Origin of the sequence: Streptomyces sp. NPDC056061 (assembly GCF_042266885.1) — a bacterium.
Lineage (GTDB): Bacteria > Actinomycetota > Actinomycetes > Streptomycetales > Streptomycetaceae > Streptomyces.
In genome coordinates, this window is record NZ_JBHJWQ010000015.1 from 1 (window position 1) to 115092 (window position 115092).

General features: G+C 72.5%; 97 protein-coding genes and 8 pseudogenes (1 of these 105 only partly in view). 52 read left to right on the forward strand and 53 right to left on the reverse strand.

The genetic code is table 11. From position 1 onward, the window contains the following. Positions 1 to 105: 105 nt before the first annotated feature. Positions 106 to 804, forward strand: coding sequence for a DUF6597 domain-containing transcriptional factor (locus tag ACFC79_RS21110; RefSeq protein WP_376242269.1), 699 nt, complete (start codon positions 106 to 108; stop codon positions 802 to 804). A 114-nt stretch (positions 805 to 918) separates the two neighbouring features. Here the strand turns inward: ACFC79_RS21110 and ACFC79_RS21115 are convergent, their stop codons facing one another. Together ACFC79_RS21115 and ACFC79_RS21120 are read right to left on the reverse strand one after the other, a co-directional pair. After that, on the reverse strand, positions 919 to 1311 hold the full coding sequence (locus ACFC79_RS21115) for a VOC family protein (protein ID WP_376242271.1): 393 nt from the start codon (positions 1309 to 1311) through the stop codon (positions 919 to 921). A gap of 97 nt (positions 1312 to 1408) precedes the next feature. Beyond that, positions 1409 to 2968 carry a 3-hydroxyacyl-CoA dehydrogenase gene (locus tag ACFC79_RS21120; protein WP_376242273.1) on the reverse strand — a complete coding sequence of 520 codons (1560 nt, stop codon included), beginning with the start codon at positions 2966 to 2968 and terminating at the stop codon, positions 1409 to 1411. A gap of 553 nt (positions 2969 to 3521) precedes the next feature. On the opposite strand from ACFC79_RS21120, the gene ACFC79_RS21125 reads away from it, so the two are divergent. Beyond that, positions 3522 to 4751, forward strand: coding sequence for an acetyl-CoA C-acetyltransferase (locus ACFC79_RS21125; protein ID WP_376242275.1), 1230 nt, complete (start codon positions 3522 to 3524; stop codon positions 4749 to 4751). A 215-nt stretch (positions 4752 to 4966) separates the two neighbouring features. Here ACFC79_RS21125 and ACFC79_RS21130 read toward each other — a convergent pair whose 3' ends face one another. From ACFC79_RS21130 to ACFC79_RS21145, 4 genes are all read right to left on the reverse strand, one after another. Continuing rightward, positions 4967 to 5926 (reverse strand): dihydrodipicolinate synthase family protein, encoded by a 960-nt coding sequence (locus ACFC79_RS21130; protein ID WP_376242277.1) that lies wholly within the window; start codon positions 5924 to 5926, stop codon positions 4967 to 4969. 321 nt (positions 5927 to 6247) lie between these two features. Then, positions 6248 to 7435 carry an FAD-dependent monooxygenase gene (locus tag ACFC79_RS21135; protein WP_376242278.1) on the reverse strand — a complete coding sequence of 396 codons (1188 nt, stop codon included), beginning with the start codon at positions 7433 to 7435 and terminating at the stop codon, positions 6248 to 6250. Positions 7436 to 7639: 204 nt separating this feature from the next. After that, entirely contained in the window at positions 7640 to 8359 is a 720-nt protein-coding gene (locus ACFC79_RS21140) for a FadR/GntR family transcriptional regulator (protein ID WP_376242280.1), read from the reverse strand. 295 nt (positions 8360 to 8654) lie between these two features. After that, entirely contained in the window at positions 8655 to 9464 is an 810-nt protein-coding gene (locus tag ACFC79_RS21145; RefSeq protein WP_376242281.1) for a chaplin, read from the reverse strand. A 528-nt stretch (positions 9465 to 9992) separates the two neighbouring features. On the opposite strand from ACFC79_RS21145, the gene ACFC79_RS21150 reads away from it, so the two are divergent. From ACFC79_RS21150 to ACFC79_RS21170, 5 genes are all read left to right on the forward strand, one after another. Continuing rightward, positions 9993 to 10394, forward strand: a complete 402-nt coding sequence (locus ACFC79_RS21150) for a rodlin (protein WP_376242283.1) — start codon at positions 9993 to 9995, stop codon at positions 10392 to 10394. Positions 10395 to 10697: 303 nt separating this feature from the next. Then, a complete protein-coding gene (locus tag ACFC79_RS21155; RefSeq protein ID WP_376242284.1) occupies positions 10698 to 10931 on the forward strand; it encodes a chaplin in 234 nt (77 codons plus the stop codon). Between the two features lie 245 nt (positions 10932 to 11176). Beyond that, the gene (locus ACFC79_RS21160; RefSeq protein ID WP_376242286.1) at positions 11177 to 11467 is read left to right on the forward strand and encodes a hypothetical protein; all 291 of its coding nucleotides are present in this window, start codon (positions 11177 to 11179) and stop codon (positions 11465 to 11467) included. 184 nt (positions 11468 to 11651) lie between these two features. Next, positions 11652 to 12062, forward strand: a complete 411-nt coding sequence (locus ACFC79_RS21165) for a rodlin (protein ID WP_376242288.1) — start codon at positions 11652 to 11654, stop codon at positions 12060 to 12062. A 650-nt stretch (positions 12063 to 12712) separates the two neighbouring features. Continuing rightward, positions 12713 to 13123, forward strand: a complete 411-nt coding sequence (locus tag ACFC79_RS21170) for a rodlin (RefSeq protein WP_376242290.1) — start codon at positions 12713 to 12715, stop codon at positions 13121 to 13123. Positions 13124 to 13281: 158 nt separating this feature from the next. Here ACFC79_RS21170 and ACFC79_RS21175 read toward each other — a convergent pair whose 3' ends face one another. After that, positions 13282 to 13782 (reverse strand): DUF5949 family protein, encoded by a 501-nt coding sequence (locus tag ACFC79_RS21175; RefSeq protein ID WP_376242292.1) that lies wholly within the window; start codon positions 13780 to 13782, stop codon positions 13282 to 13284. Between the two features lie 421 nt (positions 13783 to 14203). Between ACFC79_RS21175 and rsgA the strand changes: the two genes are divergently transcribed. Both rsgA and ACFC79_RS21185 read left to right on the forward strand, forming a co-directional pair. Then, a complete protein-coding gene (gene rsgA / locus ACFC79_RS21180; protein ID WP_376242294.1) occupies positions 14204 to 15397 on the forward strand; it encodes a ribosome small subunit-dependent GTPase A in 1194 nt (397 codons plus the stop codon). Positions 15398 to 15464: 67 nt separating this feature from the next. After that, positions 15465 to 16817 carry a DNA-3-methyladenine glycosylase 2 family protein gene (locus ACFC79_RS21185; protein WP_376242296.1) on the forward strand — a complete coding sequence of 451 codons (1353 nt, stop codon included), beginning with the start codon at positions 15465 to 15467 and terminating at the stop codon, positions 16815 to 16817. 16 nt (positions 16818 to 16833) lie between these two features. Here ACFC79_RS21185 and ACFC79_RS21190 read toward each other — a convergent pair whose 3' ends face one another. Both ACFC79_RS21190 and ACFC79_RS21195 read right to left on the reverse strand, forming a co-directional pair. Beyond that, positions 16834 to 17316, reverse strand: a complete 483-nt coding sequence (locus ACFC79_RS21190) for a DUF456 domain-containing protein (protein WP_376242298.1) — start codon at positions 17314 to 17316, stop codon at positions 16834 to 16836. A 91-nt stretch (positions 17317 to 17407) separates the two neighbouring features. Then, positions 17408 to 18397, reverse strand: a complete 990-nt coding sequence (locus tag ACFC79_RS21195; protein ID WP_376242300.1) for a helix-turn-helix domain-containing protein — start codon at positions 18395 to 18397, stop codon at positions 17408 to 17410. Between the two features lie 209 nt (positions 18398 to 18606). Between ACFC79_RS21195 and ACFC79_RS21200 the strand changes: the two genes are divergently transcribed. The 7 genes and pseudogenes from ACFC79_RS21200 (at position 18607) to ACFC79_RS21230 (ending at position 29582) form a co-directional block, all read left to right on the forward strand. Next, complete coding sequence (locus ACFC79_RS21200) at positions 18607 to 22374, forward strand: S8 family serine peptidase (RefSeq protein WP_376242301.1); 3768 nt, start codon at positions 18607 to 18609, stop codon at positions 22372 to 22374. A gap of 173 nt (positions 22375 to 22547) precedes the next feature. Then, positions 22548 to 24326: a protein phosphatase 2C domain-containing protein gene (locus tag ACFC79_RS21205; protein WP_376242303.1), complete on the forward strand. Its 1779-nt coding sequence runs from the start codon at positions 22548 to 22550 to the stop codon at positions 24324 to 24326. Positions 24327 to 24389: 63 nt separating this feature from the next. Beyond that, positions 24390 to 26132: a pyruvate dehydrogenase gene (locus tag ACFC79_RS21210; protein ID WP_376242305.1), complete on the forward strand. Its 1743-nt coding sequence runs from the start codon at positions 24390 to 24392 to the stop codon at positions 26130 to 26132. A 189-nt stretch (positions 26133 to 26321) separates the two neighbouring features. After that, on the forward strand, positions 26322 to 26708 hold the full coding sequence (locus ACFC79_RS21215) for an FAD-dependent oxidoreductase (protein ID WP_376242585.1): 387 nt from the start codon (positions 26322 to 26324) through the stop codon (positions 26706 to 26708). A 186-nt stretch (positions 26709 to 26894) separates the two neighbouring features. Beyond that, positions 26895 to 27806, forward strand: a complete 912-nt coding sequence (locus ACFC79_RS21220; RefSeq protein ID WP_376242307.1) for a dihydrodipicolinate synthase family protein — start codon at positions 26895 to 26897, stop codon at positions 27804 to 27806. A gap of 256 nt (positions 27807 to 28062) precedes the next feature. Then, positions 28063 to 28671, forward strand: a pseudogene (locus tag ACFC79_RS21225) (proline racemase family protein); the annotation flags it as partial. Positions 28672 to 28853: 182 nt separating this feature from the next. Continuing rightward, positions 28854 to 29582, forward strand: a complete 729-nt coding sequence (locus ACFC79_RS21230) for a GntR family transcriptional regulator (RefSeq protein ID WP_376242309.1) — start codon at positions 28854 to 28856, stop codon at positions 29580 to 29582. A 232-nt stretch (positions 29583 to 29814) separates the two neighbouring features. Here the strand turns inward: ACFC79_RS21230 and ACFC79_RS21235 are convergent. Then, positions 29815 to 31002: pseudogene (locus tag ACFC79_RS21235) on the reverse strand (M24 family metallopeptidase); the annotation flags it as partial. A gap of 277 nt (positions 31003 to 31279) precedes the next feature. Between ACFC79_RS21235 and ACFC79_RS21240 the strand changes: the two are divergent. Continuing rightward, positions 31280 to 33673 carry a M9 family metallopeptidase gene (locus tag ACFC79_RS21240; protein ID WP_376242311.1) on the forward strand — a complete coding sequence of 798 codons (2394 nt, stop codon included), beginning with the start codon at positions 31280 to 31282 and terminating at the stop codon, positions 33671 to 33673. 112 nt (positions 33674 to 33785) lie between these two features. Here the strand turns inward: ACFC79_RS21240 and ACFC79_RS21245 are convergent, their stop codons facing one another. Beyond that, complete coding sequence (locus ACFC79_RS21245) at positions 33786 to 34448, reverse strand: response regulator (protein WP_376242313.1); 663 nt, start codon at positions 34446 to 34448, stop codon at positions 33786 to 33788. Next, the gene (locus tag ACFC79_RS21250) at positions 34445 to 35617 is read right to left on the reverse strand and encodes a sensor histidine kinase (RefSeq protein WP_376242315.1); all 1173 of its coding nucleotides are present in this window, start codon (positions 35615 to 35617) and stop codon (positions 34445 to 34447) included. Before ACFC79_RS21250 ends, ACFC79_RS21245 begins: the two co-directional genes overlap by 4 nt. A 207-nt stretch (positions 35618 to 35824) precedes the next feature. Between ACFC79_RS21250 and ACFC79_RS21255 the strand changes: the two genes are divergently transcribed. Then, entirely contained in the window at positions 35825 to 36739 is a 915-nt protein-coding gene (locus ACFC79_RS21255; RefSeq protein ID WP_376242317.1) for an ATP-binding cassette domain-containing protein, read from the forward strand. Beyond that, the gene (locus tag ACFC79_RS21260; protein ID WP_376242319.1) at positions 36739 to 37563 is read left to right on the forward strand and encodes an ABC transporter permease; all 825 of its coding nucleotides are present in this window, start codon (positions 36739 to 36741) and stop codon (positions 37561 to 37563) included. Before ACFC79_RS21255 ends, ACFC79_RS21260 begins: the two co-directional genes overlap by 1 nt. A gap of 61 nt (positions 37564 to 37624) precedes the next feature. Here ACFC79_RS21260 and ACFC79_RS21265 read toward each other — a convergent pair whose 3' ends face one another. Continuing rightward, the gene (locus ACFC79_RS21265) at positions 37625 to 38014 is read right to left on the reverse strand and encodes a barstar family protein (RefSeq protein WP_376242321.1); all 390 of its coding nucleotides are present in this window, start codon (positions 38012 to 38014) and stop codon (positions 37625 to 37627) included. 121 nt (positions 38015 to 38135) lie between these two features. After that, positions 38136 to 38531, reverse strand: coding sequence for a ribonuclease domain-containing protein (locus ACFC79_RS21270; protein ID WP_376242323.1), 396 nt, complete (start codon positions 38529 to 38531; stop codon positions 38136 to 38138). A gap of 341 nt (positions 38532 to 38872) precedes the next feature. Here ACFC79_RS21270 and ACFC79_RS21275 point away from each other — a divergent pair, with 341 nt between their 5' ends. Next, complete coding sequence (locus ACFC79_RS21275) at positions 38873 to 39247, forward strand: ATP-binding protein (protein ID WP_376242325.1); 375 nt, start codon at positions 38873 to 38875, stop codon at positions 39245 to 39247. Between the two features lie 57 nt (positions 39248 to 39304). Here ACFC79_RS21275 and ACFC79_RS21280 read toward each other — a convergent pair whose 3' ends face one another. Both ACFC79_RS21280 and ACFC79_RS21285 read right to left on the reverse strand, forming a co-directional pair. Continuing rightward, the gene (locus ACFC79_RS21280; protein WP_376242327.1) at positions 39305 to 40387 is read right to left on the reverse strand and encodes a DUF2637 domain-containing protein; all 1083 of its coding nucleotides are present in this window, start codon (positions 40385 to 40387) and stop codon (positions 39305 to 39307) included. 191 nt (positions 40388 to 40578) lie between these two features. Then, positions 40579 to 41427: a (2Fe-2S)-binding protein gene (locus ACFC79_RS21285; RefSeq protein WP_376242328.1), complete on the reverse strand. Its 849-nt coding sequence runs from the start codon at positions 41425 to 41427 to the stop codon at positions 40579 to 40581. Between the two features lie 147 nt (positions 41428 to 41574). Here ACFC79_RS21285 and ACFC79_RS21290 point away from each other — a divergent pair, with 147 nt between their 5' ends. Continuing rightward, positions 41575 to 42348 (forward strand): GntR family transcriptional regulator, encoded by a 774-nt coding sequence (locus ACFC79_RS21290; RefSeq protein ID WP_376242330.1) that lies wholly within the window; start codon positions 41575 to 41577, stop codon positions 42346 to 42348. A 140-nt stretch (positions 42349 to 42488) separates the two neighbouring features. Here ACFC79_RS21290 and ACFC79_RS21295 read toward each other — a convergent pair whose 3' ends face one another. Both ACFC79_RS21295 and ACFC79_RS21300 read right to left on the reverse strand, forming a co-directional pair. After that, on the reverse strand, positions 42489 to 43274 hold the full coding sequence (locus tag ACFC79_RS21295; protein WP_376242332.1) for a hypothetical protein: 786 nt from the start codon (positions 43272 to 43274) through the stop codon (positions 42489 to 42491). A gap of 204 nt (positions 43275 to 43478) precedes the next feature. After that, positions 43479 to 45203 (reverse strand): PucR family transcriptional regulator, encoded by a 1725-nt coding sequence (locus tag ACFC79_RS21300; protein ID WP_376242587.1) that lies wholly within the window; start codon positions 45201 to 45203, stop codon positions 43479 to 43481. A gap of 254 nt (positions 45204 to 45457) precedes the next feature. On the opposite strand from ACFC79_RS21300, the gene ACFC79_RS21305 reads away from it, so the two are divergent. From ACFC79_RS21305 to ACFC79_RS21325, 5 genes and pseudogenes are all read left to right on the forward strand, one after another. Then, positions 45458 to 46348 carry an FAD binding domain-containing protein gene (locus ACFC79_RS21305; protein ID WP_376242334.1) on the forward strand — a complete coding sequence of 297 codons (891 nt, stop codon included), beginning with the start codon at positions 45458 to 45460 and terminating at the stop codon, positions 46346 to 46348. Positions 46349 to 46350: 2 nt separating this feature from the next. Then, positions 46351 to 46944: a (2Fe-2S)-binding protein gene (locus ACFC79_RS21310; RefSeq protein WP_376242336.1), complete on the forward strand. Its 594-nt coding sequence runs from the start codon at positions 46351 to 46353 to the stop codon at positions 46942 to 46944. Between the two features lie 2 nt (positions 46945 to 46946). Continuing rightward, positions 46947 to 49331, forward strand: a complete 2385-nt coding sequence (gene pucD / locus ACFC79_RS21315) for a xanthine dehydrogenase subunit D (protein ID WP_376242338.1) — start codon at positions 46947 to 46949, stop codon at positions 49329 to 49331. A gap of 59 nt (positions 49332 to 49390) precedes the next feature. Further along, on the forward strand, positions 49391 to 50542 hold the full coding sequence (locus tag ACFC79_RS21320; protein ID WP_376242340.1) for an XdhC family protein: 1152 nt from the start codon (positions 49391 to 49393) through the stop codon (positions 50540 to 50542). A gap of 27 nt (positions 50543 to 50569) precedes the next feature. Beyond that, positions 50570 to 51325 (forward strand): annotated as a pseudogene (locus ACFC79_RS21325) (PA domain-containing protein); the annotation flags it as partial. 105 nt (positions 51326 to 51430) lie between these two features. Here ACFC79_RS21325 and ACFC79_RS21330 read toward each other — a convergent pair. Next, positions 51431 to 52690, reverse strand: coding sequence for an MFS transporter (locus ACFC79_RS21330; RefSeq protein ID WP_376242342.1), 1260 nt, complete (start codon positions 52688 to 52690; stop codon positions 51431 to 51433). A gap of 348 nt (positions 52691 to 53038) precedes the next feature. Between ACFC79_RS21330 and ACFC79_RS21335 the strand changes: the two genes are divergently transcribed. Further along, complete coding sequence (locus ACFC79_RS21335) at positions 53039 to 53716, forward strand: class I SAM-dependent methyltransferase (RefSeq protein ID WP_376242343.1); 678 nt, start codon at positions 53039 to 53041, stop codon at positions 53714 to 53716. Positions 53717 to 53930: 214 nt separating this feature from the next. Here ACFC79_RS21335 and ACFC79_RS21340 read toward each other — a convergent pair whose 3' ends face one another. From ACFC79_RS21340 to ACFC79_RS21380, 9 genes are all read right to left on the reverse strand, one after another. Then, positions 53931 to 55070, reverse strand: coding sequence for a zinc-binding dehydrogenase (locus ACFC79_RS21340; RefSeq protein ID WP_376242345.1), 1140 nt, complete (start codon positions 55068 to 55070; stop codon positions 53931 to 53933). Beyond that, positions 55067 to 55369 carry a putative quinol monooxygenase gene (locus ACFC79_RS21345; RefSeq protein ID WP_201850042.1) on the reverse strand — a complete coding sequence of 101 codons (303 nt, stop codon included), beginning with the start codon at positions 55367 to 55369 and terminating at the stop codon, positions 55067 to 55069. Before ACFC79_RS21345 ends, ACFC79_RS21340 begins: the two co-directional genes overlap by 4 nt. A 6-nt stretch (positions 55370 to 55375) precedes the next feature. Then, positions 55376 to 56038, reverse strand: a complete 663-nt coding sequence (locus tag ACFC79_RS21350) for a glycerol-3-phosphate responsive antiterminator (RefSeq protein ID WP_376242347.1) — start codon at positions 56036 to 56038, stop codon at positions 55376 to 55378. A gap of 49 nt (positions 56039 to 56087) precedes the next feature. Then, entirely contained in the window at positions 56088 to 57641 is a 1554-nt protein-coding gene (locus ACFC79_RS21355) for an FAD-binding oxidoreductase (protein ID WP_376242349.1), read from the reverse strand. Next, positions 57638 to 59311 (reverse strand): FAD-dependent oxidoreductase, encoded by a 1674-nt coding sequence (locus ACFC79_RS21360; RefSeq protein ID WP_376242351.1) that lies wholly within the window; start codon positions 59309 to 59311, stop codon positions 57638 to 57640. Before ACFC79_RS21360 ends, ACFC79_RS21355 begins: the two co-directional genes overlap by 4 nt. A 72-nt stretch (positions 59312 to 59383) precedes the next feature. After that, positions 59384 to 60961: an FGGY family carbohydrate kinase gene (locus ACFC79_RS21365; RefSeq protein WP_376242353.1), complete on the reverse strand. Its 1578-nt coding sequence runs from the start codon at positions 60959 to 60961 to the stop codon at positions 59384 to 59386. Positions 60962 to 61033: 72 nt separating this feature from the next. Continuing rightward, a complete protein-coding gene (locus ACFC79_RS21370) occupies positions 61034 to 62470 on the reverse strand; it encodes an MFS transporter (RefSeq protein ID WP_376242355.1) in 1437 nt (478 codons plus the stop codon). Between the two features lie 327 nt (positions 62471 to 62797). Beyond that, positions 62798 to 64351 (reverse strand): peptidoglycan-binding protein, encoded by a 1554-nt coding sequence (locus ACFC79_RS21375; RefSeq protein ID WP_376242357.1) that lies wholly within the window; start codon positions 64349 to 64351, stop codon positions 62798 to 62800. A 550-nt stretch (positions 64352 to 64901) separates the two neighbouring features. After that, positions 64902 to 65630, reverse strand: a complete 729-nt coding sequence (locus ACFC79_RS21380; protein ID WP_376242359.1) for a nitroreductase family protein — start codon at positions 65628 to 65630, stop codon at positions 64902 to 64904. Positions 65631 to 65958: 328 nt separating this feature from the next. On the opposite strand from ACFC79_RS21380, the gene ACFC79_RS21385 reads away from it, so the two are divergent. Genes ACFC79_RS21385 through ACFC79_RS21395 form a run of 3 tightly spaced genes read left to right on the forward strand, consistent with a single transcriptional unit; the run spans position 65959 to position 68362 of the window. Beyond that, a complete protein-coding gene (locus ACFC79_RS21385; RefSeq protein WP_376242361.1) occupies positions 65959 to 66192 on the forward strand; it encodes an acyl carrier protein in 234 nt (77 codons plus the stop codon). Next, the gene (locus ACFC79_RS21390; protein WP_376242363.1) at positions 66189 to 67439 is read left to right on the forward strand and encodes a beta-ketoacyl-[acyl-carrier-protein] synthase family protein; all 1251 of its coding nucleotides are present in this window, start codon (positions 66189 to 66191) and stop codon (positions 67437 to 67439) included. The genes ACFC79_RS21385 and ACFC79_RS21390 overlap by 4 nt, the downstream gene beginning before the upstream one ends. Positions 67440 to 67459: 20 nt before the next feature. Continuing rightward, on the forward strand, positions 67460 to 68362 hold the full coding sequence (locus tag ACFC79_RS21395) for an alpha/beta fold hydrolase (protein WP_376242365.1): 903 nt from the start codon (positions 67460 to 67462) through the stop codon (positions 68360 to 68362). Between the two features lie 84 nt (positions 68363 to 68446). Here the strand turns inward: ACFC79_RS21395 and ACFC79_RS21400 are convergent, their stop codons facing one another. The 3 genes from ACFC79_RS21400 to ACFC79_RS21410 form a co-directional block, all read right to left on the reverse strand. Then, on the reverse strand, positions 68447 to 70876 hold the full coding sequence (locus ACFC79_RS21400; RefSeq protein WP_376242367.1) for an endonuclease/exonuclease/phosphatase family protein: 2430 nt from the start codon (positions 70874 to 70876) through the stop codon (positions 68447 to 68449). Positions 70877 to 71127: 251 nt separating this feature from the next. Further along, positions 71128 to 71490 carry a nuclear transport factor 2 family protein gene (locus tag ACFC79_RS21405; protein WP_376242369.1) on the reverse strand — a complete coding sequence of 121 codons (363 nt, stop codon included), beginning with the start codon at positions 71488 to 71490 and terminating at the stop codon, positions 71128 to 71130. 180 nt (positions 71491 to 71670) lie between these two features. Then, complete coding sequence (locus tag ACFC79_RS21410; protein ID WP_376242371.1) at positions 71671 to 72123, reverse strand: DUF5709 domain-containing protein; 453 nt, start codon at positions 72121 to 72123, stop codon at positions 71671 to 71673. 247 nt (positions 72124 to 72370) lie between these two features. Here ACFC79_RS21410 and ACFC79_RS21415 point away from each other — a divergent pair, with 247 nt between their 5' ends. Beyond that, positions 72371 to 72601, forward strand: a complete 231-nt coding sequence (locus ACFC79_RS21415) for a DUF6296 family protein (protein WP_376242373.1) — start codon at positions 72371 to 72373, stop codon at positions 72599 to 72601. Positions 72602 to 72729: 128 nt separating this feature from the next. Here ACFC79_RS21415 and ACFC79_RS21420 read toward each other — a convergent pair whose 3' ends face one another. From ACFC79_RS21420 to ACFC79_RS21430, 3 genes are all read right to left on the reverse strand, one after another. Next, positions 72730 to 73155 carry a cold-shock protein gene (locus ACFC79_RS21420; protein WP_376242375.1) on the reverse strand — a complete coding sequence of 142 codons (426 nt, stop codon included), beginning with the start codon at positions 73153 to 73155 and terminating at the stop codon, positions 72730 to 72732. 112 nt (positions 73156 to 73267) lie between these two features. Next, positions 73268 to 74143, reverse strand: coding sequence for a DMT family transporter (locus ACFC79_RS21425; protein ID WP_376242377.1), 876 nt, complete (start codon positions 74141 to 74143; stop codon positions 73268 to 73270). 367 nt (positions 74144 to 74510) lie between these two features. Continuing rightward, positions 74511 to 75353: a response regulator transcription factor gene (locus ACFC79_RS21430; protein WP_376242379.1), complete on the reverse strand. Its 843-nt coding sequence runs from the start codon at positions 75351 to 75353 to the stop codon at positions 74511 to 74513. 133 nt (positions 75354 to 75486) lie between these two features. Here ACFC79_RS21430 and ACFC79_RS21435 point away from each other — a divergent pair, with 133 nt between their 5' ends. Both ACFC79_RS21435 and ACFC79_RS21440 read left to right on the forward strand, forming a co-directional pair. Next, entirely contained in the window at positions 75487 to 77163 is a 1677-nt protein-coding gene (locus ACFC79_RS21435) for an AMP-binding protein (protein ID WP_376242380.1), read from the forward strand. Next, complete coding sequence (locus tag ACFC79_RS21440; protein ID WP_376242382.1) at positions 77160 to 78767, forward strand: AMP-binding protein; 1608 nt, start codon at positions 77160 to 77162, stop codon at positions 78765 to 78767. The genes ACFC79_RS21435 and ACFC79_RS21440 overlap by 4 nt, the downstream gene beginning before the upstream one ends. Before the next feature lie 29 nt (positions 78768 to 78796). Here the strand turns inward: ACFC79_RS21440 and ACFC79_RS21445 are convergent, their stop codons facing one another. The 3 genes and pseudogenes from ACFC79_RS21445 to ACFC79_RS21455 all read right to left on the reverse strand — a co-directional run. Then, entirely contained in the window at positions 78797 to 79030 is a 234-nt protein-coding gene (locus tag ACFC79_RS21445) for a hypothetical protein (RefSeq protein WP_376242384.1), read from the reverse strand. A 93-nt stretch (positions 79031 to 79123) separates the two neighbouring features. Next, positions 79124 to 79660, reverse strand: a complete 537-nt coding sequence (locus tag ACFC79_RS21450) for a GNAT family N-acetyltransferase (RefSeq protein WP_376242589.1) — start codon at positions 79658 to 79660, stop codon at positions 79124 to 79126. Between the two features lie 81 nt (positions 79661 to 79741). Continuing rightward, positions 79742 to 80458 (reverse strand): annotated as a pseudogene (locus ACFC79_RS21455) (hypothetical protein); the annotation flags it as partial. 644 nt (positions 80459 to 81102) lie between these two features. On the opposite strand from ACFC79_RS21455, the pseudogene ACFC79_RS21460 reads away from it, so the two are divergent. The 8 genes and pseudogenes from ACFC79_RS21460 to ACFC79_RS21495 form a co-directional block, all read left to right on the forward strand. Continuing rightward, a pseudogene (locus tag ACFC79_RS21460) lies at positions 81103 to 81495 on the forward strand (lactonase family protein); the annotation flags it as partial. 133 nt (positions 81496 to 81628) lie between these two features. Then, the gene (locus ACFC79_RS21465) at positions 81629 to 81868 is read left to right on the forward strand and encodes a hypothetical protein (protein ID WP_376242385.1); all 240 of its coding nucleotides are present in this window, start codon (positions 81629 to 81631) and stop codon (positions 81866 to 81868) included. Continuing rightward, positions 81865 to 82242, forward strand: coding sequence for a helix-turn-helix domain-containing protein (locus tag ACFC79_RS21470; RefSeq protein ID WP_376242387.1), 378 nt, complete (start codon positions 81865 to 81867; stop codon positions 82240 to 82242). Before ACFC79_RS21465 ends, ACFC79_RS21470 begins: the two co-directional genes overlap by 4 nt. Positions 82243 to 82432: 190 nt before the next feature. Next, positions 82433 to 82966 (forward strand): 2-oxo-4-hydroxy-4-carboxy-5-ureidoimidazoline decarboxylase, encoded by a 534-nt coding sequence (gene uraD / locus ACFC79_RS21475; RefSeq protein ID WP_376242389.1) that lies wholly within the window; start codon positions 82433 to 82435, stop codon positions 82964 to 82966. Positions 82967 to 82971: 5 nt separating this feature from the next. After that, positions 82972 to 83364: a hydroxyisourate hydrolase gene (gene uraH / locus ACFC79_RS21480; RefSeq protein WP_376242391.1), complete on the forward strand. Its 393-nt coding sequence runs from the start codon at positions 82972 to 82974 to the stop codon at positions 83362 to 83364. 7 nt (positions 83365 to 83371) lie between these two features. Continuing rightward, positions 83372 to 84319: a factor-independent urate hydroxylase gene (gene pucL / locus ACFC79_RS21485; RefSeq protein WP_376242393.1), complete on the forward strand. Its 948-nt coding sequence runs from the start codon at positions 83372 to 83374 to the stop codon at positions 84317 to 84319. 209 nt (positions 84320 to 84528) lie between these two features. After that, positions 84529 to 85926: an 8-oxoguanine deaminase gene (locus ACFC79_RS21490; protein ID WP_376242395.1), complete on the forward strand. Its 1398-nt coding sequence runs from the start codon at positions 84529 to 84531 to the stop codon at positions 85924 to 85926. Between the two features lie 253 nt (positions 85927 to 86179). Further along, positions 86180 to 87724, forward strand: a complete 1545-nt coding sequence (locus ACFC79_RS21495) for a nucleobase:cation symporter-2 family protein (RefSeq protein WP_376242397.1) — start codon at positions 86180 to 86182, stop codon at positions 87722 to 87724. Between the two features lie 101 nt (positions 87725 to 87825). On the opposite strand, the gene ACFC79_RS21500 is transcribed toward ACFC79_RS21495, so the two are convergent. Further along, entirely contained in the window at positions 87826 to 88710 is an 885-nt protein-coding gene (locus ACFC79_RS21500; RefSeq protein WP_376242399.1) for a chitosanase, read from the reverse strand. A gap of 213 nt (positions 88711 to 88923) precedes the next feature. Next, entirely contained in the window at positions 88924 to 89232 is a 309-nt protein-coding gene (locus ACFC79_RS21505; protein WP_376242401.1) for an SH3 domain-containing protein, read from the reverse strand. A gap of 367 nt (positions 89233 to 89599) precedes the next feature. Between ACFC79_RS21505 and ACFC79_RS21510 the strand changes: the two genes are divergently transcribed. Next, complete coding sequence (locus ACFC79_RS21510; protein ID WP_376242403.1) at positions 89600 to 89974, forward strand: hypothetical protein; 375 nt, start codon at positions 89600 to 89602, stop codon at positions 89972 to 89974. A gap of 159 nt (positions 89975 to 90133) precedes the next feature. Here the strand turns inward: ACFC79_RS21510 and ACFC79_RS21515 are convergent, their stop codons facing one another. Together ACFC79_RS21515 and ACFC79_RS21520 are read right to left on the reverse strand one after the other, a co-directional pair. Then, complete coding sequence (locus ACFC79_RS21515; RefSeq protein WP_376242405.1) at positions 90134 to 90724, reverse strand: TIGR03086 family metal-binding protein; 591 nt, start codon at positions 90722 to 90724, stop codon at positions 90134 to 90136. Positions 90725 to 90772: 48 nt separating this feature from the next. After that, entirely contained in the window at positions 90773 to 91825 is a 1053-nt protein-coding gene (locus ACFC79_RS21520; RefSeq protein WP_376242407.1) for an amidohydrolase family protein, read from the reverse strand. A 157-nt stretch (positions 91826 to 91982) separates the two neighbouring features. On the opposite strand from ACFC79_RS21520, the gene ACFC79_RS21525 reads away from it, so the two are divergent. After that, complete coding sequence (locus tag ACFC79_RS21525) at positions 91983 to 92975, forward strand: fibronectin type III domain-containing protein (protein WP_376242408.1); 993 nt, start codon at positions 91983 to 91985, stop codon at positions 92973 to 92975. Positions 92976 to 93002: 27 nt separating this feature from the next. Here ACFC79_RS21525 and ACFC79_RS21530 read toward each other — a convergent pair whose 3' ends face one another. The 5 genes and pseudogenes from ACFC79_RS21530 to ACFC79_RS21550 all read right to left on the reverse strand — a co-directional run bounded on the left by ACFC79_RS21530 (position 93003) and on the right by ACFC79_RS21550 (position 98560). After that, complete coding sequence (locus tag ACFC79_RS21530) at positions 93003 to 94160, reverse strand: VWA-like domain-containing protein (RefSeq protein WP_376242410.1); 1158 nt, start codon at positions 94158 to 94160, stop codon at positions 93003 to 93005. A 55-nt stretch (positions 94161 to 94215) separates the two neighbouring features. Further along, positions 94216 to 95382, reverse strand: coding sequence for a sigma 54-interacting transcriptional regulator (locus ACFC79_RS21535; protein ID WP_376242591.1), 1167 nt, complete (start codon positions 95380 to 95382; stop codon positions 94216 to 94218). Between the two features lie 89 nt (positions 95383 to 95471). Further along, positions 95472 to 97244 (reverse strand): ankyrin repeat domain-containing protein, encoded by a 1773-nt coding sequence (locus tag ACFC79_RS21540; protein ID WP_376242412.1) that lies wholly within the window; start codon positions 97242 to 97244, stop codon positions 95472 to 95474. Continuing rightward, the gene (locus ACFC79_RS21545; RefSeq protein ID WP_376242414.1) at positions 97241 to 98377 is read right to left on the reverse strand and encodes a gala protein; all 1137 of its coding nucleotides are present in this window, start codon (positions 98375 to 98377) and stop codon (positions 97241 to 97243) included. The genes ACFC79_RS21540 and ACFC79_RS21545 overlap by 4 nt, the downstream gene beginning before the upstream one ends. Positions 98378 to 98484: 107 nt before the next feature. Continuing rightward, a pseudogene (locus ACFC79_RS21550) lies at positions 98485 to 98560 on the reverse strand. A 462-nt stretch (positions 98561 to 99022) separates the two neighbouring features. Between ACFC79_RS21550 and ACFC79_RS21555 the strand changes: the two are divergent. Further along, the gene (locus tag ACFC79_RS21555) at positions 99023 to 101311 is read left to right on the forward strand and encodes a glycosyl hydrolase family 18 protein (protein ID WP_376242416.1); all 2289 of its coding nucleotides are present in this window, start codon (positions 99023 to 99025) and stop codon (positions 101309 to 101311) included. Positions 101312 to 101435: 124 nt separating this feature from the next. Here the strand turns inward: ACFC79_RS21555 and aceB are convergent, their stop codons facing one another. After that, entirely contained in the window at positions 101436 to 103055 is a 1620-nt protein-coding gene (gene aceB, locus ACFC79_RS21560) for a malate synthase A (protein ID WP_376242417.1), read from the reverse strand. 283 nt (positions 103056 to 103338) lie between these two features. Continuing rightward, positions 103339 to 103944, reverse strand: coding sequence for an NTP transferase domain-containing protein (locus ACFC79_RS21565; protein ID WP_376242419.1), 606 nt, complete (start codon positions 103942 to 103944; stop codon positions 103339 to 103341). Between the two features lie 305 nt (positions 103945 to 104249). Here ACFC79_RS21565 and ACFC79_RS21570 point away from each other — a divergent pair, with 305 nt between their 5' ends. After that, complete coding sequence (locus ACFC79_RS21570) at positions 104250 to 104552, forward strand: DUF5955 family protein (RefSeq protein WP_376242593.1); 303 nt, start codon at positions 104250 to 104252, stop codon at positions 104550 to 104552. 6 nt (positions 104553 to 104558) lie between these two features. Here the strand turns inward: ACFC79_RS21570 and ACFC79_RS21575 are convergent. After that, positions 104559 to 104894, reverse strand: a pseudogene (locus tag ACFC79_RS21575) (response regulator transcription factor); the annotation flags it as partial. Further along, positions 104891 to 106117 carry a sensor histidine kinase gene (locus ACFC79_RS21580; protein WP_376242421.1) on the reverse strand — a complete coding sequence of 409 codons (1227 nt, stop codon included), beginning with the start codon at positions 106115 to 106117 and terminating at the stop codon, positions 104891 to 104893. The pseudogene ACFC79_RS21575 and the gene ACFC79_RS21580, both read right to left, overlap by 4 nt. A gap of 145 nt (positions 106118 to 106262) precedes the next feature. Here ACFC79_RS21580 and ACFC79_RS21585 point away from each other — a divergent pair. Continuing rightward, positions 106263 to 106609 (forward strand): annotated as a pseudogene (locus ACFC79_RS21585) (ATP-binding cassette domain-containing protein); the annotation flags it as partial. 128 nt (positions 106610 to 106737) lie between these two features. Here the strand turns inward: ACFC79_RS21585 and ACFC79_RS21590 are convergent. Continuing rightward, positions 106738 to 107538: an IclR family transcriptional regulator gene (locus ACFC79_RS21590; RefSeq protein WP_376242423.1), complete on the reverse strand. Its 801-nt coding sequence runs from the start codon at positions 107536 to 107538 to the stop codon at positions 106738 to 106740. Between the two features lie 439 nt (positions 107539 to 107977). Between ACFC79_RS21590 and allB the strand changes: the two genes are divergently transcribed. Then, positions 107978 to 109321, forward strand: coding sequence for an allantoinase AllB (allB, locus tag ACFC79_RS21595; RefSeq protein WP_376242425.1), 1344 nt, complete (start codon positions 107978 to 107980; stop codon positions 109319 to 109321). A gap of 225 nt (positions 109322 to 109546) precedes the next feature. After that, positions 109547 to 110173, forward strand: coding sequence for a dihydrofolate reductase family protein (locus ACFC79_RS21600; RefSeq protein WP_376242427.1), 627 nt, complete (start codon positions 109547 to 109549; stop codon positions 110171 to 110173). Between the two features lie 76 nt (positions 110174 to 110249). Here ACFC79_RS21600 and ACFC79_RS21605 read toward each other — a convergent pair whose 3' ends face one another. Continuing rightward, positions 110250 to 110453: a hypothetical protein gene (locus tag ACFC79_RS21605; RefSeq protein ID WP_376242429.1), complete on the reverse strand. Its 204-nt coding sequence runs from the start codon at positions 110451 to 110453 to the stop codon at positions 110250 to 110252. Between the two features lie 144 nt (positions 110454 to 110597). On the opposite strand from ACFC79_RS21605, the gene ACFC79_RS21610 reads away from it, so the two are divergent. The 4 genes from ACFC79_RS21610 (at position 110598) to ACFC79_RS21625 (ending at position 114431) form a co-directional block, all read left to right on the forward strand. Beyond that, positions 110598 to 111833 (forward strand): sensor histidine kinase, encoded by a 1236-nt coding sequence (locus ACFC79_RS21610; protein WP_376242431.1) that lies wholly within the window; start codon positions 110598 to 110600, stop codon positions 111831 to 111833. Between the two features lie 73 nt (positions 111834 to 111906). Then, complete coding sequence (locus ACFC79_RS21615) at positions 111907 to 112635, forward strand: response regulator (protein WP_376242433.1); 729 nt, start codon at positions 111907 to 111909, stop codon at positions 112633 to 112635. 169 nt (positions 112636 to 112804) lie between these two features. After that, positions 112805 to 113995, forward strand: coding sequence for a cytochrome P450 (locus ACFC79_RS21620; protein WP_376242435.1), 1191 nt, complete (start codon positions 112805 to 112807; stop codon positions 113993 to 113995). 16 nt (positions 113996 to 114011) lie between these two features. Continuing rightward, positions 114012 to 114431: a PaaI family thioesterase gene (locus ACFC79_RS21625; RefSeq protein ID WP_376242437.1), complete on the forward strand. Its 420-nt coding sequence runs from the start codon at positions 114012 to 114014 to the stop codon at positions 114429 to 114431. Between the two features lie 106 nt (positions 114432 to 114537). On the opposite strand, the gene ACFC79_RS21630 is transcribed toward ACFC79_RS21625, so the two are convergent. Continuing rightward, positions 114538 to 115092: the 3' portion of a Gfo/Idh/MocA family oxidoreductase gene (locus ACFC79_RS21630; RefSeq protein ID WP_376242438.1), read on the reverse strand. It continues 483 nt past the right edge of the window; the window shows 555 of its 1038 coding nt (coding positions 484–1038); its start codon lies beyond the right edge, outside the window; its stop codon occupies positions 114538 to 114540.

Consider the following 115092-nt stretch of genomic DNA (forward strand, 5'->3'; position numbering starts at 1 on the left):
GAGCGAGTTGACCACGGATCGACTCGGAGATGCGCATACCACATCAACGAGCCGCAGAGCGGGAAGCAACACGTTGATTCTCTGCGCTCCCTTAGCGTGTGGGGCATGGGCGACAGGTACGAGGAGCGGAGATCGCGGTTCGACGGCGCCGTGCTGTGGACGTTGGACGTGCCGGCGCGGGCCGTCCATCCGGTGCTGCCCGACGGGTGCATGGACCTGCTCTGGATCGGCGGACGCCTGCGCGTCGCGGGTCCCGACACCCGCGCCTTCGCCCCGGCCCCGGGCCCCGGTGGGCGGTACGCCGGAATCCGCTTCGCGCCCGGCACGGCGCCCGCGCTGCTCGGCGTACCGGCGCACGAACTGCGCGACCGCCGGGTCGACCTCGCCGACCTGTGGCCGGCCGCGCGGGTCCGTGTCCTGGACGAACGCGTCGCCGAGGCCGACGACCCGGCGGCCGTGCTGGAGGCCATCGCCCTGCGGCGGGCGGCCGAGACCGAGCCGCCGGATCCGCTCATGCGGTCGGTCGTGGCGGGGCTCGACGCGGGCCGGTCCGTCGCGGACACCGCGGACCGCGCCGGACTCGGCGCACGCCGGCTGCACCGCCGATCGCTCGCGGCCTTCGGCTACGGGCCCAAGACGCTCGCGCGGATCCTGAGGTTGCAGCGCGCGCTCGCCCTCGCACGGTCCGGCACCCCCTACGCCGAGGCGGCGGCCCTGGCCGGATGCACGGACCAGGCCCATCTCGCCCGGGAGATGCGCGACCTGGCCGGGACGACCCTGACCGCCCATCTCGCGCCCGTGTGACGGGCCACCGGCTTCGCGGACACGGGCACCGGAGACCGGGCACCGGACGACGACGCCCCGGCGCCCGTGCGCCGGAGTGCTCTTCGCCCGTCCGGGCCGGGGCGGTTCGTGCCGTCAGGTCCTGTCGGCGTAGAGCGACACCGGGCAGCCGTCCGGGTCGAGGACCATCGCGTACCGCTGCCCCCACACCGCGTCCCACGGTTCGAGGTGCCCCGGGTACCCGGCGCCCGTCAGATCCCGGTACACCGCGTCGACCTCCGCCGGACCGTCGCAGCGGAAGGCGAGACCGAGACGCTCCCCGCCCTGCGGCGCCGCCCACGCGGGGTCGAACGACCGGACGACGTCCTCGGTGTCCCACAGCAGGCGGTGTCCGCCGGGCAGCGTCACCTCGACGTGGGGTGCGGATTCCGCATCGGCGGGGATGTCGAGGCCCAGCCGGCGGTAGAAGGCGAGCGATGCGGCGAGGTCCGCCGTGATGATGCCGATCGCGTCCAAGCGTGGAGTCATGTGCCGACCGTAGGACGGCTCGGCGGCGGTGTCTTGTACGAATCGGACGCGGGCCGGGCACCCGGAACCGGTGCCCGGCTACCGCGCCCCGCCGCGCCTACGCGGTGCCGGAACCTGCCGTGCAGTCGGCGGGCGACGTTCCCGGATCCGTCAGGGCGAGACCGAGCTGGGCGCGCTCGGTCACCCAGCGGCTCGGACGGTGGCGCGGGTCGCCCGTCGTGCGGTGCAGCGCCCGGTGCAGCTCCAGCATTCGGGCGGCACCGATCCGGTCGCCCCAGGCCAGCGGTCCGACGGGATAGCCGAGCCCCGTCGTGACGGCGAGGTCGATGTCGGCGGGGGTGGCGAGGGAGCGTTCCGCGATCGACGAGGCGACCGACACGATCGAGGCGAGCAACCTCTGCGCGACCGAGCCCGCCGTGTCCCGGACCACCGAGACCGGGTGCGGATCGCTGCCGTCCGCCGCCCGGGCCAGCACCGCGCGGGCGTCGCGCGCGGCCTCCGGGTCCGCCGCCGGGGTCACGGCCAGCACCCGGCGCCGGCCGGCCGGGGACAGCGGGTCGGCCCCGAAGGTGCGCCCCGCGGGCAACGCGTGGGTGTCGATCGCCGAGGCCACCGTGGTGCCCCAGACCGGGACCAGCACCAGGGCCCCGGCGGACGGTTCCGCGCCCGTCTCGACGACGGCCCCCGTGGCGGCGAGGGACGCGCGCAGCGCCACCGCGTCCGCCTCCCGCGGGCCGGTCCCGTGGACGAACACCGGGCGGTCCGCGTCGCCGGTGACCGGGGGCTCCGGGGCCGGGCCGGGAGCTTCGGGGCCGTACGCGAACCAGCCGCGCCCGGTCTTGCGGCCGTGCAGTCCCGCGATCACCCGGTTCGGGGTGAGGTAGGAGGGGCGGAGGCGGTCCTCGTACCGGAATCCCTGCCAGATCGACTCGATCACCGCGGCCGTCACGTCCAGACCGGTGAGGTCCATCAGCTCGAACGGACCCATCCGCAGGCCGAGCACGTCGCGGGCGATCCGGTCGATGTCCACCGGTTCGGCGACCGCCTCCTCCAGCAGCGCGAGTGCCTCGGTCACCAGACCGCGACCGGCGTGATTGACCAGGAAACCGGGGGTGTCGGCGACCGTGACCGCGCGGTGCCCGCAGCCCTCGACGAACGCGGTGAGGGCCGGTGGGACGTCCGGCCGGGTCGCCGCGCCCGGCACGACCTCGACGATCCGCATCAGCGGCACCGGGTTGAAGAAGTGCAGCCCCGCCAGACGGCCCGGGTCCTTCAGCGTCGCGGCGATCCGGGTGACCGACAGGGACGAGGTGTTGGTCGCGAACACGGTCGTCGCGGGCAGCACCCGTTCGAGGCGGCCGAAGACCTCCGCCTTGGTGTCGAGGTCCTCCCGGACGGCCTCGACGACGAGTTCGACGTCCGGGCCCGCCGCCCACGGATCGTCCATCGGAATCAGCCGTTCCATGGCGCCGTCGGCATCCTCGGCGGACATCCGGCCCTTCTGCACGGCGCGTTCGAGCATGGAGCGGACGAATTCCGCGGCGGCCGTCACTGCCTCCGTGCGTGCGTCGCACAGCTCGACGATGTGTCCGGCGGTCGCCGCCCACTGGGCGATGCCGCGGCCCATGGCCCCGGCGCCGACGATCCTGATACGCATGGTGGTTGCGGTCCTCTCGGCAAGTGGCAAGTGATCCGTCCCCGCGACGATAGACGCGGGGACGGACCCACGTCCCGTGCGGCGGCAGCAGCCGGGACCGGTGACGACCCGGGGGCGTCCGGCCCCGGCGGCCCGCTGCCCCGGCCCGCGTCCGTTCGCCGCCGGTCGTGGCCGGTCGTGGACGGGCCGCAGGACGAAATGCCTTCGCGCGGAACGGTGTTGCCGCGGCGGGCGGGCGCTACCGGTGCGGCCGGGCACCGCCCCGCCGCACCGGCGGCCATTGATCGCCGTCCGCCGCCGAAATAGAGTCGCGTCGAGGCGTCTGACCGATGGATTCGGTGCGGTGGGATCCGGCGGGTGGGCGGCCGGTCCGATCGTCCGGGGCACATGGAGCCGTGTCGTCCGTGGTGAGGGCGCATCACGTCCCCGCCCCGGGGGACCCGGACAGTGGGCCGTCGGCCGGTGACGCACCTCACGTCACCGTGGACGTCACGCTGCACCCGTGTCATCGACAGGGCGGATCGCACGCCCCTCGCCACCGAAAGGTCATGCCGTGCCCGACCAGCAGTCCGACATCGTCATCTGCGAACCGCTGCGCACCCCGATCGGCCGTTTCGGGGGAGTGTTCGCCCAGCAGACCCCGGCGGCGCTCGCCGCACGCGTCGTCGCGGAGGTGGTGGCCCGTACCGGGGTCGATCCCGCGGCGGTCGACGAGGTGATCCTCGGGCACTCCTACCCGAGCGCCGAGGCCCCCGCCGTCGGGAGGGTCGCCGCCCTCGACGCCGGACTGCCGGAGACCGTCACCGGCACCCAGATCGACCGCCGATGCGGATCGGGCCTCCAGGCCGTCCTCGACGCGGCGATGCAGATCCGGGCGGGCTTCAGCGACATCGTGGTCGCGGGCGGCGTCGACGTGATGAGCGCGGCCCCCTACTACACGCACGAGGGCCGCTGGGGCATCAAGGGCCCCGGCCTCCAACTCCACGACGCGCTGGCCCGGGGCAGGGTCACCGCAGGCGGCGTCCACCACCCGGTGCCCGGCGGCATGATCGAGACCGCCGAGAACCTGCGGCGCACGTACGGCATCAGCCGCGCCGACCAGGACGCGCTCGCCCTGCGCTCCCAACAGCGCGCCGGCCGGGCGGCGGCGGAGGGGCGGTACGACGCCGAGATCGTCCCGGTCACCGTGCGGACCCGCAAGGGCGAGACGGTCGTCACCGCGGACGAGCACCCCCGCCCCGACACCACCGCCGAACAACTCGCCGCGCTGCGCCCGATCATGGCGAGGACCGATCCGGAGGCGACCGTCACCGCGGGCAACGCCAGCGGGCAGAACGATGCGGCCGCCGCCTGCCTGGTGACCGGTGCCGCCACCGCCGAACGGCTCGGCCTCGTCCCGCTGGTCCGGCTCGTCTCCTTCGCCCGCGCCGGGGTACCCGCCGCGACGATGGGCATCGGCCCCGTACCGGCCACCCGGGCCGCGCTCGAACGGGCCGGGCTCACCCTCGTTGACCTCGACCTGATCGAGATCAACGAGGCGTTCGCCGCGCAAGTGCTGGCCTGTACGAAGGAGTTGGGGCTCGGCGAGACGGATCACGAGCAACGTGTCAACGTCAACGGCTCCGGTGTCTCGCTCGGCCACCCGGTCGGCGCGACCGGCGCCCGCATCCTGGCCACCCTGGCCCGGGAGATGCACCGCCGCCAGGCCCGGTACGGCCTGGAGACCATGTGCATCGGCGGCGGTCAGGGCCTTGCCGCGATCTTCGAGCGCATCACGGCCTGAGACCCCCGAGCCCGGGACCGCAGCGCCGCGGCGACGGCGGGCCGCCGTCAGCAGGGTGACCCGCCCGCCGCGGCGAGCGCCCGCTCGGACCCGGCGGCCGATCCGACGGAGGTGGAGGCCCTGGCCCCTCGCCCGCCCGGACCGGGATCACGCCGAGGCCACCGTGGGCGGCGGCTTCGTGGTGGGCCCGCCCGCCGACGGCTGCGGGCGGACGCTCACCGGACCGGGGACAGCCCGGCGGCGCGCAGGCGTCGGCCGACCTCGTCGACCGACTCGGCGCCCAACGGGATCTGCGGGCGGGCGGTGTCGCCGCACTCGATGACGCCGAGCAGGCGGAGCGCCGCCTTGAACGAGCCGAGCGCCGAGGAACTGCGGCCCATGTCCGCCTCCGGCCCGACGTCGACCATGCCGAACAGTTCCACGAGCCGTTCCTGCTCGTGCGCGGCGAGCGCCCAGTCCCCGGCCCGCGCGGCGTCGTACAGCCGGACATACCCGGCCGGATCGACGTTGCCGATACCGGGGACCACACCGTCGACCCCGGCCAACAGGGCGGCGTCCACCGTGAGTTCCGAGCCGGTGAGCACGCTGAACCGCGGCGCCGGACCCGCCTCGCGGCCGTCCCGGCCGCCCAGTTCGACGAGGAGCCTGCGCAGCCCGCCCTCGTCGCCGCTGCTGTCCTTGAGCCCGGCCAGGGTTCCGTCCGCGGCGAGTTCGCGCACCAGCTCGGCCGACAGCTTGCTGTGCACCGCTACCGGGATGTCGTACGCGAACAGCGGCAGGTCGACCGCCGCGCGCAGCCGCCGGAAGTGACCGGCGATCTCCTCGGCGTGGGTGCGCGTGTAGAACGGCGCGGTGGCGACCAGGGCGTCCGCGCCGAGCGCGGCGGCCGACCGGGCGTGGTCGATCACGCGGGCGGTGCTGGTGTCGATGACACCGGCCAGCACCGGAACCCGGCCGGCCGCGACCTCGACCACCGTCCGCAGCGTCGTCGCGCGCTGCTCGTCGGTGAGGTACGCGACCTCGCCGGTGGAGCCGAGTGCGAACAGCCCGTGCACCCCGCCGTCGACGAGGTGCTCGACGAGCCGGGCAAGGGACGCGGTGTCGACCTCGCCCCGGGGGTCGAGCGGGGTGCAGACCGGGGGAACGACGCCGCGCAACGGTGCGGTGAGGGGCATGGCGAGGGCTCCAGTTCGATGGAAGCGCCGATCCGTGGCGCCGAGTGGCTGCGCGGACCGCGACATGAGACGTAAGATGTCCTATGTCTTCCTCACCTTAAGCAGATGCTCCTGCGACCGGTCAAGGGGTCGTGCACGCCCAGGAGGAGCCCGCGGCACGCCCCGCCGCGGCCCGGACAGGAGGGCCCGCACGGATCGCGCCCCGCACCTCGTTCGACAACCACCAGCCCGGCGAGGCGCTCGACGCCTTCCGAACAGGCGGGGCGAAGGCCGTGCGAGGGCTCCCGGCCCGCGCGGCGACGGGGTCGGTCGGCGTGCCGGTCAGGGCCGGTGCACGTTGCCGTAGAGGTAGCTCGTGGCGCCGTTCAGCGCGGCACGGCTCCACTCCTCGACGTCCGCCGGACCCATCAGCGGCCAGTCGGGCGTGTGCTCCACCAGCCCCCGTCCGAGCCGACGGCCCAGTTCCACCAGTCGGGCCCCCTCGGCGCTGCGCTCCTCGGCGTACCGGTGCAGTGCCTCGGCCGCCGAGGAACCGGCACTCAACGCCCGCTCCAGGCACAGCGCGTCCTGCAAGGCCTTGACCGCACCGCTGGCGGTGTGCGGCCGGGTGACGCTCGCCGCGTCGCCCGCCAGCAGGAACGGCGGCTCGGCGGCGCGCGGTGTCACGAAGTCGGCGACCGGATGGAGCGCCCGGGCGGTGTGCTCGCCCCGGGCGACGATGTCGGCCCACTCCGCCGGGAAGTGTTCGTCGGCGAGGCCGCGCACGTACGAGAGGGGGACCGGATCCTCCGGGTCCTCGGTCCGCGGTGGGAACCCGTACACGACATAGGCCAGCAACCGCGATCCGGGAACCGGCCCCGGAATCAGGTAGAAGACGGCGTGGCCGCCGGAGAACCCCAGCGTGACCCAGGCGCTCCGCAGGAGCTCCAGCGGCTTCGGGTGATCGCGGAGCGCGCTCAGCGGAATCGTGCCCCGCCACGCCAGATATCCGGACGGAACCGGCCGGACGTCCGGCGCCACCACATCACGGGTGAGGGACCGGTGCCCGTCCGCCCCCACCACGATGTCGTACTCCCGCTCCCCGGCCCCGGTGCGGATCAGGGCGCGGCCGGAGGACGCCCGGCCGACGGATTCGACGGGCAGCCCGCGGCGGTACACCTCCTCGCCGACGTTGGTACGCAACGCCCGCCACAACAGGCCCCAGTTGCACGCCGCCACCGGGGACCGCTGGCGGGCCAGCTCGCGCGTCGACCGCCCCCCGGAGGCGCGGGTGAGCCAGACGCGGGCGGCGACCGGTGCCGTCGGCATGTCCGCACCCAGGTATCCGTCCGACACCAACTCCCGGTGGAGCGCCGGCGGCATGACGATGCCGAAACCACGGTCCTGCAGCGCGCCGTCACTGCGCTCATGGACGGTCACGTCCGCCCCGGCCCGCCGCGCCGCGATCGCCATGGCGCAGCCGGCGATGCTGCCGCCCACCACCCCGACGCGTAAACCCGTCACTGCCACCGTTCCACCGTCCGTCCCGACGCCGCGTGAGGTGCCGACCACCCTCATCGTCGCACCCGGTCCGCAGGGCCGAAGCGACACGCGCCGTCCTTCCCGGGGCGCACGGCATCGTCCGGGGCGCACGTCCCGGACGTGTTCGGTGGCACCGACGCGCGCTCACGGTGTCACGGGTCACCGACTTCTCCGCGAGGGGCCGCCGACCGGTCAGTCCCGGGCGCGGGCCTCGGAGATCCTGCGCCTGACCGGGGCGTAGTGCTCGCTCAGCGCCCGCATGAAACCCGGCACGTCCTTGGCGCGCGCGGCGTCCACGATCTTCTCGTGCGCCGTGATCGTGGCCGTCTCGTCGGCGTGGGTGAAGCCGTCCAGATGCGGTGCGACGATCGTGTACACGTCCCAGAAGGCCATCGAGAGCTGCCCGATCAGCTCGTTGCCCAACGGGGCCACCAACAGGGAGTGGAACGCCCGGTCCGCCTCGACGAAGCCGTGCCCGTCCCGCGAGCCGGTCTCGCGCATGACGGCCACCAGGTCGTCCAGCGCGTCGAGCTGTCCCGGTTCCAGCAGCGTCACGATTCGGTCGGCCATCCCGCGTTCGAACACCTCGCGAACGTCGACGAGATCGGCCAACACCCGGAAGTCGTCGTCGGGGGAGAGGAGCCCGCGGAACGCCAGACTCTCCACCAGGGCGGACAGACTCAGCCGGCCCACGTAGGTGCCGTGTCCGTGCCGCACCTCGACGATGTCCAGCGCGTTGAGGATCTTGACCGCCTCCCGGATGCTGGAACGGCTGGCGCCGAGCGCCTCGCACAGGGCCGGCTCGGTGGGCAGCGGATCCCCGGGACGGAGTCGTTCCTCAAGGATGTAGCGCTTGATTCCCTCGACGACTTCCTGCCGGAGCAGCTGCCGTCCGGGTCTCGTGCCGGACATGTGTGAACTCCCCGCCTCTTGATCCCTCTCGATTGTCGGGCCACGGTCCCACGCTATCAAGGCATCAGACATCTGATGTCTTATATCGGGATATGGCGGCCGCGCATCCCGCGGCTGCACACTCCCGATGCGATCCCCCTGCCCCGCCCCTCCGATCCCCCGATTCTCACGTCGTCACGTTCCACCCCGATGCCCCGCGTTCATGGGTGCCGCAACGGACGGAGGTCCGTCGGTGCGGCCATTGCCACACCGACGGACCTCCGTGTTTCCCGCGGTCGTCGGTCGACCGTGCGGGTCAGCCCTTCGAGGCGCGGGTACGGCGCACCAGCAGGGCGCCACCGAGCACCATCGCGGCGCTCGCGCCGCCGGCCAGGCCCAGGTTGGTGTCGGAGCCGGTGTGGGCCAGCTGCGGCTTGTGGTGGTGCCAGTGCGGCTTGTGGTGCACCGGCGGCTTGTGCGGCCACTGGTGCGCGGGGGGCTCGTGGTGGGTGGGCGGGTTGTGGTGACCCGGAGGGCAGTCGGGCTTGTGGTGGTGCGGCGGCTTGTGGTGCACCGGCGGCTTGTGCGGCGGGTGGACCGGAGGCTTGTGGGGCGGGTGAACCGGGGGCTCGTGGGGCGGGTGAACCGGCGGCTTGTGCGGCGGGTGCACGGGCGGCGGCGGGGTCTCGGTGCCCGAGGACTCGTTCTCGCACTTGTTGCCGAACACCGGGTTGAGCAGGCCGACGACGTCGACGGTGTTGCCGCAGACGCTGACGGGAACGTCCACCGGCACCTGCACGAGGTTGCCGGAGAGCACGCCGGGGGAGCCGGCCGCGAGGCTCTCGGCGCCCGCCCCCGTTCCGCCGTCGCCCTGACCGCCCTCGCTCTCGTTCTCGCACTTGTTGCCGAACGCCGGGTTCAGCAGACCGATCACATCGACCGTGTTTCCGCACAGGTTGACGGGGACGTGGACCGGCACCTGCACCGTGTTGCCCGAGCCGACGCCCGGCGATCCGGCGGCGGCACCCTCGGCGGATGCGTCCGCGAACGCGTATCCGCCGGACGTGGCAAGGATGCCTGACGCCGCCGCCATCACCAGCACGCTCTTACTCAAGGCTTTTCGCATTGATTGCCCTTTCCTAGGACACGTCGCGCGAGCGCGGGGCCCGCGGTTCATTCAACAGGCGACGCGGATTGCACGGGGAGAAGAACCCCCGCGCCTTCTCGGCACGGCCCGACGGTCGGTGGTCGTGGCGCAGCGGAGAAGCGACGTATGGGCTTTCTTCACGCGACGAATTCACCTCTCTGTCGGGCGCGCACCCGAGCCGTACGCCCGGTGACACCCATAACGAGGAGGAATTGTCGAGGAAACTCACATTTCGTGGAAATTTTGTGGCCACTCGAACGGATTACATGCGCGCACCCGATCTGACGCCGGTCGACGGCCCGACGTGCACAACCCTTCATGCGTACAGGGGAATTGACGCCCGATCGGGGGCGGATGTGAAAGAACGCTTCTGCAGTACTGCTGACGCACATTCGCACCTCTGTCCGTGCGCTTTCGGCGTTCGGGTGAATGGAGAGAACCAAAAGCCCGATCACGAGTTGGTCAGGAGGCTCCGGTACGGGGCATCCGGTACGAGAAGGGTTAATCGTGATCAAGAAGGTTCTGGCCACGGGTGCTGTGGCCGCCTCCATCCTCGGCATGGGCGCGACGCAGGCCATGGCGGTCGGCGACAATGGCGGTACGACCTCGGTCAACGGCAACGGAGCCTCGCAGTCGTTCGGCAACGCCGTGACCCAGGGCGACGGCAGCCCGCAGTTCGACCTGATCCAGGGCAGCCTGAACAAGCCGTGTGTCGGCTTGCCGCTCAAGGCCAACGTCGGCTCGCTCCTCGGCCTGATCCCGATCGCGGTCCAGGACGTCAACGTGCTGTCCTCGCCGCAGAACCAGCAGTGCACCGAGAACTCCACGCAGGCCAAGGGCGACGAGCCGCTGTCGCACATCCTCAGCGGCATCCCGGTGCTCTCCGGCAACGGCGCCGGCAACAGCTGATCCGGCCAACCGCAGTGACAGGCCCGGGCCGTCGGCATTCCTCCTCCGCGGTCCGGGCCCGCTGCTGCCCTCTCCGGTGCCGACGCACCGGACGGCCCGGCGATCGCTCGCGACGTCGGGCGCGGGAGACCGCATCGACGCTGGGTCATTCGGGCGATTCCGGGAACCGTCGGTCCCGAACAGTCTCGCCCGCGGTCCTCAACCGTTATGAAATGCAGCGGCGGAGTGACGAGTGATCAGGATCGCACTCGTGCGGCACGAAGGACGTAGCCGCTCAGACACTCCGTCGAGAAAGGGACAACAGTGAAGTACAACAAGGTCGCCGCCGTAGCCGCCGGAACCCTGATGGCGGTGGGCGCCGCCGCCCCCGCGTTCGCCGACTCCGGTGCCTCGGGCACCGCGGCCTTCTCCCCGGGCGTCGTGTCCGGCAATGCCATCGAGGCCCCGATTCACCTTCCGGCCGACGTCTGCGGCAACACCGTCAACGTGGTCGGTGTGCTCAATCCCACTTTCGGCAACACCTGTTTCAACTTCTGACGGCGGTCGGTCGAATCGGCAGCACGTGACCGGAGGGCCCCGGTTCGCAGCGTATGCGAACCGGGGCCCTTCCCTGTTCCGGTGCCCGGGCGGGCGGCCGCCGAGAAAAACCGGTTCTCTCCAGTTGCTCCGTCGCCATCACCTCGTTACCCAGGGCAAAAGCGGTGGAGAACACGGCCAAGGACGGCCGGTGAGGTCGCAATCGCGCGATCGAGAAGCACGCCGCTGCAGAAGGGAATCCGAAAGTGAAGTACGCGAAGACCGCCGCGCTCGTTGCCGGTTCCGTGGTGGCTCTGGGGACGGCTGCTCCCGCCTTCGCCGTCAACACCACCACGGCCCCCAATTTCAGCCTCGACGGTGGTGTCAACCAGGTGATGGCCAGCACGCCGCAGGTCGTCGACCCTGTCGTGGACACCGTCGGCGGCGCCGCGGAATCGCTGCACAAGAGCGGCACCGTCGACAAGCTGACCGGCCAGGCCGTCGGTGCGGCCAAGGGCGCGCCGCCGCTGCTCGGCGGGCTGCCGGTCGGCGGTTGATCCGGCACTCGGTCGCGGAATCCCGTTCATCCGGCGGATCGCGTTCCTCGAATGCCGTATGTGCGGCGAACAATTGCTCAGTAGAAGCATCGTTCGAGTGAACAGGCACAACCATCGTCGTCGCCGCGAGTTGATCAGGGCGCTCCGGACAGGCGAGCAACAGGAAAATCAGAAGGGCTATTTCATGATCAAGAAGATTATGGCCTCGGCGGCCGTCGCTGTTTCGATCGCCGGTGCCTCCGCCGCGGTCGCCCCCGCGGCCATGGCGGTCGGCAACGACAACGGCACCACGTCGGTCAACGGCAACGGCGCCGTCCAGTCGTACGGCAACTCGGCCACCCACGGCGACTGGAGCCCGCAGTTCGCGCTGATCCAGGGCTCGCTCAACAAGCCCTGCATCGCCCTGCCGGCCAAGGCCAACGTCGGTTCCGTCCTCGGCCTCGTCCCGATCTCGGTCCAGGACCTCAACGTGCTGTCCTCGCCGCAGAACCAGCAGTGCACCGAGAACTCCACGCAGGCCAAGGGCGACGAGGCCCTGTCGCACCTGCTGAGCAACATCCCGATCCTGTCCGGCAACGGCGCAGGCAACAACTAGTACCGCCACCGGCAACGTTTGCCCCGTCGCGAACATTGCCGATCACGGCACGAGGGACCATCAAGCTCCGGCCGCGCGTCGCGGTCTTCCCGAACCGTCGACATACGACGCGTTCGTCCGGGACGGCTGCGTGAGCGGCCTGGGGCCCGCCTGCCCGCAGCGTGTGAGACACCAGTGGGGCCGGCACATCCGGGCAGTAGTCGTCCGACGCCCGGACGTGCCGGCCCCATGTCGTGTGCCCGGGGGACCGGGCCCCTCGAACGGGCGGGCGGACTGGTCCGGTTGCCGTATCGGCGGCGGACGTCACCCTCCGCATCGGGTAGGGACCGGACATGGACCAGTACGACAGTCAACGCCCCTGTGGCCGGCAGCGGAACGCGCAGGACGCCACCCCCATCTACGACCGACTGCTCGCCGAATGGCAGGCGGCCCGCGGCGGTTCGGAGCCGCTGTCGCCCTTGAGGCCCGCACCGCCCGGTACAGGAGGCCGCGTGCCTGCGGCCCGTACCTCAAAGGAGACCGGGACGAACGAGTTGTGAGTGTCGAACTCACGCCGGATCGACCCATTCGGGTGGTTATGCGCAACTGTCGCTGTCGTGATGGGTTGATCAGTACGTTCCACAACGGGACGCTCCGAAAGGTGAAGCGTGATGAAGAAGATGATGGCCGGCGCAGCAGTGGCCGTGTCCCTGGCGGGTCTGTCCGCCGCCGTCGCCCCTGCGGCCATGGCGGTCGGCAATGACGGGGGCACCACGTCGGTCAACGGCAACGGCGCAGTGTCCGCGTTCGGCAACAGCGAGACCCGCGGCGACGGCAGCCCGCAGGCCCAGCTCATCCAGGGGTCGCTGAACAAGCTGTGCCTCGGTGTGCCGGTCAAGGCCAACGCGGGCTCGCTCGTCGGTCTGCTCGTTCCGGTCGCGGTCCAGGACATCGACGTGCTGTCCTCGCCGCAGAACCAGCAGTGCGCCGACAACTCCGTCCAGGCCAAGGGCGACGAGCCGCTGTCGCACATTCTGAGCGGTATCCCGGTGCTGTCGGGCAACGGCGTCGCCAACAACTGACGCCCCGTGAGTGCGGGCGGCCGGGGCTTCCTCCCGGCCGCCCGCATTCCGCCGTGTACGACTGCGGTGAGGGGCCGGGGGACTTCGTCCCGGGGCTCCGCCCATGACGATGCCCACCGCCCCGAGGGGCGGTGGGCATCGGGCGTACCCGGGGTGGTTCAGCCCAGGCTGCGTACCGGGAGAACGCAATGTGCGGACGTCACGATGACCTCCGGGTTCCCCGCGAACGACCGCAGCAGCTCCTCGCTCATCGGTCGGCCCGGCGCGCCCTGGGGCCAGGGGCGGGTGGCGAACATGATGTTCACCTCGCCACGCTGCTCGGCCGCCGTCAACCACTCGGCCCGTGCGGGGTACTGGGCGGTGAAGTGAGGGAGCGTCAGCACCGCCTGCCCGGCCTGGACGAGCAGCTTCACCGGAAGTCCCGGGGTCTCGGTGCCGTACACCGGGCCGGCACCCACCGACAGTCCGCTGCGTTCCAGGGCGATGCGCATGGCGGCCTCGCCGACGGCCGGGCCGTCCGACCCGTCGCCCAGGGAATAGACGAGGAGGAAGGCGGCGTCGGGGCCTCCGTCGGGGTGTTCGCCGCTCCACCCGATGAGGGTGATCGTGCCCAACTGGGCTTGAGTGAACGTGCCGGTGGCCGTCTGGGGTGAGGTCATGCTCGGCACCATAACCGTCCAGGACCGGTCATTGTGTGCGCCTTTCACCTGATCGAGGGATATCTGCGCACATCTCGGATGCGTGGGATCGGGTCCGCCCCTCGACCGGGCCGACGGGGCGGCGCGCAATGGCGACCTGGGGCAGCAGGGAGCCCGCTGCCTGCTGCCCCAGGTCGTAAATGTGTTGACGTCGTGCCGCGGCCGAGGGCTATGGTGTGCAGCGTTACCGCACGGCGGACGGCCGTCGGTACCGGTCCCATGCGTGTACCAGGAGGTGAGGACATTGATGACTGTCGCCGCGATGGGCGTTGCCCACAACCGTAAGAGCATCGTTCCCACCCCCGTGGTCGCCGGCTGACCTCTTCCACAACTCCGCGCGCATGTCGGCGCGTTGCCGGGGCCACCCTTCGAAGGGTCTCCCTTGTCTTTCCCGTCCTCTCCGTCCTTCCCCTCCTCTCCGTCGTTCGGCCTCTTTGCCCAGGACGCGTCCGCGTCGCACCCGCTGTCCTCGTACGGCTGGGACGACGACTGGGCCGCCGTTTTCGCCCCCCACGCCCGACAGGGGCTGCTGCCCGGTCGCGTGGTACGGGTCGACCGCGGGCAGTGCGATGTCGTCACCCCGCACGGCACGGTCCGGGCGGACACCGCCTTCGTCGTTCCGCGCGATCCCATGCGAATCGTCTGCACCGGTGACTGGGTCGCCGTCGACCCCGACGGCGATCCGCAGTTCGTGCGGACGCTGCTGCCGAGGCGTACCGCGTTCGTCCGCTCGACGTCCTCGCAGCGCTCCGAGGGGCAGGTGCTCGCGACCAACGTCGACCACATCGCCATCTGTGTCTCACTCGCCGTGGACCTCGACCTGGGGAGAGTGGAACGCTTCCTCGCGCTCGCCATGTCCAGCACCGACGGCGACGCGCTGCTCGGCGACGGCGAGCGCGCCACCGACGGCACCGCCGAGCCGATCGTGGTGCTGACCAAGGCCGATCTGGTGCCGGACGCCGCGACGCTGTCGTACCTCGTCCAGGACATCGAGGCGGTCGCGCCCGGGGTGCAGGTGCTGCCGGTCAGCTCCACCACGGGGGAGGGGCTCGACGTGTTCGCCGCGATCGTCTCGGGCGGTACGAGCGTGCTGCTCGGGGCCTCCGGCGCAGGCAAGTCGACCCTCGCCAACACCCTGCTCGGCCGCGACGTGATGGAGGTGCAGGCCGCTCGTGACGTCGACGGGAAGGGCCGGCACACGACCACCACGCGCAATCTGCTGGTCCTGCCCACCGGGGGCGTCCTGATCGACACCCCCGGACTGCGGGGTGTCGGGCTCTGGGACGCGGAGTCCGGGGTCGGGCAGGTCTTCTCCGAGATCGACGAACTGGCCGGGCGGTGCCGGTTCCACGACTGCGCCCACCTGACCGAGCCCGGCTGCGCCGTGCTCGTCGCGATCGAGGACGGCTCGCTGTCCGAGCGGCGCCTCGACAGTTACCGCAAGCTGCTGCGCGAGAACCGGCGCATCGTCGCCAAGACCGACGCCAGGCTGCGGTCCGAGCTGCTGCGCGAATGGAAGCGCAAGGGGGCCGAGGGCCGGGCCGCCATGGACGCCAAACGCGGCCGGATGCGGTAGCCCGCGGCCGCAGTCGACGTCCGAAAGCCGCCAGTGCGGTGCCCGGGGGTGCCGCACACTGGACGGTGTGAGAGACGAGACGACCAGGTACGAGGCGGTGAGCAGCCGCGACGCGCGTTTCGACGGCGAGTTCTTCTTCGCCGTCGAGACGACCGGCATCTACTGCCGGCCGAGCTGCCCCGCCGTCACCCCCAAGCGGAAGAACGTCCGCTTCTTCCCGACCGCGGCAGCCGCCCAGGGCAACGGCTTCCGGGCCTGTCGTCGCTGCCGGCCGGACGCCGTGCCCGGCTCGGCGGAATGGAACGTACGGGCCGATGTCGTCGGCCGGGCCATGCGGATGATCGGCGACGGCGTGGTCGACCGGGAGGGCGTGCCCGGTCTCGCGCAACGGCTCGGGTACAGCGAGCGCCAGGTGCAGCGCCAGCTCAACGCGGAGCTCGGCGCCGGACCCATCGCGCTCGCCCGCGCCCAGCGGGCACACACCGCACGGGTGCTGCTCCAGACGACCGGGCTGCCGGTGACGGAGATCGCCTTCGCCTCCGGTTTCGCCAGCGTCCGCCAGTTCAACGACACGATCCGGCGGATCTACGCACGGACCCCGACCGCGCTGCGGGCCGATGCGGGGGTGGGAGCGGCGGCCCGGGCGGCACGCACCACCGGCATCCCGCTGCGCCTCGCCCACCGGGGGCCGTACGCGGCCCGTGAGGTGTTCGACCTGCTGGCCGCCGAGGCGGTGGCCGGGATCGAGGAGATCGTCGGCGAGCCGGGCGCCCGCACCTACCGACGCACCCTGCGACTGCCCCACGGAACGGCCGTCGCGGCCGTCGACGAGCGGTCCGCGGGGTCCTGGCTGGACGCCCGGATCCACCTCACCGACCTGCGCGACCTGACCACGGCGGTGCAGCGGCTGCGGCGGCTGTTCGACCTGGACGCCGATCCGTACGCCGTCGACGAGCGGCTCGGTGCCGACCCGTTCCTCGCGCCGCGGGTCGCCGCCCGTCCGGGACTTCGCTCTCCGGGCGCCGCCGATCCGGACGAGTGCGCCGTGCGCGTCCTGGTGGGAACGGCGGGGGCGGAGCGGCTCGTGGAGGTGTACGGGAAGGTGCTGGACGTCCCCTCCGGCGGGCTCACGCATGTGTTTCCCGAGTCGGGCGTGCTGGCGGATGCGACGGACGACCCGGCGCTGCGGGCGCTGGCCCGTGCCCTGGCCGACGGGGAGGTACGGCTCGACGTCGGGGCGGACCGCGACGAGGCCGAGAGGGCGCTGCTGGGGCTGCCGGGGATCGGCCCGGGGGCCGCGGCGCTCATCAGGATGCGGGCACTCGGCGACCCCGATGTGGACCCGGACGACAGGGCGGGGGCCGGGCGCTGGAGCCCCTGGAGTTCGTACGCGGCGCGGCACCTGGCACTCGGGGACTGAGCGGGGCGACGGGCGGTCAGCCCCACAGCACCACGCCGAGCCAGGCGCCCGCCACCAGCAGGCACGCGAAGAGTTCCACGAGCACGGACCAGCCGGTCGCCCGCATCACCGAGCGGACCGAGGCCCACCCCGCCCCGTGGCTGCCGAGCCGCAGCCGCTCCGCGCCGTAGACGGTTCCCACGTAGCCGACGATGCCGCCCAGCACCGGCACGACGAAGAAGCCCACGATCGCGCCGATCCCGCCGAGCATCAGCGTCCTGCGCGGTGCGCCGGACTCGTGGGGGCGGCGCGGCGGCAGCAACGGCTTCAGCGCCTGGCTCACCAGAAGCAGCGCGGTGGCACCCATGAGCACGTCCCAGGCCCCCGGTGTCCTGGCGGTCAGGGCCCACCACAGCACCGCCGCCCAGACGATCGCCTGCCCCGGCACTCCCTGCACGAGCACGCCGACCAGGCCGAGGGCCATGACCAGGCCGACGGCGACAAGTTGCCACACACCCATCTCACCAGCCTGCCGGAGCCCGCCCGGTCCCGCCCGCCGACGTGTACCGGGCGGGGCGCCGAGCCGGTACGGCACCGCCGTGGTGCCCCGGTCAGGCGCGTGGTTCGCGGGCCACCCAGCCCCGTTCGTAGGCGTGCCAGCCCAACTGGAGGCGGGTCGACACCCCGGTCAGCTCCATCAGGCCCTTCACGCGCCGCTGCACGGTCCGCAGGCCCAGTTCCAGCTGCTTCGCCACACTCGCGTCCGTCAGCCCGGCCAGCAGCAGCGACAGGATCTCCAGATCCGTCGGATCGGGCTCGACGGACTCCTCCTGCGGCCTGCCGCTCTCGCCCAGCCTGAGCGGCATGGCCTGGCGCCACACCGCCTCGAAGAGCCCCATCAGCGACTCCAGCAGCCCGGAGGCATGGACCACCAGGGCCGCGGGTTCGGCGCCGCGTGCGGTCAGTGGGACCATCGCCAGGGTCCCGTCGGCGACGACCAGCTTGGTCGGTACCCGGTCGATGACCCGGCACTGCTCCTCGCGGCTCAGCGCGGCCGACAGCTCCATGATCCCGGACGGCTGCGAGAGTATCTCGCGTTCGACCACCACCCGGTACGAGACCCCGCGGATCGCGGCCCGCTCCTCGGACTCGTTCTCCATGCCGCTGACCGCGATCGGCTTCCCGGTGACCAGGGCGCACACCTCGTGCGTCGCCCCCAGCTGCAACTGGTGGAAGCGGTGCGTCAGCGCGCTCGCCCCCGTCACCACCTCGACCAGATCGTGCACGGCGGGCTCGGCGGCCTCCGCCCGGTACTCCTCGGCGAGCAGCGCCGCCGCCAACTCCGCCTGCTCCAGCTCATGACGCTGCTGGGTCAGCAACGCCCCGAGCGCCACGCCCGGCGGCGCCGCCACCCAGCGCCCGGTGCGCGCGGAGGACTGGGCGGCGAGCCCGTGCTGTTCCAGCCTGCGCAGGGCCCGTTCGGTGTCCGGCTCGGGAAGTACCAGCCGGTGCGCGAGATCGGCGACCTCCGCAGCCCCCACCGCCACGAGCGCGCGGTACGCCGACTCCTGTATCTCGTCGAGACCTATGGCTCCCAGCATCTCGGCCCCCTCCCGGACACACTCATTCCGCACGATGTCGCTGTCGTCGGGTGTTCAGCCCTGGCGGAAAGCGGCCACGGCGTAAACCCGCCGTGTACATCATCCCTTTATCGCTCGTCGCTCTGCCAATGTGGCGCCACCGAAGTACCAACAACCTCCGGAAGGCTGCGGTTTGCGCGGGTTGATTCCGGATTGACTTGGGGAGAGCGATGCGTCCGATATCGCGCACGGCACTGGGGGCGGCCACCGCCGCCGTCCTGGCCGTCACCGCGATCGCACCGTCCGCGGCAGCGCCGCAGGACGATGCGACGGGGAAGAGACCACTGACCGGCAGTGCCGCCGCCGAGGCCGGGAAGGGCAAGCCGGTCACCGTGACCCTGATCACCGGTGACAAGGTCCTGGTGAGCACGGACAGTTCGGGGGCCGCCTCGGTCACCGGGCTGCCGCGTGCGGACGGCTCCGTGCCCCTCATCCAGACCAGGCAGTCCGGCAAGGACCTCTACGCCTACCCCGACACCGCCACCGGTGCACTGGCCGCGGGCCGGGTCGACGAGGAACTCTTCAACGTCACCGGTCTCATCCGGCAGGGCTACGACGATGCCCACGCCAAGTCGCTGCCGCTGATCGCCGTCTACGACAAGAGCCCGGCCGCCGCCGCGCGCACCACCCCGCGCGGAGCCGAGCGCGGACTCGTGCTCGACGCCATCGACGGCGTCGCGCTCAAGGCGGACAAGGCGAAGGCCGCCGACTTCTGGTCGGACGTCACCCGCGGCGCCCGTTCCTTCTCGGCCTCCGGGCTGAAGAAGCTCTGGCTCGACCGCAAGGTCCGAACCACCCTCGACAAGTCGACCAAGCAGGTCGGCGCCGACCTCGCCTGGGCCGCCGGTTACGACGGCAAGGGCACCAAGGTCGCCGTCCTCGACACCGGCGTCGACGCCGAACACCCCGACCTCAAGGGCCGGATCGCCGCCTCGGAGAACTTCACCGACTCCGACACCACCGACGACCGGCAGGGTCACGGCACCCACACCATCTCCACCGTCGGCGGCTCCGGCGCCGCGAGCGACGGCAAGAAGAAGGGCGTCGCCCCCGGCGCCGACCTGCTCGCGGGCAAGGTCCTCAACGACAGCGGCCTCGGCGCCGAGTCCTGGATCATCGCCGGCATGCAGTGGGCCGTCGACCAGAAGGCCGACGTCGTCTCCATGAGCCTCGGCAGCCCGGAGCCGACCGACTGCACCGACCCGATGAGCGTCGCCGCGGAGGAACTCGCGCAGAGCAAGGGCACCCTGTTCGTGATCGCGGCCGGAAACTCGGGCCCGGCGCAGAACACCGTCTCCTCGCCCGGCTGTGCCCCGAGCGTGCTGACCGTCGGCGCCGTCGACCGCGACGACACCACGGCCCAGTTCTCCAGCCGCGGACCCGCGATCGGCTCGCACACCCTCAAGCCCGAGATCGCCGCCCCCGGCGTCAACATCTCGGCCGCCGCCGCCGGTGGCCGGGGCCTCTACGCGTACCAGTCGATGTCCGGTACGTCGATGGCCACGCCGCACGTCGCGGGCGCCGCGGCCATCGTGAAGCAGCGCCACCCGGACTGGACCGCCCAGCAGATCAAGGCGGCCCTGGTGTCCTCCGCGAAGAGCGACATCCCCGGGGACGTGCGCGAGACCGGCGGTGGCCGGCTCGACGTCAAGGCCGCCGTCGACACCACCCTCGTCGGCGCCCCCGCCGTCCAGGGCGGCACCTTCAACTGGCCGCAGTCCCGCACCGACCGCACCACGGTCGACGTCCCGTACACCAACTCCGGCACCAAGCCGCTGAAGCTCTCGCTGAGCGTCCAGGGCGTCACCGGGAACGACGGCTCGGCCGTCCGCTCCGCGGTCGCCAAGCTCGGCACGCGCACCGTCACCGTGCCGGCCGGAGCCACCGTCAAGGTTCCGCTGGAGATCGACCCGACGGCGAAGCTGAAGGCCGCCCAGTACGGCGACGTCACGGGACGCGTGCTGGCCACCGGCCCCGGCGGCGTCAAGGTCTCCACCCCGTTCTCGCTGTACGTCGGTGCCGAAACCGTCACCCTGCGCGTCAAGCTCGTCGACCGCGCGGGCAAGCCCGCTGCCGGCTCCTCCTCGCTGGACATCATCGGCACCGACACCTCCAGCGGTGAGCGCCGCTTCAACGAAGGCGCCGCCGAGCAGGTGTACCGGGTGCGCCCCGGCGCGTACTTCGTGTCCAGCTTCGTCACCACGGCCGACCCGAAGGACGCCACCGGCCGGGTGGACGACTCCGTCGCCTACCTCGCGCGACCGCAGCTGAACGTCACCAAGGACACCACCGTGGTCCTGGACGCCCGCAAGGCCCACCGGGTCCGGGTGGAGACCACGGACCGGGCCTCCGAGAGCCGGTCCACGACGCTCGCGTTCGGCCGCAGCTGGGACAACACCTGGCTGCACTCGGGCTCCATCACCGCCGGTCCCGTCATCAAGAACTTCCTGGCCGACGTGCAGGGCAGGGCGAATGACGGCGACTTCGAGTTCTCCAGCTTCTGGCGCGCCTACGCCCCGCAGATCGAGAAACTGTCGGTCGTCGGCGGCGCCGAACTGCACCCCACGACGGCGAGCACCGGCTCCGTCAACCTCGACGGCACGGGCGAGGCCGGGCTCGTCGACGCCGGCACGGGTACCCCCGACGAGCTGAAGGCCGCCGGCGTCGCCGGAAAGATCGCCCTGGTCGACGTCGGCGACGACGAGTTCGTCTCCGGCCTGACGCGTGACGCCAAGGCCGCCGGCGCGAAGGCGGTCATCGTCCACCGCTCCGCCGCGGGTCCCTGGCAGCCGTCCATCGGCTTCGCCCAGCCGGAGGTGCCCGCGCTCGGCATCGAGGCGAGCGAGGCCGCCGCGCTGAAGGCGTCCCTGGCCGACGGCCCGGTCACGCTGCGCTGGAAGGCGACGGCCGTCAGCCCGTTCGTCTACAACCTGGCCTTCCCGGAGACCGGTCCGATCACCTCGGACCGCACCTACAAGGTCCGGGACACCAAGCTCGGCAAGGTCACCGCCAACTACGAGGCGATGGGCGTCGAGACGGACTACATCGACATGATGCTCATCAACCGGCCGTACGGCGGGCTGTTCTCCGCGGCCAACGACGTCGTCTCCGTCCCCGGCACGCGCACCGAGTACTACTCGGCGGGCGACACCGGATGGCAGCGGTACCTCTCCTCCAGCTTCCCCTGGGGCGAGTTGATGACCGACCAGCCGCGCACCTACGCGGCGGGCTCGAAGCGCACGGAGAACTGGTACCGGGGCATTCCGGTCCCCGCCGCCCCGCGCGACGCCGCAGGCAAGCTCCAACTCGTCGCGGAGCGCCAGGACAACCAGATCGGCGTCGCCCCGGGCTTCTGGAGCGACAGTGAGCACGTCGGCCTCCAGGGCTCCTTCGGTGACATGGGCAACATGCGCCTCGTCAGCAACGGCGAGCTGATCGGTTCGAGCGGCTGGCCGTCCGGGGTGTTCACCGTCCCGGCGGAGGACGCCGCGTACGAGCTCACCATGGAGACCAGCAGGTTCGGACAGCCCGCCGCCGTGTGGAAGCGGTCCACCAGCACCGAGACCACCTGGAAGTTCCGTTCGAAGCGGGACGAGAACGCGTACTCGCAGGGCCTCCCGCTGCTCTTCCCGGGCTACGACCTGGCGGCCGACGGGCTCAAGACCCTCGCGGCGGAGGACGGTCAGAAGATCGGCCTGAGCGTCACCGGCCATGCGGGCTACACGCCGGGCAAGCTGACCGCGGCCAAGGTCTCGTACTCGTACGACGGCGGCAAGACCTGGACCGCCGCGACCACCGCCCAGCAGGACGGCCGGTGGACCGCGACCGTGAACCACGCGGGCGCGGCAGGCAAGCCGGTCACGCTGAGGACCGAACTGACGGACGCCAACGGCAACTCCGTCGTCCAGACCGTGACCGACGCATACGCCGTGCGCTGATCACGTTTCGACCGGTCCGCCGGGCGGCTTCCCCGTGGGGGGTGGGGCCGTCCGGCGGGCCTGTTTCACGGACGGATTCCGGGGCGGCCCGGTGATCGGTTTCCGGATGCGTTCGTGGCCGGTTTTCCGCAGGCCCCGTTTCCCCACGGCCTGTCCGGTGGACAATCGGGGGCATGAGCATGCAGGGGGAGAAGCCCGCCGACACCGACGACTGGTGGGGCAGGCTGTACGACGGGGAAACCGGGGATGCCGGGGCGAGCGACGCGGCCGACAGCCTCGACGACCGCTTCGACTCCGCGTCCGATGCGGTGAGTCCGACAGGTCGCGTGAGCCCGGTGGGATCGGGGGAGGGCGAAGGAGCGGGTGAGGAGGTGCCTCCTGCGGCCGCGTCCCCGGCGCCGGTCGCGTCCGGGAGCACGACGGACGCGCCGGTCGCGGTCGGTCCGCCCGCCGGGCCCGAGTGCCCACCGGCGTTGCGGACGCGTGCCCCCTGGGAGCCGCCCGACGCCGCCTCGCCCGCGCCGGGTTCGGCGGCGGCGGACCCGCCGCGGCCACGCACCTTCGCCCCGCCGTCGACGACGCACGCGCCGCCGGTGCCTCCCGAGGCGCCTTCAGTTTCCGGGACATCACCTGTTTCCGAGGCCCTGCCCGCACCTGAGGTTCCGTCCGCACCCGAGGTTCCGTCCGTTCCCGAGGTTCCGTCCGCACCCGAGGTTCCGTCCGCACCCGAGGTTCTGTCCGTTCCCGAGCCGTCGCCGGTTCCCGAGCCGTCGGTCGGCGAGGAGACTGTCCCCCCGCTCCCCACCGTCACGGCAGAGGCAGAGGCAGAGGCAGAGGCAAAAGCAGAAGCAGAAGCAGAGGCGGAGGCGGAGGCGGAGGCGGAGGCGGAGGAACAGCGAAAGGAACAGCGACAGGGGCAGGAACCGGAATCTGAACCGGAACCGGAACGTGAGCCCGTGTCCCGTCCGACAGCGCGCCTCGTGATCGGCCATGTGGGTGAACGACCGCCGACCTACGACGCCGAGCCCACCGCGTTGCCCGTCACCGTCCCCGACGAACTGGAGGGGCTGGTCGCCGCCGACACGGCGCTCGACGGTGCCCGGTACGGCACGTACACCCTGCGCGCCGCCTCGGTGCGCGGGGACTCCGCACGGTTTCGCGGGGAGCCCCGCCGCGACGCGATGCTCACGGCACGCTTCGGCACCGACCGCGCCGCACTCGTGCTGGTGGCCGTCGCCACCGGGGCCCGGGCCACCGAGTACGGGCACCTGGCGGCGGCCGACGCCTGCCGCTGGATCGGCGGCGTGGTCGGCCGCAGCCATGCCCGGCTGGCCGAGGACATCAGGGCCGGGCGCCGCGACGACCTCAGGGCCGGCCTGCACCGGCTCACCGACCGCGGCTACGGCAAGCTGCGGGCCCGTGCCGTCGAGCTGGGCCTCGAACCGGGCCGGTACACGGCGGGCCTGCGCTGTCTGCTGCTGACCGCGGACCCCGAGTGCAGAACCAGGATCTTCTTCGGCGCCGGTGATGGTGGTCTGCTACGGCTGCGTGACGGCGACTGGCAGGACCTCGACCCGCAGGTCACGCGGCCGGCCGCCGACGGGGGCGGGGAGGGGCCGTCGCCCGGGGACGGGGACGATGCCGCGGGACGGGTCCCCGCCGCCGCGCAGCCCCCGTCACCACCGGCCCGCGCGGCGGGCGGGTACGCCGGGGTCGCCCCTGCCGCACCGTTCCGCTTCCGGGCCTCGGTGGCCCGGCCGGGTGACACGCTGCTGCTGTGCAGTCCCGGCCTCGCCGAACCGCTGCGCGGTGAGCCGGCACTGGCTCGCGAACTCGCCGCACGCTGGGCCGGGAGCGAGGTGCCCGGCCTCGCGGCCTTCCTCGCGGACACCCAGCTCAGGGTGAAGGGCTACTCCGACGACCGTACGGCGGCCGCTGTCTGGGAGGCGTAACCGCGCAGTCCGTGGGTTGATGGATGCGGAGTCCGGAAGCCGAAGCGCGGAGGGTACGCACCCATGGCCAAGCAGAACGTGTCGGAGCAGTTCGTCGACATCCTCGTCCGGGCGGGCGTCAGCCGTATGTACGGAGTCGTCGGCGACAGCCTCAACCCGGTCGTCGACGCCATCCGGCGCAATTCGGCCATCGACTGGATCCAGGTCAGGCACGAGGAGACCGCCGCGTTCGCCGCCGGGGCCGAGGCCCAGATCACCGGTGCACTGGCGGCCTGCGCCGGATCCTGCGGGCCCGGCAACCTGCACCTCATCAACGGTCTCTACGACGCCCACCGCTCCATGGCGCCGGTCCTCGCCCTTGCCTCGCACATCCCGTCGAGCGAGATCGGCCTCGGCTACTTCCAGGAGACCCATCCGGACCTGCTCTTCCGGGAGTGCAGCCACTACAACGAGATGATCTCCAACCCGCAGCAGATGCCCCGGCTGCTCCAGACGGCCATTCAGCACGCGGTCGGCCGGGGCGGGGTCAGCGTCGTCACGATGCCGGGGGACATTGCGTCGCAGCCCGCCCCGGAGAAGTCGATCGAGCACGCCCTGGTCACCTCGCTGCCGACGGTACGGCCCGGCGACGAGGAGATCGAGAAGCTCTGCCGGATGGTCGACGGGGCGAAACGGATCACCCTGTTCTGCGGCAGCGGCACGGCCGGCGCCCACGCCGAGGTGATGGAGTTCGCCGAGCGGGTGAAGGCACCGGTCGGGCACGCCCTGCGCGGCAAGGAGTGGATCCAGTACGACAACCCGTACGACGTCGGCATGAGCGGGCTGCTCGGCTACGGAGCCGCCTACGAGGCGACCAACGAGTGCGACCTCCTCATCCTGCTCGGCACCGACTTCCCGTACAACGCGTTCCTGCCCGGTGACGTGAAGATCGCCCAGGTCGACGTGCGCCCCGAACACCTCGGCCGGCGCTCGAAACTGGACCTGGCGGTCTGGGGGGACGTGCGCGAGACACTGCGCTGCCTGACCCCCCGGGTGAAGCCCAGGACCGACCGCAAGTTCCTCGACCGGATGCTGAAGAAGCACGCGGACGCGTTGGAGGGAGTGGTCAGGGCGTACACCCGCAAGGTCGACAAGCACGTTCCGATCCACCCGGAGTACGTGGCCTCGGTTCTGGACGAACTCGCCGACGAGGACGCCGTGTTCACCGTCGACACCGGCATGTGCAATGTGTGGGCCGCGCGCTATCTATCGCCCAACGGCAGGCGCCGTGTCATCGGTTCGTTCAGCCACGGATCGATGGCCAACGCGCTTCCCCAGGCCATCGGCGCGCAGTTCGTCGACCGGAACCGGCAGGTGGTGTCGATGTCCGGCGACGGCGGATTCACCATGCTGATGGGCGACTTCCTCACCCTGGTGCAGTACGACCTGCCGGTGAAGGTCGTTTTGTTCAACAACTCCTCCCTGAGCATGGTGGAGTTGGAGATGCTGGTGGCCGGTCTCCCGTCGTTCGGGACGACCAACAAGAACCCGGACTTCGCGGCACTCGCGCGGGCCGCCGGGGCGTACGGCGTCCGGGTCGAGAAGCCGAAGCAGCTCGAAAGCGCGCTCAAGGACGCCTTCAGGCACAGGGGCCCGGCCCTCGTCGACGTCGTCACCGACCCCAACGCGCTCTCCATCCCGCCGAAGATCAGCGCGGACATGGTGACCGGCTTCGCGCTCTCCGCCAGCAAGATCGTGCTGGACGGCGGCGTCGGCCGGATGGTCCAGATGGCCCGGTCGAACCTGCGGAACGTCCCCCGTCCCTGACGTCCGCACCCGCGGCCTAGCGCCGCGAGGAGGTGGGCGCCCGGGGCGCCGCCGTGGCCGGTCGCGGGGATCTCCTCGGCGAACCGGACCCGCCGCCGGGCGTCCGCGTCCGGGGCCGACGGATGATCAAGCCGCTTGGTGCGCACCCTTGGCGACACAAAAGCAATGTGACATATTATTGACGTGTTCATGAGGCGGGCGCTGAATGCCGCCGTCGTCGGGGCCGGAGCGATCGGTGCCGCCTGCGCCTACTATGCCTCCCGGTCCGGACTGTCCGTGGCCGTCGTCGATCGTCGTCCGGTCGCCTCGGGCACCACCGGAGCAGGCGAGGGCAATCTCCCGGTCTCCGACAAGGTGTCCGGACCCGAGCTCGAACTCGCCCTGTATTCGGCCAGGTTGTGGCAGGAGCCGGCGAGGGAGCTGCCCGCCGGGATCGAGTACGAGCGCAGGGGCGGCCTGGCCGCGGCACACGGCGCCGACGGCGCGGCCGACGGGCGGCCCGACGGGCCGGACCGGCGCCCGCTCGCCTGCCCGGTGAAGCTGTCCACTCTCGCCGAACCGGTCGGCCCCGGGTAGCCGCCCCCGGCCGGGACCCGTCCCGCCCCCTGCCCCGCCATGAACGTCGGCAGGTCCGGGCCGCCTGCGGGCACACCACGGGCCGGGCGGTCCGCACGGCACGACCCGCACCGCCCGGCGCCCCGATTCCGCACCAGCTCGCACACGCGTGACATGTCACACCTCTCAAGGAGACGAGGAGCCACGATGCAGACGACGAACGTCACCCCCCGCACCCGTCCCTGGCGCGGAGTCATGGTCGCCACCCCGCTCACCCTGCGCGAGGACGGCACGATCGACTACGACGCCTACGCCGCGCACGTGCGGCAACTCATCGAGGCGGGCTGCGACGGAGTGGTCCCCAACGGATCGCTGGGCGAGTACCAGACCCTGACCGAGGCGGAACGCGAGCAGGTGGTCCGGGTCGCCGTCGAGGCGGCGGGCGACGGCGACCGGGTCATGCCGGGGGTCTCCGCGTACGGCAGCGCCGAATCGCGGCGCTGGGCGGAACGGGCCGGGGAGGCGGGTGCCGGCTCCGTGCTCCTCCTGCCGCCCAACGGCTACCGCTGCGAGGACGCCGCCGTCCGCGACCACTACGCCGTGGTGGCCGAGGCCGGTGTTCCGGTCGTCGCGTACAACAACCCGTACGACACCAAGGTCGATCTGACCCCCGCGCTGCTCGCCGAGATCCACCGGGACGGCAGCATCGTCGCGGTCAAGGAGTTCAGCGGCGACGTCCGCAGAGCCTACGAGATCGTCGAACGGGCACCGGACCTCGACCTGCTCGTGGGCGCCGACGACGTCCTGCTGGAACTCGTGCTGGCCGGGGCGGTCGGCTGGATCGCCGGCTGTCCCAACATGCTGCCGGTCAGCTGCGTCGAGCTGTACCGGGCCGCCGCGGCGGGGGACCTGACGACCGCGCTGCCGCTCTACCGGGAACTGCACGCCTTGCTCCGGTGGGACTCGAAGCCCGAGTTCGTCCAGGCCATCAAGGCGTCCATGGACGTCGCCGGACGCCGCGGAGGCGCCACCCGGCCGCCGCGCCTCCCGCTTCCCGAGGCCGACGCGGCGGCCGTGCGCTCCGCGACGGAGCAGGCGCTGGCCGCCGGGCACCGCTGAGGGCTCGCCCAGGGGCCTCCCGCCCGGATCGCGCCGTTCGTCGCCGCGCCCGCGGGGCCGGCCCGGTCCGAACGAAGGCCCCCGTTCCTCCCGCACCACCGCGGGTCCGGTACGCGCCCGGCCGGGCCCGCTCCCCGGAAAACCCGGACCCCGCGTAGCCGTTCGCTCTGTCCCGTCCGTGACGAACCAGGAGAGACCTTGCGGACACGTCACGTCTTCCACGCGGTCGACTCGCACACCGAGGGCATGCCCACCCGTGTCATCACCGGCCGCGACCGCCGTCACGCTCACCAACGTTCCCGCGTTCGGCGTCGCGCTCGACCGCACCGCCGACGTCCCCGGACACGGGCCGGTGCGCTACGACCTCGCCTACGGCGGCAACTTCTGCGCCATGGTCCACCTCTCCGACCTGGGGCTGCCGTTCGACCGGGCGTGCAAGGACGACATCCTGACGGCCGGACTCGCTTTGATGGAGGCGGTCAACGCCACCGACCGTCCCGTCCATCCCGAGGACCCGGACATCCACGGCCGCAAGCACGTGCAGTTCATCGCCCCCGGATCCGACGCGCGGCACTCCCGGCACGCGATGGCCATCCACCCCGGATGGTTAGACCGGTCACCCTGCGGAACCGGCACCTCGGCGCGCATGGCCCAACTGCACGCGCGCGGTGAACTCCCCCTGCACACCGACTTCGTGAACGAGTCCTTCATCGGCACCTCATTCACCGGCCGACTGGTGGCGGAGACCGAGGTCGGCGGGTTGCCGGCGCTCGTCCCGACGGTCACCGGCCGCGCCTGGATCACCGGGACCGCGCAGTTCTTCCTGAACCCGTCCGATCCCTTTCCCGAGGGATTCCTGTTGTGAGGGCCGCGGTGCGGTTCCCGGGGTGCGTCGTGAGGTGAGACCGCCGCCCGGCGGGCGGCCGTGCGGTGCGGGCGGCGTCGGATCACGGTGCCCGGCCCGGCTGCCCCCGGTCGGCACGGAGGGGCCCGATGGAAACGTGACATTGTATTCTGAGGGACCGTACGGCGCTGGAGGAAACACATATGGCCCGCCTGACGACTCTCAACGCCATATCGGCGCAGGAGCACTTGCGCGACCGGGTGGCGAACGCACTCCGGGCGGCCCTGATCGCCGGGGACCTCCGTCCGGGAATGATCTACTCCGCCCCGACGCTCGCGGCCCAGTTCGGTGTGTCCGCCACCCCGGTCCGCGAGGCCATGCTCGATCTGGCCCGGGAGGGACTCGTCGAAGCGGTCCGCAACAAGGGCTTCCGGATAACGGAGTTGACCGAACAGGACCTCGACGACTTCACCGAGCTGCGCGCCATGATCGAGGTGCCCACCGTCGGCCGGATCACCAGGATGGGCCGGACCGAGGAGCTGAAGGCGTTGCGGCCGCTCGCCGAGGCGATCGTGGCGGCCGCCGCCGAGCACGACATCCTCGGCTACCTGGAGGCGGACCGCCGTTTCCACCTCGAACTGCTGGCCCTGGCCGGCAACCGCAGACTGGTGGAGGAGGTCGGCAACCTGCGCAAGCGTTCGCGCCTCTTCGGTCTCAACCGGCTCTCCGAATCGGGGCAGTTGACCGCTTCTGCCGAGGAGCACGTCCAGCTGCTCGATCTCATGATCGCCGGTGACGTGCGGGGCGCCGAGCAGCGGATGCTGACGCACATGTCCCATGTCAGGTCGCTCTGGGCCGAGGAGGACGGCGATGCCGAGGGCGAGGGGGAACGCGGGGCCGCGGCGATGCCGCTGACCGCGGCGGAGTGCTGACGCCGGCACAGCTGTGCTGCCCGGATCCGCGGTCCGGCAGGCCCTCGGCGAGAGCCGGCCGTCGTGGCGGATCGGGCACGCCGAACCCGCCACGACCGGCTCCGCCTCGGCTCGGAGCCGGTCGGGCGACCTCTGACCGGGCGGCCGCTTTCCGGCACGCATGCCTCGGGCGTCGTGGAATCGCCCGCGCCATGCCGCGTCCGCCGTCCGGTCGAGATCACCCGACGCGCCCTCATCCGTCCGACATTGCGGCCATCCACTCCTCGATCCCGACGGCGGTGCGGGGCAGCGCGGACGACATGAGCCGGGCGCCGTCGTCCGTGATCACGAGGTCGTCCTCGATCCGCACCCCTGTTCCGCGCGGTGCCGGGGGCAGGGTCTCGTCGTCCGGCCGGAGGTGGAGGCCCGGCTCCACCGTCAGGACCTGACCGGCCTCCAGCCGTCCGTCCAGGTGGGCGTCCGCGCGCGCCCGGGCGAAGTCGTGCACGTCCATGCCGAGCATGTGGCCGCTGCTGCCAGCGTGTAGCGGCGGTGGAAGCCGTTGTCGGCTTCGAGCGCCTCGTCCGCGGACATCCGCAACACACCCCACCCGTGCGGTCCTTCGGCGATGACCCGGATGGCCGCCCGATGGAAGTCGCGGAACAGTGCGCCGGGGCGCAGTGCCGTGATGCCCGCGTCCTGCGCTGCCGGCACCAGTTCGTATACCTCGCGCTGCACGGGGGAGAAGCGGCCGGGCAGCGACAGGGTACGGGTGATGTCGGCCGTGTACAGCGTGTCCGTCTCCACCCCGGCGTCCAGCAGCAGCAGTTCGTCGCGGTCCAGACGGCCGTCGTTGCGGATCCAGTGCATGACACAGGCGTGCGCCCCGGCCGCGGCGATCGCGGAATAGCCGGGGCCGTTGCCCTCCGGGCGCGCCCGCAGATCGAAGACGCCCTCGATCCCGCGCTCGCCAAGCGGATGCCGCAGCGCCCGGAGCAGGCACCGCACCACGTCCTCGAAGCCGGCCACCGTCGCGTCGACGGCATGCCGCAACTGCCCCACCTCCCAGGGCTCCTTGGCGAGGCGGAGTTCGGCCGGCACGGTCTCGGGCGGGGCCGGTGACCGGCGTGCGGGCGGGAACGACCCGCGGGCACAGGAGTTCGTCGACGGTCGGATCCATGCCGGTCAGTACCCGGGTCGGCGGCTGCGGCCCGGTGAGCAGCTTCTCCCAGGCGTCCGGATGGGCGCAGCGGCTGCCGGTCAGCCGGGCCGCCTCGGCCAGGTCGGGGCGGCGGCCGGCCCAGAACTCGCCGTACCTGCGGTCGCGGTAGAACTCGCGCCCGGTGCGGGGCGAACGGGGGCGCAGATACAGCAGCACCGCCTCGTGCCGCTCGTCGCCGTCGGGCTCCAGGACCAGGACGTGACCGGCCTGGTCCTCGCCCCGGTGGTCGTCCGGTGGCCGGGAATCCGGTGCCGTCGAGCGGTGCGTATCGGGGCACAGCGGAAACCGGGTGTGGTGGCAGGGAGTTGTCGCGGAGATGAATGTGCGCGAGAGGGGTTCCAAAGAACATGTGACATGTGCCATTGTACAGCGCGTGGCGGGGGTGGTCGTGGTCATGTCACCCAATGGGTCGGCCGGAAGCGACCGGACCCGCCCCCGCGCATTCCCCCACAGCCGCGCATGGTCGCGCGGTCGACACACCGCTGGGAGGCGGCACGTGAAGAACCGAACGGTTCGACAGAGAATCACCGGACTATCCACCGCAGTACTCGCGGCCTGCCTGGGGGTGGGCCTGCTCGCCGCCCCCAGCGGGGCCACCGGGCATGACCCCGCCGCCGTGGCGACGGCGGCGAGGAGCGGCGCTCTCGCCGGTGATTCCGCAACGGCACACGCGGCGGACGGATCTCCCGAGCCCGGCGGCCCGTCCGCCGAGTCGCCGACCGCATTTGCGGACGACGCCGACCACTTCGGCCGCAAGACCCTCAAGGCCGCCGAGCGCCCGCCGTTGTCCGCGTCCAAGGACGCACTGCGGCGGGACTACGACGACCCGGGCGCCGCGCGCCCGAGCCACGTGCCGCCGTCGATGAAGGCCGACTTCAAGGCCAAGGGCGGATCCAAGGCCCGGACCGCGGCCGAGTGCAATGTCAGCGACTTCACCAGCCGCACCGGAAGCGACCTGGTCCAGCAGATCAAGTCGTCGACGACCGACTGCGTCAACACGCTGTTCCGCGTCAAGGGCAACGACGGCAATCTGGCCTTCCGCGAGGAGCAGATGGTCACCGTCGCCAACGCCATGCGCGACGGATCGACCGCCTACCCCGGCGACAGCAGTACCGGCATGCCCCAGCTGGTCCTCTATCTCCGAGCCGGGTACTTCGTGCAGTACTACGACCCCGACACGGTGGGCGAGTACGGCCCGCAGCTACGGACGGCCATCCAGGGCGCGCTCGACGCGTTCTTCGCCTCCTCGCACGCCTTCGACGTCACCGACGCCAACGGGCAGACCCTGTCCGAGGCCGTCATTCTGATCGACAGCGCCGTGGAGAACGCCCGCTACCTGCCCATCGTCAAGCGGCTGCTGGCCGACTACGACTCCTCGTACAACGAGTTCTACTACATGGTCAACGCCGTGAACAGCGTGTACACGGTGTTCTTCCGCGGTCACCAGGTGCCGGAGTTCATCGCCGCGGTGGAGGCCGACCCCAGCGCGCTGAACGCCCTCAGCGACTTCGCGTCGAGCCATCTCGACCTGCTGGGCACCAAGCAGTCGTTCCTCGCTTCCAACGCGGGACTTGAGCTCGGCCGCTTCCTCAAGGAAGACTCCCTGCGCCCCAAGGTGAGCCCGTTGGTCGCCGAACTGCTCGGCAAGAGCTCCATCACCGGCCCCACCGCCCCGCTCTGGGTCGCCATGGCGCAGATGGTCGAGGCCTACGACAAGGCGAACTGCTCGCAGTACGGCACCTGCGACCTCGCCGAGCGCCTGAAGACCGCGGTTCTCCCCGTCAAGCACACATGCAGCGACAGCATCCAGATCCTTGCGCAGCAGATGTCCGCCGAGGAGCTCGACGCGAGCTGCACCAGTCTGCGCAACCAGGACGCCTACTTCCATGACGTCGCCCGGGACAACGGTCCGGTCGCCGACGACAACAACAAGACCATCGAGGTCGTGGTCTTCGACTCCAGCACCGACTACCAGACCTACGCGGGCGCGATCTACGGCATCAACACGAACAACGGCGGTATGTACCTGGAAGGCGACCCCGCTGCGGAAGGCAATCAGCCCCGGTTCATCGCCTACGAGGCCGAGTGGGTCCGCCCCGATTTCCAGATCTGGAACCTGAACCACGAATACACGCACTACCTCGACGGCCGCTTCAACATGTACGGCGACTTCGAGGACGGACTGACCACGCCGACCGTCTGGTGGGTCGAGGGCTTCGCGGAGTACGTCTCCTACTCGTACCGCAAGGTCGACTACGACGACGCCGCCGCCCAGGCCGCGAACCACACCTACACCCTGCGGACCCTGTACGACACCACCTATGAGAACGCCGACCAGACCCGAGTCTACAACTGGGGCTATCTGGCCGTCCGTTACATGCTGGAGTCCCACCGCGGGGACGTCGACACCCTCCTCGGCCTCTACCGCAAGGGCGACTGGGACGGTGCCCGCACCCTGCTCACATCGACCATCGGCGACCGTTACGAAGCCGACTGGAACACCTGGCTGAACGCCTGCGCGGCCGGCAGCTGCGGCGGCGGCACGCCCACCGAGCCCGGGGGCGAGTGCACCGGGAAGGACACCAGGGAGCTGGGCAAGAACTGCAAGCGCAGCGGGCTGAAGGCGGTCAAGGACGACTACGCCTACCTGTACGTACGCATTCCGGCGGGCACCGCTCAGCTGCAGATCACCGTGACGGGCGGTACGGGCGACGCCGACCTCTACTACAACGCGGACAAGTGGGCGACCACCACTGACTACACCAGCCGGGCCGTCGGAGCCGGGAACGAGCACACGCTGACCATCGACCACCCGGAGGCCGGAGACCGCTTCATCAGTCTGCACGCCACCGAGAGCTTCGACGGGGTGAGCGTCACCACCCAGTACTGATCCCCGGAATCGCACGTCCCCGTACGTGCGGGCAACGGCAGGCCGGTGGAGCGGTGTTCCCGCCCCACCGGCCTGCCGCACGACCGTTGCCGGACCGCCCCGGGGAACGCCGTCAGCGGGACGGGGCGACGAGCCCCGTCTCATAGGCGGTGATGACGAGCTGGACGCGGTCCCGGGCGCCCAGTTTGGTGAGCAGCCGCGACACGTGCGACTTGGCGGTGGCCACCGTGATGAAGAGGTCCTCGGCGATCTCGCTGTTCGACCGGCCGCGTCCGATCAGGGTCAGCACTTCCCGTTCCCGCTCGGTGATGCCCCCGACCGGTCGTGGGGAGCGCTCCGGGGCCGCCGCCGGGGGCCGGACGAAGTCCGCGATCAGCCGGCGCGTCACACCCGGCGCGAGCAGGGCGTCGCCCGCGGCGACCACACGGATCGCCGCGAGGATGTCGTCCAGTGCCATGTCCTTGACCACGAAGCCGCTCGCACCGGCCCGGAGCGCGGCGTAGACGTGGTCGTCCTCGTCGAAGGTGGTCAGGACGAGGACGCGCGTGGACGCCGGACCTGCCGTGATCCGGCGGGTGGCCTCGATCCCGTCCATGCCGGGCATCCGGATGTCCATGACCACGACGTCGGGGCCGACGTCCCCGACCAGCCGGACGGCCTCGTCGCCGGTGGCGGCCTCACCGACGACCTCCAGGTCGGTGTGATCGGCCATCAGCACCCGCAGACCGGACCGGACCAACGGCTGGTCGTCGACCAGTACCACCCGGACGGTCATCGGGCCTCCGCCGGAGCTCCGGCGGGTGCGGGCAGCGGCAGCCTCGCCGCCACCCGGAATCCGCCCTCGGGGCGCGGCCCGGCGACGAGCCGGCCGCCCAGCAGCCCGACTCGCTCGCGCATCCCGACGAGGCCGAAGCCGTGGGCCGGGCCGTTCCCGGCGGCGCCGCATCCGTCGTCGACGACCTCCACGGACAGCTCCTCGTCCCCGTAGTCGATGGACACCCGGCAATGCCCGGTGTCCGCGTGCCGGACCACGTTGGTCAGCGCCTCCTGCACGATCCGGTAGGCGGACAGGTCGATGGCGGCCGGCACCGGACGCCGCTTCCCGCTGCGGCGCACATCGACGCGTACCGCCGCACCGGCGGTCGCCGCCGCCAACTGTTCGACGTCTTCCAGCCCAGGCGAGGGCGCGAGCGGTGACCGCTGCGCGGCGGCCGGACCCCCGTCGGTCCGACGGAGCGACACCAGCGTGCGCCGCAGACCCGACAGGGTCTCTCTGCTGGTGGCCTCGATGACGCGCAGGGCCTCGCGCGCCTCCGTCGGCCGGGTCCGGATGACCCGGCTGCCCATACCGGCCTGGATGGCGATGATGCCGATGCTGTGCGCGACCGCGTCGTGCAACTCCCGTGCGATGCGCAGACGTTCGGCAGTCACGGCCTCGGTCACCTCATGTGCGCGCAGTGCCACCGCGTGCTCGCGGCGCTCGCGCGTCAGCAGACCGGCCATGCAGGACGCCGCCGCCGCCAGGAAGGCGATCACCTCGTCGGCGATCAGGCCGTCCCCGGGCGAGAAACCGGCGATCACCAGGAGTTGCGCGACGACGGACCCGGTCACCGCGACCGCCGAAGGCCGCCGTGCGCAGGTGGCGACGATGAAGCCCAGCACGAGGTCCACCGCCAGAAACGACAGGAACTGCCCCGGGAACGGCGTCGCCAGGCTCTCCCGGGAGCTCGGAGGGCCCACCACCACGGCAGTGGATCCGAGGAGCGCCATGGCAAGAGCCGTCAGCGGCATCCGTCGCACCACGCCGACGAGCAGGCTCGCCGCCAGCAGCGCCCCGACACCGTGGATCGTGCCCGACGCCCGCGGTGCGCCCCCGACCAGCAGACCCACCACGAGGACGTAGCAGACACCCCCCGCCCAGGCCACGGCCCCGGTTCTCGTCATCGGAGGCATTCCCTCCCGGGCACAACGGCATGATGCGCGACGTGCGCAGGCAGCGGAGTGATCGTCACAGGGTTCACGCCGCGAGGCTAACCCGTCACCGTCGGCGCGGCATCAGCCCGGGGACGTACGCCCACGGGCCGAACCCGCCGCACGATTGCCGTCCGCGGCCGCATGCCCGGACGGGATGCTCCCGGCAGTGTGGACGCCGTGATCGAAGTCAGCGAACTCACCAAGCGCTACGGCGGCAGAACGGCCGTCGACCATCTCTCCTTCACCGTGCGGCCGGGCCGGGTCACCGGATTCCTCGGTCCCAACGGCGCCGGCAAGTCCACCACCCTGCGGTTGATCCTCGGTCTGGACGCGCCCACCGGCGGCGGCGCCACCGTCGACGGCGTCCCCTTCCACCGCCACCCGCGCGGACTGCGGCACGTCGGAGCCCTCCTCGATGCCGGACAGATCCACGGCGGACGCAGCGCCACGGCCCATCTGTCCGCCCTGGCCCGCAGCAACGGCATCCCGCGGCGCCGGGTGGACGAGGTGCTTCACGCGGTGGGACTGGCCGAGGCGGCGAACCGCCGCGTCGGCGGATTCTCCCTCGGCATGAAGCAGCGGCTGGGCGTCGCCACCGCCCTGCTCGGCGACCCGCCCGTGCTCATGTTCGACGAGCCGATCAACGGCCTGGACCCGGAGGGCGTGCGCTGGATACGCCGACTCCTCCGGCGCCTGGCCGCCGAGGGGCGCACCGTCTTCCTCTCCAGCCACCTGATGTCGGAGATGGAGAACACCGCCGACCACCTGGTCGTCATCGGCCGGGGCCGCCTCATCGCCGCCGAGCCGCTCGGGGACTTCGCGGCCCGCAGCACCCGTCGCGGCGTCGTGGTCGCGACACCGCAGACCGCCGAGCTGGCGGCCGTGCTGACCGCTGCGGGCGCCTCGGTCGAGCCGGAGGGCCCGGAGACGGGGAAACTCGCCGTGACCGGACTCCCGGCGGACCGAATCGGGGCACTCGCCTTCGAGAACCGCATCCGAGTGGACGAATTGACCACCCGTACCGCCTCGCTGGAGGCAGCCTTCATGGAACTCACCGCGGACAGCACCGAATACCTGGCAGGACAGCCGTGATGACCACGCTAGCCCCCGCTCCCCGGAGCGCCCCCGCGGCACCGCCGCCCGCCCGCTTCCGTGACCTGCTCGCCGCCGAGTGGATCAAGACGCGGTCCCTGCGTTCCACACCGTGGACGATCGGGCTCACCGTCCTGTTCGTCGTCGGGTCCGCCGCCGTGGCCACGCTGACGGACCGGACCGCGAGATCCGGCCCCGCCGACTTCCTGCCCTTCGACGCCTACCCGGCGGCCGGCTACTGGACGCTGATGCTCGTCGCCGCCGGCATGGGTGCCCTCACCGTCGTGAGCGAGTACAGCAGCGGGCTGATCCGCACCACCACCGTGGCCGTCCCGGCCCGCGGTTCGGTCGTGCTGGCCAAGGCGGCCGTCACCTCAGCGCTGTGGACCGCGGTCGGCACGGTCGCCTCCACCGGGTCCTTCCTGGTCTCCCGGGCCGTCCTGGACGGGCACCGGGCCGGGGTTCCGATCGATCACCCCGGTGTGTTCCGGGCGTTGGCGGCATCCGCGCTGCTGGCTCCGGTCTGTGCCCTGGTCGGCCTGGGCCTCGGCGTCCTGCTCCGGCATGCCGCCGGGACCGTGGTCACCGCCGTCTTCACCCTGCTGATGCTGCCCACCATGTTCTCGGAGAGCAATCGCTGGTCGGCGGACATCAAACACGCACTGGTGTCGGCCGCCTGGAATCGCCTCGTCCGGACCTGGGAGCCGGAGCCCGAATCCCTGGGCTACACCGCCACGGTCCCCGGCTCCTGGACCGTGTACGCGCTCTGGCCGCTGCTCACGATCGCGCTCGCCGTTCTCGTCGTGCGGCGCCGCGACGTGTGAGCGCACCGCGACGTGTGGGCGCGCCCCGGGCTCCCCCCGTTCGGCCCGCCGCCCGTGCTCCTCAGAGCAGTCGCAGCGTGCCGGGTCTCGTCCCGTCCGTCAGGATCTCCACCAGCAGGTCGAACAGGGTCGGTCCCCGTCCCGCCAGTGCGTCGTCGAGCCGGGCCCGGACGTCGGACCGGTGCGACGGATGCACCCTGTCCAGGCTCTGCCGCAGATGACGTGCCATCTCCTCGTGGCCCAGCGCCCGCGCCGACCGGGCGTGTTCCCGCCATTCGAGAACGAAGTCCTCGTCGTCCGGGGTGCCCATGCCGCCGCTCAGGCAGTCCGCCAGGGAGTCGAAGTTGCGGCCGAAGTATCCGCCGGGGCCGTTCACGGCCTCGCCGATGACGGTCCAGAACTGCTCCAGGCCGGTGATCCGGGAGCCGTCGATCACGTAGGTCACGGTCATGGCCGGAGAGTAGCGCCCCGGCCGGCACCGGTCCGGGACCGGGGCGGGGCGGCCCGTACACGTCCGCGATCCGCGCCGCAGGTGGGGGGCCACGGCGCGGATCGGATCGGAGGGACGGGTGTCAGCAGCCGCGGTTGATCAGGTTGAACGTGGCGTAGTGGTCGCCGGTGTAGTAGTCCTCGCGCACCTTCTCGCCCGTGACGACGCGTCGCGCGCCGCGGGTGGGGGAGCCGGGGGTGATGACCGTGTACTCGTGGTAGTAGCCGGTGCTCTGCTTGGGCAGGACACCCTCCCGGTTCTGGAAGACGGTGCCGTCCTGCTTGTAGGGGAACGGGCCGCCGACCTCGATCAGGTCGAGGGTGTCATGGGCCTGGGAGGGCAGCTTCGAGTAGCAGATGCTGCCGACCGAGGCCGGGGAGGCGGCGGTGGCGGACGCGGTGACGGGGCCGCCGACGACGAGGGCCGACAGGAGGGCGGCGGCGCCGCCGAGTGTGGTGATCCGTGGGGGGATTCGCATGGCCACCATGATGACGCGCGTAGACACGGGTCCGTCAATGTCGAGCCATGTGAATTCTGTGGAAGTTAACCGGAGGGATGGAAAGGTGACGGTCACGTGTCCGACCGACCGTCAACCGCCTCGTGCCCGCGTTCACATATTGATGAGTCGACAAGCGTGGCGGCCCGCCGCCGGGGCATGCATCCCGGTGACGGTTTCGGCGAAGGAGTGCGACCGGGACGAAGAAGAGGGGGCGATCCACTGTGCGTGCGGGGGAGATGATGGAACGTCGAAGAGATGTCGAATCGATGACCGAAGCGGCCGGGCGGCAACCCGTCGCATGGCGACGGCAGCCGGCCAGGATGCGTCGCAGACTGGTCCGCGCCGATCTGGCGGGCGTGAGCGAAGTCCGCCACGCACTACGGGAGTTCCTGCGCTACCGGTGGCCGGACGAGCCCGCCGGAGTGGCCGAGCTGCTGCTCAGCGAGCTGGTCACCAACGCGCTGATCCACACGGACGGCGGTGCCGTCCTCACGGCGAGCGTGACCGCCACCGGACTACGGGTCGAGGTACGGGACTTCGGTTCCGGACTGCCCCTGTCGCACGTACCGGACGCCGACGACGGTACGCACGGCAGGGGACTCGTCCTGGTCCGCGGGCTCGCGGACGCCTGGGGGATCGGCGCGCACGCGCTGGGCAAGGTCGTCTGGTTCGAACTGGACGGCGAAAGGCCCTGACGGCCCGGGGCCAACCGGGTCGTCAGGGCCTTTCGCGGCGATCGGAGGATCGGCGGATCAGCCGAACTGCTGCTCCAGATCCTTCAGTTTGCGCTCCAGCGAATCGAGCCGGGGCAGCGCCTGGGTGTCGTCCTCAGCCGTGAGGTCGACGGTCACCGGATCACCGGGATTCCGGTCCGTGCCACCGCCGTCAGGCCCCGTCACGGCCTGCAGGGAGGGCCGAGGCCGCAGCGGCAGCTGTCCCGGTTCCGATATGGCGGGCTCCACGGCGGGCTGCGTGGAGCCCGCCGAAGGGGGGACGACGGCCGCCTGCACGTCCACCTGGGTTCCGCCCCGGCCCACCCGGCGCCAGGCACGGTTCTGCCGGTTCAGCGCCTTGATGTGGGCCCGGTCCAGCTTGGCCTGCTCCTTGCGGCGCAGACGGTTCTGCTCCTTCTCCCGCCGGTCCTCGCGGACGTCCTCGACCGCCTCGTCCAGGGTGCGGACACCCTCCAGCAGCATCAGCGACCAGGCGCCGAAGGTCTCCCGCGGGGCACGCAGCCACCGCACGATCCGGATCTGCGGCAGCGGACGCGGCACCAGGCCCTGCTCGCGCAGGGCGGCCCGGCGGGTCTGCTTCAGTGCGCGGTCGAACAGCACGGCCGCCGAGAGCGACATCCCCGCGAAGAACTGCGGAGCGCCCGCGTGGTCGATGCCGCGCGGCGCGTGCACCCAGTTGAACCAGGCCGCGGCACCGGCGAACAGCCAGACGAGCAGCCGCGAGCCGAGCGCCGCGTCACCGTGGCTGGCCTCGCGCACCGCGAGCACGGAACAGAACATCGCGGCCCCGTCGAGGCCGAACGGAACGAGGTACTCCCAGCCCCCGGTGAGGCCGAGGTTCTGCTTGCCGAAGCCCACGAGCCCGTGGAACGAGAGCGCGGCGGCGACCGCCGCACAGCAGAACAGCAGGACGTACGAGGCGGTGGCGTACAGCGCCTCCTTGCGTCTGCGGCGCTCCTCGCTGCGCTCCCAACTGTCCTCGGTGGCGGTTTTGTCGGCGGCGCGCTTACCGCGCACGACCACCGCCACCGCCGCCAGGACTCCCACGAGCAGCACGGCCACCGGAAGCAGCCAATTCAGCGATATGTCGGTAAGTCTCATGCGCGGTCCCTTGCGTCACGTAGGGCATTTCGGGCGCCATGATTGCCGAAACCCTGCCACGCACAGGGGGTTTCGGGACAAGAGAACGCCATTGGGTTGGCAGGGCATACGGATAACCGAGATCTCATCGAATATCCGCACACGGCCAGTGATCTGCGTTCGAATACTACTACCCGTACGAGGGGTGTCGATCAGTGAGCCGACGTCAGTTTCCGTACCCGGTCGGCATCACAGGTGCGGGGGCAGGTGACGCAGGTGTCGTCGGGGCGCAGCGTGTAGAACAGGCAGCAGCTCACCCGGTCGCGCGTGGGGAGCGGCTCGCCGTCGGGTCCGGTCAGCTCACGGAAGCCCGCCGTGCCCACGTACGGCCCGGTCGTGCCGGGCAGCAGCGCCTCCAGCTCGGCCATCGCCCGCCGTTCCTCGCCGAGCAGGTGGGCGACGTACCAGAGGCCCTCGACGACCTCGTCCGTCGCCATGCCCCACAACGCCCGCCTGCCGCGCCGCATCCGCGGCCGGAAGCCGTCCAGCACCGGGCCCATGTGGTCGGCGACGGCGGCGAGCACCTCGCCCCGCAGCGCCGCCTCGTCCCGGACCACCCGGGCGCCGGGCAGCCCGGCCGCCGGATCGTCCGGGAGGCAGGCGAATTCCCGCACCCGGACGGCCATGCGGCCCAGGGCCCGCTGTATCGCCACGTCCGCGACGGGGATCCGCGGCACCCTCCGGTACAGGAACCACGGCACCGTCACCAGCAGGCAGGCGGGCCAGGCGTACCGGTGCAGCCCGAAGCCGGCCACCACGTCGGGGCGCGGCTGCTGCCCGTAGTCCCGCACCATCTGGGCGTGGTCCCGGGCGAGGAACACGTCGAGCGCGGCACCTCCCGCCGCGAGTTCGTCGGCGCGCACCCAGCCGACCCCGCGGGGCATTTCCTCGCCGTCCGGCAGCACCTCCGCGCGCAGCCCGGGGAAGACCTCGGCCAGGCGCGCGTACGCGCCCGTCACGGCGGACGCGGTGGCGCCGGGCAACAGGGCGGGAAGTGTCATGCGGGACCGCCGAATCACGATACTTGCAGGTAAGCCTTACCTTACCCGAGTTGATCGAGGTTTGAACTGCGGCCCGCTCCGCCTATCGTGCACACGGGAGCATGGCGCGCGCGATCCGCGCGCCCGCGGCAGGCCGAGGAGGTCAGGGTGGAGCAGGGCAGAACGTGCGGGCGGGCACGGCCGGTGCCCGCGACCTCCTCCGCGTCCGTACGGGTGCCCGAACAGACACGCGGCGAGCAGGTCCCGGAGCACGTGCGCGGCGAGCACACCCACAGCGAACCACTGGCCCCCCGCGCCCCGGTGCGACGGCACTCCGTGCGCGGCCAGGTCCTGGAGGCCCTGCGGGCCGCCCTGGCCGACGGTCATCTGGTGCCCGGCGAGGTGTACTCGGCCCCGGCCCTCGGCGCCCGCTTCGGGGTCTCCGCGACGCCGGTGCGCGAGGCGATGCAGCAACTGGCCGTCGAGGGCGCCGTCGAGGTCGTGCCGAACCGCGGGTTCCGGGTGTCCCGGCGCGGGCCGCGCGAGCTGGCCGAGCTGGCCGAGGTGCGGGCCCTGGTCGAGGTTCCCGTCATGCTGCGGCTCGCCAGGACCGTCCCGCCGGCCCGCTGGTGCGCCCTGCGCCCGCTCGCCGAGGCCGCCGTGGCCGCCGCCGCCCTCGGCGACCGGGCGGGCTACGCCGAGTGCGACCGGGCCTTCCACGGCGCCGTCCTCTCGCTCGGCGGCAACGAGCAGCTGGTGGCGATCGCCGACGAACTGCACCGCCGGTCCCAGTGGCCGCGGGCGAACAACCCCGCCACCCGCCGAGCCGACCTCCTCGCCGACGCCGCCGAGCACACGGCGCTGCTCGACGCGCTGATCGCCCAGGACCTCGCCGTCGCGCAGTCGCTGGTGCACGAGCACTTCACCGGTACCGACGGCTGACGGGCCCTCCCGGCCCGAGCGGCTCCGCCCGTACGGCCCGCACCGCACCCGCGCCGCGGGGCGGGCGGCGGGGACCACGGCCGGCGGGTTCGTGGCCCGGCCCGTCGGCCGCTCAACGGCGCCGGTGCTCCCCGCGCGGCTCAGTTCGCCCCGGCGGTCCCGGGGGGCGGCGGGTCCAGGTGAGGTGCCAGCCAGGTCGGTACGCCCCCGAGCAGCCGGAACAGCCGACCGGCCTCGGCGCGCAGCCGGGCCGCCGCCTCGGCTTCCGGCTCGGCGTCCGCGAGCGCGATGAGTGCCGGAGCCGTACCGATCAGGTACCCCAGCTCCTCTCGTATCCGCAGGGACTCGGCGAAACCGTGCCGTGCCTCGGCACGTTCGCCCTCGCGCAGGGCGAGCAGGGCGAGATGGCGCCAGGTGGAGGAGAGCAGCAGCGCGTCGCCCTGGGCGGCGGCACCGGCGTGGGCCCTTCGGTAGGCGGCCCGCGCGGCCTGCGGCGAGTCGGCGATGTTGTGCGCTATCAGACCGCGGCGGAAGTCCAGCAGGGGACGGTTCGGAGCGGCCGGGGCGAGCAGCGCCGCCGCCCGGCTCAGGGCGACGCTGGCCTCGTCCGCCCGGTCCCGTACCCCCAGAAGTGTCGACGCGTACGCCAGATGACCGCGTTCGCAGGCGGCGGCGCCGCGTTCGGCGTCGTCGTGGGCGAGCGCCTCGGCGGTGCGCAGGGCGTCCTCGGCGTCGGTCCAGCCCTGCCCGGTGTACAGGCAGCGTTCGGTCAGCAGCGCGGTCCGCTGGAGTGCCGCGGCCGGATCGGCGGCGGCGTCGTGTTCGAGCAGCGCGGCGGCGTCCGTCCAGCAGGCGCGTGACCGCAGCCGCCATACCGCTGTCTGGAGCGGCGGATCGTCATCTGCTGTCGTTCCGGAACCAGACATGGCGGTATGCGCCACATTGCCCTCCCCTAGCGCGCCATTGAGCTGTCGAGAAGCGGTCGGCCCAACGGGAGTCGGGCCGACGGCCGGTGGGTCTGGCGGCATCTCAGCACGGATCCGTACGCCGGGCCAAGGGGTCGGGTCAATGTCAGGTGAAATATTTCACAAAGAGCTGGGCCCGGCACGGGACGCCGCGGGGCCCGGGAATCAGCTCATACGCAGGGCGAGGAAGAAATCGAGCTTGTCCTCCAGGCGTGCGAGATCACGCCCCGTCAACTGCTCGATTCGCCCGACCCGGTAGCGCAGCGTGTTGACGTGCAGGTGGAGCCGGGTCGCACAGCGGGTCCAGGAACCGTCGCAGTCCAGGAACGCCTCCAGCGTGGGGATGAGGTCCGCGCGGTGGCGCCGGTCGTACTCGCGCAACGGGTCGAGCAGCCGTGCGGTGAACGCGCGGCGCACGTCGTCCGGGACGAACGGCAGCAGCAGGACGTGCGAGGCGAGTTCGTGGTGCCCGGCCGCGCAGACCCGGCCGGGGCGGGCCGCCGCCACCCGGCGGGCGTGCCGGGCCTCCTCCAGTGCGCCGCGCAGCCCCTCGGCCGAATGCACGGCCGCGCTGACCCCCAGCGTCAGCCTGCCGTCGTCGGCGAGGCCCGCCGAGAGCGGTTCGCGGACGGCGGTGAGCAGGACCTCCGCGTGCAGCGAGGCGTCCTCGGCGGGCTCCGCCCCGCCGCCGGTGTCCCGGGCGGGGGCCACCGGGCCGGGCAGCGGTACGAGGGCCACGGCCTCGTCGCCCGTGTGCGCGACCGCGATCCGGTCCGCGCAGTCGGGGCCGACGACCGCCGGGTCGATCAGGATCTCCTCCAGCACCGCCTGGGCGACCGGTCCGGGCGGCACGGCCGGGCCGGACCCGCCCGCCGCTGACCCCTCCGCGCCGCCCCATTCGATCCGTGCCACCACGACCTGCCACTGCGGTGCCGTTCCCAGCCCCGGCAGCAGCACCGGGGCGGCGACCCTCAGCCTGGCGGCGATCTCGGCGGGCGGCGCACCCGTCTGGACCAGCTCCAGGACCTCCTGGGCGAGCCTGCGGCGCACCGTACGGGCCGCGTCGCGTCGATCCCGCTCGACCGCGATCAGCTGGGTGACGCCCTGGAGCAGGTCCAGCCGGGCGGTCGGCCAGTCGCTCGGGTCGGCCTCCACCGCGAGCAGCCAGTCCGACAGCACCGACTCCCGCACCTCGCCGGAGGCCGGGACCTTGCCCCGCCCGGTGTTCCGGATCGGGAACAGCGCGTATGTGATGCCGTCGACCACGGCCCGGTGCGGGGCCCGGCGGCCCGCCCGGGCGGCGGCCAGGTGATGCCCGGCGAGCGCCGCCCCGACCGGCCCGGCCGACGGCGCGCCGGCGGCCCCCGCGACCTGCCGCCCGGTGGGGGAGAGCACCCAGGCCCGCAGGTCGAGATCGGAACCGAGCAGATCGAGGACCACCTCCGGGCCGCCACCGGCCGGGCCCGAGGTCATCAGCCTGCGGTGCCGGTCCACCACCGCGGCCAGATCACCCGCACGCTCGCCGGACACCTGGCGCACCACATGCTCGGTGATGGTGGCGAACGCGACCGTCTCGTGGACGGCGAAGAGCGGCAGCCGGTGCCGCGCGCACGCCTCCACCAGATCGTCCGGGACGACCCCGAGCTCCGCCTCGCCCGCCGCGAGCCCGGCGACCCCGGAGCCCACCAGAATGCGGACGAACGGCTCCGAGTCCGCCGCGTCGCGACGCCAGGCCAGCCCGGTCAGGACCAGCTCGCCGCCCGACAGGTAGCGGCTGGGGTCACGCAGGTCCGTGGTCATCACGCCGCGGACGGAGCGGTCCAGCTCGTCCTCGCCGCCGAGCAGCCGCAGGCCCAGCGCGTCGGTCTCCAGCAGTGCGCGCAGCCGCATCTCGTCGCCGCCGATCTCTTCCGTTGGGGTGGGGGTCAACTGGCGGATCCGGTGAGGCCACCGGTCCACGCCATTTGTTCGAATCTACAAGACGACGAGATCGGCCGGTCGGCTGCTTCATGGTTTCGGTGACTGCACCGGGTGGAGCACGGCTTGTGTACTTGGCCCACATCGCGTGAACAACACAGGAATCACCGGCCGAGGGCCGGCCGTCCCCGTCCCGGCGAACGACCCGACCGAGAAGAGAGCCACGCATGGACTTCCTTCGTCCCGCGAGCTGGGAGGAGGCGCTCGCCGCCAAGGCCGAGCATCCGGCGGCCGTGCCCATCGCGGGTGGCACCGATGTGATGGTGGAGATCAACTTCGACCACCGGCGGCCCGAGCACCTCCTCGACCTGAACCGCATCGCTGAGCTGTCCGCATGGGAGGTCGGCCGGGAGAACGTACGGCTCGGCGCCAGTGTGCCGTACAGCCACATCATGGAGCACCTGCGCGCCGAGCTGCCCGGACTCGCGCTCGCCTCGCACACCGTCGCCTCCCCGCAGATCCGCAACCGCGGCGGCGTCGGCGGCAACCTGGGCACCGCCTCGCCCGCCGGGGACGCCCACCCGGCACTCCTCGCCGCCGGGGCCGAGGTCGAGGCCGCGTCCGTGCGCGGCACCCGGATGATCCCCATCGACGCCTTCTACACCGGCGTCAAGCGCAACGCCCTCGAACCGGACGAGCTGATCCGGGCCGTGCACATCAGGAAGGCCGACGGACCGCAGCAGTACTCCAAGGTCGGCACCCGCAACGCCATGGTCATCGCCGTCTGCGCCTTCGGACTCGCGCTGCACCCCGGGACCCGCACCGTCCGCACCGGCATCGGCTCGGCGGCCCCCACTCCGGTACGCGCGAAGGCGGCGGAGGAGTTCCTGAACGCCGCGCTGGAGGAGGGCGGCCTCTGGGACAGCCGGGCAGCCCTCGCGCCGTCCGTCGCCGCACGGTTCGCCGCCCTCGCCGCCGGCGCCTGCAACCCGATCGACGACGTGCGCGGCACCGCGGGCTACCGCCGCCACGCGGTGGGTGTCATGGCCCGCCGCACCCTCGGCTGGACCTGGGAGTCGTACCGCGGCGACGGCCGCAGCAGCGAAGGAGCCGCCTGATCATGCGCGTCAACCTCACCGTCAACGGCCGCCGGTACGAGGCGGACGACGTCTGGGAGGGCGAGTCCCTGCTCCACGTGCTGCGCGAGCGGATGGGGCTGCCCGGTTCGAAGAACGCCTGCGAGCAGGGCGAGTGCGGATCGTGCACGGTCCGGCTGGACGGCGTCCCGGTCTGCTCCTGCCTGGTCGCCGCCGGACAGGCGGAGGGCCGGGAGGTCGTCACCGTGGAGGGCCTCGCCGACTTCGCCGCCCACCGCTCCCGGGCCCACCCCGGCAGCGGCTGCGCCCCCGGCGACTGCGGCACGAGCCTCGACGAGGCACGCCGGTGGCGGGCCCGGCCGGCCGGCCCGGACCCCGTCGACGGGGTCGGACTCGCCCCGATCCAGCAGGCGTTCATCGACGCCGGGGCCGTCCAGTGCGGATTCTGCACCCCCGGTCTGCTGGTCGCCGCCGACGAACTGCTGGAACGCAACCCGGAGCCGTCCGACGCGGACATCCGCGAGGCGCTCTCCGGGAACCTCTGCCGCTGCACCGGCTACGAGAAGATCCTCGACGCGGTCCGCCTCGCGGCCGCCCGGACGGAAGGGGAGTCCTGACGATGGGCGTCACCGGCAACCCCACCGGCACCGACCGGAGCACCCGTACCGGGGGCGGTATCGGCGAGTCCACCCTGCGCCCCGACGGCATCCTGAAGGTCACCGGAGAGTTCGCCTACTCCTCCGACATGTGGCACGAGGACATGCTCTGGGGCCACACCCTGCGCTCCACCGTCGCCCACGCCGAGATCCTCTCCATCGACACCTCGCAGGCCCTCGCCACACCCGGCGTCCACGCCGTGCTCACCCACGACGACCTGCCCACCTCGGTGAAGCACTACGGCCTGGAGATCCAGGACACCCCCGTCCTCGCCCACGGCAAGGTCCGCCACCACGGCGAACCGGTGGCGCTGGTCGCCGCCGACCATCCGGAGACGGCCCGCCGCGCCGCCGCGAAGATCCGGATCGACTACCGCGAACTCCCCGTCGTCACCGACGAGACGTCCGCGCTCGCCCCCGACGCCCCCCTCGTCCACGAGGGCCGCACCGACCACCACGCGGGGCACGTACCCCACCCCAACATCGTCCACCGCCAGCCCATCGTCCGCGGCGACGCGGACGCGGCGGCGGCCCGCGCGGATGTCGTGGTCAGCGGTGAGTACGTCTTCGGCATGCAGGACCAGGCGTTCCTCGGGCCCGAGTCCGGGCTCGCCGTGCCCGCCGAGGACGGCGGCGTCGACCTCTACGTCGCCACCCAGTGGCTCCACTCCGACCGGCGCCAGATCGCCCCCGTCCTCGGCCTTCCCGAGGACAAGGTCCGCATGACGCTCTCCGGAGTCGGCGGCGCCTTCGGCGGACGCGAGGACCTGTCGATGCAGATCCACGGCTGCCTGCTCGCCCTGCGCACCGGCCGCCCCGTCAAGATCGTCTACAACCGGTTCGAGTCCTTCTTCGGGCACGTCCACCGCCATCCGGCGAAACTCCGGTACGAGCACGGCGCCACCCGGGACGGCAAACTGACCCACATGCGGTGCCGCATCGTGCTGGACGGCGGGGCCTACGCCTCCGCCTCCCCGGCCGTGGTCGGCAACGCCTCCTCGCTCGGCGTCGGCCCGTACGTCGTCGACCACGTCGACATCGAGGCCGTGGCGCTCTACACCAACAACCCGCCGTGCGGGGCCATGCGCGGCTTCGGCGCCGTGCAGGCGTGCTTCGCCTACGAGGCCCAGATGGACCGGCTCGCCGCCGAACTCGGCATGGACCCCGTGGAGTTCAGGCAGCTCAACGCGATGGAGCAGGGTTCCGTCCTGCCCACCGGGCAGGTCGTCGACTCGCCCGCGCCGGTCGCCGAACTGCTGCGCCGGGTGAAGGCGAGGCCGCTGCCGCCGGAGCGCCAGTGGGAGACGGCCGGGGAGCAGCCCGACGTGCGGGCCCTGCCCGGCGGACTGTCCAACACCACCCACGGCGAGGGCGTGGTCCGCGGCGTCGGCTACGCCGTCGGCCTCAAGAACGTCGGCTTCTCCGAGGGCTTCGACGACTACTCCACCGCCCGGGTGCGCATCGAGGCCGTCGGCGGCGAACCCGTCGTGACCGTGCACACCGCCATGGCGGAGGTCGGCCAGGGCGGCGTCACCGTCCACGCCCAGATCGCCCGCACCGAGCTCGGCGTCGCCCGGGTCACGATCCATCCGGCCGACACGAGGGTCGGCTCCGCCGGTTCCACCTCCGCCTCCCGGCAGACCTACGTCACCGGCGGCGCCGTGAAGCACTCCTGCGAGGCCGTCCGCGAGAAGGTCCTGGAGATGGGCCGCCGCAAGTTCGGCACCCACCATCCGGCCTGGGCCACCGCCGAACTGTTCCTGGAGGACGGCAAGGTCGTCACCGACGGGGGCGAGGTGCTGGCCGGTCTGGCCGATGTGCTGGAGGACGAGGCGGTCGACCTCGAACTGGAGTGGCGCCACCGGCCCACCGAGGCATTCGACCTGCGCACCGGACAGGGCAACGGGCACGTCCAGTACTCCTTCGCCGCGCACCGCGCGGTCGTCGAGGTCGACACCGAACTCGGCCTGGTCAAGGTCATCGAACTCGCCTGCGCCCAGGACGTCGGCAAGGCGCTCAACCCGCTGTCCGTCGAAGGGCAGATCCAGGGCGGCACCACCCAGGGCCTGGGCATCGCCGTCATGGAGGAGATCATCGTCGACCCGAGGACCGCGAAGGTGCGCAACCCGTCCTTCACGGACTATCTGATCCCCACCATCCTCGACACCCCGACCATCCCCGTCGATGTGCTCGAACTCGCCGACGAGCACGCCCCGTACGGGTTGCGCGGCATCGGCGAGGCCCCCACCCTGTCGTCGACCCCGGCCGTCCTCGCGGCGATCCGGAACGCGACGGGTCTGGAACTCAACAGGACTCCCGTACGGCCCGAACACCTCACGGGCACCTGAGTCGCCGTTCCTCCCGGTGCCCTCCGGCCGTCCGCACACCCGCAGAAGGAGAGACACCCATGCTGGACATCGCCGAGGAGCTCAGCGGCTGGGTCGAGCAGGGACGCGACTTCGCCGTCGCCACCGTGGTGGCGGTCGGCGGCAGCGCGCCCCGCCAGCCGGGCGCCGCTCTCGCCGTCGACCGCGAGGGCACGGTGATCGGCTCGGTCTCCGGCGGGTGCGTGGAGGGCGCGGTCTACGAACTGTGCGAGCGGGCGCTGGACGACGGGGCGAGCGTGCGCGAACAGTTCGGCCACAGCGACGACGACGCCTTCGCCGTCGGCCTGACCTGCGGCGGCGTCATCGACATCCTGGTGACACCGGTCCGCGCGGACGATCCCGCGCGGCCGGTGTTCGCCGCCGCGCTCGGCGCCGCCGCACGGGGCGAGGCGGTGGCACTGGCCCGGATCACCGACGGGCCGGCCGAACTCCTCGGCCGCCCCCTGTTGGTGCGGCCCGACGGCCCGCACGACGGCGGCCTCGGCGGACAGCCGGAACTGGACGGCACGGCGACGGCCGAGGCCCGCGCCCTCCTGGGCACCGGCCGCACCGGACCGGTCACCATCGGCGCGGCGGGCTCGCGCTGCGGACGGCCGATCACGCTGCTCGTCGAGTCGAGCGTCCCGCCGCCCCGGATGATCGTCTTCGGGGCCATCGACTTCGCCGCCGCGCTGGTCCGCGCGGGCAAGTTCCTCGGCTACCACATCACCCTCTGCGACGCCCGTCCCGTCTTCGCCACGAAGGCCCGCTTCCCGGACGCCGACGAACTCGTCGTCGACTGGCCGCACCGTTATCTCGCGAGGACCGCCGTCGACGCGCGCACCGTCCTGTGCGTCCTGACCCACGACCCGAAGTTCGACGTCCCGCTGCTGGCACTCGCGCTGCGGCTGCCGGTGGCGTACGTCGGGGCGATGGGCTCGCGCCGCACCCACCTGGAGCGCAACGACCGGCTGCGCGAGGCCGGTCTCACCGACAAGGAACTCACCGCGCTGCACTCGCCGATCGGCCTCGACCTCGGCGCCCGCACCCCCGAGGAGACCGCGCTGTCGATCGCCGCCGAGATCGTCGCCGATCTGCGCGGTGGCAGCGGCGTACCGCTCAAGGGGGCGCACACCCCGATCCATCACGAGGCGGGCCCGTCGGCGGACCAGGTGATCACCTCCGTGGCCTGACGGACCGCCGGGTGGCCTCCGGCCGGTCGGGCACCGAAGGAGACCGAGACCCGGCAGCTGCGCCATGACATGGCCCGCACCGCACCGGACGGCACCGTCCAGCGCGACGCCTACCGGATTCCGCTGATGCACGACCAGCTGTCGGCGGGTCCGACCGTGAAGGTCAGCCCGGGTTCCTTCTCCTTCCCGACCCGCTGGCGGCAGGGCGAGAAGCTCATTGACCTGACGGCCGAGGGCCGTGATGTGCCGCTCACCGTGCAGGGCGGTTCACCCGTCGCCGAGAGCGGCCGCAAGAAGCTCGACGGCGTCTTCGCGGGCAACGGGGCCGTCACCGACTACCGGAGTCTGGACGTCCGGGGCAAGGCGGTCGTGATCCGCCGCAGCGACGCGGTCGCCCCCGAGGACCGGGTGGCGAACGCGGTGGCCGCGGGCGCCGCGGCACTGTTCGTCGTCAACGACGGCACCGGCGTCTTGCTGGAGAGCTACGCCCCGTACGGCACCGAGACCGCGATCCCGGTCGCCTCGGTCCGGCGCCTGGCGGGCGAGCAGCTGATCCGGACCGCCCGGCACGGCAAGAAGCTGACGGTCGACCAGCGCGAGTTCGCCCGTTACGTCTACGACCTGGTGGACCGCCACGACGGAGTGATCCCGGACCGTTCGCCGGAGTTCGCTCCGACGGACCGCGCGCCGGCGAAGGTGGAGAACACCTTCTACGGCCACCGCGACGTCCTCGGCGGCGGATACCGATACGCCATCCCGTACTACGGTCCGGGCATCGGCTTCGGGCCCGGCCTGAGGGGCGATCGGCGGTGCGGCGGATCCCGCCGGGCGACGAGGCCGCCGGGACCCGGCCCGCCCCCGTCCGCACCGCCCGGCGCGGCCGTCGGCTCACCGCCGCGCACGCCCGGCTGCTCCGCGTGCCACCACCGCCGCACACATCAGCGCGGGCACCGCGACCATGGCGAAACAGACGGCCGGCGGCACCCGGTCCACCAGCAGCCCCACCACCGCGGTGCCGCCCGAGGACCCGGCGTTGACCGCCGTGTTGACCCAGGCCCCGGCCTGCGTGCGCGCGGCCGGGTCCACCGACTCGTCGGCAACGAGATACGCCGTGGTCAGAGCAGGAGCGACGAACACCCCGGCGACCGCGACCACCGCGACCAGCACGTACACATCGGGCGACAAGCCCGCCACCGCCATCGCCGCACCCAGGCCGGCGGCCGGGACGGGAAGCCGCACCCGGTTCGACGCACGCCAGGGGACGGCACCGTACGCGAGCCCGCCGACCGCACTCCCCGCGGAGAGCGCGGCCAGCACCCAGGCCACCGCCCCGCCCCGGTGATGCTCCTCGGTGAACGCCACCACCAGAAGATCGAGCGCCCCCAGACACAGCCCCACGGAGGCGGCCACGAGCGCGGCGTGACGCAGCCCCACCGCACCCAGCAGCAGCCGTCCGCGGGAAGTCTTCCGGGTGCCGGTGCCCGCCTGCGGCGACGCGGAGGGCGGGGCGGACGAAGGGACCGTGCCGGTGTCGCGCAACGCGGGGGAGGACACCAGGGCCAGGGTGCCCCCCAGCACGAGCGCGGCGCCGATCGCGACGCCCGCGGCCGGAACGGTGTACCGGATCACCACGCCGACCAGCAACGGCCCGGTGACGAACAGCAGTTCCTCGGCGACGCCGTCCAGACTGTACGCGCGACGCAACAGCTCCCGGTCCGGGACCAGCCGGCTCCACAGGGTTCGCATCACCGGCCCCAGCGGCGGTGTGCAGGCGCCCGCCGCCACGGCGAGCGTCCCCAGCAGCGGCGAGGAGGCGCCCTGCCGCCAGGTCGTGTACGCGAGGGCGGCGAGCAGCACCGCGTACGCGCCCGCCATCGGCGGCAGCGCCCGGCGCGGCCCGTACCGGTCGACCGACGCGGCCCGGACGGGGGAGAGGCAGACACTGGTCGCCCCGAACAGCGCCATGATCACGCCGGCCGCGGAGTAGGAACCGGTGGCGTCCTTCACCGCCAGCATCAGGGCGAGTGGGGCCATGCCGTACGACAGCCGCCCCAGCAGGGCGGAACCGAAGGCGCGGGCGGCATGCGGGGTCCGCAGGACCACGGCGTACGAAGGAGCGCGCGAGGGCGCGGGGGAAGGCCGGAGCATGAGGACGTTCCTCGTGAGGGCAGCGCGGTGCACGGCGCTGCGGGCGTGCGGGGACACCGGAGCGACGCACCCGGCAGGGCGGGGTGCGTCCGTCACGGGGTCCTACGCACGGGGGAGGAACATGCCCGTCAACGTAGCAGGGCGGCCACGCGCCGCCGGGAGCGGGTGCCGGCCCACTGCCGGGGCGGCACCGCGTCGGATAGCCTCTGCGCCCATGCGCCCCGGTTCCTCCCGCACCCCCGCCCGGCCCCCTGCCACCCGCTGCCGTCCTCTCCCCGGCGGGTGCGGGCGGACCCCACCGGGCCACCGGTACGGAACGCGACCCGCTGCCCCGACCGGCGCACGGCCATGACGCGCCCGGCGCAGCGGTTCCTCCGGGCCCTCGACCGCTTCAACACGGCTCACCCCTGGGACCACAACGCCCACTTCCACCGATGGATCCTGCGCCGGCTCCCGGCCCGCTGCGACCGGGCCCTGGACGTCGGCTCCGGCAGCGGGGACCTGGCCCGGCTCCTGGCGACCCGGGCGCGGGCGGTGGACGCCGTCGACGCCGACCCGGAGATCGTGGCCAGGGCCCGTGAACTCACCGTCCCCGGTACCCCGGTGACGTTCGCCGTCGCCGAGGCGCCGGACGGGGTGCCGCCCGGCCCGTACGACGCGATCACCTGTGTCGCCGTCCTCCACCACCTGCCGTTCGCCGACGCGCTCGCCGCCTTCCGGGAGCGTCTGGCCCCCGGCGGAACCCTGGTGGTGGTCGGCCTCGCCCGGGAGTCGACCCGTGTCGATCTCCTGCTGGCCCTCGTCTCCGTGCCGCTGAACGCCGCCACGGGCTGGATCAGGAACAGGGGGCGGCCCGCGCCCCGCCCGGCCTCGATGACGGCCCGGACCCGTCCTGCCGCGATGACGTTCCCGGAGATCGTCCACGAGGCGCGCCGGGTGCTGCCGGGGGCACACCTCCGGCGTCGGCTGTTCTGGCGCTACACACTGGTGTGGCGCGACCGCGGCGATCCGCACCGGGCGGGCTGAGCACGCGCCGCGCGGTCACCGGCTGCTCCGGCGGAGTCGACTCGACCCGGCCTCGAAGGGCCGGGTCCGAAGGCGGCGCCCAACTGGCTGCCGGCTCGGCTCCTTCGTCCAGACACCCCTGCGCAGTGGCAGGGACACGTGATGCCGAACCGGCGCGCGGACGGCGCGGCCCGGCGGCCCCACCGCGCACGGAGGGGCCGCCGGGCGGACCGGATCAGGCGTCCGGCATCCCCGACGTGTCGATGACCTGGCGGATCGCCCGGCCCGAGGCCAGCTCCTCCATCGCCGCGTTGATGTCGCTCAGCGGCAGGGTGCCGGTGTGCATCCGCTCCACCGGCATCAGACCGGCCCGCCACAGGTCCAGGAACCGGGGGATGTCGCGGCGCGGGACCGCGTCGCCCATGTACGAGCCCAGCAGGGACTTGCCCTCGCCCGCGAATGCCAGCGCCGGGACCTCCAGCACCCGGTCGGGCGCGGGCAGCCCCACCGAGACGACCTTGCCGCCCCGCGCCACGGCCGTCAGGCACTCGGCCATCACCTTCGGGCTGCCCACCGCCTCGACCGCCACCTCGGCGCCGCCGGAGGTGAGTTCGCGAATCGCCTCGACCGCCTCGCCGGGGGCGAACGCGTGGGTCGCGCCCAACTGGAGGGCCAGCTCGCGCTTCCCGGCGACGGGGTCGACCGCGACGACCGGGCAGGCCCCGGCCGCACGGGCGCCGAGCACCGCGGAGAGGCCCACGCCGCCCAGGCCGTAGACCACCACCGACTGGCCGGGGCGCAGGGCCGCCGTGTTGATGACGGCCCCGGCACCGGTCAGGACCGCGCAGCCGAACATCGACGCCACCGCGAACGGGATGTCCTTCGGGATCGGCACCACCGACTCCTGCGCGAGTACCGCGTACTCGGAGAACGCGGAGACGCCCAGCTGGTGGTGGACCGGGGCGCCGGCGGCGTCGGTCAGCAGCGACGGGCCGTGCAGCAGACCGCCCGAGCCGTTCGCCGCGGCGGCCTGCGCGCACAGGGCGGGCCGGCCGGCCGCGCAGTCGGCGCAGAAGCCGCAGCTCGGTACGAAGACCAGGGCCACGTGGTCACCGGCACGGACCCGGCCGACGCCCGGCCCGGTCTCCTGCACGACGCCGACCGCCTCGTGGCCCAGCGCCATCGGCAGCGGGCGGACCCGGTCACCGTTGACCACCGACAGGTCCGAGTGGCAGAGCGAGGCGGCCGCGATCCTGACCAGCACCTCGCCCTCGCGCGGGGCGCCGAGCTCCAGCTCCTCCACCTCGACCGGCCGGGTATCGGAATACGGGCGGGCCGTGGACACCCCGCGCAGCACCGCCGCGCGGGTCCTCATGCCCGCACCTCCGGGCGCGGGGCGCAGCGCAGCACGTCGCGGCTCTCCAGCAGCGGGACGACCTTGCCGAGCACGATCTCCTGGAAGTGGGGCGTGGCGCAGTGCGCGGTGAAGTCGGCCTCGGAGACGTACTCCTCGTACAGCACGATCGCCCGCGGGTCCTCGGTGCCCTGGTGGACGCGGTAGGCGAGGTTGCCCGGCTCCTGGCGGGAGGCGGCGGCCATGGTGTCGAGCAGGGGGAGGACGGTGTTCTCCTCGCCCTCCCTGGTGCGGTAGCGGGCGACGACGACGTAGGACATGGGGACTTACTCCTGGGGTGGTGCGGCGGGCCTCTTCAGCGCGGCGGGCGGGACCGGCGGCAGCTGGTCGCGGCGCAGGCTCCAGAGGCGGGGGTCGGACGTGGCGGCGGCGACGGACCCGAGGGCCAGCGCCAGCGCCACGTCCGCGGGGGACTCCACGAAGCCCGCGGCGACCGACGGGGACATCGCGCGCTGTGCCTGCGCGCTCATCCGGGCGACGATCGGGGCGGGCATGACTTCGACGAGGTCCGGCGCCCCGCGCGAGATCGCGTCGGTGGAGCGGCGCAGGTTGGACCGGTCGGTGACGAACACCTTCATCATCGTCAGCAGGCCGAGCGGCCTGCCCTTCTCTATGAGGGAGAGCCGGGTGCTGACCACGCCGTGCGCGCCCATGTTCTTGATGAACTCCAGCGCGCCCCGGTCCTGGGCCAGACCGGGGCTGCTGTCCACGTTCACGAACACGGTCTTCCCCGCCCGGCCCAGCGCCGGTACGACCTGGGGCAGTTGCCCCACGGCGAGCGACGCGACGATGCACATCCTGGCCGGTGCGGTGAGGAACTGCCGCAGTGGCTGGGTACCGACGACCGACGCGACCACCGGGACCTCGGCGAGCGCGGAGGCGAGCCGGGGGTCGAGGGGGGCACCGGACCGGGACGGGGAAGGGGTCATGGCAACGGCCTGCCTGGGAAGAAGGGGTTCGTGGCTGCTGAGGCCGGGGTCAGCTCAGCGGGGACGTACCGAATCGGCTGGGAAGGCCCAGTTTGCCAGGGTTGAGGATGCCGGCCGGGTCCAGGGCCTTCTTCACCGCGACGAAGGTCGCGAAGCCTGCTCCGAGGGCTTCCTCCAGGTACGGGCCGCGCAGCAGACCGCAGCCGTGGTGGTGGCTGAGTGCCGCCGCGTGCTTGATCAGCACGGCGTTGGCCGCGTCCCACACCGCGCGGTACCAGTCGCGGCGCGACTCGGGCGCCACGTTCCCGCGGAGCGAGAAGTAGACGCAGGCCCCGTCGGTGTACGCGTGCGACTGGTGGGCCGAGGCGGCGAGGGTGCCGTCCACCGCCTGGATCGCGGCCACCACCTCGTCGTAGATCACCGGGAGGTCGGTCCAGGACGCGGCCATCTCCAGGGTGTCGGCGACGAAGCCCGGTCCGGGCTCGAAGCCGTCGGCGGACTTGCCGACCAGCATCCGCTCGTCCAACCAGCGCTCGAAGACGGCCTGGCTGTCCAGCTCGGGGCCGTACTCCTCGCAGACCTCCTTGGCGACCGTGATCGAGGCGTCCACGATCGCCGGGTCGCCCTCGTCCGCGATCAGCAGGAGGTTGGTCTCCGGGTGGCCGAAGTGGGTGCCCGACTCCAGGGTGTCGTACAGGCGCAGGACGGCCGGGGTGGCGCCGCGCTGCATGATCCGGCGGCAGGCGTCCAGGCCCTCCGCGAAGGTCTTGAAGCCGTACGCGGCGGCGGAGGCGTACTCCGGCAGCGGGTGGACCCGCAGCCGGGCCGAGACGATGACGCCGAGGGTGCCCTCGGAACCGACGAACAGCTGGCGCAGGTCCGGGCCGACCGCGGCACGGGCGTAGTCGCCGTAGGTGGCCCGGGTGCCGTCCGCGTGCACGACGTCGACGCCGACGACCATGTCCTCGATTTTGCCGTACCGGGTGGAGAGCTGGCCGGCGCCCCGGCAGGCGATCCAGCCGCCGACGGTGGAGACGGCGAACGCGGACGGCCAGTGGCCGGTGGTGACGCCGTACTCCTCCTGGAGCTGCTTCTCGAAGAGGTCGCCGAACATTCCGGCCTGGACGTCCACGATGTTCGACTCGGCGTCGAAGCCGGTGATCACGTTCAGCCCGCACACGTCCAGGACCACACCGCCGAAGACGGGCAGTGCCGCGCCGGTGACGTTGGAGCGGCCCGCGGACGGGGTGACCGGGACGCCGGCCTCGTGGCAGATCCGCAGCACGGCCGCGACCTGGTCGGCGTCGGCGGCCTCGACGACCACCGCGTCCGGGGTCGCCGGGCGGCCCTCGGTCTCGCCGATCATCGAACCGGCCCACCAGTCGCGGGTCCGGGTGACGACCTCGTCGCGGGAGGTGTGCACCGCGTGCGCGACCTCGCGCAGCGCCTCGACCACGGACTCGGGGACCTCGACCGGGTCCACCTGGAGCGCGGCCTCGCCGTCGCCGATCGGGGTGTTCTGCGCCCACTTGGCGAAGCTGGGAGCGCCGACGGTGTAGTTGCCCCGGTTGAACGGGTGGGTGATGGTCTGACGGCTGATCATGCTGCTGCCCCTTCGAGGAGTACGGACTTTTCGTGACGGACGGCTGCGAGGTACTCGGCGACCGAGCGCCCGACCTCCGCCTCCGTGAGGTTCAGTTCCCGGCCGAGGATCGCGCCGACGGCCTCGGCGGCGTCGACGGACGCGTCCCGGGCGAACAGCCGGGCACGAGTGCGGCGGGAGAGGACGTCGTCGACCGAACGGGCCAGTTCGGCACGGGCCGCGTACACGACCTCCGCCCCGGTGTACGGGAGTCCCGCGACGATCGGCTCGGCCAGTGACGGGTCCTCCTGGATGAGGTCGCCGACGAACCGGGCCTCGGTGCCGAAGCGCTCGCCGAGGTGCGCGGCGATGCCGCCGGACGCGGCGACGGCCTCGGAGTCGTACCCGGCGCCGCCCAGCAGCGGGAGGTCGCCGGTACGGCTCCTCCCCTTGCGGCCGAGGACCGTCATCACCTTGTCGATGACGAGTTCTCCCATGTGTCGGCTGGTGGTGAGCTTGCCGCCGGTCACCGTCACCATGCCGGTGCGGCCGATGGTGATGTGGTGGTCGCGGCGCATGTCGAGGGTGGCGCCCTCCTTGCCGCCGACCAGCGGACGCAGACCGCCGATGGAGCCGACCACGTCGTCCGGCGTGAGCTTCCCCTCGAAGGCGGTGTTGGCGCCCTCCAGCAGGAAGTCCATCTCCTCGCGGGTGCAGTGCACGTCGTCCGGGGAGCCCCGGTAGTCCTCGTCGGTGGTGCCCAGCACGACGCTGTTGCCCCAGCGGGTGCAGGTCGCGCGGCGGGCCCGGCCGGGGATCGGCACGGTGACCGTGCAGTTGATCCGGACCTTGTCCCACGGCACCACGATGTGGACGCCCTTGGCGGGCCGCACCTGCGGCTTGTGGCCGTCGTCGGCCTTCGCGTCCAGTTCGTCGGTCCACACGCCGGTGGCGTTGACGACGGCGCGGGCGCGGACGTCGATGGTGTCGCCGTCCGCCGAGACCCGGGCGCCGGACACCTTGCCCATCTGCATCAGCAGGCCCTCGGCCTTCGCCCCGTTGAGGACCGTCGCACCGAGCGCGGCCGCGGTGCGCACGATGGTGAGGACGAGGCGGGCGTCGTCGGTGCGGGCGTCGAAGTACATCAGCCCGCCCTTGAGGTTCTCGGCGCGCAGCGTCGGCGCCTGGGCGAGCACCTCGGGAACGGTGAGCCGCTGGTGGAGCTTGCCGATCCGCCAGCCGCCGACCAGGTCGTACGTCCACAGCAGGCCCTCGAAGCCCTTGGCCAGGCGGGCGTCGAAGACACCCTCCTTCTCCAGGATCGGGAAGAGGAACGGCAGCCGGTGCACCAGGTGCGGGGCGTTCTTCCGGAAGCGGTGGCGCTCCAGGAGCGAGTGGCGGACCAGGTTGACGTTGCCCTGCTCGATGTAGCGCAGGCCGCCGTGAACCATCTTCGACGACTTCGACGAGGTGCCGGAGGCGAAGTCGTCCTTCTCGATCAGGGCCGCGCGCAGACCGCGCGAGGCGGCGTCGAGCACGGCGTACGCCCCGGTGATGCCACCACCGATGACGAGCACGTCGTACGTGTCGTCGGCCAGCCGGCGCTTGAGGGCCGCCCGGTCGAGCAGCAGGGGCGTCCGGCGGGTCGCCGCGGCGTTGCGCCGCGGTTTCCGGGCGGGCATGGTGATCACAACATCAACTCCTGGTGTTTCGGTTCGGCGGCCGCGTCATCGTGTGCGGGCCGCCGACGACGGCCGGGGCCGTCAGTGGGGGGTGTGAGGTTCGGGTGCGCCCTCCCGCAGGGGGAGCAGCGCGGGGTCGTTCAGGTGGGCGATCAGTACGTCGCGCCAGGCGGCGCGCTGCTCGGTGCGTTCGGCCGCCGTGATCGAGGGTTCGAAGAGCTGTCCGTGCGGCTGCGCCTCGACGACCTCCTCCAGCGAGGACCACAGGCCCTGCGCGACCCCGGCCAGGTAGGCGGTGCCGCGCAGGCTCGCGGTGGCGGAGTCGGAGACCCGTTCCAGCGGCAGGCCGGTCAGGTCGGCCTGGATCCGCATCAGCGGATCGCTGCCGGAGACGCCGCCGCCGACCCGGAGCCGGGTGAACGGGGTGCCCATGGTGTCGGCGACGCCGTCGATCAGGTCGCACACCGAGTGCGCGATCCCGTCGAGCACGGCGCGGGCGAGGTCGGCGCGGGTGGTGGCCAGGGTGAGCCCGGTGAGGGAGGCGGTGGCCTCCGGGTGCCAGACCGGCGTACGGACCCCGGCGAGTGCCGGGACGAAACGCGGGGTGCGGCCCGGCCGGGTGGGGACCCGGCCCGCCTCCTCACCGAGCTCCTTCGGCGAGGCGAACAGGCCCAGGTCGTCGCAGAGCCAGCGCAGCGCCGAACCCGCGGTGGAGGTGTACGCCTCCAGGCTGTAGTGGCTGATGGTGCCCTGCCGCCGGCCGGGCTGGGCGAGCACCCCGGAGATGTCCGGCCGGGGCAGGGCGGGCGTGGTGCCGGTCGCCGCGTCGACGAAGGCGCCGGTCCCGTACACGCACATGCCCTGCCCGGCGGCGAGGCCGCCGAGCGCGACGAGCGCGGCGTGCTGGTCGCCCATGGAGGCGGCCAGCGGGACGGCGATACCGAGGACGGCCGGGTCGGTGACGCCGAATCCGGCGTCGTCGGAGCGGAGCTCGGGCAGCAGGTCGAGGGGGAAGCCGAGCCGGCCGATCCACTCCTCGTCCCAGGCGTGCCGCTCCAGCAGGTAGCCGCCGGTGGAGGCGGCGTTGGTCGGGGTGGTGGCGTGCACGGCGCCACCGGTCAGGCGCCAGATCAGCCAGGTGTCGACGGTGCCGAAGAGCAGCCGCCCGGCCCGGTGCGCCTCGGCGACCTCCGGGTGCGCGGCGATCTGACGGGCGGCCCAGAGGAACGGGGATCGGGCACCGACCGGCCGGCCCTGGCGGGCCAGCAGGGCGGCGTCCCACTCCGCCTCGTACGCGGTGAGTTCGTGCGCGTACCGCCGGTCCTGCCACACCACCGCGGGCAGCAGCGGCCGCCCGGTGACCCGGTCCCACAGCATCGCCGTGGCCCGCTGCGTGGACAACGCGACCGCGGTGATCCCGATCCCGTCCTCGCGGGCCCGGCCGACGGCCCGGCGGGCCACCTCGACGGTGGCGGTCCAGATCTCCATCGGGTCCTGCTCGACCGAGAGGTCGTCCGGGTGGCCGACCATGATCGAGCGGTAGAACACCTCGTGGGCGGTGCCGGAGTCGAGGACGACTCCGGCCCGGGTGCCCGTGGTGCCCTCGTCGATGGACAGCACACCGCGCCGTGGGGTGGCGCCGGGGAACGTCTGCGTCATGGCAGCCCTTTCATTGCCAGCCATCGCGAGCGAGGCCGTACGGAGGGACGGGGAGGGTCGGGCGGCCGCGGGTCAGCGCGCGGTCACGGACGACGCGGCCGGTGCGGAGGCGGCGCGGTCCTGTCCGGCCACCTCGTCGGGCGAGGCGGCCTTCGTCGGGTCCCACTTGATCACCAGACAGGTGATCAGACCGAGCAGCGGCACGACGGAGAGCACCAGGAAGGTGTCGGCGAGCCCGAGGGAGTCCTTGATCTGCGGGAACACGTACAGTCCGACGACACTGCCGAAGCTGCCCACCATCCCGGTGACACCGGTGCCCAGCGCACGGACGTCACTGCTGTAGGAGAGCGCGGCGATGGACTTGCCGTTGGCACCGGGGCCCGCCGAGTGGCAGAGGATGAACAGCACCGGCAGCAGGAAGGCCACGGCGGTGGGCACCTTCTCGAAGGTCAGCCCCATCGCCACCAGGGCGACGAAGACCCCGGCGAAACCGGCGGCGGAGCTGAGCCGCAGCCCGAGCCGGCGGCCGAAGTACGCAGACAGCAGTCCGCCCGCGATACCGAAGGCGTTGAACACCATCGAGCCGACCGTGGCCTTCTCGAAGCTCTCGCCGAAGATCGCCAGGCTGATCAGCGGCAGGTACCAGCCGACCGCGAAGTACTGCATCGACTGTCCGAGCGAGATCACCGAGGAGAGGATGGTGCGCGGCAGGTACTCGCCCCGGAACAGGAGCCCGGCCTGGCGGAAGCCGATGGCGGGCGCCTCGGTGGCGGCGCGGGTCGCCTCGTCGGGCTTTCCGGCGACGGCCTCGATCCCGTAGATCCGGTCCAGGTTGGCCACCGACTCGTCGAGCCGGCCCTTGCTGGCCAGCCAGGTGGGGCTCTCCTTGAGCATCAGCGCCTGGCCGATCAGCAGCGCGGCGGCGACGACCGAGGCCGAGCCGACCGACCAGCGCCAGATGTCCGCGCCGACGTCCAGGTTGAAGAAGACCAGGGCGAGGGCGAGGTTGCTGGTGGTGGCGACGTACCAGACGGCCTGCCACAGATTGAGCCGGCCGCCCAGCTTGGCGGGCGTGTACTCGGCGAGCAGCGCCATCGCCACCGCGAAGTCGATGCCGTACGCGACACCCACCAGGACCCGGCCGAGCCAGACGACGGTGAAGTCACCGGCGAACGCGGCGAGCAGGGCGCCCGCGATCGCGAACACCTTGGCGATGAGCAGCGGGGGAACGCGGCCGATGCGGGTGGCGAGCCAGCCGCCGACGGGGTTGAAGATGATCGCCAGGGCCGGAGCGGTGGCCGTGAGGATCGAGACCTGGGTGCTGGTGAGCTCCATCTGGGTCGTCATCGGCCCCAGACCGGCGCTCAGCGCCGCGTTCGAGTAGGCGTCGAGGAACAGCCCGCCGAACACGAGGAACCAGATGATCCGGGCCCGGCCGGTGATCTTTCCCAGCCCATCGATGAGCGCAACGACGTCGACGACGCCTTTGACGCTCGGACGTTGTGCCATGAATCCGCCTTCGAGGAAGACCCATCGGCGGCACGGGGAGCACAAAAAAACAGGCATGACGAAACCACCGACAGGTGGTCTGTGTCTATGCCTGTCACAACACTGCGGAAAGCGCCGCAGCACGGAATTGCCGGTACTGCCAAATACGCAGTGCTGTGAGGTTAAGAACGAGCCAGGAGAAACGTCAAGGGTTTCGGCCAGGTTACCGAAACGTGACGGGTGCCGGACGGAACCCGCCGCGCCGGCCGACGGCCCCGTCGGCCGGCGCGGCTCGGGCGGGCGGGGCGCCGTGCGATCCGTCCCGCGGCCCCGCCGGGAGGGTCGCCCTCAGCGGCCGGCCCGGAGCGCCGCCCAGGTGGCGGGACCCACGACGCCGTCGGCCACCAGCCCCCGGCTCGTCTGGTAGCCGCGCACCGCCGTCGCCGTCGCCGGACCGAAGCTCCCGTCGACGGCGACCGTCGTGCCGAGCGCCGCGGTCAGCGCGCGCTGGAGCCGCTTCACCTCGTCGCCCGAGGCGCCCTGCTCCAGCGTCGGCGCCGAACCGGCCGACAGCAGCGCGGTCCAGGTACTCGCCCCGACGACGCCGTCCGCCACCAGCCCGCGGGCCGACTGGTACGCGGTCACCGCCTGCTGCGTGGCCGGGCCGAAGCTGCCGTCCACCGCGCCCGCGGAATGCCCCTGCTCGCCCAGCAGGCGCTGCACCGCGGACACCTGCGGACCGGTCGAGCCGCTGCGCTGGGGGGCGTACGCGGTGAAACTGAGCCCGTCGGCCGGGGTGCCGCCGCCGTTGCTCCCGCCGACCAGTTCCATGTAGCGCGCCCAGTCCCAGTTCGGGCCGGGGTCGGTGTGGTCGTTGCCCGGCGCCTCGCTGTGCCCGATGATGTGCGCGCGGTCCTTGGGGATGCCGTAGCGGTCGCACAGGTACCGGGTCAGCGCCGCCGACGAGCGGTACATCGCGTCGGTGAACCACGACGGGTCGTCGACGAACCCCTCGTGCTCGATGCCCAGGGCCGAGGCGTTGGCGCTGCGCGCGTGGTACGCCGTGTCGCTGTCGCGCACCGTCTGGGTGATCTCGCCGTCAGAGGAGCGCACCACGTAGTGCGCGCTCACCTCCGCGGCGGGGTTCTGGAACCAGTTGATCGAGCCCGCGTAGGAGCCCTGCGTGACGTGGACGATCACCTTGTCGATCTTCGCCGAGCGGCCGGTGGCGTAGTTGTTGGTGTGGGCCGGGACCCACAGCGCCGAGGGATAGTCGGGGCTCTGGGCGCGCACCGCGGCCGAGGCGAACGCGCCCTTCTGCGGCGTGACCGGACGCCCGGTCACCGAGACCTTCTCGCCACCGGGAACGACGGCGTCCAGGCCGTCGGCGAGGAAGGTGTAGACCGTGTCGGCGTAGAGGGCCGCGGCCGGTCCCCGGGCGCCGCTGTACCGGGCGACGGCGGGGTACCAGGCGTCGATGTCGTCCCGGTCCCGGGCGTCGAGGCCGAGCTTGTCCGCGTAGCCCCGCAGCACGGCGGCGCCGCCCAGGATGTTGGCCGCGGTGTCGGTGCGCAGAGCGGCCGCGGACTCGCCGGTGAGTGCGGCGGCCCGCTCCAGAGTCCGGTTCGCGGGGTTGCTCACCAGGTGCATCACCCCGTACCCGTTCGCCTGGCTGGGGCGCCCGGCGTGGCCGTCGAGGTGGGTCTCGCCGTAGCCGACCGCGGCGAGCAGGTCCCGGGGCACGTCGAACCTCTCGGCCGCCCGCGCGAACGCCCGGTTCATCGGGCGGCCGTCGTCGGGGGAGGCGAGGGCCGGGGTGCCGGTCGCGGCCAGGACGGTGGCGGTGAGGGCCGCCAGGGCGGACGCGCGGGCCCTGGTGCGATCGGCGGCTCGTCGGGGCATACCTGCTCCTGATCTGTGTGGGGGGATGGAGGAACGGCCCCGGGGCCCGAGTGGGGTGGGCCCAAGCGGTGTCCCGTAATCCGTGGTGGACCGGTGCGCGGCGTCAGATGTGGTGCATCGCAAGGCGGAGGGGCGTCCGCATACTGGATGTATGTGGACGTTCCGACAACGCGGCGAGGTGCCGTAGCTGTCGTCGCGCGCCCGCCAGGGATTACGGGACAGCGCTCAGGGGCCGAGGCAGTGTGAGGAAACGGCCGAAGCGCGTTCAGGGTATCGATGTGTTCAGGCCATGACAATCATGTGGTCGATGTTCCAACGCCCCTTCACCCGAATGCCATTGACGTACCGTCGGGGGCCGCCGGAGCCGCCCTGCAGAGCGCACGGTTCCCGGGACGCGTGCGAGCCGCGCCCCGCCGAAAAGGCGCCGGATCCTCGCGCACGGGCGGATCGCGGCCCGGCCGCCGACGTGCCGAGGGGCGCGGCCGGACGCCGGGCCGCGGAGACCGGCCGGCCCCGCCCCGGGTGGGCGGCCGGGGCCGGACGGGCGCCGCTACCAGCGGTCGCGGTGGATGACGTCCGCCACCGGACGGCGCCGCACCGGGCCGAAGTTGCCCTGCGGCAGGCCGACCGGAACGACCGCGAAGGTGTGCATGTCCTCGGGAATGCCGAGCGCCGCCTTCCACTCCTGTTCCAGCATCAGGTGCCAGATGGTGATGTTCGCCGCGAGCCCCAGCGCTCGCGCCGCCAGCAGCAGGTTCTGCACGCCCGGGTAGACGCACGATCCCTCGGCGAGCGCCTGGAACCGGGTCCGGACGTTCGCCATGTGCTCGGTCCCGGCCGGGCCGAGTGCCCGCGCCGACGCCCGCAACCCCTCCTCGTCCACCCGGGGATCGGGGAACCGGTAGCAGGGAATGATCAGCGCCGGGGTATCGGCGAAATTGTCGCGCTGGTACTCGATCGCGGCGACCATCCGCCCGTACGCGGCATCGTCCATGCCCTCGGGGGCCAACTTCCCGGTGGTCGCCAGGTACGCGTCCACGCACCGCTTCCACAGCGGCGCGAGACGGGCCATCACCTCGCGGTCCGTCACCACCACGTACTCGTAGCGCTGCATGTTGCCGCCGCTCGGCCCCCACACCGCGGCCTGCACGAGCCGCTCCAGCGTCTCGTCCGGCAGCGGGTCCGGCTTGAGGCGGCGCATGGCGCGCATGGTGGACATGATCGGAAAGAGCGCGGGTTCACCGGTTCCGGCGGCATCCGTCGGTATATGCGTCGTCATGATCGCGGAGTCTAGGGGCGAAATCCCGTCGGCGGGAGGGGCCGGATTCCGGACGTCGGGGCCGAAGGGCTGGGCGGGAGGGGGCCGTTCGGCCTTCGACGGTTCCCCCTGCGTCCCTGTTTCCACCTCCGCACCCTCCCGCGCCCCGCTCGTCGGCGACCGCCGGAATCGCACGCCTGGACGACAGCCCTCCGCACGGGGGAACGCGGAACGGAACCTCCTTCGCGAAGGCGTATAAAGGGTTCCTCCGGACCGGCCGGCGTCCCCGAATGGCACTCAACCCTCACGCGGCAGGGCGTCACCGCGTACGAGAGCGCAGGAGTGCCGCATGAGCACGGCGAAAGAGATCAACACCTTGCTGGTCGCCAACTTCGGGGCCGACCCCGGGGCCATCCGGCCCGATGTGTCGCTCCGTCAACTCAGACTGGATTCCCTCGCCCTGGAGGAACTGCGGCTCCTCATCGAGGACCGGCTGGACATCGACCTGGACGACGTGCCGCTCACCTCGCGCGACACCGTCGCCGAACTCGTGGCCGCCGTGCACCGGAAGGCCGCCGCGTGACGGCCCGTCCGGGGCGCCCCGCCCCGTTCGCCGCCGCGGTCACCGGGATCGGCCTGGTCACCGCGGCGGGCACCGGGACCGACGCCACCTGGCGCACGGTCACCGAGGCCGACACCGCGCCCGGCGTCCTGCGCAGACCCGAACTCGACGGCCTGCCCTGCGACTTCATGTACACCATCACCGGCCTCGACGTCCGGGCCCGGCTGGGGGTCGCCGTCGCCCGGCTGATGGACCGCTTCTCGCAACTCGCCGTCCTCGCCGCCCGCGAGGCCGTCGCGGACGCCGGCCTCGATCCCTCGGCCTGGGACGGCGCACGGGTCGCCGTCGTCATCGGTTCCGCGCACGGCGGCCTGCCGTTCTACGACGAACAGCACACCGTCCTCACCGAGCGCGGGGCACGCCGCGTCTCCCCGAAACTCGCCCCGCTCACCGTGGTCAACGGCGCGGCCAGCAGCGTCGCCACCGCTCTCGGCGCCCACGGCCCGAGCCAGGCCGTCTCCACCGCGTGCTCCTCCGGCACGGTCGCCATCGGCACCGCCCACCAGATGCTCCGGGCCGGTGCCTGCGACATCGTCGTCGCGGGCGGCGCGGAATCGGTCTGCTCCCGCCTACTGGTCGCCAGCGCCTGCCAGTTGAAGGCCGTCTCGACCCGGCGCGACGACCCCGGGGCGGCGTGCCGCCCGTTCGACACCCACCGCGACGGCTTCGTCATCGGCGAGGGTGCCGGGCTCCTCGTACTGGAACACCCGGAGCACGCACGGGCCCGCGGCGCCACCGTCCGCGCCCATGTCGCCGGATACGGGGCGTCCAGCGACGCCCACTCCGCCGTCGCCCCGGACCCCGAGGGACGCGGCATCGAACGCGCGCTGCGCACCGCCCTCGCGGACGCCGGAGTCGACGCCGCCGACATCGGCCACGTCAACGCCCACGGCACCTCGACCGTCTCCAACGACCTCATCGAGGCGACCATGCTGCGCCGGGTCCTCGGCGAGCACGCGCTGGTCACCTCCACCAAGGCGATGACCGGACACACCCTCGGCGCCGCAGGCGGGATCGAGACCGCGCTCACTGCGCTGGCGCTGGAGCGACAGCTCGTGCCTCCCACCGTGAACCTCGACGCCCCCGACCCCGGCATCCCGATCGACGTGGTGCGCAAGGAGGCCCGCCCCGCGATGTTCGATGCGGCGGTCAAGACCTCGCTCGGATTCGGCGGTCACAACGCCGCACTCGTCCTCACCAGAGCCTGACCCGGAAACGAGGAACCGTCATGGCCGAGGAGATCATCCGGACCCTGTCGGTGCGCGGACTGCGCTACCGCTACCGCGTCCTGACACAGCCCGTTCCGCGCACCGAGCCGGTCGTCGTCCTCGGCGGCGCGCTCCAGGGGATCCACGGCTGGCCCCAGATGGACGACCACCTGGGACCGCTCGCCTCCGTCGTCACCGCCGACCTGCCGGGCATGGGCGAGGCGGACCCGCTCCCGGCGGGGGCGGACGACGACCTCCTGCGCGAGGCCGTCAGCGGCATCATCGACGACCTCGGCGCACCGAAGGTCAACCTGTTCGGGTTCTCCTACGGCACCTCGATCGCCTTCGGCTGCGCCCGGCACCACCCCGGCCGGATCGCCCGGCTGGTCCTCGGCGGGGTTCCCTCCCACATCGGCGACGGCCAGCGGGACGAGTGGCGCCGGGCCGTCGACCGGCTCGCGGCCGACGACATGGCGGGCCTGGCCGCGTTGGCCGCCGCGGCACTGATGTGCCAGGACCCGGAACGGCCCGTCCACCGCCGGGAGCTGGCCCAGCGCTATGTGCGGCGTTCCTTCCTGCACGCCCTTGCCCATTCGCCGCACGCCGCCCGTTCGCTGCTGCGTCCGCTGGAACACCGGCCGGACTTCTCCGGCGGGTTGAGCGGTGTTCCCGCCCTCGTCTTCGCGGGCGAGCACGACACGGTCACCTCGCCCGAGCGGCAACGCGCCTTCGCCGCCACGATCGAGGGCAGCAGGTTCGTCACGATCGGGGAGTCCGACCACTGGGTGGTCCTGGAACGCCCGGACGACGTCGCCGATCTCGTCGCCCGCTTCTTCACCGACCGCCCGCTGGACGCGGCGCCGGGACTGGCGGCCCTCCCGCACCAGCCGGTACGCGGCGCGCGCCCGGTGCCGAGGGCGTGACCGCCGGGGCCTGACGGGGGAGGGGGCGGCCGACGGGCGGCCGCCCCCTCCTTCTGAGCTGCGGTGTTCACGCCTTCCCGGAGGTCAGTGCCGTCCGTGGCCGTGATCGGGACGTCGGGGGCCGACGTCCACACGCACGATCTGCGGGTCGTGATCGCTCGCCTGGTCGGCGAACTCGGCGTTGATGTGCACCACGTCGTAGTCGAAGCGACGGATGCCGGGGCTGGTCAGGATGTGGTCCAGCGTCTGCGAGTTGCCGTCGTACACATAGCTGTACCGTTCGTTCGTCGGCAGCGTGCCGATCAGTGGCTTGAGCACCTTGCCGCTGGTCAGCGCGTTCACCGTCGGTGAGAACGCGAAGTCGTTCAGGTCGCCGAGCGCGATGACGCGGGCCGAGTCGTCCGCCGCCAGCAGCGACTTGACGAAGGTGTTGACCTCCGTCGCCTGCTGCACGCGCTTGGTCTCCGAGCTCCGCCGCGGCTCCTGGTACCGGCCGTGCAGGGGTTGGTCGCCGCCCTTGGACGCGAAGTGGTTGCCGATCACGAAGACCGGCTTGCCGCGGAAGCGGAACTCGCCGACGAGCGGCTTGCGGCTGTCGGCCCAGGCGTCGCTGTTCGGGGTGATCCGGCCGGGCGACACCGAGAGCGCGACCCCCTTCTTCGTCCGCACCGCGGCGACGGCGGTCGTCGCGTCGCCGCCCGCACGGTCCACGAAGTCGACCCGCTTGGGGTTGAAGAGGAAGACGTTGCGGATGTTGCCGCCGGGTTCGCCGCCGTCCTTGTTGTTCTCGGGGGCGATGTACCGCCAGGCGTAACGGGGGCCGCCCGCGGCGACGATCGCGTCGGTGAACCGCTTCAGCGTGGCCTCGGAGCCGACCGTGCCGTCGTTCACCGCGCCGTTGTCGTCCTGGATCTCCTCCAGCGACACGATGTCCGGGGCGGAGAGGTTGACGGCGATTCCCTCGGCGAGCGTGTCGAACTTCGTCTGCTCGTCCAGCGCGTCGAGGTTCTCCACGTTGTACGTGGCCACGGCGAGCTCGCCGCCCTTCTGCTTGCGGGTGACCTCGCGCCGCAGACGCTTGTCGGTGCGCGTGCCGAGCTCGGTGGCCTGGAGGCTGTAGCCGCCGTACGACGCGTAGTCCATGACGCCGGTGGTGGTGCCGGAGAGCACGTCGCCGACGTTCGCGGTGGGGACCGGTCGGTTGCCGTCGAGCGACATCACCTTGATGCGACCGGTGTTCTGGTCCTCGTACGAGGCGTACAGCGTGCCGCCGCGCCGGGTCCGGTTCTCGTCCGGCTTGACGGTCACCCAGACTTCGCCGTACGTGTTCGTGGCGCCCGTCACCCGGGTGTCGGCGATGCGGACGCGGGTGCCTTCGAGCGACTCGTACAGGTCGAGGGCGTACACCGACGGCTGGAGCGCGAGCGCGTCGATCGAGCCGCCGCCCGCCGACGGAACGTAGGCGTCGGGCACCGAGGCCGCGTCCAGCACCACCGCCTCGGGCAGTGCGTTGCCCGACGACAGGACCGTCGTCCTCGGGGCGGTGATCTCCGTGATCGACTGGCTGGTCGTCGACGGGTAGTACTCGTCCACCTTGCCGCTGACCAGCACCGAGTCGCCCACGGCGACGCCGGGTGCGGTGGAGCCGGTGAAGACGAACACGCCCTCGCTGGTGCGGGGGTCCGCGTCCGGCACGGGGTCCTGGATCCAGAAGCCGCGCGAACCGGTGGCCCGGACGGCGGTGACGATGCCGGGCACCCCCGTCACCTGCCGTCCGTTCAGCGGCGACACCCGGGTGGTGCCCTGGATGTCGTGGATCCGGACGGTGCCGGGCTCGGTCGGGCCACCGGGGTCGGTGGGCCCGGTTCCGCCGGAGGTCTCGCCGGCCGCGTTGACCGGAGTCGGGGCGCCCGCGGCGAAGTCCGCGGCGTTGTCGTCGGTGTCGGCGAGGGACGCCGCGCGCGCCACCGAGGTGGTGTTCGAGGCCCCGGCGGCCGGACCGCTGCCCTCCCGCACGACGGCGGCGCCGTAGCCGACGAGGTCCACGACCCGGGTGTCGGCCGCGCAGTCGGCGGCCGTCTTGCAGCTCAGCGGGGTGGTGCCGGACACCAGGGCGACGGTGCCGCCGGTGGCCGACATGGCGATCGTGCCGGTGGCGTCCGGAGTCGGCAGGGCGGCGGTGCCGCCGGTCCCCGCGGCCTGGGCGACGAGATAGCGGCCGCCGGGGGCGAGGGACCCGGTCAGCGCGGACACCTGCCACAGCGATCCGGCCGAGGGGGCGGCGGGCAGATACTGCACGCTGTAGCCCGACAGGTCGTACGCGGCGGTGCCGGCGTTGGCGAGTTCGACGAAGTCGCGGGTGAGGGACGCACCCGCATTGCCTCCGCCGCCGTACACCTCGGAGATCACGGCGGTCGAGGACGGGGCCGCGAGGGCGGCGGGCAGCGCGGTGGCCGACAGCGTCACGACGACGGCGCCGGCCAACAGGACGGAACGGGGTCTGGATATGTGCACGGTGGACTGCTCCCGAAGTCTGGTGAGGGCAAAAGCTATGCGCGTAGAACCAGCCTTGACAAGACATCAGGAGTGAATTCCGTACATCGCGGCGGCGTACTGGAGGCGCCGGGCGCGGGAAGGGAGTTCGGGGGAGGAGCGGCGTCACCCGCCCCGCCGAGTCGGCCGCGGGGCCCGGAAGGCGCGCCGGGCCGTCGAGAACCGCGGCGGTTCTCGACGGCCCGGACGCGTGTGCCCGCTCCGGCCACAGGTCAGACGGTGGGGACCCGGTCGAGGAAGCCGCTGACCGAGGTGATGCGCCCGTCGTCGGCGAGGGCGATCACGTCCGACCCGGCGACGGGTGCCGAGCCGTCGGCGGCGACCAGTTCCCAGCCGAAGCGCACGAGATCGTGGTGTCCGTCGGGGGTGCCGAGCGGGCGGAAGACGAAGCCGGGGAACTGCTGGTGGGCCCCGGTGATGGCAGCCGCGAGCTCCCGGTGGCCGCGCACGTCGGCCACCGGGTCGGTGTACGCGACGGTCTCGGTGAAGGCGGCTGCCACCGCCTTCCCCAGGTCCTCGGGGGTCGCGTTCCAGGCGTCGAAGTAGCGGCGGACGGCGTCCTCGTGTGCGGTCATCGTGTGCTCCTCTCGTGGCGTCCCGGCCTTCGGGCCGGGCTCCGTGTGCCGTTGGGGGAACACGATCTCCCGCGGGGGGCGGTGCGTCGATTACCTGTGAGGTCATGGGGGAGCGACCGGCTGCGGGATCACGGGGCCATCGCCTCGGGGCCCGCAGGGTGGGGCACCGGGGCCGTTCGTTCAGAGCCGGTGGTCGGGGACCACGTGCATAGCGGCTTCCTCGGCCGATGCCGCCGCCCCGTCGATGCCGACGTCCTCGGCCGCCAGGGTGTCCGGCTCGTCGATGTCCAGCTGCCGGGTGAGCCGGCCCGCACGCACCGCGCCGACCTCCGTGTCCCGGAGCTCGCCGTCCCCGTCGGGGAGGTCGCCCAGGCCGTCGCCGTCGGGTTCGGTGACATCGGGGAGTTCCCGTGACAGACGGCTGTCCAGGGTCTCGCCGCTGTGCTGCTCGGCCGCCGTGGTGCCCAGGTCCTCCACCGCCCACGGCCGCTCGGGCGGCGAGTAGCCCTCGTCGAGCAGATCGGTCAGCCCGCGGTTGTCGAGGGTGTCCTCGATGTCGAGCTGCTCGATGAGGTCGGATGCCTCCGGCTGCTGGGGCTGGTAGACGTCGTCCCCCATCTCGGCATCCTTCATGGTCTGTCCCTTCCCGGTTCCGGGGATCCCGGCCGTGCGTGCCGGGCACGCGACTCGGGTGAAACGGGTCGTGCATGCGGTTCACATGGGATATGCGCACCGAAGCGCTCGTATGGGTTCAGGATAAGTGGACCGGGTGCGGGTCCGCAGCGGTGGACCGCCCCCGGGCGCGGGCGATCGGTTCGGGGGACGATGGAGACGGAGGGTGAAGCACGCCCTGCCATCATCGGTACTCGGGAGAACCGCCATGGACTACCCGGAGAGCTACGAGCTGGTGTTTCAGGCGTTCGCCGTGGAGGACGACACGGTCACCGTCCGGCGCACGACACAGTCGGGCGCGGGCGGGTACCCCATCTACGAGGACGAGACCGGCATCGTCCGCGCCGAGATCAGTGACCGGGGAGAGGTGCGCATGCTGGCCAGCGGTGGGCACCAGGTACTCGGAACGCCACTGGTGGTGCGTGAACCGAGCGGCTGACACACCGAGGGCCCGCCCGGAGGATCACCTCCGGACGGGCCCTCGCCGTGAGTGCGGGACCGGACGCCGCCGCGCGCGGCACGACGTACGCCCGTCCCGGTGCGTGCACCCCGGTGGGTGCGCCGCCGTCAGCCCTCGGTCCACCCGTGGTTCTTCGCGAACTGGAGCAACGCGCCCCGGACCTGCAGGATCTGAGTGCCCGTCAACGACGGGGTGGAGTCCAGCAGGATCTCGGTCACCTCCTTGGTGAACGCGGCTGCGCTGAGCACATCGCACAGGGTGTCGTCGTCCGCCGATCCGGAGGACTGACCCGCCGCGGTCCGCGGAGGGGTCAGCGGCTTGCCGTCGGCCCCTTCGGCGAGTCTGACGGACGAGGCCTTGAGCCCGCGGTCACCGTCCTCGATCTCGAACTCCACCGCCGTGCCGGTATGCACGTAGGACTCCGGGATCAACATGTCGTTCACATGGAGAAAGACATCCTCGCCGCCATGATCCGGCGCGATGAAACCGTATCCCCGAGTGCTGTCGAATCGCACCACGCGACCAGAAACCACACCAACCCCCAAAAAAGAAACCGGGCCCCTTGCCCGTCGCCACACATGGCTCGCCCGGAGGATAGCCTGTGCGGTCGCGGAGCGCGACTCGGTCCCGAATCGCCCGCCCGGTTCAACGGCGCCGACGCGGGGGCAGCGGCGCCGTCCCGGAGGCGAGCGGGGAGCGCGCCAGGTCGACGCTGCCCACCGCGATCAGGGCGATCGCGACAAGTTCCGGCACCAACCACCATCCGGTGCGCAGGTGCTCGCCGAAGAGCATCACCCCGTACAGGACGCTGATCAGCGCGTCCCCCAGGGTCAGTGGTGGCTGGACCGCGACCAGCATGCCCGCCTGGAGGGCGTTCTGGAGGAGGAACAACGCCCCCACCCCGGCCGCCGCGGTGGCGTACAACTGCCAGGACGTCAGCAGCGCCATTGCGCCTCCGCCACCCTCCAGTCGCGCCATCGCGTCCTTCATGAGGGCCGCCGTCAGCGCGTACCCGCACGCGGCGGCGAGACCGAGCAGCGCGCCCCGGGCGTTGCCCCGGGTGCCGAGCGCGGCACCGATGAGCACGGCCTCGAAGATTCCGGTGAGGATCAGCGCCGGCACCCAGACGGCGCCCCGCACGGAGGCGGCGCCGCCGCCCGGGGCCGCCGACGCCATGCCCAGGGCCAGGCCCGCGGTCATGGCGGCCACCGAGTACCAGAGGGACCCGGGCAGCCGTACCCGCATGGCGAACCCCGCCAGCAGCAGCGCGAACGGCAGCTCGATCACGAAGATCGGCTGGACCACGGCGATCGGCCCGGTGGCCAGTGCCACGGCCTGGCAGACGGCTGCGACGACCACCAGGCAGATGCCGGCCAGCCACACCCGCTGGCGCAACAGGTGCCCGAACAGCGACAGGCGCATCGCCTCGCTGTCCGGGGCGTCACGGGCGGCCCGGCGCTGCAGCACGGACGCCGCACCGTTGCTGAACGCGGTGAGGACGGCGAACAGGACACTGATCACCCGCCCATGATGCGGGCGGGAGGGTCGCGATCCCGGGTCCCGCGGCGCGGCGGCATGGCGGGCCCGGGGCGTCCCGCATCGCGGACCGAAAGTGTCCGCAAGCCCACGTAGCGTGCCGTCCATGGTCGTGAAGAAGAACCCCGCCGGGCCCGCGGTGCTGTCCCCGCGCGCACTGGGCCGTGCCACGCCGGCACGGCGGGTCGCCGGGTCCTGAGCGCGGTACACCGCGAGGCACCGGCCCAGGGCGTGCCCCGGGCCGCCGACCGGGGCACGGCCGGGACGTCGTGCGGTCGGGCCGGGACGTCGTGCGGTCGGCACGGGACGTCGTGCGGTCGGCACGGGCCTCGCCGTCGTGGTCCGGCAGCGTTCAGGGGAGCAGTCCCGCGCGCCGTGCCGCGACCACCGCCTCCAGGCGGGTGTGCGCCCCCAGCTTGCGCATCGCCGAGCGCAGATACCCCTTCACCGTCTCGGGCCGCAGCGCGAGCCGGTCCGCCGCCACCGCGTTCGTCGCCCCCGCCGCCACACAGGCAAGTACGTCCACCTCACGCGGCGCCAGCCGCACCGTGCCCGCCTGCGGCGTACGGTGCCCGGCCGCGGAGGCGAGTCGCTCGCACACCGAGAGCAGCTCGTCGCGCAGCGCGGGGTCGACGACCTTCGGGACCAGGGCACGCAGCTCGCGGTGGGCCTCGCGGACGTCCTCCCACGCCTCCGGGGCCGCGCTCGGGTCCATGACCTGCTCCCGTGTCACGGACAGCAACTGCTGGACCTCGTCCCGTACGACCAGGGACTGCTCCACATCGCGGGCGGCGGCCACCGCGGCGTCGAACGTCCGGTCCCCCAGCGCGATCGGCTCGCGCAGAGCCCCGTACAGCAGACCGCGCACCTTGCGCCGCACGACGACGGGCACCGCGACCACCGAGCGCAGTCCCTCCGCCGCGACCGCCATGTCGTACTCGTGGCTGATGTGGCGCGAGGAGCGGTAGTCGGTCACGGCGCACGGCCGGGACAGGGCGATCGACTTGCCGCCCAGGCCGCTGCCCGCCGAGATGACGAGCCCGCGCAGGACGGCGGTCTGGGCACCGTTCAGTTCGGCGATCCGGGCATGGCGGGCGTCCGAGAGCAGCCCGCCGAAGGCCACCGGCAGCCCACTGGTCCGGCGCAGCCGCAACAGGGCCGACTGCATCTCGATCGCATCGACGGATTCCGGCACGCTGACGCCTCTCTTGCCCGGCCCCGAGGGCTCGGCGGCCCGGTCCGGCGCACCCCCGTTCGGGGGTGGTGAGACCTGGGTCACTGTTTACATCATGTTAAGCGACCGGTCCGGTCCGCAATGAGGAGGGCACATGTCGGCAACCAACGCGACGGAGACGTTCCGGGCCGCCCGGGACTTTCTGCTGCGGCACCGCGAGGACTACCACGCGGCCTACGAAGGCTTCCGCTGGCCCCGGACCGACCATTTCAACTGGGCGCTCGACTGGTTCGACGCCATCGCGGAGAACAACGACCGCACCGCGCTGCACATCGTGGAGGAGGACGGGACCCGTACCGAGGTCTCCTTCGCCCGGATGTCCGAGCGCTCCGGCCAGGTGGCGAACTGGCTGCGCGCACAGGGGGTGCGGGCCGGAGACCGGATCCTCGTCATGCTCGGCAACCAGGTCGAGCTGTGGGAGACCGCCCTCGCCGCGATGAAGCTGCGCGCCGTCGTCATCCCGGCCACCCCGCTCCTGGGTCCGGTCGACCTGCGGGACCGGGTGGAGCGCGGCCGGGTCCGCCACGTCCTGGTGCGCGACGCCGACACCACCAAGTTCGACGAGGTGCCCGGCACCTACACCCGGATCGCCGTCGGCGCACAGGTGCCCGGCTGGCGCTCGTACACCGGCGCCGACGACCAGCCGCGGACCTACCGGGCGGATCGCGAGACGGACGCCGACGAGCCGCTGATGCTCTATTTCACCTCCGGCACGACCGCCAGCCCCAAGCTCGTCGAGCACACCCATGTCTCGTACCCGGTGGGCCACTTGTCGACGATGTACTGGATCGGCCTCAAGCCCGGCGACGTGCACCTCAACATCTCCTCGCCCGGCTGGGCCAAGCACGCCTGGTCGAACCTCTTCGCCCCCTGGACCGCCGAGGCGACCGTCTTCATCTTCAACTACACCCGCTTCGACGCGGCCAGGCTGATGGCCGAGATGGACCGCGCCGGCGTCACCAGCTTCTGTGCCCCGCCCACTGTCTGGCGGATGCTCATCCAGGCCGATCTCTCCGAGCTGAAGAACCCGCCGCGCGAGGTCGTGGCCGCCGGGGAACCGCTGAACCCCGAGGTCATCGAGACGGTGCGGCGCGTCTGGGGCGTCACCATCCGCGACGGCTTCGGCCAGACCGAGACCTCCGTGCAGGTCGCCAACACACCGGGCCAGCTGCTGAAGGCCGGGTCGATGGGACGGCCCAGCCCGGGCTTCCGGATCGAACTCCTCGACCCGGTCACCGGCGAGCCCGGCGCCACCGAGGGCGAGATCTCCCTCGATCTGTCGGAACGCCCGGTGGGGCTGATGACCGGCTACCACGGCGACCCGGACCGGACCGCGGACGCGATGGCGGGCGGCTACTACCGCACCGGCGACATCGGCTCCCGCGACGCGGACGGCTACATCACCTACGTCGGCCGGGCCGACGACGTCTTCAAGGCGTCCGATTACAAGATCTCGCCGTTCGAGCTGGAGAGCGCCCTGCTGGAGCACGAGGCGGTCGCCGAGGCCGCGGTCGTCCCGGCCCCCGATCCGGTGCGGCTCGCGGTGCCGAAGGCGTACGTCGTGCTCGCCGAGGGCTGGGAGCCCGGCCCCGACACCGCCAAGGTGCTGTTCGACCACTCCCGGTCGGTCCTCGCCCCGTACAAGCGGGTCCGCAAGCTGGAGTTCGCCGAGCTGCCCAAGACCGTCTCCGGCAAGATCCGCCGCATCGAGCTGCGGGAGCGCACTGCGCAGGGCACCGGCACCGAGTACGACGAGGGGGACCTGCGATGACCGAACTGTCCTACGCCCACGGCACCGGCACCACGGCGCTGCTCGGCGACACGATCGGGCGCAATCTCGACCGTGCCGTCGAGGCGTTCGGCGACCGCGAGGCGCTCGTCGACGTCTCCTCGGGACGGCGCTGGACGTACACCGAGTTCGGCGCCGCCGTCGACGAACTGGCCCGCGCCCTGATGGGGTCCGGCATCGCCAAGGGGGACCGGGTCGGGATCTGGGCGGTCAACTGCCCCGAGTGGGTGCTCACGCAGTACGCCACTGCCCGGATCGGCGCCGTCATGGTCAACATCAACCCGGCCTACCGGGCGCACGAGCTGAAGTACGTGCTCAACCAGGCCGGGGTATCGCTCCTGATCTCCTCGCTCTCGCACCGCACCAGTGACTACCGTGCCCTGGTCGGCAAGGTCCGCGCCGACTGTCCCGCGCTGCGCGCCGTGCACTACATCGGCGATCCGTCCTGGGACGAACTCCTTGCCGCGGCCCCCTCCGTGACGGTGGACCGGCTCGCCGCCCGGGAAGCCGAGCTGTCCTGCGACGACCCGATCAACATCCAGTACACCTCCGGCACCACCGGCTTCCCCAAGGGCGCCACGCTCTCGCACCACAGCATCCTCAACAACGGCTACTTCGTCGGGGAGCTGATCGCCTACACCGAACAGGACCGGGTCTGCCTGCCGGTCCCCTTCTACCACTGCTTCGGCATGGTCATGGGCAATCTCGGGATCACCTCGCACGGCGCCTGCATCGTCATCCCGGCCCCCGCCTTCGAGCCGGCCGCCGTGCTGGCGGCCGTCGAGCAGGAGCGCTGCACCTCGCTCTACGGCGTCCCCACGATGTTCATCGCGGAGCTGAACCTTCCGAATTTCGCCTCGTACGACCTGTCCTCGCTGCGCACCGGCATCATGGCCGGATCACCGTGTCCGGTCGAGGTGATGAAACGGGTCGTCGCCGAGATGCACATGGACGAGGTGTCCATCTGCTACGGCATGACGGAGACCTCGCCGGTCTCCACCCAGACCCGCCGGGACGACGACCTGGAACGCCGTACCGGCACGGTCGGCCGTGTCATGCCGCACCTGGAGGTCAAGGTCGTCGATCCGGTCACCGGGGTGACCCTGGAGCGTGGCGCCGCGGGCGAACTGTGCACCCGAGGCTACAGCGTGATGCTCGGCTACTGGGAGAATCCCGAGCGCACCGCGCAGGTGATCGATGCGGGCCGGTGGATGCACACCGGGGACCTCGCGGTGATGCGGCAGGACGGCTACGTGGAGATCGTCGGCCGGATCAAGGACGTGATCATCCGGGGCGGCGAGAACGTCTATCCGAGGGAGGTCGAGGAGTTCCTCCACGGCCACCCGAAGATCGCGGACGTGCAGGTGGTGGGAGTGCCGGACGACACCTACGGGGAGGAGGTCCTGGCCTGCGTCATCCCCAAGGACCCGGCGGACCCGCCGAGCCTGGACGAGGTGACCGAGCACTGCCGCGAGCAGTTGGCGCACTACAAGATCCCGCGCGGGCTCCGGATCCTGGAGAGCTTCCCGATGACGGTCAGCGGGAAGGTCCGGAAGATCGAACTGCGGGAGGGATACGGCGCGTAGGGATGTGCGGGCCCGCGGCCCGGGTGCGGTCAGGCGGCCTCGATGATGTCGCCGGCACCGCCCCGGGTCGCGGCCGCCCACTCGATCAGCAGGACCTCGTAGGCGGCGGACTCCACGGAGGACCAGTCCTGTCCGGCCCGCGCGTCGACAAGGGCCCGTATCGCCTCGTTCGCCTCGGCGGCGGACGGGCGGGCCGGTCTGGGCGACCGGGACCGGCGCGCGGCGATGGTGGTGGGTGGCGTATGCCGTGGAGTTAAGGCCATGTGCACCACTTTAGGGCCCGCCACCGACAATGCATCGAACATATGCCCCCCATGGCCTGAACGTGACCGATCGCACTCGGTGTTGTCGGTCGGTCACGCCCCGACGCGGTCCTCCCGGGGGTGCGGGAGTTCGCGTCGCATGCAGAGCCGCGGCCAGCGGTCCAGGCCGTGTTCCGCTTCCTCCGCCCTGATCTTCCGCAGGCCGTCGGTGAGTTCCGCGTCGTCGAGCGCGCGGAACCCGAGCCGGGTGTAGTACGGGGCGTTCCACGGGACGTGGCGGAATGTCGTCAGCGTGAGTGCCGTCAGTCCCTGACGCTCCGCCCATCCGGCGAGGTGGTCGATGAGCCCGGAACCGATACCGCGGCGGGCGGCGGACGGATGCACGGAGACCTGCTCGATGTGGGCGGCGCCGTCGACGAGATCGGCGATCAGGTAGCCGATCGGGCGGTCGTCGGGGTCCGCGGCGACCCAGGCCCGCCCCGCCAGCCGATAGCGGTCCAGCAGGTCGAGCGGCGGCGGGTCGTCGTCCGCGATGGCCGTCATGCCGAGCGCGCGGAACGCTTCGCCGGCCCCCCGTTCGATGTCCTGCAACAGGGGAAGATCGGGGCGGCGGGCGGTACGGATGCGCATGGGGGCCAGTATGACGCCCGGGGCGGAACCCGGAACGACCGGGCGGCCGGACGCCCGGCGCCCCGGGACCGGACGACGTCGGGCGCCGCTGCCGATCAGCTCGTCCGCGGGTCCGTTGGCCGGCCGCGGCGTTCCCGTGTCATCCATCACGAAGAGCGGGACGCCGAGTCCGTCCGCCCGTTCCCCGGCGTCCCGCGCATAGCCGGAGAGCGAGAAGAACACGCACGCGACGGAGGCGGAGAGGGCGTTCAGCCACAGGCATTCGACATCGCGCGACGTCGTCGGCCGACCAACCGTGTCGACCCGGGCGATCAGACCGCCGGCCCGCAGATCGATCCGGTCGGGGGAGCGGCCGTCCGGCCGGACCGTGTCGTGGTAGCCCAGCAGGCGCAGATATCCGGCGGCGTTCGCGACGGCGTCGTGTGCCGTACGGATGGGGCGTGGGCGGAACGCGGGCCGAGGTGCCGGCGCCGTGGGCGGCGGTGGACCGGGGGCGGTCCGGGCACCGTCGGCGGTGCCGGGATCGCCGGGGGGCGGCGGGGCCGGAGCGACCGGTATCCGCAGCACCGCCGCGCAAGGGCAGCACAACTCCGGCTGCGGCCACTGGTCGACACGGCCGCAGGCGGCACAGCGCACCGCCACCCAGTCGTCGTTCCAGGAGCGGTGGGTGATCGGCGCCACCGGGGCGCCGCGCAGGAGGGGCGGGGCGGTCGGCGCACCGCACGGACACGGGTAGACCTGCGCGCTGTACGTGTGTGCGGCCCGGCAGACCGGGCAGCGTACCGGCACCGGTTCCACCCTGCCCCTCCTCCCTGCTCGTTCCGAATGCTCCTCCCGGCGCCCCGGCGCCCCGGCCGTCGGGCCGGCACGCGCGACGGGTCGGCTGCCGCCGCGCACCGGGACGCACCGGCGCCGACGGGGCGCCGAGCGGCTGCGCACCGGTGTCCCATGCTTCACCAACTGCGCGGTTCCCGGAGGGGATTCGGCGTACTTCGTGCCTTCGCGGACCGACGGTCCGGGCACGTCCGGCGTCCCTTGACGGCAGTTCGGCCGCACCCCAGATTCAATTCCACATAACAGAATTCATATTCCGCATCGCGGAAATGCGGAAGTGGTCCATGCGGTATCGGAGCTCTCAGGCGGCGCGACGGAGCCCGACGCCACCCGGTCCGAGCAGGAGCACTCCATGCCCCGAATGACCGCTGCCCGAGCGGCAGTCGAAATCCTCAAGCGAGAAGGCGTCGGCTGAACGCGTCCGAGCGCCCGCCACTCGCCGCGCGGCCCGCTCGTGCGCACCGTCCCCCGCTCGCGACCCCCGCTCTCGCCCCCCGTACAAGGTGCTTCGCATGAATTCCGCCATCAGTCGGCGCACCGTCCTCGGCGCCCTTCTCGCCGGTGCCGCCCTGTCCGCAACCTCCACCCCACCCCGCCCCGCCCCGCAGCCCCCGCGCCGCGCCCTCACGCCCGGCACCCCGCTGTCCACCGGGACCGGCGGCGGCACCAACTACCCCGCCCAGTTCGCGGTCACCGGCGACGGCCGGTTCGCCTACCTCGCCAACCGGGGGCACAACAGCCTGACGTGCTACGCCATCGAGGACGACGGGGCCGCACTGCGGCTGCTCGACACCGTGCCGGTCGGCGGCGACTTTCCCCGGCAGATCGCCCTCTCGCCGGACGGGCGGCTGCTCTTCGCGGCGAACCAGCGGTCGAGCACCGTGACGGTCTTCCGGGTCGGCGCCGCGGACGGCGGTCTGACCCGCGCCGGTGACGCCTTCCCGTTCCCGGTCGCCGTCTGCGTCCTGCCGTACCGGGCACCGGTGCCGACGCGCCACTGAGCGCACGCCGCCACCGGGCGGGGCCGCCCCATCGGCACGGAAGCGGTCCGGGATTCGTCCATTAGGGTCGGGCCCCGAGCTGCGGGCCACTCGGACGCGGCGAACGCAAGTGGGAGGCACAGTGCGATTGAGAGTGGAATTCACCACCGAGCCCTTCGATCTCGACGAGGCGCCCGCCCACGCGGTCGTGGCCCGCGAGGTCATCCAGTCGGCCGAACTCGACGCCGTGGATGTCGGCCCCTTCGGCAACACGGCGGAGGGCGGCGCGGACCGGGTGCTCGCCGCGGTGGACAGCCTGCTGCGCAGCGCCCTCGCGTCGGGCGCCACCCGGGTGTCGCTCCAGGTCAACGTGATCGGGGAGGACGCGAAGTGACCGAGCCGGCCGACCACCCCCTCGTCGCGGCGGTCAAGCCGCTCGTCGACGCCATGGGCGCCGAACTGCTCGGGCCCGAGCAGGCGTGCGGCGACGACGTGGTGCTGACCTGGGAGGGCGAGGAGGTCGTCGCCGTCCGGCTGCCCCAGCTCTCGGAGTCGCTCGACCACATCCTGGCCGCCATGGAGCGGCGGCACGGCATGCCGCTCGCCGAGCTCGATCGCAGGACCAAGCAGTCGGTGGTGCGGAGCCTGGAGGCGCGCGGCGCGTTCTCGGTACGGCACGGCGTGGAGACCGTCGCGGGCGCGCTGGGTGTCAGCCGCTTCACCGTCTACAACTACCTCAACAGGGAAAACGCCTCCAGGGAACGGTAGTTGGGGTCACCGGTGCGCGAGTGCCGTCGAGGCCGCGAAGGGCCGTCGTCCGGAATGCCGGGCGGCGGCCCTTCGCGTTCGCGGGATTTCAACAAAGTGTTGACGTGATGTTGTGGAGGGCGTTAGCTATGCGCAGCCCGACCGACGCGGAGCGCCGTACCGCACCGCGAGAACAGCCACGGAGGCTCCCGTGACTTCGAGCTCCACACCGGGCCTCGCCCGGTTCAACACCCTGGCGGACGACGAGGTCGCGGCCGTGCTGCACGAGGTGTGCGCGAGCACCGCGTGGGGGAGAGCGGTCCTCTCCCGGCGCCCGTACACCACCGCGGAGGACCTCTTCTCCGCGAGCGACACGGCAACGGCCGCACTGGCCGCTCCGGACCTCGCCGAGGCGATGGCAGGACATCCGCCGATCGGCCGCCCGAAGCCCGGCGACCCGACGTCCTCCCGCGAACAGCGGGGGATGGCCGACGCCTCCGAGGAACTCAGGGCCGAGATGCTCGAACTGAACCTGGCCTACCAGGAACGGTTCGGACACGTCTTCCTGATCTGCGCCACCGGAGCCACCGGTGAGCGGATGCGTGACGCGGTGAGGTCCCGGATCGGGAACTCGCCGGAGCGGGAGCGCGAGCACGTACGCACCGAACTCGGCAAGATCAACCGCATCCGGCTCACCCGTCTCCTGACGGACGACGCGCACCGGATCGCAACGGAAAGAGAGTGAAGGTCTTGAGCACCTCCGCCACCGCATCGGTGTCCACCCACATCCTGGACACCAGCACCGGCCGTCCCGCCGCGGCCGTCGCCGTCCGGATCGCCGCCCGAGGCGGTGCGGACGCCCCGTGGACCGCGCTCGGCGGCTCCACCACCGACGCGGACGGACGCTGCAAGGACCTGCCGGCACCACCGGAGGGCACCACCCACGTACGGCTCGACTTCGACACCGAGACGTACTTCGCCAGCAAGAGGCAAGCCGAGGTGCAGCAGGACGCCCCCAGCGAAAGGGACCGCGGCGCGTTCTTTCCCGAGGTGGCGATCACCTTTGCCGTCGCCGCGGGCGAGCACTACCACGTACCGCTGCTGCTCAACCCGTTCGGCTACTCCGTTTACCGAGGGAGCTAGCACCGACATGACCGCCGATTCCGCCCGCCCCCGCCCTGTCGTTCTCGGCCAGAACCAGTACGGCAAGGCGGAGAACCGCGTCGTCAGGATCACCCGGGACGGCGACACCCACCACATCAAGGACCTCAACGTCTCCGTCGCCCTCTCCGGCGACATGGAGGACGTCCACTACTCCGGTTCCAACGCCCACGTCCTGCCGACCGACACCACCAAGAACACGGTGTACGCGTTCGCCAAGGAACACGGCATCGAATCGGCCGAGCAGTTCGGCATCCACCTCGCCCGGCACTTCGTGACGTCGCAGGAGCCGATCGAGATGGCGCGCATCCGGATCGAGGAGTACGCCTGGGAGCGCATCGCCACCTCCGATGCCAACTCGCGGTTCATCGGCGCCGACGAGGTCAAGCACTCCTTCGTGCGCCGGGGCCAGGAGACGCGCACCACCCAGATCACCTTCGACGGCGAGACGTGGCAGGTCGTCTCGGGGCTCAAGGACCTCGTGGTGATGAACTCCACCCACTCCGAGTTCTGGGGCTACGTCAAGGACGAGTACACGACGCTCAAGGAGGCGCACGACCGCATCCTCGCGACCGAGGTGTCCGCCAGGTGGCGGTTCAACTGGACCGGTGACGAGGAGCGAATGCCGAACTGGGAGAAGTCCTACGAGCAGACCCGCAAGCACATGCTCCAGGCATTCGCCGAGACGTACTCCCTCTCCCTCCAGCAGACCCTGTACCAAATGGGCTCGCGCGTCATCAACAGCCGCAGCGAGATCGACGAGATCCGTTTCTCGCTGCCGAACAAGCATCACTTCCTCGTGGACCTGGAGCCGTTCGGTCTCAAGAACGACAACGAGGTCTACTTCGCGGCGGACCGCCCGTACGGTCTGATCGAGGCCACCGTGCTGCGGGACGGCACCGAGCCGCAGATTCCGGTCGACATGACCAACCTCTGACGCGGCGCCGCGCAGGCCGCGCCCGCACCGCCCCGGGCGCGGCCGGCCGGACCGGAGGGAGCCCCGTGGCACCGTCGGCACCCGGGCCCGCGCAAGCGGAAGGCCCTCGTCCCACCCCGCTCCGGACCGCGGTCCGCCCGGTGGACGAGAAGCTCCGCCCCGCACGGCTCGCCCCCGTGCCCGTACCGCCGGAGAGAGAAGGAAGCGCCATGGCAGCAAAGGCAGCGCCCGAGCACGTGGAACGCATCGTCATCGAGAACTGCGCGATCGCGACCGTCGACGCCGACGACACCGAGTACGCCTCGGGGCACCTCGTCGTCGCGGGCAACCGCATCGAGTCGGTCGGCGCGGGCCGGGCCCCCGCGGGTCTGGAGAACGTCGTGCGCCGCATCGACGGCACCGGGCACCTGGCCACCCCCGGCCTGGTCAACACCCACCACCACTTCTACCAGTGGATCACCCGCGGCCTCGCCACCGACCACAACCTGTTCGACTGGCTGGTCGCGCTGTACCCGACGTGGGCGCGGATCGACGAGCCGATGGTCCGCGCCGCCGCGCAGGGTTCGCTCGCCATGATGGCGCGCGGCGGCGTCACCACCGCCATGGATCACCACTACGTGTACCCGCGGGGCTCGGGCGACCTGTCCGGCGTCATCATCGGGGCCGCCCGCGACATGGGCGTGCGGTTCACCCTCGCCCGGGGCTCCATGGACCGCAGCGAGAAGGACGGCGGACTGCCGCCGGACTTCGCCGTGGAGACCCTGGACGGCGCGCTCGCCGCGACCGAGGCCACCGTCGATGCCCACCACGACGCCTCGCCGGACGCGATGATCCAGATCGCCGTCGCACCGTGCTCCCCGTTCTCCATCTCCACCGAACTCCTGTGCGAGGGCGCCGAACTGGCTCGCCGCAAGGGCGTGCGCATGCACACCCACGGCTCGGAGACCGTCGAGGAGGAGAAGTTCTGCCACGAACTCTTCGGCATGGGGCCCACCGACTACTTCGCCTCGACCGGATGGCTCGGCGACGACGTGTGGATGGCGCACTGCGTCCACATGAACGACTCCGACGTCGCCGCCTTCGCCCGCACCGGAACGGGCGTCGCGCACTGCCCCTCGTCCAACGCCCGGCTCGCCGCGGGCATCGCCCGGGTGCCGGACATGCTCGCGGCCGGTGTCCCGGTCGGTCTCGGCGTCGACGGCACCGCCTCCAACGAGTCCGGCGAACTCCACACCGAACTGCGCAACGCCCTCCTCGTCAACCGCCTCGGCGCCCACCGCGAAAAGGCGCTGACCGCCCGCCAGGCCCTGCGCCTGGGGACCCACGGCGGGGCCCGGCTACTCGGCCGGGCCGACCGGATCGGCTCCCTGGAGCCCGGCAAGCTCGCCGACCTGGTGCTCTGGAAGCTGGACACCCTCGCCCACGCGTCCATCGCCGACCCGGTCACCGCGCTCGTCCTCGGTGCCCCGGCCCCGGTCACTCTCTCCCTCGTCGACGGCAGGCCGGTCGTCGAGGAGGGACATCTGACCGGCGCGGACGAGGACGCCATCGCCCGCGCCACCCGCGAGGAGGCCCGCCGCCTCGCGCGAATCGCCGCCGGGGCCTGACCCCGGACGCCCCGGGACCGGCCGGCCGAGGGGGACGGCCCATGGCCGGCCGCCGCGGATCCGAGCGGGGGTCCGCGGTCAACCGGTGCGGGGCGCACACCCGTTGTGCGCCCCGCACCGGCGAGGAGAGCTGCCCGCACCAGTTGCCGCACGACCTGCCTCACCCACCCTCCCACCTGCACCGATGCACCACTCGCACCACCTCCCTGACACCCACGTCACCGCAGACGTGTCACCGACCGGAGGAACCGCCGTGGCAGCCAAGCCCAGGCATCGCAACGACGCAGTCGCAGCCCCCGCCCCCGCCCCCACGCCCGCCCCCGCCCCCGCCCCCACGCCCGCCTCGGAACCGGCCGCGGAACCGGCCGAACGGAAACATCCGGTCGACGAGATGCTCCCCCCGCTGAAGCTGTTCACCAGCGGCCTCCAGCACGTGGCCGCCATGTACGCGGGCGTGGTGGCCCCACCGATGATCGTGGGACCCGCCGTGGGCCTCACCGCCCGGGAGACCGCCTTCCTGATGGGGGCGAGCCTCTTCACCGCGGGACTCGCCACCCTGCTCCAGACCCTCGGCATCTGGCGCATCGGTGCCCGACTGCCGTTCGTCAACGGTGTCTCCTTCGCCGGTGTGACACCCATGGTGGCGATCGGCAAGGACCGCGGACACGACGGCATCGCCGTCATCTTCGGCGCGATCGTCGTCGCCGGTCTGCTCGGCTTCCTGCTCGCCCCCTACTTCTGCAAACTCGTCAGCCTCTTCCCACCCGTCGTCACCGGCACCGTGATCACCCTGATCGGCGTCTCGCTGCTGCCGGTCGCCTTCACCTGGTCGCAGGGCGGTGACGCCGAGGCCCCCGACTACGGCTCGACGACCCACATCACCATGGCCGCCGTCACCATGGTGATCGTGCTCGCCCTGCGCAAACTCCTGCGCGGCTTCCTCCAGCAGATCGCCATCCTGCTCGGCCTGGTCGCCGGCACCCTGATCGCGATCCCGGTCGGGATCACCGACTTCGGGGCGATCGGGGACGCCGGCCTGTTCGGCTTCCCGACACCGTTCCACTTCGGGGCGCCGCGGTTCGAGATCGCCGCGATCGTCTCCATGTGCATCGTGATGCTGGTCTGCATGACCGAGTCCACCGCGGACATGCTGGCCCTCGGCAGGATCGTCGACCGCCCGGCCGACGAGCGGACCATCGGGCGAGGACTGCGCGCCGACACCCTGGGCAGCGCGATCAGCCCGCTCTTCAACGGCTTCATGTGCAGTGCCTTCGCCCAGAACATCGGACTCGTCGCGATGACCGGGGTCCGCAGCCGCTTCGTGGTGGCCTCCGGCGGCGGCATCCTGATCCTGCTCGGATTGATGCCCGTCGCCGCGTCCGTCATCGCGCTCGTCCCGCTGCCCGTCCTCGGCGGCGCCGGCATCGTGCTCTTCGGGTCGGTCGCCGCGAGCGGCATCCAGACGCTGGCGAACGCCGCGATGGAGAAGGGCGAGAACGCGCTGATCGTGGCCGCGGCCCTCGGCATCGGCCTGATCCCGATCGCCGCGCCGGACTTCTACCACGCCCTCCCCGAGGACCTGCTCGTCGTGCTCGACTCCGGCATCTCCACCGGGTGCGTCGTGGCGATCCTGCTGAACCTGGCCTTCAACCACCTCGGCCGGAAGCCGGAGCAGGATCTGCCGGACGGGGACGGGGACGGGGACGGGGACGGGGACGGGGACGGGGACGGGGACGGGGACGGGACGAAGCCGCCGGAGCAGAGCCCGCAGGCCGCCGCCCCGGCCGCGGAGCGCTGACCGCAGCCACCGGCGGTCACACGCCCTCGGGACGTCGGCGCGGCGCGTACCACGGCCCGCTTCGGGACCGCCGTACGCGCCGCGCCCGTGCACCGGCCCGGTCAGCCGATGTGGTAGCTGTCGCCGTACACCTTCCAGTCGAGCGGCGGATTCAGATTCAGATTGCCCTTCTTGAGGAACACCCGCTGGGCGGTGTCCACCCGGCTGGTGTCCGAGTGGGCCTCCTCCTGCTTCATCGCCCACACCCGGGCGTCCAGGAAGGCGTTGAGGTACGCGACCTCGTCGCCGCCCTGGGCCGGCGGCTTCGCCTTCGCGAGGGCACGCTTGCGGATGGCGCCGAAGCCGGTGCTGTCGTCGCCGTCGCCGTGCATGACGATGGCGTCGTAGTACGCGAACTGGCCGAGCGTGCCGATGCCGTCGGCCTTGCCCTGCTTGACGGCAGGGTTGAAGTACACCCGGTCGCGCTCGTCGTTCTGCGCCTGCTTGAACGCGGAGTCGGACGCCGCCTTCGCCCAGTCCTTGGTGAAGTTCGGGTCGAGACCCTCGTGCGAGTCGGAGCCGTTGACCTTGCGCAGCGCGGGGAGGTACTTCGCGAGGACGTTGTCCGGCTTGCGCGCGGTGTACAGCTCGACGAGATCCAGCATGTCGCCGGTGCCGGAGCAGAAGCCGATGATGCCCGCGGTGTAGCCGCGGCCGTCGTCGATGTCCTCGATGTACCTGTACTGGGACTTCCAGTCCAGCGAGGAGTTCTCCGCGCTGGACACCAGCTTCATGGCGATCTCCTTCTTCGCCGGGTCGTCGAGCCCGGTCGCGGCGGCAGCCCGCTCGGCGTTCGCCGCCGTTCGCTGCTGGGCCGTCGCCGAGTGCGTGGGGGCTCCGGCGTGGGCCGCGACCGGGACCGCCGCGAGGGCGACCCCGACCGCGATGACCGCGATGCGCACGGAGCGGGGGCTGCGTCGTGCGGTGCGCCTGTGGGGAGCGTGCACCAGTCCTCCAAGAGGGGGTTCATCGTTCTGTCGGTCTGTTAGGAAGCTTTCCTATCAGAGTGGTTGAGTGTCGTACACCCCTGCCGCACGAGGAATCGGGGGCGCCCCGTCCCGGTGCCGCTCGCACCGGCAGGCCGAAGGCCCCGCACCACGCGGCAGACGCGGTGCGGGGCCTTCGGTGTCCAGGCGCTCCGGCGATCGGATCTATCGGCGTCAGCAGTTCAGGTACGCCACGTGGATCCAGACGCCGGTGGGGCCGCCCCACAGGTTGCCCATGACCCAGTTGCCCTGCGTGCCGCGCTTGTCGAGGTTCTGACCCTTGTTCACCTGGCCCAGGACCGGGTAGTTCTCGCCCGGTCCGCCACGGAAGTTCACCCTGTTGTCGTTGACGGTGCAGACAGCGGCCGGAGCCTGCACGGCCCGCGCGGCGGCGGGGGTCTGCACGGCCTGGGCGGCGGGCCCGAAGGCCAGCCCCAGTCCGGCAGCCAGGACCGCTGCGGCCGGCGTCATCTTCTTCATCATGTGAATGATCCTCCGTTCTCCGGCCCGCGTCGGCGCGAGCCGTCCACCGGCGTCAACGGAGGCGGCGACAGCCGGGTCACGGTTGCGAGACCGTCTTCCGGCGGGAACGAAAGCGCAGGTCATAGGGCATACGCACCGGCGTGCGCGGCCGACGGGGCGGATGCTTCTCGCGCCCGTCGAGCCCGGGTTTGACGGCTGCGGCACGGCGCGACTGCCGGCCGCGCGGCCGTGGGAACGCGCGATCGTCCCGACACCCCCGGCGCACGGTACGACGCCGCGCTGCTGGAGGCGATCCGCGTCCGATTGGGTGCGTGGGACCTCGACAACAACGAGCCCTTCCTGCTCACCTCGCTGCTGGTGTGCTGGTGTGCTGGTGTGCTGGGGGAGCCGGGCTGCCGCAGCACTGCCCGAACTCCGTGCCGCGCTGCCGGAACACCCCCGGGCCGTGCCGCGGTCCCTTGCCGTCGTCTGCCCGCCGGAACGCCGCGAGGCGACGGCGGAACTCCTCTCCGCCGCTGCCCGTTCCGGCCCGAAGGACGGCCGGATCGCCGCGGCGAAGCCCGTGCGCGCGCTCCGGGGACGCCGGCCCGCTACTCACGGTGATCGCCGCCGAGCTCGCCGACGTCTCGCACACCTGGTGGAGCGGGACCTCGGGGTGATGACCTCGGGCCCCGGCATCGGGACGAACGACGAGCGGGTGCGCGAGCGGGCGCGGGAGGCGGCGCGCCTGCCGGGTGACTGATCGGGCCCCGACGACCCGGCCGAGGAGCCGGTGCCGTTCCCGACACCGGCTCCGGGGCCGGGGACTGCCCGGTGGCCACGCGATCCCGGGGGTCCGCGGACCCGTGGCCCCGGGACGGCCCCGACGTTCCCGGGGCCGGACGGGCGCGGGCGCGTCCGCTCAGTCTCCCGGTCGCCAGTCGGGGCGGCGGCCGCTCATGGCCACGGTCCGGTCGAGCAGCGGCGCGTCCTCGGGGACCGGCACCGGCCGGGCGAAGATTTCCTCGGGCCGGGGCGCGTCACCGGGAGTCAGCCAGTCCAGCACGATGCGCAGCCCCGCCTCGTCCGGCGCGTACTCCTGCCCGGTGGACCGGGCGAGGTCCCAGCCGTGTACCAGCAGTTCCTCCAGCGCGACCACGAGGGCCTCCTCGGCGGGCAGCCCCACACCGCCCACGCGAGTGGTCCCCTGCCGCGCGGCGGGGGCACGCCAGGCCGCCACCAGTTCGTCCAGCAGCGATGGCAGCAGGGTGCGCCAGTCGTCGTCGAGCACCGGGAGCGCGTCGCCCGGGGCGACGCCGGTCGTCGGCCCGGAGTCCTTGCGTGCCGCGTCGCGGAATCCCCGGCTCAGCACGGTGACATGGGCGAGCAGGTCGCGCACCGTGAAATCGGGGCAGGGGGTGGGGCTGCCGAGTTCTTGCTCGTCGACGCCGTCGAGCAGGCCGACGATCCGCCGGGCCGCCGATTCCAGCTCACTCGTGGGTGTGGTCTCCATGCGTCCATGCATACAGCGCGAAGGGCTCCCGGGTCCGGAGAACCGCGCTCATCGCACGACGCGTCCGCGCAGCACGATCCGGATCGGGTGGTCCAGGACGGCCGGGTCCGCGGTCGGGTCGGAGGCGTACGCGACGACATCGGCGGGCGCGCCGTCCACGAGGCCCGGCAGCCCCAGCCAGGACCGGGCCGTCCAGGATGCCGCGCCCAGCGCCGCCGAGGCCGGCAGGCCGGCCCGTACCAGCCAGGACATCTCGCCCGCGACCGTTCCGCACGGGAAGGAGTCCGTCCCCGCCAGCACCGTCACGCCGGCCTCATGGGCCGCGCGCACAGTGCCGAGCATGCTGTCCCAGCCCGCCAGCCACAGGTCACGGCGCACACTCGGCTCCCGGGCCCGCATCGCGTCCACCCCCGCGCCGAAGGCGCCGAGCGTCGGGACGAACGCCGTGCCCTGCGCGGCCATCCGGTCCAGCAGCGCCGGGTCGAGGTGCATGCCGTGCTCCAGGCTGTCCGCCCCGGCCAGGACCGCGTTGCGGGAGCCGTCCGGGGTCTGGCAGTGCACGGCCACCCTGCCGCCGATCGCGTGCACCGCCTCCACCACGGACGTCAGCAGCGGCAGCGGCACGGCGGGTTGGTCCTGGGCCCAGTCGCCGATCACCTTGCACCACCCGGACGAGGCGGTCGCCTCCTCCACGGCGGCCCGCACCAGTTCGGCCTCGGTCACATCGCGTCCGAAGCCGGGGAAGAAGCGGCCGGGCGTGGCCAGCCACCGCCCTGCCGACGTCACCCGGGGCAGCTCGGGGTCCTGCTCCACCCAGGCGGGCATCCGCGCCGCGGTGCCGGGGGTGCGCACCGCCAGCACCCCGGCGTCCCGGTGCTCGGCCAACTGCTCGCGCAGCAGCTCCTCGTCGAAGGGTTCGTCGGTCGACAGCGCCCCCGGATGCGTGTGCACGTCGACGAGTCCGGGCAGCAGCCAGCCGCCGTCGACGACCATCTCCACGTCGTGGCCCGCGAGTCCGCCCGGCGGGCCGCCCGCGCGGAGCACCTCGCCGTCGATACGGAACACCCGCTCCTCGCGTTCCGGCAGTACAACCCCACGCATGCACAGCATCAGGCGACCCTACGTCATCGCGTGTCGTGCACCGCACGATCACCGGCCTGTTCGCCCGTACACACCGGCACATTGCGGAACGTTCGGCTCCAGCCCCTTGTCGGCAGGCCCCACCCCATGCGATACAGGTCTGGACCATTGCCGTCGGATGGAAGGCACGACCGTGCAACGCCCCCACACCACCGCCGCGTTGGCCTGCTCCGCCGCCCTGCTCCTGGCCGCGCTCACCGGCTGCGGCTCCGCACCCGAGGCGGACACCACCGCGCCCGCGGTGCCGCAGCACGTGACGGCCCAGGCGAGCAGCGCCACCTCCGTGCACGTCATGTGGGAGCGGGCCACCGACAACAGGGCGGTCACCGGCTACGAGGTCTACCGCAAGGGGAAGAAGGTGAAGTCCCTCCCCGCGACCAAGGTGATGACCGACGTCGACGGTCTGACCGCCTCGACCTCATACACCTTCACCGTCCGGGCCCGCGACGCCGCCGGGAACCTCTCCGCTCCGAGCACCGCCGCGACCGTCACCACCCCCGCCGCGACGCCCGCCGACCGCGCAGCGCCGACCCGCCCGGTGAAGCTGCGCGGCGCGACGGACGGCAGCCGGGCGGTGAACCTCTCCTGGGGCGGCTCGACGGACGACATCGGCGTCACCGCGTACGACGTCTACCAGGAGGACTCCCGGATCCACAGCGTGCCGGGCACCGAGACCACGGCGCACGTGACCGGACTGCGGCCCGGCACCGTCTACACCTTCACCGTCCGGGCCCGCGACGCCGCCGACAACTCCTCGCCGGACAGCAACGCCATCGACCTCACGACGGCGTCCTTTCCCGGCGCCCCCGCCTCCACCGCCCCCACCGACCTTCGGGTCACCAACCGGGCGCAGGGCAAGGAATACGCCATCGACCTGGACTGGGAGCAGCCGGAGACGGGCGGCGAGATCCCCGCCTACCAGCTCTACATGGACGGCCGGCTGACCACCACGATCGTCTGGGGCTCCACCCCGCCCAAGGGCCGGGCGAACTACCGGCTCACCGTCACCGACCCGCGCGGCACCCGCTACTCGCTCAAGATCCGGGCGAAGCTGCCGGACGGGAAGTGGGGGGACTTCTCCGCCCAGCGCACGGTCGTGCTCGGCGAATGAACGACCGGTCCGGCCACCGGCCACGGCTCAGCCGGTGACGCGCACGGTCTCCACCCACTGCGGGGGCTGCGGGGCGCCGTCGCCGATCAGCGCCGCGATCAGCCTGCACGAGGGGGCCTCGTCCGGCCAGGGGGTGAAGCCGTCGGTGAGGACCACGACGATGTTCGGCCGGTCCCGCTCCGCCAGCGCGGCGGCGATGCCCACCCGCATGTCGGTGCCGCCGCCCCCGGCCAGCGCGACCTGCTCGGTCGATGTCACCCGCGCCACGCTCCGCACATCGGCGTCGCAGGCGAGCACGGCGACCCGGTTGCCCCGGACCCCCACCTCCCGCAGCACACCGGTGACCTCCCCCAGCGCCGCGCCGAGTTCGTCGTCCCCCATGGAACCGGAGGTGTCGATCACGATGGCGACCCGGGGGAGGGGGCGGCGCAGACTGGGCAGGACCACGCCGCGCAGCGCACCACTGCGGCGGGACGGGCGCCGATAGGTGTAGTCCATCGCCCCGGCCGCCCACGCCGCCGCCTCGCGGACGGCGCCGGCGAGCGCCTGCCGCCAGTCGACGGTCGGTTCCAGGATCTCGTCCGCCCAGCGCTCCCAGCCCGCCGGGAGCGTGCCCCGGGTGCGCCGGTGGGCGCGCATCGTCTCGGCGGTGAGCCGCCGCAACGCCTCCGCCTCCACCGGGCCGAGGCTCGACGGCCCCCGGTCCCCGGGCAGTTCCCAGGGCATCGGCCGCCCGTGCGCGCCCGAACCGCAGTCGGGTGCGTGCGGGGTGGGCGGCACCGAGGAGAGGTACGTCTCGAAGAGCTGCCCGGCCGGCAGGCCGAACAGCCGCGGTTCCATCCGGCCGTCCGGCAGCGGCTGCCCGTCGGCGATCAGGTCGTCGTTGATCTCGCAGTCCTGCGCCACGTTGAGCCGGTGGTGGTCGCGCCGGTCGGCGGCGGACAGCCGCCCGGCCCTCCCGTGGTGATCGCGCAGCAGGTGTGCCACCTCGTGCATCCACACCGCCGCGAGCTGCGCCACGGGCGTCGACTCGACGAAGGCGGGCGACACGTAGCAGCGCCAGTGCCGGTCGACCCCCATCGTCGGCACCTCGGTGCTCGGCACCACCGACAGCGCGTAGAGCGCCGACGCCAGATAGGGACGATCGGCCGCCGCCCGGTAGCGGGCGGCGAGCAGCTTGGTCATGTCCAGCCGGCCCCGCCCCGGGTCGGTCCCCGCGTCCCGCACGGCCGTCCCCGCCTCAGCCGTTCCCCGGCAGCGCGCCGGACAGCTGGAGCAGTTCCACGAACGCGTCGATGCCCTCGGGCACCGGCCAGTCGGTGTCCCGCATCGACGCCAGGTCGACCGCCGCCCGCGCCGCCACGTCGGGCACACCCGCGTCCACGGCCTTCGCCAGCACCGTCCAGCCCGCCTCCCAGCGCTGCCGGGTCAGGTCGCCCTGCACCGCCGCGACGATCGCGATGAGGAAGGCCAGCTGCCGGTCGCCGCGCTCGGGCAGGGCGAACGCGTCCGGGTTCGCCAGCACCCGGTCGGGGTCGGGCAGATCGAGGTTCTCCAGGTACGACAGCAGCTCGATGCCCGCACCGTCGCCCACGGCCCCGGCCAGCGAGGCGGCGAGCGCCTCGCGCCCGGTGTCCGTCGCGTACCCGGTGGCGAGCAGCCGCAGCGCCATGTCCCAGGTCCGCGGCGACGGCCAGGCCCGTCCCCGGTTCTCCGCGTCGGCCGGGATGTGGTGGACGAGGCCGGGGCGGGCGGTGAGGAAGCCGGAAACCGCGCCGCGGGCCCGCGCCGCCGCCCCCGGGACCTTGGCGGGGTCGACGACCGGGATCGCGGTCTCGGGCCACGTACCGGCCATGCCGCGTGCGACGGTGCGCGGGTCGTGGGTCCACTGGAGGTGCACGAACCGGTTGGCGAGCGGCGGGCTGAGGTGCCAACCGTCCGCCGCACTCGACGGCGGGTTCGCCGCGGCCACGATGCGCACCGACTCCGGCAACGTCAGGCTGCCCACCCGGCGTTCGAGCACCACGCGCAGCAGCGCCGCCTGCACCGCCGGGGGAGCGGACGACAACTCGTCGAAGAACAGCAGCCCCCGGCCGGCCCGGGCGAGACGGACCGCCCAGTCCGGTGGCGCCATCGGCACCCCGGTCACGGCCGGGTCGTCACCGACGACCGGCAGCCCGGCGAAGTCGGAGGGTTCGTGGACGCTGGCGATGACCGTCTCCAGCCCGAGGCCGAGCCCGGCGGCGAGCTGCTGCATGCCTGCCGACTTGCCGATCCCCGGCTCGCCCCACAGCAGCACCGGCTGATTGGCCGTCACGGCCAGGGCCAGGGCCTCCAGCTGGGGATTGGCGGCGGCCTCGGTGCGCGACGCACGCAGCCTGCGGTTGAGCGCGTCGGCGGCGTCCAGCGGACCCCGTGCGGCGGCGCGGGACGGAGAGGGGGACCCCGGCGACGGATCCCCGTCCGTCCGGCCCGGTGCGTCGTGGGCGATCGCGTTCACCCTTCCTCGCCCTCCTCCTCGAAGTCGCTCTCCCGCTCGTCCTCCCACTCCTCCCACCAGTCGGCCCCGATGTCCGGGTACTCCTTCTCCACCCGTTCCCCGAGGAACCGCAGGTCCGTTCGGCGGTACTTGCGGATCAACTGGTGCAGCGAGAGCTCCATGTGGTCGGTGACGTCGATCCGGGCACCCGCCTCGACCAGCGCCCGCACCAGTTCCGCCGAACCGCCGTCGGCGACCGCCACGCACAGCGGGGTGCGGTGCCGGTGCTCCGTGGCCTCCAGATCGAGACCGGCGGCCAGCAGCCGCGGCAGCAGCCGCTCGTGGTCGAGCAGGTGCAGCACGTGGAGCAGGCCGCGCCGCCCGCCGTCCCGCACCCGCGGATCCACGCCCGCGTCCAGCAGTTGAAGCACCCCGGGGGTGTCACCGTGCTGCACGCGCAGGAAGAGTTCCCGGCGCTGCGCCCGCAGCCCCCTGGGCAGCCTGCCGATGCCGGTGGTGCAGGACTGCTCCACGGCGAAACAGCCGGTGACCGCGCCGCCGAAGGCCCGCAACGCCCTCTCGCGCTGCTGTTCCTGCGCGCTGTGCGGGGAGTCGAGCTTCCCGTCGCGGAAGACCACGTCGTGCCACGCGCCGCGGCACCGCACCCGGACCGGCGCGGGAGGTGTCGGTCCCGGCGGGCCCGACGCGGGCTCCCGGGCGGGGAAGAGGGAGGAGGCCACCAGCGGATGCAGCCGCTCCGGAGTGAGGGCACCCACGCGCAGCAGGTCCAGGTCGGGCAGCCGCTCCCGGAGCGTCGGAGGCAGGAAGGGATGGCCCAGGGCCGCATTCCGTTCGACCAGCCTGATCCGCGGCGCCCCCGCGCCGACCCCGTCCGGGTCGCCGTCGCCGGACAACTCCATCAGGGCACCGGCCCGCCAGCCCCCGGCGATCTGGACGCACGACGTCCCGTGCAGGTCCGCCAGCCGACGGGCCTCCGCCTCCAGCCGGGGGACATCGAACACGTGCTGCGCCAGAATGGATTCCGGCTCCGCCCGGTACCGCGACAGCGGCGTCGGATCCAGGTCGATGCCGACCGCCGTCAGGGCGTCGGCCACTCGCTTGCGCCGGTACATCAGGGTCACCCACTCGGCACGGGCCACCGGGTCGCCGGAGCCGGGATCCGTGTCGGGCAGTTCGTCCGCGCCGAGCGGTGTGCCGTCGGCACGCAGGAACGGCAGCCGGTCCAGGCCGCCGACGCGGGTGCGCAGCTCGCCGGTGCGACGCGCGTCCCACAGGTGCCGGCCGGTCCGCCAGTCCATGACACCCGGGCGGAACGTACCGCCCGTCGAACCGCTCCGCAGCCCCCCGAACCGGAGCGAGATCCGCTGTGGTCCGTCGATCATCGGCGGAGTGCGCAGGCAGAGGTACGGCTGCGCCCCCGGCACGTCCGCCGAGGTGCCGTACCTCGCCAGGACCACGGTCAGATCGGTGGCGAGCGTCGAACGCCCGCCCAGCACGCGCGGCAGGTGCCAGCGCAGCAGGTCCGGCACCAGGTGCAGCAGATCGGAGTGCAACGCCTCGGCCACGTCCGGGCCGTAGCGTGCGGCGACCGCCTCCGGATCGAACGCCACGTCGAACCCGGCAGCCGCGCAGGCACCCCGCCAGTCACCGGCCGCGCGCCGCTCGGCGGATGTCTCGATCATCCACCGGGGCACCGCGTACCGCCGCACCTGCCGCAGGCTCGCCAGTTCCTCCGGGTCGAGGAACTCCGCCACCGCGTCCGGGCTCACCGGTAGACGCTCCTGACCGCGCGCAGGTCCGCGTGGGCGCCGCCGTCCGGGCGCAGCCGTGCCGCGAAGGACCGCTTCACCCGGCGGGGCAGGCCCGGCCCCAACCCCACGTACTCCAGGCAGGATTCGGCGCCCACGGCGGAGAGCAGGGCCTTCGCGCCACGCCCGGTGAGCCCCGTGTGGCGCAGCTCCAGCCGCCGCAGCGGACTGCCGTGCAACGCCCCGGCCAGCGCGCCGGCCCCGGCGTCGCCGATGGTGTTGGAACGGGCTCCCAGGCTGCGCTCCGACGGCGGGCGGCCCAGGCCGAGCGCCTCGATCCCGCCGAGCGCGTCGGCAAGGGCGTACGCCCCCTCGGGTCCGATCCCGTTGCCACCGAGGCCGAGCCGGATCGGGCGGGCGGGGTCGGCCGCTGCCGCGAGCACGGCGGCTCCCGCGTCACCGAGGTGGTTGGACGGCAGGTACAGCTCCCGCACGCCCGCGTCCCGGATCAGCGCGGCGAGCAGCGGCGCGGCTGCGGCACCGAGCCCGTTGCCGCCGAGGAACAACCGCTCGACCGGTGTGGACCGTTCGGTGAGCACGGCGAGCAGCGCGCCGAGCCCGTCGGTGGTGAGTCCGGTGTTCACGAGGTCGAGGGTGCGCAGCACGGTGTTGTGGCGCAGCATCGGGACGAGGGCCCGGACCCCGGCGTCGGTCACGGGGTTGCGTTTCAGCCACAGCCCCCGGACGGTGTCGTCGTCGGCGAGCGCCCCGGCGAGTGCCGCGGCCCCGTCGGCCCCGATGCGGTTGCAGCCGAGGTAGACCGTGCGCAGGCCGTGGCCGCCGGGGGCGAGGGCGTCGGCGACGGCGTGCGCGCCCTCGTCGCCCAGCGAGTTGGTGCCGAGCAGGACGTGCGTGGCGTGCGGGGAGCGAGCGACGGCGGGCATCACCCGGACCGCCCCCGCCGCACCGAGCCCCTGCTTGCACAGGTCGACCCGCCCGTCCGCCCGGAGCGCGCCGAGCGCGAAGGCCTCGTCGGCCTCGACGGGACGCGCCGAGGCCAGGCGTTCCAGCAACGGGTCCAGCAGGGCCGCGTCGGCGAGCGGAATGTCCGGGTGCTCGATCGCGGGACAGCGCACGGGCATCGGTTGCGACATCACTACTCCCCAGGTCCCCCGACGGCACCCGGCCCGGAGCGGACGACCGCGTTCTCCGCCCGCTCGGGACGAACCGACGCCATCGACTCTCCGCCACGAAATCAAGGTGGCAAGACCGGTCGGATTCGAACCGACGTCCTCCAGCTTGATGCGTGGGCGCGACGACCTCTGCGCTACAGCCTTGCCATGCCGGATCATATCCACGGGCGAGCCGAATTCGCACATCAGTCCTGGACTTGGCCGCGGCGGGATCGGCGGGCCCGGTCGGCGCGGCCGCGGCGCCTCTCGGCGGTCGTGGCCGACCGCGCCCGCCCGCCGGGCCGCGAGTGCCGCCGCCACGCGGTTGCGCACGCCGGGCTCGCCGAGGACCGCGCTCACGTGCGCCCCGGCCGTGCGGTCCGGTGGCGAAGGGGAGGCGTGGAGCCGGGAGTCATGGGGGGCGACGGGGGCGGTATGCGGTGTCCGGCAACTAGGCGCCAGGGAAGGGGAGTTGACGGGAGCAACCCTCAAGGGAAGCCCAATGGTCTGTACCTATTGACGAGTTGGTCCAGACCTTTTATGTTCCCGTGTGCTCCATGGCACCGAGCACGCCTCCGCTCCCCTTCAGGACCGCCTCACGGGTCCCTGCCTCAAGGGAGAACCACCATGTCCGAGCACCCGACCTCCAGACGGAGAACGGCGACCGCTCTCGTCGCCGTCCTCGGTCTCCTCCTCGCACTGCTGTCGTTGCAGGCCGCTCCCGCACACGCGGCGGGCAAGCTGACGGCCGCCTTCACCTCCGCCGACAACGGGTCGTGGTGGAAGGGGACCTACGTCCTGCACAACGACACCGACACCGCCGTCACCGGCTGGAGCCTCGAATTCGACCTCCCGGCCGGGGTCACGATCGACACCTCGTACAACGGCACCATCACCACGCAGGGCAGCCACGTCACCGCGGCCAACGCCCACTTCAACGGCACGATCGGTGCCCACAGCACCTCCGAGCCGTACAGCTTCTGGTTCGTGGCCAACGGGCCGGTCGCCGAACCGGCCGGCTGCCGGATCAACGGCGACAAGTGCGACGGTTCCCCGGACATGCCTCCGGGCGCACCCGGCGGGCTGAAGCAGACCGACGTCACCGCCCGCACCGCGTCGCTGTCCTGGACGGCGGCCACGGCGGGAGACTTCCCCGTCGCGTCGTACGACATCCTGGCGGGCGGCAAGGTGCTCGGCACCGCCACCGCGACGACCGGCACCACGGTCACCGGGCTGACCCCGGCCACCGCCTACGACCTCACCGTCCGGGCCCGGGACACCCGCGGCAACACCTCCGCCGAGAGCGCCCCGCTGACCGTCACCACCGTCGACCCGGCCACCGACACCTCCCCGCCGACCGCGCCGGGCTCGCTGCACTCCACCGCGGCCGACGCCTCGTCCGTCACGCTCGCCTGGACCGCCTCCACCGACGACCAGCGGGTCGCCGCCTACGACGTCTACCGGGGCGGCGAACTCGCCACGACCGTCTCCGGCACGACGACCACCGCCACCATCGGCGGCCTCTCGCCCTCGACCTCGTACACCTTCACGGTCAAGGCCCGGGACGCGGCCGACAACGCCTCCCCGGCAAGCGGTGCGGTGACGGTGAAGACCGACGACATCGTCGGCGCGGGCAACTACGCCAAGGTGGGCTACTTCGTCCAGTGGGGCATCTACGGCCGCCAGTACTTCGTCAAGAACCTCCACGACTCCGGCGCCGCGGGCAAGCTCGACATCGTCAACTACGCCTTCGCCAACATCGACCCCACCAACCTCACCTGCCTGAACGGCGTCACCAAGGGAACCACCGCCGACCCCCAGGACCCCGAGCAGGGCACCGGCACCGGTGACGCCGACGCCGACTACGGCCGCCCCTTCGGCGCCGCCCAGTCCGTCGACGGGGTCGCGGACGACGGATGGGCCAAACTCCGGGGCAACTTCAACCAGTTGAAGAAGCTCAAGCAACTCCACCCGAACCTGAAGATCGTCGTCTCGCTCGGCGGCTGGACGTACTCCAAGTACTTCTCCGACGTGGCGGCCACCGACGCCTCCCGCAAGAAGTTCGTCTCCTCCTGCGTCGACATGTACCTCAAGGGCAACCTGCCCGAGTACAACGGAGCGGGCGGCCCCGGCACGGCGGCCGGAATCTTCGACGGCTTCGACGTCGACTGGGAATGGCCGGGCACCGGCACCGGACATCCCGGCAACCACTACTCGCCCGACGACAAGGCCAACCTGACCCTGCTGCTCGCCGAGTTCCGCAAGCAGATGGACGCGCTCGGCGGCGGCCACCGGCTCCTCACCGCCTTCACCCCCGCCGACCCGCAGAAGGTCGGCGAGGGCTGGGAGCTGGACAAGGTCTTCGACTCGCTCGACGTCGCCAACGTCCAGGGATACGACTTCCACGGCTCCGGCAGCGACAACTCCTGGGAGCCCGACCGCACCGGCCACCAGGCCAACCTCTACACCGACGAACAGGACCCGTACGACTTCCACTTCAGTGCCGACGCGGCCATCGAGGCGTACACCGAAGCGGGCGTCGAACCCCGCAAACTGACCCTCGGTATCCCGTTCTACGGCCGCGGCTGGCAGAACGTCACCGACGGCGGAGCCGCGGGCGAATGGCAGCAGGCGGGAGGGGCCGCCCCCGGGCAGTTCGCGGAGGAGGCCGGGACGCGCGGATACGCCAACCTCATCGGGGCCTATCCGACCATGACCGTCCACCACGACGAGCAGTCGATCTCCACGTACGGCTACACCGGCAACCAGTGGTGGTCCTTCGACGACACCTGGTCCATCGGAAAGAAGACCGCGTACGTGAAGGACAAGGGCCTGCTCGGCGTCATGGTCTGGGAGATGTCGGGCGACACCCCGCAGGGAACCCTGATGGGCGCCCTGGACTCGGGACTCGGCTGACCCCGTTCGGGGATCCGTCGGGGAGACGCCGGTGGTGAACCGCACGACAGGACGGCCGCCCGCGCCGCGGGCCGCCGTCCCGCACCGGCCCGGGACCGGCCTCCGGGCCCCGGGCCGGTGTCGCTCAGTCCAGCCGCTCGTAGGCGGGCAGGGTCAGGAAGTCCGCGTAGTCCTCGTCCAGGGCGACCTGGAGCAGCAGGTCGTGGGCCTGCTGCCACTGACCGGATGCGAACGCCTCGTCGCCGGTCCCGGCACGGATCGCGGCGAGTTCCTCGGCGGCGACCCTGCGGGCGAGCTCCGCCGTCGCGCGCTCGCCGTTCTCGAAGACCACGCCCGCGTTGATCCACTGCCAGATCTGCGAGCGCGAGATCTCCGCGGTGGCGGCGTCCTCCATCAGGTTGAAGATGGCCACCGCGCCCAGGCCGCGCAGCCATGCCTCGATGTAGCGGATGCCGACCGCGACGGCGTTGCGCAGGCCCTCGTACGTCGGCACGGCGTCCAGCGTATCGATCGCGATCAGGTCCCCCGCGGCCACCGAGACGTCCTCGCGCAGGCGCTCCTTCTGGTGCGGCCGCTCACCGAGGACCGCGTCGAAGGAGGCCATGGCGATCGGGACCAGGTCCGGGTGGGCGACCCAGGAGCCGTCGAAGCCGTCGTGGGCCTCGCGGTCCTTGTCGGCCCTGACCTTCTCGAAGGCGACCTTGTTGACCTCGGCGTCGCGGCGGGACGGGATGAACGCCGCCATTCCGCCGATCGCGTGCGCTCCCCGCTTGTGGCAGGTGCGGACCAGGAGTTCGGTGTACGCGCGCATGAACGGGGCGGTCATCGTCACGGCGTTGCGGTCCGGGAGGACGAACTCGGCCCCGCCGTCACGGAAGTTCTTGACGATCGAGAAGAGGTAGTCCCAGCGTCCGGCGTTCAGCCCGGAGGCGTGGTCGCGGAGTTCGTAGAGGATCTCCTCCATCTCGTAGGCTGCGGTGATCGTCTCGATGAGGACGGTCGCGCGGACCGTGCCCTGCGGGATGCCGACGTAGTCCTGGGCGAAGACGAAGACGTCGTTCCAGAGGCGGGCCTCCAGGTGCGACTCCGTCTTCGGCAGGTAGAAATAGGGGCCCTTGCCGAGGTCGATGAGGCGCTGGGCGTTGTGGAAGAAGTAGAGGCCGAAGTCGACGAGCGCCCCGGGCACCGGAGTGCCGTCGAGTTGGAGATGGCGCTCGTTCAGGTGCCAGCCGCGCGGCCGGGTGACGACCGTGGCGAGTCCGTGCGCGGGCCCCAGCGCGTACGACTTGCCGGACACCGGGTCCGTGAAGTCGATGCGGCGGGCGTGGGCGTCGATCAGATTGAGCTGGCCGAGGACGACGTTCTCCCAGGTGGGGGAGGAGGCGTCCTCGAAGTCGGCGAGCCAGACCCGCGCGCCGGAATTGAGCGCGTTGATGGTCATCTTGCGGTCGGTCGGACCGGTGATCTCCACCCGGCGGTCGTTCAGCGCGGCCGGGGCCGGCGCGACCCGCCAGGAGTCGTCCGCGCGGACCGCCGCCGTCTCCGGCAGGAAGTCCAGCGTGGACGTGCGGGCGATCTCGGCGCGGCGCCGGGCGCGGCGGGCGAGCAGCTCGTCGCGGCGGGGTGTGAACCGGCGGTGCAGCTCGGCCACGAACGCGAGGGCCGCGTCGGTGAGGACCTCGTCCTGCCGGGGCAGCGGTTCGGCGTCGACGACGGCCAGCGGGGACGGCGCTGGTGCGGACATGAGCTGTCACTCCTTCAGCGGGCGGTGCGGGCGGCCTCCCGCAACAGCCGGGACCGCCCGGCACGGCACGGCGTGCCGGGCGGCTGCGGGCTGCGGGTGCGGACGGCATCCGGGGTGCAGAGGCTTCTGGTCGATGGATAGTAGTTTCCTCATGGTGGAAGTTCAACGGAATCTAGCCAGGAATCCTGGCCCTTTAGGGCCGGGTAGTTGACTGGTTTGTTGATGTCGAGAATCGCAGGGTCGACGGAAGTGGCACGGCGGCGGCACGGCGTGCCGGGGACGTTCAGTCGAGGTGCTTCAGGTCCTCCGGCACATCGATGTCGTACAGCCGCGCCACGTCGGCACACTCGACGAACGTGATCGCGTCGCGGTGCCTGCGCAGATACTCCCGGGCGCCCCGGTCGCCCACCGCGCCCGCCACGACGTCCGCCCACCGGTCGGCCCCGAACAGCACCGGATGGCCGCGTTCCCCGTCGTACGAGGCGGCGACGAGGCAGCTTGGGGAACGGCACGCCGTTCGCACCCGGGCCACCGCCGCCGGGCCGATCCCCGGTTGATCGACCAGGAGCACCAGGGCCGCGTCCGCGTCCGTACCGGTGAGTGCGCCGAGACCGGCCCGCAGCGACGAGCCCATGCCCTGCGTCCACCCGGGGTTGACGGTCACCGCACATCCGGCGAGATCCGCACGGGCCCGCACCTCCTCGGCGGCGGCGCCCAGCACCACGTGGACACGGGCGCAGCCGCCGTCGCGCAGGGCCCGTACCGCGTGCTCCACCAGGGGTCGGCCGCGGTGTTCGAGAAGGGCCTTGGGGCGCCCGCCGAGCCGTCGCCCGCCGCCCGCGGCGAGCAGCAGGCCGACGACCACCGGGCCCCGATCCGTTCGATCCATGCGGACTGCATACCCCGGACACCCCGGGCCCGCGCCCTCCGCGCGGGCGGGGCACGGGCCCGGTGCGTCCCCGGGCGAGGGGCGCGGGAAGCGGCGGGGAAGGGGGTGATGACCTGGGGCGGCGGGGTCCACGGGACGCCTCGCGGATCACCCTTACGGGACCCCTCGAATTCTGTCCGCGGAGTGGCGCACGACACCTTTCATGGCGTTAACTTGCGGTCACTCCCGGACACTTGGCTGCGCTCCGGGACCCGGTCGGAACACTGGCACACGGATGTGCGAGGGGGAGTGCTTTGTTGCGAAGCATGGGGCAGACGCGGGTGACGAGCAGTGGTGAGGACCCGAGGGTGACGGAGCTGCGCACGGCAGTCTCCCGACTGCGCCGGGAGCTGGCGGGCCACCCGGCGGAGTTCCCCGACCGGGGGATCGCCGAGGACGAACTGGCGGCCCTCGACGCGATGGCGGTCGGCGGCGTGCCCGAGATCCCGCGCCTGCGCCGTTCGCTGCTGCTGATCGCCGGGGCGATCGGCTCGGTCAGCGCGCTGGCGGCAGCGCTCAGGGACGTACGCGTCGCCGTGGACCTGTTCGGCGAGCCGCCGCGCGGCTGAACCACCGGCGTCGACCGGCAGGTCCCCGGCGGCGCCCGCCTCCACCGCCGCCAGGATGTCGGCGTCCGAGTCGTACGTGGTGAGGATCAGTACCCGCGGCGCGTCGGGCAGTGCCGTGAGGGCCGCGGTGGCCTGTGCGCCGTGCGTGCCCGAGCCGAACTGCAGGTCCATGAGGACGACGTCGAACCCGCCGGTCGCGGCGCGCGCAACGGCGCGCTCCGCGGTGGCGGTCTCGTCGACCACCAGGAAATCGGCTTCGGCGTCGAGCACGGCCCGCAGCCCCGCCCGAACCACCGGATGGTCGTCGCCGAGCAGCAGCCCGAGGGGATCGGGTGCGGTCATGCGACTTCCCGTCCCGAGGGGGCGTCGGTGCGCCGGGCGTCGGTGAGCGGGAGCGGGAGGGTGAGAGCGACGGCGGTGCCCTGTCCCGGCGCCGACTCCACGCTGAGCGTGCCGCCGAGCGCCCGTGCCCGGGCACGCATCGCGGGCAGCCCGAAGCCGCCGGACCCGTCCTCCGCCCAGCCCGCCCCGCTCCCGGGGACGAACCCGCACCCGTCGTCGACGACGTCCAGCGACACCGACGCGTCCATGAAGCCGAGGGTGATCTCCGCGCGTCGCGCCCGCGCGTGTCGCACCGTGTTGGCCAGCGCCGACTGGGCGGTGCGCAACAGCGCCACCTCGTACGGGGTGGGCAGTTCGACCGCGGAACCGCTCACCGCGAACTGCACCGTGAGGCCCGGAACGGTGGTCCGGGACGCGAGACGTTCCAGGGCGGCCGCCAGCGAGCCGCTCTCCAGGTCCGGCGGGGACAGGGCGCGAACGAAGCGTCGGGCCTCGGCGAGATTGTCCTGCGCCGCCTCCCGGGCCCGGCGGACGTGCGCGGTGGCGGGGGCGTCGGCGGGCAGGGTGCGTTCGGCGGCCCGGAGCAGCAGCTGGATGCTGGACAGGCCCTGCGCCAGAGTGTCGTGGATCTCGCGGGCCAGCCGTTCCCGCTCGGCGAGCGTGCCCGCCGAGCGCTCCGCCTCGGCGAGTTCCGCCCGGGTCGTCACCAGCTCCTCGATCAGCGTCCGGCGCCGTTCGCTCTCCCGGAACAGGGCCTCGTAGCCGAGGACCGTGGCCACGGCGACCGCCGCGCCGAGCAGCGGACCGATGAACGTGCCCGGTGTGACGGCCTGGCCGTGCAGCACGAAGCAGGCGATGGCGGCGCAGGCGGTGACCGCGACGGCCGGCAGCGCCCAGCGCGTCGGCAGCAGATGCAATTGGAGGAAGTAGAGGGGGAAGGCCACCCACAGGGCGTCGGGCGACAGCACCAGCAGCACCAGCCACACGGTGACGAGCAGGGCCAGCCACACGGCGGCGGTGCGGCCGCGCGGCTGCACGGCCGGGGCGAGCGCGCCCGCCGCGTACAGGACGGCCATCGCGCAGCCGACCGCGAGGATCGCGGTCGCGCGCGGCGTGCCGTCACCGATGGCCCGCACCACCACCAGCGCCAGCAGCCCCACCAGCAGGGCGTGCAGGCACAGCCGCAGGGCGGTGGTGACCGGGGGGTGGGGGCGGGTATCCATGACTGCTCCAGCGTAGACGGGCCGTGCCCGCCCCCGGTCGATCGAAAGGTTGATGCCGAAGCACTCCGGCGAGCGATGCCGCGGGCGGGCGCGCCGAGGACCCGGGCGTCGGGACGGGGGACCGGCTGCGGCTCGGCGGCACCGAGGTCGCCGTCGCGGCGGTCGCCGGGGACGCCTCCTACAGCCACGCGCCGGTCGTGTGGACCTCGCTCGACGACTGGCAGCGCCTCTGGGGCGGCCCCACCAGCTGTCGGGCGGGCGGCGTCAGCGCGTCAACATCGCGCGGGCCTGATGAACGACCCGGCGGTGCTGCTCGTCGACGGACCGACGAGCGCGCTGGACCACGAGCGCGGGGCCGCGGTGCTCGACCTGCTGGCCGCGCTCACCCGGCAGCGATCGACGGCGACGGTACCGGTGACGCACGACCGGACCCATCCGGACCGTGCGAACCGCACCGTCACCATGCACGACGGGCGGCTGACGGTGCCGATGGCGGTCCGAGCGAGCGGTCCGGCCACCGGCGCGGGGAGCGGTCGGCGTGGGAGGGCGCCCGGCCGGGCCGTCGCGGGCCCGTCGTCACGCGGCCCACGACGGCCTTCGGGTGCGCGTCCCGACCGCTCTCAGGCGGTGGAACCGCTGCCGGCCAGGGCGTCGGACAAGTCCTTCGCGGCCTGCTGGAGGATCGGCACGATGCGCTCCGTCGCCGCCTCCGTGACCCGGCCCGCCGGACCCGAGATCGAGATCGCGGCGGCGGTGGGGGAGTCGGGGACGGGCACCGCCAGGCAGCGCACGCCGATCTCCTGCTCGTTGTCGTCCATCGCGTAGCCGACCCGGCGTACCTGTTCCAGTGCCTCCAAGAAACCGTCCGGCGAGGTGATCGTCCGGTCGGTGGCGGCCGGCATCCCGGTCCGGGCCAGCAACGCCCGCACCTCCTCCGGCGACGTGTGCGCGAGCAGCGCCTTGCCGACGCCCGTGGAGTGCGGGAGCACCCGTCGGCCGACCTCGGTGAACATGCGCATCGAGTGCCTGGACGGGACCTGCGCCACGTACACGACCTCGTCGCCGTCCAGGAGCGCCATGTTCGCGGTCTCCCCGGTCTCGTCGACGAGTCGCGCGAGGTACGGGCGGGCCCAGGTGCCGAGCAGCCGGGACGCGGATTCGCCGAGCCGGATCAGGCGCGGGCCGAGTGCGTAGCGCCGGTTCGGCTGCTGACGCACGTAGCCGCACTGCACCAGCGTGCGCATCAGCCGGTGAATGGTCGGCAGCGGCAGTCCGCTGCTCGCGGACAGCTCGCTCAGTCCGACCTCGCCCCCGGCGTCCGCCATCCGCTCCAGCAGGTCGAAGGCGCGCTCCAGGGACTGCACACCGCCGCTGGGGGCGGCGGTCTTGGAGTCGGATGTGCTGGCGTGGGACGGCGGCACGTCAACGGTCCTTTCGAGGCGTGAGGAGCGGGTGCCTCACCCGACGAGGCACCCCGCAGCCTACCGGGCGGTCCCCGAATGGCCCACTGCTCCCGGCTCCGGCGTCCTGGCCGGTCAGAGCCCGTTCGTCACGGTGCCGACGCTCCACAGGGCGGTTCCTCGGAGCCGGGCCGGGGTGATGATACGTTCCATTCTTCGAAAATTGAATTTCGATGCACGGAATGTGTGGGTCGTGGAGACGCGCCCGGCCGCCGGCCGTCCGGCGTGCGGGCGGCCGGCCGTGCGGGTGTCGGGACGAGGTCTTGACGGGCCCGGGGTGCGAGTGAAGACTCCTTCAACAATTCGTTGATTTTCTCGACGACCGGGCGGTGGCCGAGCGATACCCGCGGACCCGTGGTGTCCGGCCGGGCCGCGGCCGGGTCCGAAGTGAGGAGCACGGGTGTCCGGTGCGGACGTGAATCTGGTACTGCGCTCGACGCGCGTCGTCACTCCCGACGGGACGCGTCCGGCGACGGTCGCCGTCGCAGGCGGGAGCATCGACGGCGTTCTGCCGTACGACGCCCGGGTGCCGTCCGGTGCCCGGAGGGTGGACCTCGGCGGCGACGTCCTGCTGCCCGGACTCGTCGACACCCACGTCCATGTGAACGACCCGGGGCGCACCGAGTGGGAGGGCTTTCGCACCGCCACCCGGGCCGCCGCGGCGGGCGGCATCACCACCCTGCTCGACATGCCGCTCAACGCCGTCCCGCCGACCACCACCGTCGGCCACCTGCGTACCAAACAACGGGTGGCCGCGCCCCGGGCGCACGTCGACACCGGGTTCTGGGGCGGCGCCGTCCCGTCCAACGCGAAGGACCTGCGACCGCTGCACGAGGCGGGGGTCTTCGGTTTCAAGTGCTTCCTCTCGCCCTCCGGCGTCGACGAGTTCCCGGAACTCGACGAGGAGCAACTCGCCCGTTCCCTGGCGGAGATCGCCGGGTTCGACGGTCTGTTGATCGTGCACGCCGAGGATCCGCGCCGCCTTGCCGCCGCCCCGCAGCGCGGCGGTCCGGCGTACGCCGACTTCCTGGCCTCACGGCCCCGCGACGCCGAGAACACCGCGATCGAGGGGCTCGTCGCACACGCACGGCGGTTGAACGCCCGCGTCCATGTCCTGCACCTGTCCTCGGCCGACGCGCTGCCGACGATCGCCGCCGCCCGGCGCGACGGGGTGCGGATCACCGTCGAGACCTGTCCGCACTTCCTCACGCTCACCGCCGAGGAGGTGCCGGACGGTGCCACCGAGTTCAAGTGCTGCCCACCGATCCGGGAGGCCGCCAACCAGGACGCGTTGTGGGCCGGGCTGGCCGACGGGACGATCGGCTGCATCGTCTCCGACCACTCGCCGTGCACCGCCGACCTCAAGACCCCGGACTTCGCCTCCGCCTGGGGCGGCATCTCCTCCCTCCAGCTGGGTCTCCCCGCCGTCTGGACCGAGGCCCGCAGGCGCGGCCACTCGCTCGACGACGTGGCCCGCTGGATGTCGGCCGCCCCCGCCGCGCTGGCAGGGCTCACCCGCAAGGGCGCCATCGAGCCCGGACGCGACGCCGACTTCGCCGTCCTCGCTCCCGACGAGACATTCGCGGTCGATCCCGCCGAACTCTTCCACCGCAACCAGGTCACCGCCTACGCGGGCCGCACCCTGTACGGCGTCGTGAGGTCGACCTGGCTGCGCGGCGTGCGGATCGCGGCGAACGGCACCTTCACCGCCCCCACCGGTCGGCTGCTGGAGAGGAACCGCTGACCGCGACGGGACGGGCCTCACCGCGGGGATGACGGGCCCGCGACGCCTGCCCGGCCCGGTCGTCGGCGCGGGCCCGGCCCGTCCGGCATGTCCGCACCCGTGCCGGGACGGGAGAACACATGTCTGCCGGACCGATGAATTCCGGGCGGCGACGGGGTCGGAAGAGGGTAACGACCATTTCCCGGCCCCGGACCGGGTGCCGAAACCACGACCAGGAGCGGAGCCATGGCGGCGAAACTTACCCTCACCACCTTCCTCACCCTCGACGGCGTCATGCAGGCGCCGGGAGCCCCCGAGGAGGACACCCGCGACGGGTTCGCGTACGGCGGCTGGCAGGTGCCGCTCGTGGACGAGGACATGGGGAAGTACATGTCCGAGGTCTTCGGCCGATCCGCGGCCTTCCTGCTCGGCCGCCGCACCTACGACATCTTCGCCGCGTACTGGCCCGAGGTGACCGACCCCGACGACCCCATCGCCGGCCGCCTCAACGCCCTCCCCAAGTACGTCGTGTCCACCACACTCCGCGAGCCGAAGTGGCGGAACACGACCGTCGTCGCCACGGACGTCCCGGCGGAGATCGCACGGATCAAGGAGCGGACCGGGGACGGCGAACTCCAGATCCATGGCAGTGGCGACCTCGCCCGGTCCCTGATGGCGCACGATCTGATCGACGAGTACAACATCCTCGTCCACCCGGTCGTGCTCGGCCGGGGCCGTCGGCTCTTCCCGGACGGCGGCCTGCCCACCGCCTTCGAACAGACCGCGTCGCGCACCACCGCCCGCGGCATTTCGATCCACACCTACCGGCCCGCCGGACGGGCACGATTCGGCTCCTTCGCCCTCGACGCCTGAACATGGCAGGGGCCACCGCCCATCCGCCGGCTCGGGCCGACCGGTGGGCGGTGGCCCTGCCTCGGCGCTCCCCGGCCTATTCCCGGATCCGGTCGGCCGCCACCATCACCGCCACGCCCGTCACGATCAGCACGATGCTCACGAAGCTCGTGTGGGGGCCGACGAAGTCCAGCCGCCGGATCAGTGTCCAGAACCGGAACCATCCCGTCCATTCGTTGACGAGTCCGGCCGCCCCCTGGAGGAAGACGAGAAACCCGATCGATGCGCAGACCCTTTTCATGGGGGGAGCTTCCCGGGCCCGGCACCGCCCCCGCGTCGGTCGATGGACTCGGCCGCCGGGCCGAAAGTCTCGCGTCGCGCGACTTTGGTGGCCGCCATGGCCGCACACCCCGGATTCCGCGGCCGACCTGAGTAGTTTTGTCGTATGACGCGCACGGAGTACCGCTGGCTATTGCCTTCGGCCATGGCCGACCCCGACCTGCCCGGAGACCGGGGCGGTCGCGCGCGGCGGACCGTGCGGGACTGGATCGTCGACATCACCGCCTTTCTCTGCGCGGCGGTGGTCGGCCTGCTCGTGGTGTCGACGATCGACGCCGACCGGACCACCCCGGACGGCGTCGTCTTCGTCGACGGTCTCCTCGGGGCGGCCGCCTGCTGCGCCTTGTGGGTGCGGCGCCGGTGGCCGTTCGGTGTCGCGCTGGCGCTGACGCTGGTCTCCGCCGTCGAACCGGTCGCGGCGGGGGCCATGCTCGTGGCCCTGTTCAGCGTGGCGGTGCACCGCCCGTTCCGGCCGGTGGCGGTGATCCTCGCGGTCAACCTGGCCCTCTCCCCGGTGCAGCCGTATCTGCGCCCGGACCCGGAGGCATCGTTCGTCGAGTCCATGGTCGTCGGCGTGCTGATGTGTCTGCTGGTGGTCGGCTGGGGCATGTTCGTCCGGTCCAGACGCCAGCTTGTCGTGACCCTGCGCGAGCGGGCCCGCCGGGCGGAGAGCGAGGCGGCACTCCGCGCCGAGCAGGCACAGCGGCTGGCCAGGGAGGCCATCGCCAGGGAGATGCATGACGTCCTCGCCCACCGCCTGACACTGCTGAGCGTCCACGCGGGCGCCCTCGAATTCCGTCCCGACGCCCCGACGGCCGAGGTGGCGCGGGCCGCCGGGGTGATCCGGGACAGTGCGCACGAGGCGCTCCAGGACCTCCGGGAGATCATCGGGGTCCTGCGCAGTCCCGGGGAGAGCGACGGCGACCGGCCGCAGCCCACCCTCACCACCCTGGACTCACTGATCACCGAGTCGAGGGAGGCCGGCATGAAGGTGACCTTCGACAACCGGATCACCGACCCGGACGCGGCGCCTGCCGCCACCGGCCGCACGGTCTACCGCATCGCGCAGGAGGCCCTGACCAACGCCCGCAAGCACGCTCCGGGTACCGAGGTCGCCGTCGAGGTCCGCGGTGCCCCGGGCGACGGACTCACCGTCGAGGTCCGCAACCCGGCTCCCCCCGCACCGTTCGAGCGGGTGCCCGGCTCCGGGCAGGGACTGATCGGCCTCACGGAGCGCGCCACCCTGGCCGGGGGCCGCCTCGAACACGGGGCCGAACCGGGCGGCGGCTTCCGCGTCCGGGCCTGGCTGCCGTGGCCGTCCGGATCCCCGGCCGGGCCGTGACCGCCCGGGGCGAACACAGGCCGGGGCACGGGCGGTCGACGGACACCGCCGGGCACGGCCTACCGTTGTCGTCATGACGATCCCGCCCGCCGAGGACCGCGCGACCCAGCCGGTCCGGCTGCTCATCGTGGACGACGACCCGCTCGTACGGGCCGGTCTCACCTTCATGCTCGGCGGCGCCGAGGACATCGCCATCGTGGGGGAGGGGACCGACGGGGCGGAGGTGCCGGGCCTCGTGGACCGGCTCCGCCCCGATGTGGTCCTGATGGACATCCGGATGCCGGCCGTGGACGGGCTGACGGCGACGGAGGCGCTGCGGTCCCGGCCCGACGCGCCGGAGATCATCATCCTGACGACGTTCCACGCCGACGAACACGTGCTGCGGGCCATTCGCGCCGGAGCCGCCGGCTTCGTCCTCAAGGACACACCCCCGGCGCAGATCGTCGACGCGGTGCGGCGGGTGGCGTCCGGCGATCCGGTGCTGTCGCCCGCCGTGACCCGCCGGCTCATGGACCATGCGGCCGGGACGGGGCCGGGGAACGGCCGGGGCGACCGGGCGGGCCGCACCGAGCGGGCGCGGCAGCGGATCGCCGCGCTCGCCGACCGGGAACGCGAGGTCGCGATCGCCGTCGGGCGCGGTTGTTCCAACGCCGAGATCGCCGCGGAGCTCCATCTGAGCGTGGCGACCGTGAAGACGCAGGTGTCCAGGATCCTTTCCCGGTTCGACTTCAACAACCGCGTCCAGATCGCACTGCTGGTGCATGACGCGGGCCTGCTCGACGGCGGCACCGGCACGGTGTGAGCGGAGCGGGCGGCGCGGCCCGCCGTCGTCCCGCGGCACGGTCGCGAGCGGCGCATTTCGGCCGGATCGTGTCCGGCGTCCCTGTCCCGGTGCGATCGCGACGGCCGTAGGGTGAACCGGTCGATCGTTCCCCGGCGATCGAGCCGACCAGACCGGGAGGGGCGATCCCATGTCCGATGTCAGCAGCCAGGTCGATCTCGATCTGCGGGGGATCGAGGAGTTCACCGCGAACCCCTATCCGTACTACGCGCGACTGCGCGCCCGTGGTCCCGTCCACACCATCCGCACCGACGAGTTCGAGCGGATCTGGCTCGTGGTCGGCTACGACGAGGGCCGGGCGGCCCTCGCCGACCCGCGGTTCTCCAAGGAGTGGCGCGGGCGGATGGACTGGGCCGACGGGGACGACCCGATCTTCGCCAACATGCTGGAGCTGGACGCGCCCCGCCACACCCGGTTGCGCAAGCTCGTCACCCGGGAGTTCACTGCCCGCCGGGTCGAGGCCCTGCGCCCCCGCATCCAGCAGATCACCGACGGACTCCTCGATGCGATGCTGCCCGCCGGACGCGCCGATCTCGTGGACGCGCTCGCCTTCCCGCTGCCGATGACCGTCATCTGCGAACTGATCGGGGTGCCGGACCTCGACCGGAACACCTTCCGCCGGTTGTCGAACGACGTCCTCACCCCGTCCACGCCGACCGAGGAGAGCACGGCCGTGGCCGCCATGGGCGCCTACCTCGGCGAACTCATCGAGGACAAGCGGCGCTCCCCCGGCGACGACCTGATGAGCGCGCTGGTCAGGACCCGCGACGAGGAGGGGGACGCGCTGTCGCCCGACGAACTCGTGGGCATGGCCTTCCTGTTGCTCGTCGCCGGGCACGAGACCACGGTCAACCTGATCTCCAACGGGGTGCGGGCGTTGCTCGACCACCCGGACCAACTGGCCGCGCTCCGTGCGGACCTCGATCTGATCGACGGCGCGGTCGAGGAGATGCTCCGGTACGACGGCCCGGTGGAGACGGCCACGTTCCGCTTCCCGCGCGAGCCGGTCGAGATCGGAGGGCGGACCGTTCCGGCGGGGGACCCGGTGCTGGTCTGCCTGGCCGGCGCCGACCGCGATCCCGGCCGCTACCCGGAGCCGGACCGCTTCGACATCTGCCGCGGGCCCCAGGGGCATCTGGCCTTCGGGCACGGCATGCACTTCTGCCTGGGCGCGCCGCTGGCCCGGCTGGAGGGCCGGATCGCGATCCGCGCACTGCTGGAGCGGTGCCCCGGCCTCGCGCTGGACGAGTCCGCGTGGCTGCCGGACTGGCGCCCGGGGCTGCTGATGCGCGGGGTCCGGACGTTGCCTGTCCGCTGGTGAGGTGCGAAGCTCTGCCATGACCGAACTCGACTTGCAGATGGCACAGAAGGTCCTCGACAGCCAGCCGTTCAGCGGACTGGTCGGGGCGCGGATCACCGCCTTCGGGGACGGTGCCGCCACCCTCGAAGTGGACATGCGCCGGGAACTCCAGCAGCAGAACGGCTTCCTGCACGGCGGTGTCCTGGCCTACGCCGCCGACAACTCGATCACCTTCGCCGCCGGTACGACACTCGGCCCGGCCGTGCTGACCGGCGGTTTCTCCGTCCAGTACGTGCGGCCCGCCACCGGACGCACGCTGATCGCCCGCGCGGAGGTCGTGCACACCGGACGGCGGCAGGCCGTGGTCCGCTGCGAACTGTTCGCGGTGGGCGAGGACGGGGCGGAGACGCTCTGCGCCGTCGCCCAGGGGACGGTGCTGTCCGCGGCGTCGTCCTGACGACCCGTCGGGCGCCCGGGAGGCGCGTACGCACGCCCCCGTCGGCAGCCACGAGGAGAGGCGTCCTGCGGCCCGGGGAGCGACGGGGAGCCCGCTCCCCGGGCCGTCACCCCGGTACCGGGGCGCCCGGTCGGTCCGCCTGCCCGGCGGAGAACTCCGCGACCTGCACGGGGCGCCGCTCCCGGCGCGACACCTCGCACGCCTCCGCGATCACCAGCGCCCGCCACGCCTCCCTGCCGTCGCACGGGTTGGGCAGCTCGCCGCGCAGCAACCGCACGAACGCGTCGAGTTCCGCCTCGTACGCCGGGGCGAAGCGTTCCAGGAAGCCGGGCCAGGGACGCGGCGGTGCGGTGCGGCCGCCCGGTTCGGCGGAGGTGAGCGGGGTCCGGTCGTCCAGGCCGACGGTGATCTGGCCCGTCTCGCCCGCGAGTTCCATGCGCACGTCGTAGCCGGCGCCGTTGCAGCGGGCGGCCGTCGCCGTGGCCAGGGTTCCGTCGTCGAGGGTCAGCAGCACGGCCGCCGTGTCCACGTCCCCGGCCGCCCGGAACATCGCGGGCCCGGCATCCGATCCGGTGGCGTACACCTCCGTCACCTCGCGACCCGTCACCCATCGCAGCATGTCGAAGTCATGGACCAGACAGTCCCGGTACAGCCCCCCGGA

Bases quoted from the DNA above. Each gene is read 5' to 3' on its own strand.
- ACFC79_RS21545 (WP_376242414.1), bottom strand. From the start codon at position 98,377: ATGTCGCAACCGATGCCCGTGCGCTGTCCCGCGATCGAGCACCCGGAC.
- ACFC79_RS21405 (WP_376242369.1), bottom strand. From the start codon at position 71,490: ATGACCGCACACGAGGACGCCGTCCGCCGCTACTTCGACGCCTGGAAC.
- ACFC79_RS21345 (WP_201850042.1), bottom strand. From the start codon at position 55,369: ATGTCCTACGTCGTCGTCGCCCGCTACCGCACCAGGGAGGGCGAGGAG.
- ACFC79_RS21110 (WP_376242269.1), top strand. From the start codon at position 106: ATGGGCGACAGGTACGAGGAGCGGAGATCGCGGTTCGACGGCGCCGTG.
- ACFC79_RS21525 (WP_376242408.1), top strand. From the start codon at position 91,983: ATGGAAGGCACGACCGTGCAACGCCCCCACACCACCGCCGCGTTGGCC.
- ACFC79_RS21250 (WP_376242315.1), bottom strand. From the start codon at position 35,617: ATGACGAGAACCGGGGCCGTGGCCTGGGCGGGGGGTGTCTGCTACGTC.
- ACFC79_RS21260 (WP_376242319.1), top strand. From the start codon at position 36,739: ATGACCACGCTAGCCCCCGCTCCCCGGAGCGCCCCCGCGGCACCGCCG.
- pucD (WP_376242338.1), top strand. From the start codon at position 46,947: ATGGGCGTCACCGGCAACCCCACCGGCACCGACCGGAGCACCCGTACC.
- ACFC79_RS21320 (WP_376242340.1), top strand. From the start codon at position 49,391: ATGCTGGACATCGCCGAGGAGCTCAGCGGCTGGGTCGAGCAGGGACGC.
- ACFC79_RS21165 (WP_376242288.1), top strand. From the start codon at position 11,652: ATGATCAAGAAGATTATGGCCTCGGCGGCCGTCGCTGTTTCGATCGCC.
- ACFC79_RS21625 (WP_376242437.1), top strand. From the start codon at position 114,012: ATGACCGAACTCGACTTGCAGATGGCACAGAAGGTCCTCGACAGCCAG.
- pucL (WP_376242393.1), top strand. From the start codon at position 83,372: ATGACCGCCGATTCCGCCCGCCCCCGCCCTGTCGTTCTCGGCCAGAAC.
- ACFC79_RS21520 (WP_376242407.1), bottom strand. From the start codon at position 91,825: ATGCGTGGGGTTGTACTGCCGGAACGCGAGGAGCGGGTGTTCCGTATC.
- ACFC79_RS21375 (WP_376242357.1), bottom strand. From the start codon at position 64,351: ATGCCCCGACGAGCCGCCGATCGCACCAGGGCCCGCGCGTCCGCCCTG.
- ACFC79_RS21145 (WP_376242281.1), bottom strand. From the start codon at position 9,464: ATGCGAAAAGCCTTGAGTAAGAGCGTGCTGGTGATGGCGGCGGCGTCA.
- ACFC79_RS21120 (WP_376242273.1), bottom strand. From the start codon at position 2,968: ATGCGTATCAGGATCGTCGGCGCCGGGGCCATGGGCCGCGGCATCGCC.
- ACFC79_RS21385 (WP_376242361.1), top strand. From the start codon at position 65,959: ATGAGCACGGCGAAAGAGATCAACACCTTGCTGGTCGCCAACTTCGGG.
- ACFC79_RS21115 (WP_376242271.1), bottom strand. From the start codon at position 1,311: ATGACTCCACGCTTGGACGCGATCGGCATCATCACGGCGGACCTCGCC.
- ACFC79_RS21610 (WP_376242431.1), top strand. From the start codon at position 110,598: ATGACGCGCACGGAGTACCGCTGGCTATTGCCTTCGGCCATGGCCGAC.
- ACFC79_RS21245 (WP_376242313.1), bottom strand. From the start codon at position 34,448: ATGACCGTCCGGGTGGTACTGGTCGACGACCAGCCGTTGGTCCGGTCC.
- ACFC79_RS21615 (WP_376242433.1), top strand. From the start codon at position 111,907: ATGACGATCCCGCCCGCCGAGGACCGCGCGACCCAGCCGGTCCGGCTG.
- ACFC79_RS21490 (WP_376242395.1), top strand. From the start codon at position 84,529: ATGGCAGCAAAGGCAGCGCCCGAGCACGTGGAACGCATCGTCATCGAG.
- ACFC79_RS21310 (WP_376242336.1), top strand. From the start codon at position 46,351: ATGCGCGTCAACCTCACCGTCAACGGCCGCCGGTACGAGGCGGACGAC.
- ACFC79_RS21435 (WP_376242380.1), top strand. From the start codon at position 75,487: ATGTCGGCAACCAACGCGACGGAGACGTTCCGGGCCGCCCGGGACTTT.
- ACFC79_RS21190 (WP_376242298.1), bottom strand. From the start codon at position 17,316: ATGGGTGTGTGGCAACTTGTCGCCGTCGGCCTGGTCATGGCCCTCGGC.
- ACFC79_RS21330 (WP_376242342.1), bottom strand. From the start codon at position 52,690: ATGCTCCGGCCTTCCCCCGCGCCCTCGCGCGCTCCTTCGTACGCCGTG.
- ACFC79_RS21200 (WP_376242301.1), top strand. From the start codon at position 18,607: ATGCGTCCGATATCGCGCACGGCACTGGGGGCGGCCACCGCCGCCGTC.
- ACFC79_RS21285 (WP_376242328.1), bottom strand. From the start codon at position 41,427: ATGACACTTCCCGCCCTGTTGCCCGGCGCCACCGCGTCCGCCGTGACG.
- ACFC79_RS21570 (WP_376242593.1), top strand. From the start codon at position 104,250: ATGGGGCAGACGCGGGTGACGAGCAGTGGTGAGGACCCGAGGGTGACG.
- ACFC79_RS21370 (WP_376242355.1), bottom strand. From the start codon at position 62,470: ATGGCACAACGTCCGAGCGTCAAAGGCGTCGTCGACGTCGTTGCGCTC.
- ACFC79_RS21350 (WP_376242347.1), bottom strand. From the start codon at position 56,038: ATGACCCCTTCCCCGTCCCGGTCCGGTGCCCCCCTCGACCCCCGGCTC.
- ACFC79_RS21395 (WP_376242365.1), top strand. From the start codon at position 67,460: ATGGCCGAGGAGATCATCCGGACCCTGTCGGTGCGCGGACTGCGCTAC.
- ACFC79_RS21600 (WP_376242427.1), top strand. From the start codon at position 109,547: ATGGCGGCGAAACTTACCCTCACCACCTTCCTCACCCTCGACGGCGTC.
- ACFC79_RS21130 (WP_376242277.1), bottom strand. From the start codon at position 5,926: ATGCCCCTCACCGCACCGTTGCGCGGCGTCGTTCCCCCGGTCTGCACC.
- ACFC79_RS21605 (WP_376242429.1), bottom strand. From the start codon at position 110,453: ATGAAAAGGGTCTGCGCATCGATCGGGTTTCTCGTCTTCCTCCAGGGG.
- ACFC79_RS21270 (WP_376242323.1), bottom strand. From the start codon at position 38,531: ATGCGAATCCCCCCACGGATCACCACACTCGGCGGCGCCGCCGCCCTC.
- ACFC79_RS21555 (WP_376242416.1), top strand. From the start codon at position 99,023: ATGTCCGAGCACCCGACCTCCAGACGGAGAACGGCGACCGCTCTCGTC.
- ACFC79_RS21280 (WP_376242327.1), bottom strand. From the start codon at position 40,387: ATGAGACTTACCGACATATCGCTGAATTGGCTGCTTCCGGTGGCCGTG.
- ACFC79_RS21530 (WP_376242410.1), bottom strand. From the start codon at position 94,160: ATGACCAAGCTGCTCGCCGCCCGCTACCGGGCGGCGGCCGATCGTCCC.
- ACFC79_RS21340 (WP_376242345.1), bottom strand. From the start codon at position 55,070: ATGAGGACCCGCGCGGCGGTGCTGCGCGGGGTGTCCACGGCCCGCCCG.
- ACFC79_RS21215 (WP_376242585.1), top strand. From the start codon at position 26,322: ATGAGGCGGGCGCTGAATGCCGCCGTCGTCGGGGCCGGAGCGATCGGT.
- ACFC79_RS21220 (WP_376242307.1), top strand. From the start codon at position 26,895: ATGCAGACGACGAACGTCACCCCCCGCACCCGTCCCTGGCGCGGAGTC.
- ACFC79_RS21580 (WP_376242421.1), bottom strand. From the start codon at position 106,117: ATGGATACCCGCCCCCACCCCCCGGTCACCACCGCCCTGCGGCTGTGC.
- ACFC79_RS21300 (WP_376242587.1), bottom strand. From the start codon at position 45,203: ATGCGGCTGCGCGCACTGCTGGAGACCGACGCGCTGGGCCTGCGGCTG.
- ACFC79_RS21175 (WP_376242292.1), bottom strand. From the start codon at position 13,782: ATGACCTCACCCCAGACGGCCACCGGCACGTTCACTCAAGCCCAGTTG.
- ACFC79_RS21210 (WP_376242305.1), top strand. From the start codon at position 24,390: ATGGCCAAGCAGAACGTGTCGGAGCAGTTCGTCGACATCCTCGTCCGG.
- ACFC79_RS21380 (WP_376242359.1), bottom strand. From the start codon at position 65,630: ATGACGACGCATATACCGACGGATGCCGCCGGAACCGGTGAACCCGCG.
- ACFC79_RS21295 (WP_376242332.1), bottom strand. From the start codon at position 43,274: ATGTCTGGTTCCGGAACGACAGCAGATGACGATCCGCCGCTCCAGACA.
- ACFC79_RS21365 (WP_376242353.1), bottom strand. From the start codon at position 60,961: ATGACGCAGACGTTCCCCGGCGCCACCCCACGGCGCGGTGTGCTGTCC.
- ACFC79_RS21445 (WP_376242384.1), bottom strand. From the start codon at position 79,030: ATGGCCTTAACTCCACGGCATACGCCACCCACCACCATCGCCGCGCGC.
- ACFC79_RS21355 (WP_376242349.1), bottom strand. From the start codon at position 57,641: ATGATCAGCCGTCAGACCATCACCCACCCGTTCAACCGGGGCAACTAC.
- ACFC79_RS21450 (WP_376242589.1), bottom strand. From the start codon at position 79,660: ATGCGCATCCGTACCGCCCGCCGCCCCGATCTTCCCCTGTTGCAGGAC.
- ACFC79_RS21415 (WP_376242373.1), top strand. From the start codon at position 72,371: ATGGACTACCCGGAGAGCTACGAGCTGGTGTTTCAGGCGTTCGCCGTG.
- ACFC79_RS21620 (WP_376242435.1), top strand. From the start codon at position 112,805: ATGTCCGATGTCAGCAGCCAGGTCGATCTCGATCTGCGGGGGATCGAG.
- ACFC79_RS21140 (WP_376242280.1), bottom strand. From the start codon at position 8,359: ATGTCCGGCACGAGACCCGGACGGCAGCTGCTCCGGCAGGAAGTCGTC.
- ACFC79_RS21170 (WP_376242290.1), top strand. From the start codon at position 12,713: ATGAAGAAGATGATGGCCGGCGCAGCAGTGGCCGTGTCCCTGGCGGGT.
- ACFC79_RS21305 (WP_376242334.1), top strand. From the start codon at position 45,458: ATGGACTTCCTTCGTCCCGCGAGCTGGGAGGAGGCGCTCGCCGCCAAG.
- ACFC79_RS21440 (WP_376242382.1), top strand. From the start codon at position 77,160: ATGACCGAACTGTCCTACGCCCACGGCACCGGCACCACGGCGCTGCTC.
- ACFC79_RS21275 (WP_376242325.1), top strand. From the start codon at position 38,873: ATGCGTCGCAGACTGGTCCGCGCCGATCTGGCGGGCGTGAGCGAAGTC.
- ACFC79_RS21335 (WP_376242343.1), top strand. From the start codon at position 53,039: ATGACGCGCCCGGCGCAGCGGTTCCTCCGGGCCCTCGACCGCTTCAAC.
- ACFC79_RS21205 (WP_376242303.1), top strand. From the start codon at position 22,548: ATGAGCATGCAGGGGGAGAAGCCCGCCGACACCGACGACTGGTGGGGC.
- ACFC79_RS21410 (WP_376242371.1), bottom strand. From the start codon at position 72,123: ATGAAGGATGCCGAGATGGGGGACGACGTCTACCAGCCCCAGCAGCCG.
- ACFC79_RS21515 (WP_376242405.1), bottom strand. From the start codon at position 90,724: ATGGAGACCACACCCACGAGTGAGCTGGAATCGGCGGCCCGGCGGATC.
- aceB (WP_376242417.1), bottom strand. From the start codon at position 103,055: ATGTCCGCACCAGCGCCGTCCCCGCTGGCCGTCGTCGACGCCGAACCG.
- ACFC79_RS21265 (WP_376242321.1), bottom strand. From the start codon at position 38,014: ATGACCGTGACCTACGTGATCGACGGCTCCCGGATCACCGGCCTGGAG.
- ACFC79_RS21565 (WP_376242419.1), bottom strand. From the start codon at position 103,944: ATGGATCGAACGGATCGGGGCCCGGTGGTCGTCGGCCTGCTGCTCGCC.
- ACFC79_RS21505 (WP_376242401.1), bottom strand. From the start codon at position 89,232: ATGATGAAGAAGATGACGCCGGCCGCAGCGGTCCTGGCTGCCGGACTG.
- ACFC79_RS21230 (WP_376242309.1), top strand. From the start codon at position 28,854: ATGGCCCGCCTGACGACTCTCAACGCCATATCGGCGCAGGAGCACTTG.
- ACFC79_RS21195 (WP_376242300.1), bottom strand. From the start codon at position 18,397: ATGCTGGGAGCCATAGGTCTCGACGAGATACAGGAGTCGGCGTACCGC.